The 114,435-nt window shown below is 65.3% G+C and carries 96 protein-coding genes, 1 pseudogene and 1 riboswitch (2 of these 98 only partly in view); of the genes and pseudogenes, 44 read left to right on the top strand and 53 right to left on the bottom strand.

Features of this window, described 5'->3' with window-relative positions:
* The 8 genes from LGQ10_RS06855 to LGQ10_RS06820 all read left to right on the top strand — a co-directional run.
* On the top strand, positions 1-278 hold the 3' end of the coding sequence (locus tag LGQ10_RS06855; RefSeq protein WP_226525064.1) for a quinoprotein dehydrogenase-associated SoxYZ-like carrier. It extends 487 nt beyond the left edge of the window; only the last 278 of its 765 coding nucleotides appear in the window; its start codon lies off the left edge, out of view; its stop codon occupies positions 276-278.
* 15 nt (positions 279-293) lie between these two features.
* A complete protein-coding gene (locus LGQ10_RS06850; protein ID WP_226525063.1) occupies positions 294-1,241 on the top strand; it encodes a quinoprotein relay system zinc metallohydrolase 1 in 948 nt (315 codons plus the stop codon).
* Positions 1,242-1,588: 347 nt separating this feature from the next.
* The gene (locus LGQ10_RS06845) at positions 1,589-3,109 is read left to right on the top strand and encodes an aldehyde dehydrogenase family protein (protein WP_226525062.1); all 1,521 of its coding nucleotides are present in this window, start codon (positions 1,589-1,591) and stop codon (positions 3,107-3,109) included.
* A gap of 339 nt (positions 3,110-3,448) precedes the next feature.
* Entirely contained in the window at positions 3,449-3,520 is a 72-nt protein-coding gene (gene pqqA, locus LGQ10_RS06840) for a pyrroloquinoline quinone precursor peptide PqqA (RefSeq protein WP_011060521.1), read from the top strand.
* A 62-nt stretch (positions 3,521-3,582) separates the two neighbouring features.
* On the top strand, positions 3,583-4,497 hold the full coding sequence (pqqB, locus tag LGQ10_RS06835; protein ID WP_058434833.1) for a pyrroloquinoline quinone biosynthesis protein PqqB: 915 nt from the start codon (positions 3,583-3,585) through the stop codon (positions 4,495-4,497).
* 227 nt (positions 4,498-4,724) lie between these two features.
* On the top strand, positions 4,725-5,888 hold the full coding sequence (gene ercA, locus LGQ10_RS06830) for an alcohol dehydrogenase-like regulatory protein ErcA (protein WP_058434832.1): 1,164 nt from the start codon (positions 4,725-4,727) through the stop codon (positions 5,886-5,888).
* Positions 5,872-7,611: a NahK/ErcS family hybrid sensor histidine kinase/response regulator gene (locus LGQ10_RS06825; protein WP_226525061.1), complete on the top strand. Its 1,740-nt coding sequence runs from the start codon at positions 5,872-5,874 to the stop codon at positions 7,609-7,611. Before ercA ends, LGQ10_RS06825 begins: the two co-directional genes overlap by 17 nt.
* A 94-nt stretch (positions 7,612-7,705) precedes the next feature.
* Positions 7,706-8,557, top strand: a complete 852-nt coding sequence (locus LGQ10_RS06820; RefSeq protein WP_226525060.1) for a VanW family protein — start codon at positions 7,706-7,708, stop codon at positions 8,555-8,557.
* Here LGQ10_RS06820 and LGQ10_RS06815 read toward each other — a convergent pair.
* On the bottom strand, positions 8,531-9,079 hold the full coding sequence (locus tag LGQ10_RS06815; protein ID WP_058434829.1) for a YniB family protein: 549 nt from the start codon (positions 9,077-9,079) through the stop codon (positions 8,531-8,533). The two genes, LGQ10_RS06820 and LGQ10_RS06815, sit on opposite strands and share 27 nt — an antisense overlap.
* A 183-nt stretch (positions 9,080-9,262) precedes the next feature.
* On the opposite strand from LGQ10_RS06815, the gene LGQ10_RS06810 reads away from it, so the two are divergent.
* From LGQ10_RS06810 to LGQ10_RS06800, 3 genes are read left to right on the top strand one after another with little or no spacing between them, the layout of a single operon-like run.
* Positions 9,263-9,931 carry an ABC transporter ATP-binding protein gene (locus tag LGQ10_RS06810; RefSeq protein ID WP_226525059.1) on the top strand — a complete coding sequence of 223 codons (669 nt, stop codon included), beginning with the start codon at positions 9,263-9,265 and terminating at the stop codon, positions 9,929-9,931.
* A 1-nt stretch (position 9,932) separates the two neighbouring features.
* On the top strand, positions 9,933-12,410 hold the full coding sequence (locus tag LGQ10_RS06805) for an ABC transporter permease (RefSeq protein ID WP_226525058.1): 2,478 nt from the start codon (positions 9,933-9,935) through the stop codon (positions 12,408-12,410).
* Positions 12,400-13,485 carry a lipocalin-like domain-containing protein gene (locus tag LGQ10_RS06800; protein ID WP_226525057.1) on the top strand — a complete coding sequence of 362 codons (1,086 nt, stop codon included), beginning with the start codon at positions 12,400-12,402 and terminating at the stop codon, positions 13,483-13,485. Before LGQ10_RS06805 ends, LGQ10_RS06800 begins: the two co-directional genes overlap by 11 nt.
* 285 nt (positions 13,486-13,770) lie before the next feature.
* On the opposite strand, the gene LGQ10_RS06795 is transcribed toward LGQ10_RS06800, so the two are convergent.
* Positions 13,771-14,265, bottom strand: a complete 495-nt coding sequence (locus LGQ10_RS06795; RefSeq protein WP_226525056.1) for a hypothetical protein — start codon at positions 14,263-14,265, stop codon at positions 13,771-13,773.
* Between the two features lie 56 nt (positions 14,266-14,321).
* Here LGQ10_RS06795 and LGQ10_RS06790 point away from each other — a divergent pair, with 56 nt between their 5' ends.
* Positions 14,322-14,687, top strand: a complete 366-nt coding sequence (locus LGQ10_RS06790) for a hypothetical protein (RefSeq protein ID WP_226525055.1) — start codon at positions 14,322-14,324, stop codon at positions 14,685-14,687.
* Between the two features lie 11 nt (positions 14,688-14,698).
* Here LGQ10_RS06790 and LGQ10_RS06785 read toward each other — a convergent pair whose 3' ends face one another.
* The gene (locus LGQ10_RS06785; protein ID WP_226525054.1) at positions 14,699-16,105 is read right to left on the bottom strand and encodes an FAD-binding oxidoreductase; all 1,407 of its coding nucleotides are present in this window, start codon (positions 16,103-16,105) and stop codon (positions 14,699-14,701) included.
* 96 nt (positions 16,106-16,201) lie between these two features.
* Positions 16,202-17,596, bottom strand: a complete 1,395-nt coding sequence (locus LGQ10_RS06780; RefSeq protein WP_226525053.1) for a VOC family protein — start codon at positions 17,594-17,596, stop codon at positions 16,202-16,204.
* A gap of 366 nt (positions 17,597-17,962) precedes the next feature.
* Here LGQ10_RS06780 and LGQ10_RS06775 point away from each other — a divergent pair, with 366 nt between their 5' ends.
* Entirely contained in the window at positions 17,963-19,045 is a 1,083-nt protein-coding gene (locus LGQ10_RS06775) for a diguanylate cyclase (RefSeq protein ID WP_226525052.1), read from the top strand.
* A 146-nt stretch (positions 19,046-19,191) separates the two neighbouring features.
* Here the strand turns inward: LGQ10_RS06775 and LGQ10_RS06770 are convergent, their stop codons facing one another.
* The 10 genes from LGQ10_RS06770 to LGQ10_RS06725 form a co-directional block, all read right to left on the bottom strand.
* Positions 19,192-20,121: an ABC transporter substrate-binding protein gene (locus tag LGQ10_RS06770; protein ID WP_413247588.1), complete on the bottom strand. Its 930-nt coding sequence runs from the start codon at positions 20,119-20,121 to the stop codon at positions 19,192-19,194.
* Positions 20,114-20,866 carry a (2Fe-2S) ferredoxin domain-containing protein gene (locus LGQ10_RS06765; protein ID WP_226525051.1) on the bottom strand — a complete coding sequence of 251 codons (753 nt, stop codon included), beginning with the start codon at positions 20,864-20,866 and terminating at the stop codon, positions 20,114-20,116. Before LGQ10_RS06765 ends, LGQ10_RS06770 begins: the two co-directional genes overlap by 8 nt.
* Before the next feature lie 11 nt (positions 20,867-20,877).
* A complete protein-coding gene (locus LGQ10_RS06760; protein WP_226526100.1) occupies positions 20,878-22,797 on the bottom strand; it encodes a TonB-dependent receptor plug domain-containing protein in 1,920 nt (639 codons plus the stop codon).
* Positions 22,798-22,949: 152 nt separating this feature from the next.
* Positions 22,950-23,152, bottom strand: a riboswitch (cobalamin riboswitch).
* Positions 23,153-23,370: 218 nt separating this feature from the next.
* The gene (locus tag LGQ10_RS06755) at positions 23,371-24,438 is read right to left on the bottom strand and encodes an arginine N-succinyltransferase (protein ID WP_226525050.1); all 1,068 of its coding nucleotides are present in this window, start codon (positions 24,436-24,438) and stop codon (positions 23,371-23,373) included.
* 49 nt (positions 24,439-24,487) lie between these two features.
* Positions 24,488-25,504 carry an arginine N-succinyltransferase gene (locus LGQ10_RS06750; RefSeq protein WP_226525049.1) on the bottom strand — a complete coding sequence of 339 codons (1,017 nt, stop codon included), beginning with the start codon at positions 25,502-25,504 and terminating at the stop codon, positions 24,488-24,490.
* Positions 25,505-25,672: 168 nt separating this feature from the next.
* Positions 25,673-27,022 carry an APC family permease gene (locus LGQ10_RS06745; RefSeq protein ID WP_226525048.1) on the bottom strand — a complete coding sequence of 450 codons (1,350 nt, stop codon included), beginning with the start codon at positions 27,020-27,022 and terminating at the stop codon, positions 25,673-25,675.
* A 182-nt stretch (positions 27,023-27,204) separates the two neighbouring features.
* Positions 27,205-27,957: an N-formylglutamate amidohydrolase gene (locus LGQ10_RS06740; RefSeq protein ID WP_226525047.1), complete on the bottom strand. Its 753-nt coding sequence runs from the start codon at positions 27,955-27,957 to the stop codon at positions 27,205-27,207.
* Positions 27,941-29,296, bottom strand: coding sequence for a glutamine synthetase family protein (locus LGQ10_RS06735; protein ID WP_058434620.1), 1,356 nt, complete (start codon positions 29,294-29,296; stop codon positions 27,941-27,943). The genes LGQ10_RS06740 and LGQ10_RS06735 overlap by 17 nt, the downstream gene beginning before the upstream one ends.
* Positions 29,293-29,937: an isochorismatase family cysteine hydrolase gene (locus LGQ10_RS06730; protein WP_058434621.1), complete on the bottom strand. Its 645-nt coding sequence runs from the start codon at positions 29,935-29,937 to the stop codon at positions 29,293-29,295. Before LGQ10_RS06730 ends, LGQ10_RS06735 begins: the two co-directional genes overlap by 4 nt.
* Before the next feature lie 2 nt (positions 29,938-29,939).
* A complete protein-coding gene (locus LGQ10_RS06725) occupies positions 29,940-30,794 on the bottom strand; it encodes a MurR/RpiR family transcriptional regulator (protein ID WP_058434622.1) in 855 nt (284 codons plus the stop codon).
* A gap of 280 nt (positions 30,795-31,074) precedes the next feature.
* Between LGQ10_RS06725 and LGQ10_RS06720 the strand changes: the two genes are divergently transcribed.
* The 6 genes from LGQ10_RS06720 (at position 31,075) to LGQ10_RS06695 (ending at position 36,101) form a co-directional block, all read left to right on the top strand.
* Positions 31,075-31,638, top strand: coding sequence for a histidine phosphatase family protein (locus LGQ10_RS06720; protein ID WP_058434623.1), 564 nt, complete (start codon positions 31,075-31,077; stop codon positions 31,636-31,638).
* 78 nt (positions 31,639-31,716) lie between these two features.
* The gene (cobF, locus tag LGQ10_RS06715; RefSeq protein WP_058434624.1) at positions 31,717-32,478 is read left to right on the top strand and encodes a precorrin-6A synthase (deacetylating); all 762 of its coding nucleotides are present in this window, start codon (positions 31,717-31,719) and stop codon (positions 32,476-32,478) included.
* A gap of 347 nt (positions 32,479-32,825) precedes the next feature.
* Complete coding sequence (locus LGQ10_RS06710; RefSeq protein ID WP_226525046.1) at positions 32,826-33,605, top strand: ABC transporter substrate-binding protein; 780 nt, start codon at positions 32,826-32,828, stop codon at positions 33,603-33,605.
* Positions 33,606-33,704: 99 nt separating this feature from the next.
* Complete coding sequence (locus tag LGQ10_RS06705) at positions 33,705-34,817, top strand: M14 family metallopeptidase (RefSeq protein WP_058434626.1); 1,113 nt, start codon at positions 33,705-33,707, stop codon at positions 34,815-34,817.
* A gap of 92 nt (positions 34,818-34,909) precedes the next feature.
* On the top strand, positions 34,910-35,299 hold the full coding sequence (locus LGQ10_RS06700; protein ID WP_226525045.1) for a hypothetical protein: 390 nt from the start codon (positions 34,910-34,912) through the stop codon (positions 35,297-35,299).
* A gap of 85 nt (positions 35,300-35,384) precedes the next feature.
* Positions 35,385-36,101 carry an alpha/beta hydrolase gene (locus LGQ10_RS06695; RefSeq protein ID WP_058434753.1) on the top strand — a complete coding sequence of 239 codons (717 nt, stop codon included), beginning with the start codon at positions 35,385-35,387 and terminating at the stop codon, positions 36,099-36,101.
* Between the two features lie 7 nt (positions 36,102-36,108).
* Here LGQ10_RS06695 and LGQ10_RS06690 read toward each other — a convergent pair whose 3' ends face one another.
* From LGQ10_RS06690 to LGQ10_RS06670, 5 genes are all read right to left on the bottom strand, one after another.
* On the bottom strand, positions 36,109-36,687 hold the full coding sequence (locus LGQ10_RS06690) for a hypothetical protein (RefSeq protein WP_058434754.1): 579 nt from the start codon (positions 36,685-36,687) through the stop codon (positions 36,109-36,111).
* A 103-nt stretch (positions 36,688-36,790) separates the two neighbouring features.
* Positions 36,791-38,593 (bottom strand): B12-binding domain-containing radical SAM protein, encoded by a 1,803-nt coding sequence (locus tag LGQ10_RS06685; RefSeq protein ID WP_226525044.1) that lies wholly within the window; start codon positions 38,591-38,593, stop codon positions 36,791-36,793.
* Positions 38,594-38,623: 30 nt separating this feature from the next.
* Positions 38,624-39,538 (bottom strand): DMT family transporter, encoded by a 915-nt coding sequence (locus LGQ10_RS06680; RefSeq protein WP_226525043.1) that lies wholly within the window; start codon positions 39,536-39,538, stop codon positions 38,624-38,626.
* A gap of 100 nt (positions 39,539-39,638) precedes the next feature.
* Positions 39,639-40,415: a helix-turn-helix domain-containing protein gene (locus tag LGQ10_RS06675; protein WP_226525042.1), complete on the bottom strand. Its 777-nt coding sequence runs from the start codon at positions 40,413-40,415 to the stop codon at positions 39,639-39,641.
* A 274-nt stretch (positions 40,416-40,689) separates the two neighbouring features.
* Positions 40,690-41,151, bottom strand: coding sequence for a thiol-disulfide oxidoreductase DCC family protein (locus LGQ10_RS06670; protein WP_058434755.1), 462 nt, complete (start codon positions 41,149-41,151; stop codon positions 40,690-40,692).
* A 149-nt stretch (positions 41,152-41,300) separates the two neighbouring features.
* Between LGQ10_RS06670 and LGQ10_RS06665 the strand changes: the two genes are divergently transcribed.
* Positions 41,301-42,614 carry an Nramp family divalent metal transporter gene (locus LGQ10_RS06665; protein ID WP_226525041.1) on the top strand — a complete coding sequence of 438 codons (1,314 nt, stop codon included), beginning with the start codon at positions 41,301-41,303 and terminating at the stop codon, positions 42,612-42,614.
* A 116-nt stretch (positions 42,615-42,730) separates the two neighbouring features.
* Here LGQ10_RS06665 and LGQ10_RS06660 read toward each other — a convergent pair whose 3' ends face one another.
* A complete protein-coding gene (locus tag LGQ10_RS06660) occupies positions 42,731-43,663 on the bottom strand; it encodes a LysR family transcriptional regulator (protein ID WP_226525040.1) in 933 nt (310 codons plus the stop codon).
* Between the two features lie 112 nt (positions 43,664-43,775).
* Between LGQ10_RS06660 and LGQ10_RS06655 the strand changes: the two genes are divergently transcribed.
* Together LGQ10_RS06655 and LGQ10_RS06650 are read left to right on the top strand one after the other, a co-directional pair.
* On the top strand, positions 43,776-44,279 hold the full coding sequence (locus LGQ10_RS06655) for a DMT family transporter (RefSeq protein WP_058434758.1): 504 nt from the start codon (positions 43,776-43,778) through the stop codon (positions 44,277-44,279).
* A gap of 2 nt (positions 44,280-44,281) precedes the next feature.
* On the top strand, positions 44,282-44,734 hold the full coding sequence (locus tag LGQ10_RS06650; RefSeq protein ID WP_226525039.1) for a DMT family transporter: 453 nt from the start codon (positions 44,282-44,284) through the stop codon (positions 44,732-44,734).
* Between the two features lie 4 nt (positions 44,735-44,738).
* Here the strand turns inward: LGQ10_RS06650 and LGQ10_RS06645 are convergent, their stop codons facing one another.
* The 4 genes from LGQ10_RS06645 to glcD are packed head-to-tail and all read right to left on the bottom strand — an operon-like array spanning position 44,739 to position 48,951.
* Entirely contained in the window at positions 44,739-45,146 is a 408-nt protein-coding gene (locus LGQ10_RS06645; RefSeq protein ID WP_058434760.1) for a heme-binding protein, read from the bottom strand.
* 17 nt (positions 45,147-45,163) lie between these two features.
* Entirely contained in the window at positions 45,164-46,384 is a 1,221-nt protein-coding gene (gene glcF / locus LGQ10_RS06640; RefSeq protein WP_226525038.1) for a glycolate oxidase subunit GlcF, read from the bottom strand.
* 3 nt (positions 46,385-46,387) lie between these two features.
* Positions 46,388-47,452 carry a glycolate oxidase subunit GlcE gene (gene glcE, locus LGQ10_RS06635; RefSeq protein ID WP_226525037.1) on the bottom strand — a complete coding sequence of 355 codons (1,065 nt, stop codon included), beginning with the start codon at positions 47,450-47,452 and terminating at the stop codon, positions 46,388-46,390.
* On the bottom strand, positions 47,452-48,951 hold the full coding sequence (glcD, locus tag LGQ10_RS06630; RefSeq protein ID WP_226525036.1) for a glycolate oxidase subunit GlcD: 1,500 nt from the start codon (positions 48,949-48,951) through the stop codon (positions 47,452-47,454). The genes glcE and glcD overlap by 1 nt, the downstream gene beginning before the upstream one ends.
* Positions 48,952-49,183: 232 nt before the next feature.
* Here glcD and glcC point away from each other — a divergent pair, with 232 nt between their 5' ends.
* Positions 49,184-49,951, top strand: a complete 768-nt coding sequence (gene glcC, locus LGQ10_RS06625) for a transcriptional regulator GlcC (protein ID WP_226525035.1) — start codon at positions 49,184-49,186, stop codon at positions 49,949-49,951.
* Between the two features lie 41 nt (positions 49,952-49,992).
* Here the strand turns inward: glcC and LGQ10_RS06620 are convergent, their stop codons facing one another.
* Positions 49,993-50,220 (bottom strand): DUF6555 family protein, encoded by a 228-nt coding sequence (locus tag LGQ10_RS06620; protein ID WP_226525034.1) that lies wholly within the window; start codon positions 50,218-50,220, stop codon positions 49,993-49,995.
* Positions 50,221-50,453: 233 nt separating this feature from the next.
* Between LGQ10_RS06620 and LGQ10_RS06615 the strand changes: the two genes are divergently transcribed.
* The 3 genes from LGQ10_RS06615 (at position 50,454) to LGQ10_RS06605 (ending at position 52,609) form a co-directional block, all read left to right on the top strand.
* Complete coding sequence (locus LGQ10_RS06615; RefSeq protein ID WP_058433366.1) at positions 50,454-51,230, top strand: AraC family transcriptional regulator; 777 nt, start codon at positions 50,454-50,456, stop codon at positions 51,228-51,230.
* Positions 51,231-51,439: 209 nt separating this feature from the next.
* Positions 51,440-51,613: a DUF1427 family protein gene (locus tag LGQ10_RS06610; protein WP_226525033.1), complete on the top strand. Its 174-nt coding sequence runs from the start codon at positions 51,440-51,442 to the stop codon at positions 51,611-51,613.
* A 39-nt stretch (positions 51,614-51,652) separates the two neighbouring features.
* Positions 51,653-52,609, top strand: a complete 957-nt coding sequence (locus LGQ10_RS06605; protein WP_226525032.1) for a quinone oxidoreductase family protein — start codon at positions 51,653-51,655, stop codon at positions 52,607-52,609.
* Positions 52,610-52,820: 211 nt separating this feature from the next.
* Here the strand turns inward: LGQ10_RS06605 and LGQ10_RS06600 are convergent, their stop codons facing one another.
* Together LGQ10_RS06600 and LGQ10_RS06595 are read right to left on the bottom strand one after the other, a co-directional pair.
* The gene (locus LGQ10_RS06600) at positions 52,821-53,849 is read right to left on the bottom strand and encodes a purine-nucleoside phosphorylase (RefSeq protein ID WP_226525031.1); all 1,029 of its coding nucleotides are present in this window, start codon (positions 53,847-53,849) and stop codon (positions 52,821-52,823) included.
* Positions 53,850-53,947: 98 nt separating this feature from the next.
* A complete protein-coding gene (locus tag LGQ10_RS06595) occupies positions 53,948-54,904 on the bottom strand; it encodes a nucleoside-specific channel-forming protein Tsx (RefSeq protein ID WP_058433363.1) in 957 nt (318 codons plus the stop codon).
* Positions 54,905-55,372: 468 nt separating this feature from the next.
* Here LGQ10_RS06595 and LGQ10_RS06590 point away from each other — a divergent pair, with 468 nt between their 5' ends.
* The 4 genes from LGQ10_RS06590 (at position 55,373) to LGQ10_RS06575 (ending at position 70,443) form a co-directional block, all read left to right on the top strand.
* Complete coding sequence (locus LGQ10_RS06590) at positions 55,373-65,905, top strand: autotransporter-associated beta strand repeat-containing protein (RefSeq protein WP_413247587.1); 10,533 nt, start codon at positions 55,373-55,375, stop codon at positions 65,903-65,905.
* A gap of 285 nt (positions 65,906-66,190) precedes the next feature.
* Positions 66,191-67,435 (top strand): kynureninase, encoded by a 1,245-nt coding sequence (gene kynU, locus LGQ10_RS06585; RefSeq protein ID WP_226525030.1) that lies wholly within the window; start codon positions 66,191-66,193, stop codon positions 67,433-67,435.
* A gap of 32 nt (positions 67,436-67,467) precedes the next feature.
* The gene (locus tag LGQ10_RS06580) at positions 67,468-68,886 is read left to right on the top strand and encodes an amino acid permease (RefSeq protein WP_226525029.1); all 1,419 of its coding nucleotides are present in this window, start codon (positions 67,468-67,470) and stop codon (positions 68,884-68,886) included.
* Positions 68,887-69,120: 234 nt separating this feature from the next.
* A complete protein-coding gene (locus tag LGQ10_RS06575) occupies positions 69,121-70,443 on the top strand; it encodes an OprD family porin (RefSeq protein ID WP_226525028.1) in 1,323 nt (440 codons plus the stop codon).
* A 145-nt stretch (positions 70,444-70,588) separates the two neighbouring features.
* On the opposite strand, the gene LGQ10_RS06570 is transcribed toward LGQ10_RS06575, so the two are convergent.
* The 10 genes from LGQ10_RS06570 to LGQ10_RS06525 all read right to left on the bottom strand — a co-directional run bounded on the left by LGQ10_RS06570 (position 70,589) and on the right by LGQ10_RS06525 (position 80,161).
* Positions 70,589-71,932: an MFS transporter gene (locus LGQ10_RS06570; protein ID WP_226525027.1), complete on the bottom strand. Its 1,344-nt coding sequence runs from the start codon at positions 71,930-71,932 to the stop codon at positions 70,589-70,591.
* 99 nt (positions 71,933-72,031) lie between these two features.
* Positions 72,032-73,021, bottom strand: coding sequence for an amidohydrolase family protein (locus LGQ10_RS06565; protein ID WP_226525026.1), 990 nt, complete (start codon positions 73,019-73,021; stop codon positions 72,032-72,034).
* Positions 73,018-73,590 (bottom strand): 3-hydroxyanthranilate 3,4-dioxygenase, encoded by a 573-nt coding sequence (locus LGQ10_RS06560; RefSeq protein ID WP_226525025.1) that lies wholly within the window; start codon positions 73,588-73,590, stop codon positions 73,018-73,020. The genes LGQ10_RS06565 and LGQ10_RS06560 overlap by 4 nt, the downstream gene beginning before the upstream one ends.
* A gap of 2 nt (positions 73,591-73,592) precedes the next feature.
* Positions 73,593-74,027 (bottom strand): RidA family protein, encoded by a 435-nt coding sequence (locus tag LGQ10_RS06555; RefSeq protein ID WP_058438599.1) that lies wholly within the window; start codon positions 74,025-74,027, stop codon positions 73,593-73,595.
* Complete coding sequence (locus tag LGQ10_RS06550) at positions 74,024-74,815, bottom strand: 2-keto-4-pentenoate hydratase (protein WP_226525024.1); 792 nt, start codon at positions 74,813-74,815, stop codon at positions 74,024-74,026. Before LGQ10_RS06550 ends, LGQ10_RS06555 begins: the two co-directional genes overlap by 4 nt.
* On the bottom strand, positions 74,812-75,846 hold the full coding sequence (gene dmpG, locus LGQ10_RS06545) for a 4-hydroxy-2-oxovalerate aldolase (protein WP_226525023.1): 1,035 nt from the start codon (positions 75,844-75,846) through the stop codon (positions 74,812-74,814). Before dmpG ends, LGQ10_RS06550 begins: the two co-directional genes overlap by 4 nt.
* A 12-nt stretch (positions 75,847-75,858) precedes the next feature.
* On the bottom strand, positions 75,859-76,797 hold the full coding sequence (locus tag LGQ10_RS06540) for an acetaldehyde dehydrogenase (acetylating) (RefSeq protein ID WP_226525022.1): 939 nt from the start codon (positions 76,795-76,797) through the stop codon (positions 75,859-75,861).
* A 13-nt stretch (positions 76,798-76,810) separates the two neighbouring features.
* On the bottom strand, positions 76,811-77,623 hold the full coding sequence (locus LGQ10_RS06535) for a 2-keto-4-pentenoate hydratase (RefSeq protein WP_226525021.1): 813 nt from the start codon (positions 77,621-77,623) through the stop codon (positions 76,811-76,813).
* Positions 77,624-77,633: 10 nt separating this feature from the next.
* Positions 77,634-79,094 carry a 2-hydroxymuconic semialdehyde dehydrogenase gene (locus tag LGQ10_RS06530; protein ID WP_226525020.1) on the bottom strand — a complete coding sequence of 487 codons (1,461 nt, stop codon included), beginning with the start codon at positions 79,092-79,094 and terminating at the stop codon, positions 77,634-77,636.
* A gap of 107 nt (positions 79,095-79,201) precedes the next feature.
* A complete protein-coding gene (locus LGQ10_RS06525; protein WP_058438591.1) occupies positions 79,202-80,161 on the bottom strand; it encodes a LysR substrate-binding domain-containing protein in 960 nt (319 codons plus the stop codon).
* Positions 80,162-80,371: 210 nt separating this feature from the next.
* Here LGQ10_RS06525 and LGQ10_RS06520 point away from each other — a divergent pair, with 210 nt between their 5' ends.
* Genes LGQ10_RS06520 through mnmH form a run of 3 tightly spaced genes read left to right on the top strand, consistent with a single transcriptional unit; the run spans position 80,372 to position 82,912 of the window.
* Complete coding sequence (locus LGQ10_RS06520) at positions 80,372-80,737, top strand: DUF4440 domain-containing protein (protein WP_058438589.1); 366 nt, start codon at positions 80,372-80,374, stop codon at positions 80,735-80,737.
* Between the two features lie 43 nt (positions 80,738-80,780).
* A complete protein-coding gene (gene selD / locus LGQ10_RS06515) occupies positions 80,781-81,815 on the top strand; it encodes a selenide, water dikinase SelD (protein WP_058438587.1) in 1,035 nt (344 codons plus the stop codon).
* Positions 81,815-82,912 (top strand): tRNA 2-selenouridine(34) synthase MnmH, encoded by a 1,098-nt coding sequence (mnmH, locus tag LGQ10_RS06510; RefSeq protein ID WP_226525019.1) that lies wholly within the window; start codon positions 81,815-81,817, stop codon positions 82,910-82,912. Before selD ends, mnmH begins: the two co-directional genes overlap by 1 nt.
* Positions 82,913-83,018: 106 nt before the next feature.
* Here the strand turns inward: mnmH and LGQ10_RS06505 are convergent, their stop codons facing one another.
* The 7 genes from LGQ10_RS06505 to LGQ10_RS06475 all read right to left on the bottom strand — a co-directional run bounded on the left by LGQ10_RS06505 (position 83,019) and on the right by LGQ10_RS06475 (position 89,308).
* Entirely contained in the window at positions 83,019-84,329 is a 1,311-nt protein-coding gene (locus LGQ10_RS06505) for an aspartate aminotransferase family protein (protein ID WP_226525018.1), read from the bottom strand.
* Between the two features lie 33 nt (positions 84,330-84,362).
* Positions 84,363-85,367 (bottom strand): phosphotransferase enzyme family protein, encoded by a 1,005-nt coding sequence (locus tag LGQ10_RS06500; protein ID WP_058438582.1) that lies wholly within the window; start codon positions 85,365-85,367, stop codon positions 84,363-84,365.
* 204 nt (positions 85,368-85,571) lie between these two features.
* A complete protein-coding gene (locus LGQ10_RS06495) occupies positions 85,572-86,549 on the bottom strand; it encodes a helix-turn-helix domain-containing protein (RefSeq protein WP_058438580.1) in 978 nt (325 codons plus the stop codon).
* 133 nt (positions 86,550-86,682) lie between these two features.
* Positions 86,683-87,540: a copper homeostasis membrane protein CopD gene (gene copD / locus LGQ10_RS06490; protein ID WP_226525017.1), complete on the bottom strand. Its 858-nt coding sequence runs from the start codon at positions 87,538-87,540 to the stop codon at positions 86,683-86,685.
* A 3-nt stretch (positions 87,541-87,543) separates the two neighbouring features.
* Positions 87,544-87,912, bottom strand: coding sequence for a copper homeostasis periplasmic binding protein CopC (copC, locus tag LGQ10_RS06485; RefSeq protein ID WP_058438577.1), 369 nt, complete (start codon positions 87,910-87,912; stop codon positions 87,544-87,546).
* Positions 87,913-87,966: 54 nt separating this feature from the next.
* Complete coding sequence (locus tag LGQ10_RS06480; protein ID WP_226525016.1) at positions 87,967-88,401, bottom strand: GNAT family N-acetyltransferase; 435 nt, start codon at positions 88,399-88,401, stop codon at positions 87,967-87,969.
* Positions 88,402-88,585: 184 nt separating this feature from the next.
* Complete coding sequence (locus LGQ10_RS06475; protein ID WP_226525015.1) at positions 88,586-89,308, bottom strand: Imm52 family immunity protein; 723 nt, start codon at positions 89,306-89,308, stop codon at positions 88,586-88,588.
* A gap of 307 nt (positions 89,309-89,615) precedes the next feature.
* Between LGQ10_RS06475 and LGQ10_RS06470 the strand changes: the two genes are divergently transcribed.
* Positions 89,616-90,236, top strand: coding sequence for a TetR/AcrR family transcriptional regulator (locus LGQ10_RS06470; protein ID WP_226525014.1), 621 nt, complete (start codon positions 89,616-89,618; stop codon positions 90,234-90,236).
* Between the two features lie 117 nt (positions 90,237-90,353).
* On the opposite strand, the gene preA is transcribed toward LGQ10_RS06470, so the two are convergent.
* The 3 genes from preA to hydA form a co-directional block, all read right to left on the bottom strand.
* Positions 90,354-91,634, bottom strand: coding sequence for an NAD-dependent dihydropyrimidine dehydrogenase subunit PreA (gene preA / locus LGQ10_RS06465; RefSeq protein WP_226525013.1), 1,281 nt, complete (start codon positions 91,632-91,634; stop codon positions 90,354-90,356).
* Positions 91,631-92,998, bottom strand: a complete 1,368-nt coding sequence (locus tag LGQ10_RS06460; RefSeq protein ID WP_226525012.1) for an NAD(P)-dependent oxidoreductase — start codon at positions 92,996-92,998, stop codon at positions 91,631-91,633. The genes preA and LGQ10_RS06460 overlap by 4 nt, the downstream gene beginning before the upstream one ends.
* Positions 92,999-93,154: 156 nt before the next feature.
* The gene (gene hydA / locus LGQ10_RS06455; protein WP_226525011.1) at positions 93,155-94,594 is read right to left on the bottom strand and encodes a dihydropyrimidinase; all 1,440 of its coding nucleotides are present in this window, start codon (positions 94,592-94,594) and stop codon (positions 93,155-93,157) included.
* A gap of 618 nt (positions 94,595-95,212) precedes the next feature.
* On the opposite strand from hydA, the gene LGQ10_RS06450 reads away from it, so the two are divergent.
* The 7 genes from LGQ10_RS06450 (at position 95,213) to msrA (ending at position 103,621) form a co-directional block, all read left to right on the top strand.
* Entirely contained in the window at positions 95,213-96,703 is a 1,491-nt protein-coding gene (locus LGQ10_RS06450; protein ID WP_226525010.1) for an NCS1 family nucleobase:cation symporter-1, read from the top strand.
* A gap of 173 nt (positions 96,704-96,876) precedes the next feature.
* On the top strand, positions 96,877-98,151 hold the full coding sequence (locus LGQ10_RS06445) for a Zn-dependent hydrolase (RefSeq protein ID WP_226525009.1): 1,275 nt from the start codon (positions 96,877-96,879) through the stop codon (positions 98,149-98,151).
* Positions 98,152-98,289: 138 nt separating this feature from the next.
* The gene (locus tag LGQ10_RS06440) at positions 98,290-98,841 is read left to right on the top strand and encodes a hypothetical protein (RefSeq protein ID WP_226525008.1); all 552 of its coding nucleotides are present in this window, start codon (positions 98,290-98,292) and stop codon (positions 98,839-98,841) included.
* A 107-nt stretch (positions 98,842-98,948) separates the two neighbouring features.
* Entirely contained in the window at positions 98,949-99,917 is a 969-nt protein-coding gene (locus tag LGQ10_RS06435) for an aliphatic sulfonate ABC transporter substrate-binding protein (protein WP_226525007.1), read from the top strand.
* Positions 99,918-100,032: 115 nt separating this feature from the next.
* Entirely contained in the window at positions 100,033-102,108 is a 2,076-nt protein-coding gene (locus LGQ10_RS06430; protein ID WP_226525006.1) for an ATP-binding cassette domain-containing protein, read from the top strand.
* Complete coding sequence (locus LGQ10_RS06425; protein WP_226525005.1) at positions 102,105-103,160, top strand: glycine betaine ABC transporter substrate-binding protein; 1,056 nt, start codon at positions 102,105-102,107, stop codon at positions 103,158-103,160. Before LGQ10_RS06430 ends, LGQ10_RS06425 begins: the two co-directional genes overlap by 4 nt.
* A gap of 11 nt (positions 103,161-103,171) precedes the next feature.
* Complete coding sequence (gene msrA, locus LGQ10_RS06420; RefSeq protein ID WP_226526098.1) at positions 103,172-103,621, top strand: peptide-methionine (S)-S-oxide reductase MsrA; 450 nt, start codon at positions 103,172-103,174, stop codon at positions 103,619-103,621.
* Positions 103,622-103,812: 191 nt separating this feature from the next.
* Here msrA and LGQ10_RS06415 read toward each other — a convergent pair whose 3' ends face one another.
* Together LGQ10_RS06415 and LGQ10_RS06410 are read right to left on the bottom strand one after the other, a co-directional pair.
* Positions 103,813-104,085 carry a hypothetical protein gene (locus tag LGQ10_RS06415; RefSeq protein ID WP_226525004.1) on the bottom strand — a complete coding sequence of 91 codons (273 nt, stop codon included), beginning with the start codon at positions 104,083-104,085 and terminating at the stop codon, positions 103,813-103,815.
* Positions 104,086-105,534: 1,449 nt separating this feature from the next.
* Positions 105,535-105,903, bottom strand: a complete 369-nt coding sequence (locus tag LGQ10_RS06410; protein WP_226525003.1) for a VOC family protein — start codon at positions 105,901-105,903, stop codon at positions 105,535-105,537.
* A 322-nt stretch (positions 105,904-106,225) separates the two neighbouring features.
* Here LGQ10_RS06410 and LGQ10_RS06405 point away from each other — a divergent pair.
* Positions 106,226-106,399, top strand: a pseudogene (locus LGQ10_RS06405) (transposase); the annotation flags it as partial.
* On the opposite strand, the gene LGQ10_RS06400 reads toward LGQ10_RS06405, so the two are convergent.
* From LGQ10_RS06400 to LGQ10_RS06390, 3 genes are read right to left on the bottom strand one after another with little or no spacing between them, the layout of a single operon-like run.
* Complete coding sequence (locus tag LGQ10_RS06400; protein ID WP_226525002.1) at positions 106,389-107,807, bottom strand: efflux transporter outer membrane subunit; 1,419 nt, start codon at positions 107,805-107,807, stop codon at positions 106,389-106,391. The pseudogene LGQ10_RS06405 and the gene LGQ10_RS06400 sit on opposite strands and share 11 nt — an antisense overlap.
* Positions 107,791-108,957 (bottom strand): efflux RND transporter periplasmic adaptor subunit, encoded by a 1,167-nt coding sequence (locus LGQ10_RS06395; RefSeq protein WP_226525001.1) that lies wholly within the window; start codon positions 108,955-108,957, stop codon positions 107,791-107,793. The genes LGQ10_RS06400 and LGQ10_RS06395 overlap by 17 nt, the downstream gene beginning before the upstream one ends.
* Positions 108,947-112,168: an efflux RND transporter permease subunit gene (locus LGQ10_RS06390; protein WP_226525000.1), complete on the bottom strand. Its 3,222-nt coding sequence runs from the start codon at positions 112,166-112,168 to the stop codon at positions 108,947-108,949. Before LGQ10_RS06390 ends, LGQ10_RS06395 begins: the two co-directional genes overlap by 11 nt.
* A 222-nt stretch (positions 112,169-112,390) precedes the next feature.
* On the opposite strand from LGQ10_RS06390, the gene LGQ10_RS06385 reads away from it, so the two are divergent.
* Positions 112,391-112,801, top strand: coding sequence for a hypothetical protein (locus LGQ10_RS06385; RefSeq protein ID WP_058434800.1), 411 nt, complete (start codon positions 112,391-112,393; stop codon positions 112,799-112,801).
* A 219-nt stretch (positions 112,802-113,020) separates the two neighbouring features.
* Positions 113,021-114,037, top strand: a complete 1,017-nt coding sequence (locus LGQ10_RS06380; RefSeq protein WP_058434799.1) for a PDDEXK nuclease domain-containing protein — start codon at positions 113,021-113,023, stop codon at positions 114,035-114,037.
* A gap of 251 nt (positions 114,038-114,288) precedes the next feature.
* Here LGQ10_RS06380 and LGQ10_RS06375 read toward each other — a convergent pair whose 3' ends face one another.
* Positions 114,289-114,435: the final stretch of a YkvA family protein gene (locus LGQ10_RS06375; protein WP_058434798.1), read on the bottom strand. 204 nt of this gene lie beyond the right edge of the window; 147 of the gene's 351 nt are visible here — the last part of the coding sequence; its start codon lies off the right edge, out of view — the gene reads right to left on this strand; its stop codon occupies positions 114,289-114,291.

Here is a 114,435-nt window from a genome sequence, read left to right as displayed (position 1 = left end):
GCCAGGTGCTGGGCGCGCGCTATTCCCGGGGCGGCGCCAGCCGCTTGCGCCTGCAGGTGTCGCACCCGATGGACAACGGCCTGCTCAACGGCATTCCTGAATTCTTCCTCAACCAGGCGCAACTGCTGGACGCCGACCATCGCGTGCTGGCGCACCTGGAGCTGTACCCGGCGGTCAGCGAAAACCCCAGCCTGGGGTTCGACCTCCAGGCCCCCGGGCAGACCCGCCTGCTACTGCGGGACAACAACGGCAATCAGTTCGAAGCGACCATTCCCTGAGCCCAGGAGCAAAGCATGCGCTGGATACTGCTAGTGTGTTTGAGCCTGAGCCTGAGCCTGAGCCTGAGCCTGCCGGCCCGGGCCGAGCTGGACTACCGCCTCGAGCCCCGGCAGATCGCCGAGGACACCTGGCTCCTGGAAGGCGGCACCGAGAATTTCTCCCGGGACAACGGCGGCAACATCGTCAACACCGGGTTCATCGTCACCGAGGCCGGGGTGCTGGTGATCGACACCGGGCCGTCGAAACGTTATGGCCAGGCCTTGCGCGAAGCCATCGCCCGAGTCACCGGCAAGCCGGTGATCCAGGTGCTGCTGACCCACCATCATCCCGACCATGTGCTGGGCAACCAGGCCTTCAGCGACGTGCCCATCGGTGCCCTGGCCGGCACCACCGAACTGCTGCGCCAGCAGGGTGACGCCATGGCCGAGAACCTCTACCGGCTGGTGGGCGACTGGATGCGCGGCACCGAGGTGGTACTGCCCAACCGGACCCTGGAACCCGGGGTGCTGGAGATCGGCGGACACCGCCTGCGGTTGCTGGCCCTGGCCGGCCATACCGGCGCCGACCTGGCGATTTTCGACGAGCGCACCGGGGTGTTGTTCGCCGGTGACCTGGTGTTCTACCAGCGCGCCCTGACCACCCCCAACAGCCCGGGGCTTGAGGTCTGGCTCAAGGACCTGGACCGCCTGCAAGCCTTGCCCTGGCGGCTGGTGGTGCCCGGCCACGGCCCGGTGGCCAGCAGCGCCGTCCCCTTTGCCCAGATGCGCGACTACCTGGGCTGGCTGCACCAGCTGCTGAGCGACGGCGCTGCTCGTGGCGACGACATGGCCGAACTGATCCGCGCGCCGATCCCCGCGCGTTTTGCCGCCATCAGCCTGACCCGCTATGAACTGATCCGCAGTGTCAGCCACCTGTACCCCCGCCATGAGCGCGAGCGCATGCAGCGCGTCGACACGCCATAAGACACCAGCGCCGGGAACCGCCCTTGTGGCGAGGGAGCTTGCTCCCGTGGGGGAGGTCGATGTTCTGATTCTTGCCGACGAGAATCCGCTTAGCGGGTTGCATCAGGCAGACCGTGGTCTCAGGTCTTGCCGGGGCTGCGCCCCGGAGCGGGAGCAAGCTCCCTCGCCACATTTGTCTGGTCAGCCTCCCGACTTGAAGCTTGCAGCTCAGCTCCTGGCACTCTGCGGCCCTACTACCAAATGACGAGTCTCCCTCCTGCCAACGATGCATTCGTCAGTGCCCCGGGGCTCTCTACCATCGAGCCATCGCCTGTCGTGGGACAGGCATCGACCCGCAGAGGCCCAGCATGATCTACGCACAACCCGGAACCCCAGGCGCCATCGTGTCCTTCAAGCCGCGCTACGGCAATTTCATCGGTGGCCAGTTCGTGCCGCCGGTGGCCGGCCAGTACTTCATCAACACTTCGCCGGTCAATGGCCAGGTGATCGCCGAATTCCCGCGCTCCACTGCCGCCGACATCGACAAGGCCCTGGACGCGGCCCATGCCGCCGCCGACGCCTGGGGCAAGACCAGTGTCCAGGAGCGCTCGCTGATCCTGCTGAAGATCGCCGATCGCATCGAGCAGAACCTGGAGCTGCTGGCGGTCAGTGAGACCTGGGACAACGGCAAGGCGGTACGCGAGACCCTCCATGCCGACGTGCCCCTGGCCGCCGACCACTTCCGTTATTTCGCCGGCTGCATCCGTGCCCAGGAAGGTGGCGCCGCGCAGATCAACGAACTGACCACCGCCTACCACTTCCATGAGCCGCTGGGGGTGGTGGGGCAGATCATCCCGTGGAACTTCCCGCTGCTGATGGCCGCCTGGAAGCTGGCCCCGGCCCTCGCCGCCGGCAACTGCGTGGTGCTCAAGCCCGCCGAGCAGACTCCGCTGTCGATCATGATCTTCGCCGAGCTGGTGGCCGACCTGCTGCCGGCCGGGGTGCTGAACATCGTCCAGGGCTTTGGCCGCGAAGCCGGCGAGGCCCTGGCCACCAGCAAGCGCATCGCCAAGATCGCCTTCACCGGCTCGACCCCGGTGGGCTCGCACATCATGAAATGCGCTGCCGAGAACATCATCCCGTCCACCGTGGAGCTGGGTGGCAAGTCGCCGAACATCTTCTTCGAAGACATCCTGCAGGCCGAGCCCAAGTTCATCGAAAAGGCCGCCGAAGGCCTGGTGCTGGCGTTCTTCAACCAGGGCGAAGTCTGCACTTGCCCGTCCCGGGCCCTGGTGCAGGAGTCGATCTACGAGCCGTTCATGGCCGAGGTGTTGAAGAAGATCAAGCAGATCAAGCGCGGCGACCCGCTGGACACCGAGACCATGGTCGGTGCCCAGGCGTCCCAGCAGCAATACGAGAAGATCCTCTCCTACTTGCAGATTGCCCAGGAGGAGGGCGCCGAGCTGCTCGCCGGCGGTGCTGTCGAGCCTCTGGAGGGCGACCTTGCCAGTGGTTATTACATCCAGCCGACCCTGCTCAAGGGACACAACCAGATGCGCGTGTTCCAGGAAGAAATCTTCGGCCCGGTGGTGGGAGTGACCACCTTCAAGGACGAAGCCGAAGCCCTGGCGATTGCCAACGACAGCGAGTTCGGCCTCGGGGCCGGGCTGTGGACCCGCGACATCAACCGCGCCTACCGCATGGGCCGGGCGATCAAGGCCGGCCGTGTGTGGACCAACTGCTACCACCTGTACCCGGCGCACGCCGCGTTCGGTGGCTACAAGAAATCCGGCGTGGGCCGCGAGACCCACAAGATGATGCTCGACCACTACCAGCAGACCAAGAACCTGCTGGTGAGCTACGACATCAATCCATTGGGCTTCTTCTGATCGATGGGTGGGCGCCGGGCAGTTGGGTGCTGCCCGGTATCTTTTGCCACGGCGCGGTGCCTTGGGTGGGCCCGCGCCTTTTTTTGCCCGTCCTGTAGCCGCTGCCGAGCTGGCGAGGCTGCGATCGGGTGCGCAGCGCCCGCAGAACCGGGCAACGCCATACGCCAGGTTCAACGCCATGGCGGCTCGTGCCGAGCCGTGCGCAGCCTGCGGCAGCGGCTACACGAAGCCCTACCAAGGCACCCTGCCAACCGGTGCCAAAGTAGCATTCGGTCCTGCCGGCCAGCGTGCATTAATGCCTCTACCGGAATCCCCCGGCATGACAAGAGGCTTGACCCCATGTGGCATAAACCCGCGTACACCGACCTGCGTATCGGCTTCGAAGTGACCATGTACTTCGCCAACCGCTGAGCCGTCCCGCCCCGGCCGGTGCTGGTGCCGGTCGGGGTCCTTGCAGTCTTCAGGAGCACACCATGCATATCCGCATTCTCGGTTCTGCGGCGGGCGGCGGTTTTCCGCAGTGGAACTGCAATTGCCGCAACTGCGCCGGCGTGCGCAATGCCAGCCTGCGAGCCCGGCCCCGAACGCAATCGTCCATCGCCCTGAGCGACAACGGCGTGGACTGGATCCTGTGCAACGCCTCGCCGGATATCCGCGTGCAACTGGCGTCTTTTCCGCCCTTGCAACCGGCACGGCAACTGCGGGACTCGGCGTTGGCCGGGGTGATCCTGCTGGACAGCCAGATCGATCACTGCACCGGCCTGCTCAGCCTGCGCGAGGGCTGCCCGCACCTGGTCTGGTGTACGGAGATGGTGCACCAGGACCTGTGCAGCGGTTTTCCCCTGTTCAACATGCTCAGCCATTGGAACGGCGGCCTGGCCTGGCAGCCGATCCACCTCGATGGCCGTACCTTCAGCGTGCCGGCCTGCCCGGACCTGCTGTTGCGGGCCATTGTCCTGCGCAGCAGTGCGCCGCCGTATTCGCCCCATCGCGGCAACCCCCATCCGGGGGACAACATCGGCCTGTTCGTCGAGGACCGGCGCAGTGGTGCCAGCCTGTTCTACGCGCCGGGCCTGGGGCAGGTGGACCAGGCCTTGCTGGAGTGGATGGGCCGCGCCGACTGCCTGCTGGTGGACGGCACCCTGTGGCGCGATGACGAAATGCGCCAGTGCGGAGTCGGCGACAAGCTTGGCAGCGAGATGGGTCACCTGGCGCAGAGTGGCCCAGGCGGCATGCTCGAGGTGCTGGAGGCCTTTCCACGGGCGCGCAAGGTGCTGATCCACATCAACAACACCAACCCGATCCTCGACGAGGACTCCGCCGAGCATGCCCAATTGCTGCGCCGTGGCATCGAAGTGGCCCACGACGGCATGGACCTGCACCTGTAGCCGCTGCCGAGCCTGCGAGGCTGCGACCGGGTGCGCAGCGCCCGTAACGCGTGGTACATCAGGCGGACCACGGTGCCAGGTTCTGCGGCTCGTACCGAGCCGTGCGCAGCCTGCGGCAGCGGCTACGCAAACCGACGAGGCGGGGTACACGATGGTCGGATTGCATTCGCCCGGCGATGCTTTAGGCTGGCGTTCTTTCCAGAACAATAAGAAAACAGGCTTTTGCCATGGGCCAGAATCTCAGTCTGCTGCGCAAGTTCGTCTCCCCGGAAATCATCTTTGGCGCCGGCTGCCGGCATAACGTCGGCAACTATGCGAAGACCTTCGGTGCGCGCAAGGTCCTGGTGGTCAGCGACCCCGGGGTGATCGCCGCCGGCTGGGTCGCCGATGTCCAGGCCAGCCTCCAGGCCCAGGGCGTGGAGCACTGCCTGTACAGCGCGGTGTCGCCCAATCCGCGGGTGGAGGAGGTGATGTTGGGCGCCGAGGTCTACCGGGAAAACGCCTGTGACGTGATCGTCGCCGTCGGTGGCGGCAGCCCCATGGACTGCGGCAAGGGCATCGGCATCGTGGTGGCCCACGGGCGCAGCATCCTGGAGTTCGAAGGGGTGGACATGCTCCGCATGCCCAGCCCGCCACTGATCATGATTCCCACCACCGCCGGGACCTCGGCGGATGTCTCGCAGTTCGTGATCATTTCCAACCAGCAGGAGCGGATGAAGTTCTCCATCGTCAGCAAGGCGGTGGTTCCCGATGTGTCGCTGATCGATCCGCAAACCACCCAAGGCATGGACCCGTTCCTTTCTGCCTGTACCGGCATCGATGCCCTGGTGCATGCCATCGAGGCGTTCGTCTCCACCGGCCACGGGCCACTGACCGATCCCCATGCCCTGGAGGCCATGCGCCTGATCAACGGCAACCTGGTGCAGATGATCGCCAACCCTCAGGACATCGCCCTGCGCGAGAAGATCATGCTCGGCAGCATGCAGGCCGGGCTGGCGTTTTCCAATGCGATCCTCGGTGCGGTGCATGCCATGTCCCACAGCCTGGGTGGCTTCCTCGACCTGCCTCACGGGCTGTGCAACGCGGTGCTGGTCGAGCACGTGGTGGCCTTCAACTACAACTCGGCGCCGGAGCGTTTCAAGGTGATCGCCGAGACCTTCGGCATCGATTGCCGTGGGCTGAGCCAGCCACAGATCTGCCGGCGCCTGGTGGACCACCTGATCGCGCTCAAGCAGGCCATCGGTTTCCACGAGACCCTGGGCCTGCATGGGGTCAGCAGCAGCGATATTCCGTTCCTGTCGCGCCATGCGATGGACGATCCGTGCATCCTTACCAACCCTCGCGAATCCAGCCAGCGTGATGTCGAGGTGGTCTATGGCGAGGCCCTCTGACGAACAGCAACGGGCCCTGGCCGGGCTGCTGGGCCTGGGCAATCACTCGGCGCGCAAGAGCCACTACCCGGAGCTGGCGGCGCGCCTGGAAGACCTGGAAACCGAGCGCAACCGCTACAAGTGGCTGTTCGAACATGCGGTGCACGGGATCTTCCAGGCCAGCCTGCAGGCCGGCATGCGCGCCGCCAATCCGGCCCTGGCGCGCATGCTGGGTTACCAGGACCCCCAGGAAGTGCTGTTTTCCCTGGCCGACCTGGCCGGCAACCTGTTCGTCGGCGGAGCCCGGGAGCTGGAGGCCATCGGCGAGCAGCTGCAGCGCGAGCGCAGCCTGCTGGGCTACGAGACCCAACTTCGGCGCAAGGACGGCAGCAGCATCGACGTGTTGATGAACCTGCTGCTCAAGCCTGACGAGCAAGGGCTGGTGGAAGGCTTCGTCGCCGACATCACCGAACGCAAGCTGGCCCAGCAACGCCTGGAACAGCTCAACGACCAGCTGGAGCAACGGGTGGCCGCGCGCACCGACGAACTGCTGGACGCCAACCGCGAGCTGCACCAGCAGATCCAGCGACGCGAGCGCAGTGAGCGCGAAGCGCGAGAGGCTCGGGATGCCGCCGAGGCCGCCAACCGCAGCAAGGACAAGTACCTGGCCGCCGCCAGTCATGACCTGCTGCAACCCTTGAATGCCGCGCGCCTGCTGATCTCCACCTTGCGTGAACGCCAGTTGCCCAGCGCCGAGCAACTGCTGGTGGAACGCACCCACCAGGCCCTGGAGGGCGCCGAGGACCTGCTCACCGACCTGCTGGACATTTCCCGCCTGGACCAGGCTGCGGTCAAGCCGGACCCGGCTGTCTATCGCCTGGACGAAATCCTCGCGCCGCTGGTTTCCGAGTTCCAGTCGGTGGCCGAGGCGGCAGGCCTGGAGTTGCGGGTGCGCCTGGGGGACTACGCGCTGTTCACCGACCTGCGGCTGCTGACGCGGATCCTGCGCAACCTGTTGAGCAACGCCTGCCGCTACACCGAGCACGGCAGCATCCTGCTGGCGGCGCGCCGCCGAGGCGAGCAGTTGCGGCTGGAGATCTGGGACACCGGCCGGGGGATTGCCGCCGAACGCCTGGAATCGATTTTCCTCGAGTTCAACCAGCTGGATGTGGGACGGGCCGCCGATCGCAAGGGGGTGGGCCTGGGACTGGCGATCGTCGAGCGCATTGCCCGTATCCTCGGCTACCGGGTCAAGGTGCATTCGCGCCCGGGCCGTGGTTCGCGGTTCAGCATCGAGGTGCCGCTGGCCACCCGCGTGCCACTGCCCATCAGCCAGCAGGTGGCGCAGCCGAGCGCCGGCAACCCGCTGCCCGGCCGCCGGCTGCTGGTGCTGGACAATGAAACGAGCATCCTGGAAAGCATGGCTGCGCTGCTGGGGCAGTGGGGGTGCCAGGTCGTCACCGCCACCGACCGGGCCGCGGCCCTGGAAGCGCTGCAAGGTCGGGCGCCGGAGCTGATCCTGGCCGACTTCCACCTGGATCACGGGGTGACGGGGTGCGAGGTGGTGCGCCAGTTGCGCGAGCACTTCGGCCTGCCGTTGCCGGCGGTGATCATCACCGCCGACCGCAGCGACCAGTGCCGTCTGGCCCTGCAGCAACTGGGGGCGCCGCTGCTCAACAAACCGCTGAAACCGGGCAAGTTGCGGGCCGCGTTGAGCCAACTGCTGGGGCCGAGCGCTGCCTAGGCGGTGGGTGGCTAGTGATGATTCGGGCTTGCGGCTAAGATGCCGCTCTTTTTTTCAAGGACGAAGCCGGCCCTTGGCTGGCCCATGACCCTCGATGAAACCGCTGTCCTCGTATCACCCTTTGCTGTACTGGTTGCGCGTGCGCCAGAAACGCCTGGCGCGCAGCCTGGCCTGGCGTTTTTCCGGCCGGCGTTATGCCCGCCCCGCAGCCGCTAGCCCGCGCTTGCCTTGGCGCTACATCAAGCACACCTCCAAGTTGATTCGCACCCTGGGCGACAGCGACCTGGCCTTGCAACACAACAAGGTGATCAACCTCAGGCTGGCGGTGGCCTGCATCGATGGCGTGCGCATCGGTCCGGGGGAGTATTTTTCCTTCTGCCAGCTGGTGGGCCGGCCGAGCCGCGAGCGTGGGTTCGTCGAGGGCATGGAGCTGTCGTTCGGTGAGGCCCGCAGCGGCATCGGCGGCGGCATCTGCCAGTTGAGCAACCTGATCCACTGGATGGCGATCCACTCGCCGTTGCAGGTGGTGGAGCGCGCCAACCACAGCTTCGACCCGTTCCCCGACGAGGGCCGGGTGCTGCCTTTCGGTTCCGGCGCGGCGATCTTCTACAACTACATCGACCTGGTGCTGCACAACCCGGGGCCCCATGCCTTCCAGCTCAAGCTGCGGGTCGGTGAGCACCAGCTCGAAGGCGAGCTGCTCTGCGAACAGCCGCGCGACTATCGTTATCACGTCTATCAGCGAGCCCACCGCTTCGTTCGCGAGGGTGGCCGGGTGTACCGCGAGAACCAGATCTGGCGCGACATCCGCACCAAGGGCCAGAACCCGGAACTGGTGCGCCAGGAATGCCTGTATCGCAACCGGGTGGTGGTCAAGTATCCGGTGGCCGAGGCGCTGTTCGAGCAGCCGGCACCAGGTTCAGAGGATGCCCAGCATCCACAGTAGGGCCAGGTAGGCCGCCGCGCCGCCCAGGGGCCAGACGCACAACAGACGGGTCTGGCTGAAGAACGATGGCGCGTCGCCCACCGGGGTCGAATCCTCCAGCTGTTGCAGGGTCTTGGCGGGCACGCCTTCCTCGACCGGAGCCTGGAGCTGGGCCTGGATCAGCGGTTCGACTTCCTCGACCTTGCGCATCAGTGCACGGCCCGAGGCGAACAGGGCGGCGCCGATGAAGATCAGCAGGTAGATCAGCAGGAACTTCCAGTGCACCGAGTTGCTCAGGCGGATGAAGTCGGGGGTCGGGCTGTTGTCCCAGAACCAATTCAGGGGCCGGGTGTTCTCCCAGACCATGACAGTGAACTGCTCGATCGGGCGGTTGATGGTACGCGCCATGGTGGTGTAGCTGTCCAGGCGCCAGTGGAGCATTTTCAGGGTCGAGAAAAAGGTCGAGATCAAGGCACCGGCAAACAGCAGTGCACCTGCGGCGATGAACAGCCGGTATTTCAATTGGGCCCTGGTGTAGGTCATGGGTGCGTCCTGCAATGAGCAAAAGGGGGGCAATACTATATTCCGCGGGGTCTGGACGATAGGGGCCGATGCTCGTTCGGCGCTCGCGCGGGTGCTGCCTGCCCGGGGTTGCGAAGGTTTGCGCTGGCCTGCCAGGCGACACGGGTTATTCTTGAACGCCTCACAGATCGGACGAGCCGGCCCATGCTGCACGTACAAGGAGTGTTCAAGAGCTACGCCACGCCCCAGGGGCCGCTGGCGGTGCTGCAGGGCGTCGATCTGCACCTGGAGCAGGGCAGCAGCCTGGCGCTGATGGGCGAGTCCGGCAGTGGCAAGAGCACCCTGCTGCACCTGGTGGCAGGGCTGGACAAGCTCGATCGCGGCAGCATTCGCATCGGCCAGCAGCACCTGGAGCGGATGAGCGAGGCGCAACTGGCCAACTGGCGACGCACCGAGGTGGGCCTGGTGTTCCAACAGTTCAACCTGATCAGCAGCCTGCGGGTCGAGGACAACCTGGGGTTCCAGGCGCGCCTGGCCGGGCGTTTCGATCCGCTCTGGCAAGCCCACCTGGTGGCGCGCCTGGGCCTGGGTGAGCTGCTGCGGCGCTACCCGGAACAGCTCTCCGGCGGCCAGCAGCAACGGGTGGCCCTGGGCCGTGCGCTGGCTGCCAGGCCGTCCTTGCTGCTGGCCGATGAACCTACCGGCAGCCTCGACGAAGCCACCAGCGACGAGGTCCTGCAACTGTTGCTGGAGCTGCTGGCGGACAGTCCGACCAGCTTGTTGATGGTCACCCACAGCCAACGGGTCGCCAGTCGCCTGCAACGTACCGTGGTCCTGCAGCGCGGGCGCCTGGCCGCCACGGACGGGGCCTGAGGTGCGGGTCTTCGGCACGGCGCTGTGGGCGCTGCTGAGCCACTGGCGCCAGCACCCGGTGCAGTTCTTCAGCGTGTTGACCGGGCTGTGGCTGGCTACCAGCCTGCTGACCGGCGTGCTCGCCCTCAATACCCAGGCCCGCGACAGCTATGCCCGGGCCAGCCGCTTGATCGGCGGTGAGCCCCAGGCCAGCCTGGTCACCGCCAGTGGCAGCGCTTTCCCCCAGCAGTGGTTTGTCGACCTGCGCCGGGCTGGCTGGCCGGTATCGACGGTGCTCCAGGGGCGGGTGCAGCTGGAGGCGCAAGCCTTGCCGCTGCAACTGATGGGGATCGAGCCGGTATCGCTGCCCGGCGGTTCCTCCATCGCCGGGCAGGTCCTGGACCTGCGCCAGGTCGCCGAGTTCTTCAGCCCCCCGGGCCGCACCTGGGTGGCGCCGCAGACCCTGGCCAGCCTTGGCTACCACGCAGGCGAGCAACCCAGGACCCGCGATGGCCAGCGCCTGCCACCCTTGCAGGTACGGGCCGACATGGCCCCGGGGCTGCTGCTGATGGACATAGGTTTTGCCCAGTCGCTGCTTCACCAGCCGGGCCAGCTCAGCCGCCTGCTGCTGCCCAGGGACTTCGCCGCCCGGGCGCCGGCCTTGCCCGCGGCCCTGGCCGGGCAGTTGGTGTTGCGCCAGGGCGAGGCCGAGGGCGATCTGGCGCGCCTGACCGAGAGCTTTCACCTGAACCTGGATGCCCTGGGCTTCCTGTCCTTCGTGGTCGGCTTGTTCATCGTCCATGCCGCCATCGGTCTGGCCCTGGAGCAACGACGCGGCCTGTTGCGCACCTTGCGCGCCTGCGGAGTCAGCGCGCGGCTGTTGATCGGCTGCCTGTGCGTCGAGCTGGGGGGCCTGGCGCTGTTGGGCGGTGTGGCGGGGGTGGTCAGTGGCTACCTGCTGGCCGGGGTCTTGCTGCCCGACGTGGCCGCCAGCCTGCGCGGCCTGTATGGCGCCCAGGTGCCGGGGCAACTGAGCCTGAGCCCGGGGTGGTGGTTCAGCGGCATCGGGCTGAGCCTGGCGGGGGCCCTGCTGGCCGGCGCCGCCAGCCTGTTGCGGGCCGCGCGCCTGCCGCTGCTGGCCCTGGCCAACCCCCAGGCCTGGCACCAGGCCCATGCTCGCTGGCTGCGGCGCCAGGGGCGGGTGGCGATTCTCGCGGCATTGCTGGCCCTGGCGGCCTGGTACTGGGGCAATAGCCTGGCCAGTGGATTTGTGCTGATGGCAGCGCTGTTGCTGGCGGCGGCCCTCGGCTTGCCGGTGGTGCTCGATGGGGTGCTGGGGACGGTGCTCGGGCGCTCGCGTGGGGCACTGGGGGCCTGGTTCCTGGCCGATTGCCGCCAGCAGCTGCCGGCCCTGAGCCTGGCCCTGATGGCGTTGCTGCTGGCCCTGGCGGCGAACGTCGGTGCTGGCAGCATGACGGCAGGCTTCCGCCAGACCTTCGGGGACTGGCTGGAACAGCGCCTGAGCGCCGATCTGTACATCAATCCCCGGAACCCGGAGCAGGCCTTGCAGTTGCAGGACTGGCTGGCGCAGCAGCCCGCCGTGCTGGCCAGCCTGCCGGTGTGGCAGGTGCCGTTGCAGATCCAGGGCTGGCCGGCAGACCTGTATGGGGTGATCGATCACCCGTCCTATCGCCAGCACTGGCCATTGCTGGAAACCGACGGCGAGCGGGCCTGGGATCAGTTGGCCAGCCAGGACAGCCTGATGCTCAGCGAGCAACTGGCCCGACGCCTGCACCTGCGCCCAGGGGATCGCCTCGAACTGCCGGTGCCCGGCGGGCAATGGGTGCCCCGGGTGGCGGGGATTTACGCCGACTATGGCAACCCCAGGGGCCACCTGCTGGTGAACGCCGCTCACCTGCGCCAGCACTGGCCGCAGCTGGCGCCCAACCGCTTCAACCTGCGCCTGGAGCCGGGCACTCTCGGCCCGCTGGCCCAGGCCCTGCAACAACGCTGGCAACTGGACGACAGCCAGATTGTCGACCAGGCCCGCCTCAAGGGCTGGTCGCAGCAGGTCTTCGAACGCACCTTTGCCGCCACGGCGGCCCTCAACAGCCTGACCCTGGGGGTGTCCGCCGTGGCCTTGTTCATCAGCCTGCTGACCCAGAGCCAGGGGCGCCTGGGGCAGTTGGCGCCCCTTTGGGCCCTGGGTGTGGGACGACGCCAACTGATGCTGCTCAACCTGGGCCAGACCTGGCTGCTGGCCTTGCTGACGCTGGTCCTGGCGCTGCCCCTGGGCATTCTCCTGGCCTGGTGCCTGGACACGGTGATCAATGTCCAGGCTTTCGGCTGGCGCCTGCCATTGCGGGTGTTCCCTGGCCAGCTCCTGCAACTGCTGGGGCTGGCCATGCTGGCGACCCTTTTGGCCTCGGCCTGGCCGTTGCTGCAGCTGTACCGGGCGCAACCTGCAGACCTGCTGAGGACTTTTGCCCATGAAGATTGAGAGGTTGCACAAGGCCTTGGCGGGGCTGCTGTTGTCGCTGCTGGCCGGTTGCGAGCCACCCGCCGAGGCGCCCCGGGGTTTCGCCGGGCTGGGCGACGAGGCGGCGGCCTTCACCGCGGTGGTGCCGGGGCGGACCTTCAGCTTTCCGGTCGATCACGGTGCCCATGACGGTTTTCGCATCGAGTGGTGGTACCTCACGGCGGACTTGCAAGACACCCATGGCCGGCGCTTCGGCGTGCAGTGGACGCTGTTTCGCAGCGCCTTGCGCGCCGAGCCGGAACAGCCCGGCTGGGGTGCGCCGCTGGTGTGGCTGGGGCATGCAGGGGCAACTTCTGCCCTCAGCCATCATGCCGCCGAGCGTTTCGCCCGGGGCGGAGTCGGCCAGGCCGGCGTGACCCTCCAGCCGTTCCAGGCGTGGATCGACGACTGGAGCCTGAGCAGCCTGGCACAGGCCGGCGATCCCCTGGCGCGGATGCAGGTGCAGGCCCATGGACCGGGGTTCGCCTATCGCCTGCAGCTGTCCGGCAACGGCCCGCTGGTGCTCCAGGGGCAGGGCGGCTACAGCCGCAAGTCCAACCAGGGCCAGGCGTCCTACTACTACAGCCAGCCGTTCTTCCAGGCCTCGGGCGAGCTCAAGATCGATGGCCAGCGCTACCAGGTCAGCGGCCCGGCCTGGCTCGACCGGGAATGGAGCAGCCAGCCCCTGGCGGCCGGGCAGAGCGGCTGGGACTGGTTTTCCCTGCACCTGGACGGCGGCGAGCGGTTGATGGTGTTCCGGGTGCGCGAGGAGGCCGGCACGCCCTATGTCACCGGAACCTGGATTGGCGCCGACGGGCGCACCCAGAGCCTGGACGGGCAGTCGATCCGCTTGAGCCCACAAGAGTACTCGGAGGTGGCGGGGCGCCGGGTGCCCACCGCCTGGCGCCTGGAAATCCCCGGCAAGGGCCTGGATATCCAGGCTCGGGCGCTCAATCCCCAATCCTGGATGGACCTGAGCGTTCCCTATTGGGAGGGACCGATTGATTTCAGTGGCAGCCATGGTGGCCGGGGTTATCTGGAAATGACGGGCTATTGAGGGGGAGGGGAGGCCTGGGGCTATGTCCTGTAGGAAAATTTCCCGGCGGGCTTAAGGCATTTCTCTAATTCAGTTTTATTCAGAATCAGTCCTCGGACATTCCCGAGCAGTTGCACTAGAATGCGTATCGTTCGCCCGGTGCAAGGGCTCTTTACCGGTGCAAGGATTGCCAAGGCCAGAGCACTGGGCGAACACCCCCTCCTATCGCGTTCTGCGAGCATGTTTCTGCGCTTCTTCCTGTCTTGATCCCCTGCGACTCTCGTTGTGCACGCGTGTGCGTGGCGCTCAGAGCGTGACCGGGTGCAGGACGACATCGCGGGCATGGACCTTTACCCAGCGTGGACACTCCCCGGGATCGCCCTGCACCCACAGCAGGACGATGGACTGGCCGACGGCGAGGGCCGCGCCGCCGTCATCATCCACTTGCAGCAACTGCCCGCTGACCTGCAGACCATCGGAGCCCCAACCCAGGCCGGGTGAGGGGGGCGAGTGGGGATGCAGGTTGCGACCACACTGGAACAGGTCTTCCAGGCCGATCTCTACCTCGTGCACGCTGAAAAGCTCCGGGACCGGGCCCGACCACCGGCCGCGACCCTCGCCGAGGGCGCAGCGGAAGCCGACCCATGGGCCGTCGGGCATGTCCGGGTGCAGGGCCGTCAGGGTGATGCGCATGGTCAGGATTTCCAGGGACAGGTAGGTGGCTGGCGGCAAGGCTGCCGCAGCCGGGCGCGGCTGGCAAGGGCAGCGAGGGTTTTCATTGCGCAAGCGCGGCCTGTTCAACAGAATGCGCCTCTGCCGTGCCCACGGGGGCCATGGACGCTATAGGAGATCCGGGATTGATCTGGTTGCAACGTTTCCTGATGTTGGTTGGAGTGCTGGCGCTGGTGCTGCTTGGCCTGGTGCTGGCCAAGGTCGATTTTGCCCCGACGCCGCCCATGGTGCTTGCCAGTCACCCCGGGGCGCAGTGGCAGGGTGGCGTCGATGGCGGCTACTACGTCGAGATCACTCGCGCCGAGCCACCGCTGTTCTTCGTCCAGGTGCGCCATGCCAGCGGCGACCTGTGGGATGAGGGCTGGATCAGGTACGTGGATGGCGACGGCGGCCCGCTGACCGCCGACAAGGTGCTGGCCTTCGATGGCGACGCGGTGATCTACCTGCAACAGCGCAAGGTCCTGGCCTCGGAGAAATCCATTGCGCGCTAGCGCCCCGGCGGTTATCGGGCCGGGGCTTGCGGGGCGTAGGCGTCCCACAGCTTGTTGCGGAACTTGTTCTGCGGATCGACCTTCGCCTTGAGGGCGAAGAACTCGTTGGCCCGAGGGTAGGCGGCGTGGAACTGCTGCGGCGTGGCCAGGATCTGGTAGGGCAGGTAGTAGCTGCCGCCATGCCTGATGGCGCTGTCCACCAGGGATCGGGTCCATTGCTGCACCTCGTCGCGTGCTGCAGGGCGGGTGTCCTGCTGGTAGTACAGCACCAGGGCGAACACCTCGGTCCGGGCCCAGGCCAGCAGCGTGCCGGGGTCGGCCTTGGCATGGCGGATCGACAGGTTGATCACATTGACCTTGTGCTTGCGCAGTGTCTCGCCCATGTCCTCGACGAAACCCTGCAACTGCGCCGGGGGCACGAAGTACTCCTGCAGCACATAGGTGTGCCTGGCCCGTGACGCCGGTTCCAGCTCGCGCACGTCGAGGCTGGCCTCGTAGTTGCGCCAGACCACCTGCTGGTGCTTGAACACCAGCGGGTCGATCACGTCTTCGCGGATCGACTTGCCCATGGGCCACTGGCTCACCACCTTCATCGCCCGGCGTTCCTTCCAGTAATTGCGGTCCAGGGGCGTCAGGCGTTCCTTGACGGTCACCGGCAGTTCGGTCTGGCTGTAGGACACCGCACGCAGGTGCTGGTACTGGTTGGGATAAAGCACCGCGTTGTGCAGGATCACCTTGGGATCGTTGGCGATGCGCTGGAAGAAGTAGTCGTTGTAGCGCTCCAGGGGCATCTCCTGGAAGGTGCGCAACAGACGCACGTTGTCGCTCAATTGCAAGGTGGCTTCGACAATCACCCCCAGCCCGCCGTAGCCGCCGATGGCGCCGTAGAACAGCTCGGCGTTGTGCTGCGGGCTGGCCTCCATCACCTGGCCGTCGGCCAGCACCAGCTTGATCGACTTCACCGAGCTCACCAGCGGCCCGTAGCCGATGTAGCGGCCATGGGCATTGACGCTCAGGGCTCCACCGACGGTGAAGTTGGCGTAGCTCTGCATGATGCTCACGGACAGGTCGTAAGGGTCGATGAAGGCCTGCACGGCGCGCCAGGTGATGCCGGGCTGGACCGTGATCTCCTTGCGCTCGCGGGAGAAGGCGAGGATCTGGTCGAAGCGCCGCATGTCGATCTGCAGTGCGTGCTCGGTGGCAGTCTGGCCGCCCATGCTGTAGCGGCCGCCGCCAATGGCGATAGGCCCGGGGTGGCTGGCCACCTGCTCGACGATCTGCTCCAGGCGAGTGGGCTGCACCAACTGGTCCACCACGATGGGATTGAGCTGGGTGATGTCGTTGACGGTTTGCGCGCCCTGGCTGGCCGAAGCCAGGCACAGGGTCGCGCAGAGCAACAGGCCGGTGGTGATCTTCATCTGGACAATCCATCCCTGGAAACAGGCGACCACCGAAGTGGCGAAAATGGCGGCAGGATAGCCTTGCCGCCGTTTCCAGGCCATGGATTCTTCAGCTTACAGGGCGGGCAATCCCAGGACCTGGGCACATTGCTCCAGGGAACGCTGTTGGGTCTGGGCGTAGAGGTGCAATTCGTCGAGGGTCGGGCGGCCCAGCGCCGTTTCGAATGCCTGGCGGTTGGAGTGCCCGGCGTAGTGGTTCTGGCTGTCGTCCCCCAGGTTGGACTGGAAGATCCCGGCGGCGCTGACGGGAAGGAAGTCCTCGTAGACCAGCGGTTCGCAGCCCAGGTGCCCGGCTGCCAGCAATGCCTCGAGGCGGGTGGGGCGCGTGGTTTCGCTACGGGCGGCGAGCCCCGCCTCGCTGACGAAGTAGCGGAAATAGGCCAGGTCCTGCTGGCGCATGGCCGTGTGGCTGTCGGGGAATTCGGTGAAGTGTTCCTGCATCAGCTGGTTGTAGCGCGGGGCATTGGCTTCGCTGGGAAAGTCGCCCAGGGCGTCGCGGGCGGCATTCAGCAAACGGTCGTAGAGCGCCCGGCCCTTGGGTGTGAGCGCTGCGCCGCGTTGCTCGATCTCGCCGAAGCGGGCGCTGTGGCTGCCCTGGCTGTGCTGCTGGTCGGTGAAGGCGACGCTTTCCTCCAGGGCCTTGAAGCTGGTCTGGCGCAACAGGATCGGGCATTCGCGGCGCGGCGGGCCTTCGATCACCGCCTTGGGGGTGATGCCATGCTCGGGCATCAGCCGTTGCACTTCATCGATGTCCAGGGTACGTGGAGTCAGGTGGTTGATGTGCGGGCCCTTGAACGCCACCACGTCGGCGATCAGCCGGTGCTGGGCGCCAAGCCTGGCGTACTGGGCGCCGGTGACCGTGGCGTGGTGGTGCCAGCGGAAGGTCTCCAGGGCTTGCTGGATGAAGTCCTCGGCAGCGTCGGCGTCCAGGCCGCCCTGGTCCTCGGCCTGGCGGATCAGCTCCAGCACCTGCGGGGTGAAGATCGAGCGGCGGGCCAGCACCTGTTCGGCAAAATCGCGCAGCTCGGGATTGTCGATCAGCTCCAGGCGCAACAGCGAGGTGAAGACCCGGAACGGGCTGACTTGCAAGGCGTGCTCATGCACCGCGCGAAACGCCGTGGAATGCACCGGCACTCCCGCAGGCGTGAGGTCGTAGTAACCCACCGGCTGCATGCCCATCACGGCGAACAACCGGGCCAGGGTCGCCAGTTCGGCGGCGGTGCCGACGCGAATCGCACCATGGCGCTCCAGGTCCAGGCGCTGCAATTCACCGGTGTGCTGCAGGTGCCGGGCAATGGCCGGCTGCTGCTCCAGCACCTGGGCGTTGACCTGGGCCACCAGTTGCATCAGGTCGCCGTACAGCGGCACCTCCTCGCGGTACATATCCGACATGGCCCGGGAAAATCCCTGGCGGATCAGGTCGGGGCTGACGAAGCGCTGGTGGCTCATGGACAAGGTTCCCGTGGCAGTGGAGCGAAGCGTGAGAGGAGCAGGTCGGCCTCGATTCTGCGCAGCACCGCCAGGGCTGACAAACGAAGTTTCCTCTGAACTTCATTCTGCAAACGAATGCATCACCGCGTGCCGCGAGCAAGTCTGGTCCCGGATTGGGCAATGCCGGACGGGGCAAGCGCCGGGCAGTGAAGAAAATGGTTATCGAATGCCCTGGGGCTTATAGCCAAATATTCCCGAAGCACGGTCCCCAGGCTGGTAAAACAGGGCCTTTGCAATGATGGCGCTTTGTATTTTCGGCGGTCGATACCTGCGGCTCGCCCCCATCCGCTCGCTGCATCTTTCCCATTGCTGGACGGAGGCGACTTGGCCCGTGCGCAGTACACCAGAGGGAAGGGACTGTCACTGGCCAGGAGGCTCTATCGTTCACGCACCCTGGGCCTGGCCCTGGGATTCTTCTGTGTGGCCGAGGCCATGGCGCCCTTGCAGCCGGCGCCCTGGATCTGGGGCCTGATGCTGTTCAATGCATTCGCCTGGCCACACCTGGCTTATCAGTGGGCGCGCCTGGCGCGGCAGCCGTTTCGCGCCGAGTACCGCAACCTGCTGGTGGACTCGCTGCTGGGGGGCTTCTGGGTGGTGGCCATGCAGTTCAACCCACTGCCCCTGGCCACCACCCTGGGGATGATGGCCATGAACAACATGGCCATGGGCGGGACACGATTCTTTCTCGCCGGCTGCGTGGCCCAGGTCCTGGGGATTGGCCTGGGCCTGGGGATCTTCGGGTTTGCCTTCAGCGCCGGTACCACGCCGGAGCAGTTGTATGCCTGCCTGCCGATGCTGACCCTGTACCCGCTGGCCCTGGGGTACATCTGTTACCAGCAGGCGGTCACCCTGGGGCGACACAAGCGCGAGCTGCTGGCCCTGAGTCGCACCGACAGCCTGACCGGGCTGCTCAATCACGGCGCCTGGAAGGACCAGCTGGAGGTCGAGTTCCAGCGTTGCAAGCGGCAGAACCACGGTGGTGCCATTGCGCTGATCGATATCGATCACTTCAAGGCCATCAACGACACCTACGGCCATGTGGCCGGTGACGTGGTGCTGCGCCAGTTGAGCAAGTTGCTGCGGCAGAACCTGCGCCTGAGCGACCAGGCCGGCCGCTACGGTGGCGACGAGTTCTGCGTGATCCTGCCGGACGTGCCCCTGGCCCACGCCGCCGAACTGATGGAGGCATTGCGCGGGCGTTTCGGCGCCCTGGGCTACGAACAGACCCCGGCCTTGCAGGTCAGCCTGAGCATCGGCCTGGCGGCTTTCGACGCACGCCATGAAGAGGCCATGGGCTGGCTCAACGATGCCGACCAGGCGTTGTACGCGGCCAAGACCTGCGGGCGCAACAACGTCAGCTGCCATTCGCCGTCGCCGCCCGCGCGACACCTGCTCAACTCCTTGTAGCCGCCACCTTCATTGTTGAATCCGCAAGAGCTGCGCCCGCGGCAGCGGCTACACGAAGCGCAAGCACGGTGCCTGTAGCCGCTACTGAGCCTGCGAAGCTGCGCCAAGGCCCGCAGGGCCTTCTCACGATTCCGGCCGGATTGCGCTCAATCCCGCGACGGATGCAGGCGCCGGGCGAGCTCCAGGGCGGTGCGGGCGCTGGCGATACCGGGGACCAGCTGGGTGAAGGGGATGTCGATCAGGCGTTGCTCGCGCACCGCCCGCAGGCGCGACAGCGCCGGATCACCCTGCAGCAGACGGCGCTTGCGCGAGGCCGGCGACCACAGGGCATCGGCCAGCAGCATCACGTCCGGATCGTTGGCCAGCAGGGACTCGCTGTCCACCACCAGCCGCGGGCGGTCGATGGCCGCGAAGCTGTTGCGCGCCCCGGCAGCTTGCAGCAATACCCCGACAAAACCCCGCCGGCCCTGGCTGGCCAGGCCGTTGACCTCGCTGTCCAGGTAGAACACTGAAGGCTTGGGCTGGCCCTGGTACAGCGCTTGGGCCGCGGTCAGGTCGGTCTCCATCTGGGCGATCAGTTGTCGGGCCCTGGCCTGTTGGCCCAGCAATTGGCCCAGGGTCAGCAGGTCGCGACGGATGTGCCCGAAGTAGTCCTCGTCATGCCCGGCGCAGGCCGATTCCAGCAGGTAGCTGCCGACGCCGATCGCGCCCAGGCGTTCGCGGGAACTGAAGTTGTCGGGGAAGGCCGAGGCAAAACCACCCACCACCAGGTCGGGCTTGAGGCTGTACAGCACCTCGGCCGACGGGTACTGGTGGGAGATCACCGGCACCCCGTGGTACTGCCCCTGGTCCATGGCCTGGCCATCGTCATCCAGGTAGGCGACCCCAATCATCGACGGCCCGGCGCCCAGGGCCAGCAGCAGGTCGGCGCTGTGCTGGTTGAGGGCGACGATGCGCTGTGGGGTGCCGGGGCTGGACCAGCTCTTGCCGCAGTTCTCGTAGCTGCCGGCCTGGGCCGGCCCACTGGCCAGCCACAGTAGGATGGCCAGGCATCCGGCCTGGATTGTCCTAGGCATCGCCGGGTACTCCATAGGGTGCGGCGATCCGCAACTGGGCGACGGGCTCGCCTGCCAGCAGATGCCCCTCCACCAGTTGCAGCACCTGGCTGTCGTTCTCGACCCGATACCAGCAGCCATCCGGGTGCACGGTGAGCACCGGTCCCAGGTTGCAGGGGAACTGGCAGCCGGTACGGGTCAGCAGTACGCCACCGGGTTTTTCCATGAGATCAAGGCGCAACAGTTCACGACGCAGGCTCTTCCACAAGGGCAGGGCACCACGCCGGACGCAGCGCGGGCCAGTGCAGAGGAATACCTGGCGGGCGTGGGGCGGCACCCGCGACCAGTCCGGATCGCTGGCCACCGCATTGACCTGGTCGCACGACAGGTGGCGTTCGCGCTGGGCGATGCTGGCCCAGGCCAGGGCCGCATCCAGCCCCCGGCGACCCAGGGCCTGGGCGGTGACCCACAGCCGTGGCACCTGGGAGTGGGCACGGGCGTGGCGTCCCAGTTCATCGCGCAGCCAGTCCAGGTAGGCGCTGTCGGAGCTGGGTTCCAGGTCCACCACCAGCAGCGCTGCGTCATCCCGTGGCAAGGCTTCGTCCAGGACAGCCCAGAGGCTGTCGAAGCCGTCCAGGGTATCGATCACCCGGGTCTCGACGCTGTCGTCGCACAGGCCCTCGAGCTCGCGGCAGAAGGCTTGGCCGAGGGCGCCACCCAGCAGGCCGGGACCGACGAACAGCACCCGTTGATAATGCTCATGCATGTCGGTCGGCCTCAGAAGCGGTAGGTGTAGCGCACTTCGGTGGTGAAGGGGCGCCCCAGGTTGTCCAGCGCCGGTTTGTCGTTGGTCATGCTGGTGGCGTAGTCGCGGTCGAACAGGTTCTCCACCAGCAGGCTCAGGCGATGCTGCTGGGCCGTGTCGAGGTAGCGATAGGCATCGGCGTCGACCACCGAGTAGTGGCCGTAGTCGACTTTCTTCGAACTCTCGACCTGGCCGATATAGCGGATCGCGCCGCCCACGCCCCACATCCGGTCCTGCGATTCGAAGCCCAGGCGCGAGCGGGCGAAGAACCCGGGGATATTGCTCAGGGTCACGTTGCGTGATTCGACCAGGTTGCGGGTCATGTCGGCGGACAGGTTCCATTGCGGGCTGAATTGCCAGCGCCCGTCCACCTCGATGCCCCGGACCCTGACCTGGCTGTCACCGTTGACGAAGTGGATGCCGTCCAGGGCAATCAGGTCGTCGATCTTGCGCCGGTAGGCGGTGACGCTGGCATTGAACTCACCGGCCAGCAGGCTGCCCTTGTAGTCCAGGCCCAGCTCGGCATTGACGCTCTTTTCCGGCTTGAGGTTGCGGTTGCCTTTTTCATAGGGCTCGTTGGCGAACAGCTGCTCGGCGTTGGGCAGCTTGAAGGCATTGCCGTACTGGCCGCGCAGTTGCCAGTTGGGCGTGAGGTCGTACAGCGAGGTGAGCATGCCCACCGTGGCGCTCTCGCCACCGCTCATTTTTTCGTGGCGCACGCCGATGCTCGGGTGCCAGTCCGGCAGGGTATCGAACACCGGGCGCAACTGGGTGTACAGGGCGTTGGCCTGGGCCTTGCTGTTGTCGATCTTGAGTACGTCGTCCTGGCCCTTGAACCACTGGTTGTCGGTGCCGAATACCAGCACATGGCCGCCGTCCAGTTCGGCCTTGCCTTCGGCCTGCACGCCCCAGTCGGTGAAGCCCCAGTAGTCGTTGTGGTTGATGATCTTGGTGCCGCCATCATCGCTGTTGTTGATACGGGTGTAGCGCGTATCCCAGTCGTTGACATGGCCCTTGACGAAGTAGCTGAAACGCTCGCCCAGGCGTTGCTCGAAGGTGGCGGTGGCGATCTGCTGGACCCGGTCGTTGGTGGTCTTCTTGTTGTTCGCGGCGCGGGCGAAATCCAGGTTGGCGTCGGTGTACTGGTAGAACAGTTCCAGGCGCGAATCGTCGCCAAAACCCTGGATCGCCTTGGCGCCGAAGGTGGTCACCTCATAGGAGCGCTTCTTGTCCCGGGTGCTGGCGTTGTAGGCGCTGTTGCGAAACGGCTGGTAGCCGTCGGAGACGTTGTGGCTGACATAGGCCAGCAGGCCGAGGTCGCCCAGGCCGTTGCTGACGATGCGTTCCACCCGGGCATCGCCGCTCTTGCCCATGAAACTGTCCAGGCCCAGGTTGACTTCGCCGGAGGCGTCGCGGGTCTGTGGGCTGCGGGTGACGATGTTGATCACCCCGGACACCGCCTGGGTGCCGAACAGCAGGCTCTGGCCGCCCTTGAGCACTTCGATGCGCTCGATGGCGTTGGCTGGCAGGGTATCCAGGTACAGGCCGCCGTACAGGCGGTTGTTCAGGCGCACGCCATCGAGCAGGATCAGCGTGTCGTCGTTGCGTCCGCCCAGCAGCGAATAGGTGCCGTAGTCGAAGGGGCCGTTCTTGGGCGCTACATAGAGGCCCGGCACGTACATCTGCAGCACCCGGGTGATGTCGCTGCTGGGACCGGCACGCTCGATCTGCTGGCGATCGATGACGTCTACCTTGCTGCCGTACTTGGCCATCTCGGCCACGGTAGTGGATTCCACCGACGGGGCAGACACGAACTGCTGGTCCAGCTTCAGGGATGTATCGTCGGCCAGCAGCCAGGGGCTGAACAGGCAGCCGAGCAGGGCGCCGCCCATGGAACGGCGCGGAGCACGCCAGTCGCGCGCAAGGGAAGTGTCTGTTGTTTTCATTGTTGGTCTTCTCGAAAGTGTCTTCGGGAAGCACGCAGGGAGAAGGTGGCAGGCACGCGCACGCGCCCACACCGGCCCATGCCCGCCCACCGCAGGATTGCCAAACAGATACTTCAGGCCGGTCTCCGGGCTTGCGAGGCTGGCTGCATTCGCCTTCCCATACCTTGGGTACAGTGGCGTGTTGAATGCAGCACTCGCTTACCGTTGCGGGGGCAGCACCGGACTTGCCTCTGGGGGCGCACCGGTTTCCCGTTTCACCTCACGCACGGCGGCGTGAGGCACCTGAAACAGGGCGGCATCTGAACACTCGTCCTACCGTTCGTCAATCCTGTGGCCGCCATGATTGCGCCCGCTGCGCAGCCATACCGTTATCGCCGAGCCCAGCGCAGCTCGTGTAGCCGCTGCTGAGCCTGCGAAGCTGCGCCAAGGCCCGCAGGGCCTTCATTGTGGAATTCGCAAGGTTTGCGCCCGCTGCGCGGTCGTACGCAGCCTGCGGCAGCGGCTACACGAAGCAGAGCTTCACGGGACGGTGGCGGGGGAGGTGCGTACCGGGGGCTGGTCGCTGGCACTCGAAGGGCAGGCCAGCAGCGGCACTGCGCGAACCGAATCACCGGGTTGCAGTTGCAGGCGCTTGGTGGTCTGGCGGTCCACCAGCAGGCAGCCGGCTACCAGGCGCCCCGGCGCAGCGGTGATGCGACAGCTTTCCAGGCGCCGGTTGTGGATCAGCCACATCGGCGCCTGCTGGTCAGGATTGCCCACCAGCAGCGGCAACACCTGGCTTTCGCGCACGCTGCGGATCTTCGTCACCTCGGCCTCGATCAGCGGGCCGCCGTCGAAGACGTCGATGCAGCCCTGGTGACTGAAACCTTCGTCGCGCAAGATGCCCACCGCCTGGTCGGTGCTGGCATGGGCCTGGCCGATGGAGGCCTGGGCCTGGGTGCTGAGCAGGCAGGTGTAAAGCGGTTGGCGCGGCATCAGTTCGGCGATGAAGGACTTGCTGCCCTGACTGGACAGGCGGTTGGCCTGCTGGAAATCCATCTTGAAGAAGTGCCGACCCAGGCTGTCCCAGAATGGCGAGCAGCCCTGGCTGTCGACCTGGCCACGCAACTCGGCCACCAGCTTGTCGCCGAACAGCGTGGGGTATTCGGCGACGAACAGCAGGCGGGCGGTGGACAACAGACGGCCGGTGTGGCCCTGGCGCAGGTCATGGCGCAGGAACAGCGAGCACAGCTGGGATTGTCCAGTCATGTCGTTGCACAGGAACAGGGTCGGGACCTGTTTCTCGATGCCCAGCCCGGGTGCGCTGCCACGGGTGACGCCGAGCCGATAGTTGTAGCAGGGCTCGCGCAGGCCGATGGCGCCGCTCAGGCCGCAGATACCGGTCACTTGCTGGTCGTCATCTTCGAGCACGAACAGGTAATCGGCGTCGGCGCGCTCCACCTGGCCGGCAAAGGCCCGCTGGGCCCAGCGCACCCGGTGGTCCAGGCGCTCGGGGTCGGTGCTGAGGTTATCCAGCTCGCGCTGGCAGCCTCCCAGCAGGCGCAGCACCGCCGGCAGGTCGGTGACGCGGATCGGACGCACGATCATGCTCTGGCTCCTGGCAGCGGGCTGGTTGTGGGGAGGTAGGGACGCAGGGTCATAACGCAATGCTCCGCACCGGGTCGCCGGGTTCCAGCTGCAAGGCCTGGAGCATTGCCTGGTCCAGGCCCGTGAAGTCGCCGGGAGCCTCGTCGAGCAGGGCGACGATGGCGCGAAAGCCTTGCAGCCGATCGTTGCTCAGCAGCCATGGACGGCCCTGGCCACTCTGCGCAGCGAGGTAGCTGGTGGCGATCCGGCTCTGGATGATCGAGCGCAGTTCATGGTTGCGCCCCTGCAGGGTCGGGCCGGCGTCGAACAGGTCGACGTACTGGGTGGGGGAAAAACCTTCGTCCACCAGGATGTCGCAGGCCTCCTTGGCATCGGGATGGATGCGGCCGATGCAGTCCTGGGCCGGTTGCGCGAGCATCGGGATGTAGATCGGGTACTGGGGCATCAATTCGACGAGAAAACCTCGGCCCTGCAGGGCACACAGCCGTTCGGCCTCGACATAGGGCAGGTCGAAGAAGTGCTGGCCCACCGCTTCCCAGAACGGCGAGTGGCCACTGGCGGTGCTGTAGCCGACGATCTCGCTGATGCAGCTGTCGGCGAAACGCAGGGGGTGGGCGGCGATGAACAGCAAGCGTGCCCGGGAGGTCAGTTGTGCCAGGGGCGTGCCGGCCAGCGCGGCATCCATGTGGAAGCTGCGCAGCAGGGTTTGCTCGCTCAGGTCATGGCACAGGGACAGGGTCGGCACCCCGTGCTGGATGTCCAGCTCGCGGGAGCTGCTGATGAACGGGCGGTTGCGCAGGTTGTAGAACGGTTCGGGGAAGCCGGCCGTGGCCAGGATGTCCGAACAGCCGTGCAAGCAACCGCTGTCGGGGTCTTCGAGGACAAAAAAGTAGTTTTCCGGGCCCTGGCTAGCTTCGGTCTTGGCGAAGGACGCCAGGGAATCGAGGATCTTTTCCCGCAGGCAGTCTTCGTCGTCCACCAGCGAAGTCACGCCCAGCAGTCGTTCGCGGGCCAGGCGCCGCAGTTGGGGCAGATCGGATAACGCCACGGGACGCAAGGCCAGCATGGGTGTACTCCTGTATCAAGGGCCGCCAGCCCGAGGGCAGGGCGGCCAGACATCACTGTCGATTTCCACGCATCTACAAGGCCGCGACATCCGGCGGCCCGTTTCCTGGCTGCTCTTGGTGGCAGTGCCCAGAAGGCGCGGCGCCCCACAGGGGCTGCGCCGCTTTCACTATTGCTTGAGCGGATCCGGCAGGGCGGCACCGTTGCCCAGCCGATTGAGCACAAACAGGTATACCAATCCTGCGACCACCCAGATGGCGCCAAGTTTCTGCGCGTCCACCCCCATGTTGTACATGATGGCGCAGACGATCACGAAACCGACAAGCGGGCAGACCAGGTGACGCAGGACCTGGCCGGACTTCTGCCGGCGCCAGTAGAAATTGATCACGGTGATGTGCAGCAGCATGAAGCCGCTCAGGGCACCGAAGTTGACCAGGGAAGTCAGGGTGTCCACCGAGTTGATGAACAGGTAGCAGATCACCAGCGACAGCACCGCCACCAGGTAGATGCTGATGTGCGGGGTATTGTGCTTGGGATGAACCTTGGCCAGCACCTTGGGCAACTTGCCATCGCGGGCCATGCCGAACAGCAGGCGCGACACCGCGGCCTGCGAAGTGATGGCCACCGCCACGCCCCAGGCCAGCGCCGTGGCCACCCCGGTGAGGGTCGCCAGCCAGCTGCCGGCGGCCAGTTCGGCGATCTCGTAGAAGGCGGTGTCGGCGGACTTGAAGCCCATGCCGGCGGCCAGGTCGGTGGCGATCCAGGTTTGCACGACGAAGATCGCGCCCATCACCACCAGGGTGATCAGCGCGGCACGCCCGACGCTGCGGCCCGGGTCGCCCTTGACCTCCTCGGCCAGGGTCGAGATCGCATCGAAACCCAGGAACGACAGCACGGCGATGGACACGCCCTGCATCAGCATGCCGAAGTGGAAATTGTCCGGGCTGTACAACGGCGCCAGGGTCAGCTGGCCGTGGCCGGCGCCGCCGTGCAGGGCGTTCCAGGCGTAGAACAGGAAGATCCCCAGGACCACCAGTTGCGCCAGCAGGAACAGGATGTTCATCCTCGCCGTGAAGGTGATGCCCCGCAGGTTGACGAAGGTGGCGCTGACCAGGAATGCCAGGATGAAACCGACCTTGGGTATCTCCGGGTACAGGTGGTTGAGCGCCATGGCCGCGTAGACGTAGAGCAGCGGGGGGATCAGCAGGTAGTCCAGGAGCATCAGCCAGCCGGCGAGGAAGCCGACATGGGGGTTGAGCCCGCGCTGGGCGTAGGAGTAGACCGAGCCGGCGATGGGAAAGGCGCGAGCCATGGCGCCGTAGCTCAGGGCCGTGAAGAGCATGGCCACCATGCCGATGATGTAGGCCAGGGGCACCATGCCCGGTGCTTCCTGGTTGACGTAGCCGTAGACCCCGAACGGGGCGATGGGGATCATGAAAATCATCCCGTAGACCACCAGGTCACGCAGGTTCAGCCCGCGCTTGAGTTCCTGTTTGTAGCCGAATTCTTCAATCTCCATGAAGCAGTTCTCCTTGTAGCCAATAGGGGGGCAGCGCTCGCGCCAGGGGTCGTCATTGACTCCCTGGTGTGCGGGCCTGTGTTCGAACCTGGCAGGGTCAAAGACACACCACGGCGGTTTTTCTGATTGTTGTCGTACCGGTCCTGCAAACAGCGGTTTATCCAGCGAATCTTCCTTGCCGACTACAGCAATGGCGCCAGGCAGTCGCTCCAGTGCTGCACGGCCTGCGGGGTGCGCAGCAGGTCATTGCGCACCTCGATCAACACCGACTCCAGGCCCCGTGCATCGCCGTGCACCGGTACCGTCATATCGCTCAACGGATCGATTTCATAAGGCTGGTTGCCAGCCACTTTCATCGGCAGGGCCCACAACCCCTCCAGTACCCGGGCGGCGTAGGCGGTGGCGCTGCCGTAGAGCACGCCGATTTCCAGATCGCGCGGCTGGCCGTAGTACACCGGGGTGAAGCTGTGGATGCCCACCACGCGCACTTCACGGCCCTGGGCCAGGCGCCGGTCGATGATGCGTTGCAGGCGCTGGTGAAACGGGGTGAACAGCTGCTGGCGGCGATACTCGCGGGTCGCTTCGTCCAGGTGCTGGTTGCCCGGCACCTGGTAGATCTCGCTCTGCAGCGGGATGCTGTCGGGGGCATGCCGCGGACGGTTGAGGTCGATCAGCAGGCGCGAGTAGTTGGCTGCAATCAAGGTTGCGCCCAGGGCCTGGGACAGGCTCTGGGCCAGCTCCAGGGCGCCTGGGTCCCAGGCGATATGCTCGAGGGCCGCCACCGGGCTCAGGCCCAGGTCGTTCAGGGCCGGTGGAATGTAGTGGCTGGCGTGCTCGCAGACCAGGATCAGCGGATGCTCGGAGTCTTCCCGGAACAGGCGATAGGCCGGCTCGGTGTAGAGCCCCAGCTCGGCGGATTCAGTACAGGTGTCCATAGTGCTCACAGAGTTGGGCAGGGTTCAGGTGCTCGGTCAGGGACACTTCCTTTTGCTTGACGGCGAAATAGGTATCCAGCAGCGGTTGCGGCAGCAGCTGCCGCAGCTCGCGGTTGTCACGCAGGCATTCCAGGGCCTGGGGCAGGTTGCCGGGCAGCGGCACGATGCCGCTGGCCAGGCGCTGTTCGGCGCTCAGGTCGTCGGGGACCTTGTCGGTCACCGCATTGAGCGCCAGCTGTTGCTCGATGCCCAGCCGCCCGGCCATCAGCACTACGGCCATGGCCAGGTGCGGCGAGGCGGTGGCGTCCAGGGCGCGGAACTCCAGGTTGTACTGGGGAGCCGCCGCCTTGCCGCCGATGGTCACGGTGGGGCAGATGCGCAGCGAGGCTTCGCGGTTACGCAGGCCCAGGCAGGCGTAGGAGGCGCTCCAGTGGTGGGGCTGCAGGCGTGCATAGGAAATCGGGGTGGGCGCGGTGAAGGCGCACAGTGCCGGCAGGTGCTTGAGCACGCCTGCGGCCCAGTGCTGACCGAGGCGCGAGAGGTCGTCGCCGCTCACCGCCTGCGGATCGTAGAGCAACGGGGCGCCGTCCAGGTCCTGCAGGCTCAGGTGCAGGTGCACGCCGTTGCACACCGCGTTCTCGGCAGTCTTGGGCGCGAAGCTGACCCGCTGTCCCAGTTGCCGGGCGATCTCGCGGGTGATCTCGCGCACGTTCACCGCCCGGTCGGCGGCGGCCAGGCCCTGGGTCGGGCGGCAGGTGACTTCGTATTGATGCTTGCCGTACTCGGGCAGGAACATTTCCGGCTCGACCCCGGCGGCGCGCAGTGCGGCCAGCAACCAACCGCCGAAGGCCGCGCCCTGGCGCTGGGCCTGCAGGGAGAAGGCCAGGTGTTCGGCCTGGTCGCTACCGGTGTCGAGGTTGAACTCATGCTCGAAGGCCGCGGTGACCTGGATGCCCAGGACCTGGTAGGCCGCCAGTTCGTTGCGCAGCAAGGTGCGCGGGCAGGCGGCCCAGGGCTGGCCGTCGGTCTGGCAGATATTGGCATGGATGAACTCCAGGGCCGGCGCCGAGGCGTCGGGTCCGGCACCGACGCTGACCCGGCTGTCCAGGTCGGGGATCAGCCGCAGGTCGCCGTAGGCTCCCCAGGGGTTGTCCTCGGCGATCAGGTCCTGGGGCGTCAGCGCGCTGTTGGCCGGCACCCAGCCGCAGCCGCCGACCCGGTAGCGTTCCAGCTCGTCGCTGGGGAACGAGCGTCCACGGGTGACGCCGATCAGGTCGGTGGTGACGATGCTGGTCATCGCCACGGGGCTCAGGGCCTCGATGCCCTGGGCCCGGTTCATCCGCGGATCTCCCGCAGGCGGCCGAGCACCGTGGCGGTGTCGGTGATCCAGCAGTAGCCCTTGATCGCGTTGAGACAGGCCTGGTGCCGAGCGTCGCTGTAGGTGGCGCAGGCATCTTCCACCAAGGTCACCAGGTAGCCACGGTCGGCGGCATCGCGCACGGCCATGTCCACGCACTGGTCGGTGACGATCCCGGCGATGATCAGGTGGCGGGTTTCCAGGTTGCGCAGCACGTAGTCGATGTTCGTGGAGTTGAATACCCCGGATGAGGTCTTGGGCAGCACGATCTCGTTTTCCACCGGTGTCAGCTCGGCGATGATCGCCGCTTGCGGGCTGCCCTTGGGCAGGTGCATGTCCGACAGCTTGTGGTCCAGGGAACGGTCGCGGCCGTCGGCGGTAAGGCTCTCGATGACGGTGTGCAGCACGTTCTGCCGGGCTTCGCGCACCGCTGCCAGGAGTTTCTGCTGGTTGGGGACCACCTGCTCCCGGGCGCGCTTGAGGAACGCCTCGCCCTCGGGGCCTTGCAGGTGCGGATCGAACTGCGGTTCGAGCCAGGCCCGCTGCATGTCCACCAGCAGCAGCGCAGTGTGGTCGACGACGAAGGGCAGGTCCCGTGGCGAACGATGGGGCAGGCTGAACATCCTTATTTCTCCTCCAGCACGTGTGTGGCGAATTCGGCCCGCAGGGCGTCGATGCCCTCCAGGCGTTGATCAAGATGGGAACTGCGCGGAGTCAGGCAGGCAATCAGCGCCTCGACCTGGGCCAGTGCCGGCACCAGGGTGTCGAAGGGCGACAGCGACTCCACCGGCGCACTGATGATCAGGTCCGCCAGCTCGCGCAGGGGTGAGGCATAGATATCGGTGAACAGCACCACCCGGGCATTGCGCGCCTTGGCTGCGCTGGCCACGCGCAGGGCCTGGGTCTGGTAGCGGCGGTAGTCGAACAGCAGCACCACGTCCTGGCGCTGCACGTCGAACAAGCGGTCCGGCAGTTGCGCGTTGTCTTCGAGGAAGTGGCAGCCCGGGCGCATCAGGCGCAGGTGGTTGAGCAGGTACTGGGCCAGGAAGCTGCTGAAGCGCCCGCCGAAGCAGTGCACCGAATGCCGGTGGTCCAGCAGCCAGTCCATGAGTACGCGGATGTCTTCGGGCTGGGTCAGCGCCTGGGTGTCCTGCAGGGTGCGCTGGCTGTCGGCCAGGTAGCGGCCCCAAGTATCGCCCTGGGCCACCTGGGTCCGGGGGTGCAGCAGGGTGCTGGGGGAACGCAGGCGGTCATCCATGTCGCTGAGCAGGGCGTCCTGGAATTCGCCGTAGCCGCTGAACCCCAGCTTCTTGACCAGACGCACGATGGTGGGGTCACTGACCCCGGCGTGTTCCGCCAGGCGCGACATGGGGCCCAGGCCGTTGCGCGGGTAGTGGTCGAGCAGGGCTCGCACCACCTTGCGCTCCGAAGGCGTCAGGTCGAGGGCGGGGTCGGTGATCAGGTCTCTGAGAGAAGGCATCGGGGCGGTTTACAGGTCAAGTGTAGTTTTTGTTTCAGAAAAAGCTGAAAACGATATTTATGTAATGAACGTTACATGTCCAGTGAATTTTCCAATGATGGCGAAATGCTCTGGAACAGGGCTTGGTCGGGTGCCGCTCGATGCCGCGCATGAGAACCTGCGCCGGGTAACAATCAGGTTCACCCGACACCCTCGCACCGGCCGCAGGATTACGCTACGAGCCAGCGCCAGCGCTAGGGGTGTAGCATGCCCGGTCGCCATTTCCCTCGGAGCACTGCCCGTGCAGGCCACCCGTCTGACGCTCATCTGCCATGCCCGTACCGCTGCCCAGAAATTGGCACGCTTGCCCCTGGACGAACCCCTGGACATGGATTGGCAGGCCCAGGCCTCGAGCCGCGCCGCCGAGCTCAAGCGCAGCACCCGGGTGGTGTGCGGTCCGGAGTTGCGCACCCGGCAGACCGCCGCGCTGTTCAGCGCCAGCTACCAGGTGGAGCAGGCCCTGCGCGACTGTGCCTTCGGCGACTGGCAGGGGCAGTCCCTCGAGACCCTGCACGAGCAGCAGCCACAGGCCTTGCAGGCCTGGCTGGCGGACCCGCGGCAAGCCCCGCCGGGGGGCGAGTCGGTGGCGCAGCTCTGCCAGCGCGTAGCCCACTGGCTGGAGCAACTGGCGCAGCGCCCCGGACACTGGCTGGCGGTGACGCATCCATGGGTCATGCGCGCGGCAATGTGCGAGGTCTTGCAGGGGCCGCTGCACAGTTTCCACCTGATCGACATCGAGCCCCTGTCGCGCCTGGACCTGAGCCATGCCGGGCGCTGGCGCCTGCGCCTGGATGGCCGTCCATGAGCATCGGCGGCAGGCATTTCTCCCGAGGCTAAAGCAGCTCATACTGGCCCGCTGGTACAGCAGCGAGAATCACCTCCCATGAAAACCCTCCTGGTCATCGGCATCGGCGCCGGCCACCCCGACTACATCACCATCCAGGCGATCAAGGCCCTCAATCGCTGCGATGTGGTGTTCCTGATGGACAAGGGACCGAGCAAGGATTCGCTGATCGATCTGCGCCGCGAGTTGTGCGAGCGCTACCTCACCGAGCGTCCCTTTCGTTTCGTCGAGGCTCGGACCCCGGAACGCGAGCGTGGCGACGTGGATTACCAGGCCAGCGTCCAGGCCCTGAACCGCGACAAGCAGCACGTCTTCGAGCACCTGATCAACCAGGAACTGGCGGAAGGCCAGACCGGGGCATTCCTGGCCTGGGGCGATCCAGCGCTGTACGACAGCACCTTGCGCATCCTGCAGCAGATCCTGGCCAGTGGCGCGGCGCAGTTCGAATACCAGGTGATCCCCGGGATCACCAGCGTCCAGGCCCTGGCCGCGCAGCACAAGGTGCCGCTGAATCGTATCGGTCGCTCGCTGGAGATCACCACCGGCCGGCGCCTGGCGGCGGGGCAGGGCGGTGATGCCGACACCCGGGTGGTGATGCTCGATGCCGAAGACTCCTATCGGCAACTGCGCAACCAGGACCTGGACATCTACTGGGGCGCCTACCTGGGCACGGCGGATGAAATCCTCATTGCCGGCCGCCTCGATGAGGTCGCCGACGAGATCCGTCGCGTTCGCCTCGAGGCGCGCCAGGCCCATGGCTGGATCATGGACACCTACCTGCTGCGCAAGCCCGAGGACTGAGCCCTGCGCAGCCTCAGGTCTATCGCGTGCGGCCCGTACCGCCTGTTGTAGCCGCTGCCGAGCCTGCGAGGCTGCGACCGGGTGCGCAGCGCCCGTAACGCGCGGGGTATCAGGTGGACCGTGCTGCCTGGGCTGCATCGTTTGGAGGCGAATATCGAGCCTTGCGCAGGCCGCTGCACCACCCCGGGGCGGTGAAAAACGACCTGGATCAAGGCTGCGTTATTTTTATAAGTATTTGTCGCATAAACATAATTTGCATCCCGGGAGCCGCTCTAGACTGCTGGCCACTTCGATTTGCCCACAATCGAATTCTGCCAACAAGAAACCTCCGTCTCCTGGAGCTATAAATGAACAAAGTTGTGCTGTTCGGTGCCCTGGCACTGTCACTGTTTTCCTTCACCGCTTCGGCCGACGAGGCCAAGCCGATCCGCATCGGCATCGAAGCCGGCTATCCGCCATTCTCGATGAAGACCCCCGACGGCAAGCTCACCGGTTTCGACGTGGACCTGGGCAACGCCCTGTGCGAGCAGATGAAAGCCAAGTGCACCTGGGTCGAGCAGGAGTTCGACGGCCTGATTCCGGCGCTGAAGGTGAAGAAGATCGACGCCATCCTGTCGTCCATGACCATCACCGACGATCGCAAGAAGAACGTCGACTTCACCATCAAGTACTACCACACCCCAGCCCGTTTCGTGATGAAGGCCGGGACCACCATCAAGGACCCGCTGACCGAGCTCAAGGGCAAGAAGGTTGGCGTGTTGCGCGCCAGCACCCATGACCGCTTCGCCACCGAGGTGCTGGTGCCGGCCGGGATCGACCTGGTGCGCTACGGCTCCCAGCAGGAAGCCAACCTGGACATGGTGTCCGGTCGCGTTGACGCGCTGCTGGCGGACTCGGTCAACCTCGACGACGGTTTCCTCAAGACCGACGCCGGCAAGGGCTTTGCCTTCGTCGGTCCCGAGTACAACGATCCGAAATACTTCGGTGGCGGTGCGGGCATCGCCGTGCGCAAGGGTGACAAGGAGCTGGTGGAGAAATTCAACACCGCCATCACCGAGATCCGCGCCAATGGCAAGTACAAGGAGGTACAAGACAAGTACTTCGACTTCGACGTCTACGGCGAGTAAGCCGCTGGCATGAAAAAAGGTGGCGACCGGCTTCTCGATCGCCACCTTTTTTGTGCGCGGCTGTTTTATCCTGCGCCACGTCTTTTTTCCGGAGCCGCCATGCAACGCATCGACCACTCCCTGCCCTGGGGCCACCTGGGCACTTCGCGCCAGCTCAGCGTGTTCCGCTTCGGTAGCGGCCCGCGCAAGGTGTATATCCAGGCCAGCCTGCACGCCGACGAGCTGCCGGGGATGCGTACCGCCTGGGAGCTCAAGCAGCGCCTGGAGTCCCTGGAACGCCAGGGCCGCCTGCAATGCACGGTGGAGCTGGTGCCGGTGGCCAACCCCATCGGTCTTGACCAGCAGGTACAGGGCAATCACCTGGGCCGCTTCGAACTGGGCAGTGGCAAGAACTTCAACCGCGCCTTCGTCGAACTCAGCGGCCCGGTGGGGGATCGGATCGGCAAGCGCCTGGGGGACGATGCGCTGGCCAACGTTGCCTTGATCCGCCGCACCATGGTCCAGGTGCTGGACGAGCTACCGCCCCCGTCGTCGCAGCTGCAAGCCTTGCATCGCCTGTTGCTGCGCCACGCCTGCGACGCCGACATCACCCTCGACCTGCACTGCGATTTCGAGGCGGCGATCCATCTGTATGCCTTGCCCCAGCACTGGCCCCAGTGGCAGCCCCTGGCCGCGCGGCTGAAGGCCGGCGTGGCGCTGCTGTGCGAAGACTCTGGCGGCAGTTCCTTCGATGAGTCCTGCTCATCGCCCTGGTTGCGCCTGGCCCGGGATTTCCCCCGTGCGGCGATTCCCCTGGCCAACCTCGCCACCACCCTGGAACTGGGCAGCATGGGCGACACTCGGGTGGAGCAGGCGCGGGCCAACTGTGAAGCCATCCTGGGCTTTCTCGCCGGTCAGGGGCTGATCGACGGCGAGTGGCCGGCTGCGCCGCAGGACTGCTGCGAAGGCATGCCTTTCGAGGGCACCCAGTACCTGTTCGCCCCGCATCATGGCGTGGTCAGTTTCCTGCGCGAAGCCGGAGAGTGGGTCGAGCGTGGTGACGCCCTGTTCGAGGTGGTCGACCCCTTGAGCGACCAGGTGAGCACCGTGCGTGCCGGCACCCGTGGCGTGCTGTTCGCCCTGGATCGGGGACGCTACACCCAGCCGGGTATCTGGCTGGCCAAGGTGGCCGGGCGCGAAGCCATTCGTGAAGGCAAGCTGGTCAACGACTGACACCCTGTTGCAAGCCCCGGAGCGTCTGCAGCGGAGCTTGCAACCGGCCTCTCGTCGAGCCGTCGGCTGTCGCCATCATCTGAGTTCAAGTCATGTCCCGATTGTCCCTGTGCATCCGCCTGCTGTTCACCCTGTGCCTGCTGGCGGCGACCTTCAATCATCTGCACGCAGCCTTTGCCCACGGCTTGCTCTGGGACTACGGCTACGGCATCGATACACCCCTGGCCAGCCGAGCCTTCTGGGGCTCATTGACGCTGTTCGACCCGCTGGCGGTGGTGCTGTTGTGGTGGCGCCCGCGCTGGGGGCTGGCGCTGACCCTGGCGATCATCCTGCTGGACGTGCTGCATAACAGCGTCTATGTCGCCGTCCACAACCAGTGGCTGGCCACCTTCTATCTGTCCCAGGTGGGCTTTTTGTTGGCGGTGCTGTTGCTGGCGCCGCTGGCCTGGCGCCAATACCCTGGCCGGGGGCACACCCGGTAGCTGCGCTTGAGCAGGTGAGTCGGACCCCGCCAGACCGGCAATGCCAGGCTCTGGCCGTTGATTTTTTCCAAGCAAGGAGCCGTAGATGATTCGCTGCCTGGCGTTACTGGCCTTGTTGGCCGCACCTTTCGTTCACGCCGACACCCCACTGCATGACGACTTGCCGTTGCGTTACCTGGAGCAGGCCCCGGCGGACAGCCGCGATCAGCCGCTGGTGATCTTCCTGCATGGTTACGGCAGCAATGAGGCCGACCTGTTCGGCCTGCACCAGCGCTTGCCGCAGGCCTACACCTACCTCTCGGTGCGGGCGCCGCAGGCCCTGGACGACGACAGCTTCCAGTGGTTCCGGCGCCAGGGGCAGGGCGCCTATGACGGCGTCAGCGAGGACCTGGCCAGCAGCGCCCGGTTGATCGAGCAGTTTGTCCGCGCAGCTGCAGCCAAGTATCACACCGAGCCTGGCAAGGTGGTGCTGGTGGGCTTCAGCCAGGGGGCGGCGATGGCCTATGAAGTGGGGCTGCATCACCCGCAGTCGGTACGGGGTATCGCGGCCCTGAGCGGGAAGATCCTGCCGCTGCTGGCCTCGCAGCTCAGGAGCGAGCCAGGGTTGCAGCGCCTAGGGATCTTCATCGGCCATGGCACCAGCGACCAGCGTTTGCCCTACAGCGATGGCGTGGAGGCCAACCGGCTATTGCGCGGGTTGGCCCTGGAGCCGCAGTTCCATGCCTATCCGGGGATGGGCCACAGCATCAGCGAAGTGGAGATCCAGGACCTGGATCGCTGGCTGCGCGCACTCGCCCCCTGAACCGGGGTCACTGGCCGAGGATCTGCTTCATCAACGCCGCATGCCCGGCTTTGTCGGCGGCCCGGGAGATCACCTGGATCACCGCCATGTGATTACCGGAGCCGGCGATCAGGGTCGAGTTCAAGGTCAGGCCGCCACCCTGGGTGGCGGTGCTGTCGATCTGGCGTACGCCAAGGCCCTTGAGGGTCAGGCTCTTTTGCGCCTGTTTCTTGAAGTCTGGCAGGGCCTGGACCTGCTGGACCAGGAAACCGGCGGCCGCGTCATCGAGAAACGCCGTGTCGTTGTCCTTGACCTGGGCCCCGTTGGGAATGCCGTTCTGCGCCGCGATGACCACGGTGCGGGTCTTGTCGTTGGCGTACAACGTGCCGCTGGCGCCGGCAGTGCCGCTGTCCTGGTCGCCCACGGGCAGGGCTGAGGCACTGAAGTCCTTGGGCAGGGTGAAGGCCAGCTTGCCGTCGAGCAGCACGACCTTCTCTCCCGGGGCCTGGCGGGGAGTGGATTTGCCGGCGGCCACGGCGTTCAGCGCACCAAGGCCCGCCACGGCGGCGAGCACCAGGACCAGGGCATTTCTAGCGAGGGATGACATGCACAATCTCCGGGCATCTGGATCGAAGGCGCGCATCATCCCACGCCCGTGGCAGCCTGCTCCAGCGGGATTTTACGTGGCGGATCACTGGCTGGGGGCGAGTCTATGCATCTACTGGCCAGGTGCCGCGACGAACCATCTCCTTAACCCGATCTGCTCCATTGGCCCGGACCAACAGTTCCAGTCTGGCTTTTTCGATGTCTTCGGCGCTCCAGAGCTCGGTCGCCATGGTGGCTTTTTCATGGGACCAACCATTGTCATAGTGGCGTACCACATATTGCTGTTGGTACTCCCACATCTCTGTGCCGGGAATCGGCGTGACGATGAACGGGTTGGCGTAGGCCATGCCAGCTCCCATGAGTCTGACTGCATAGTCCGTGGTTCTTTCTATCAGCTCCAGGCTCTCGATGAACGGCTTGGCTCCAGGTGTAGCTGGAGGGTTGACGAATCCCAGCATGAATCCTCCGGTTACCTGAATCCCATGCTCGGTGAATATTTCGATGATTTCGAAAGTGGCCTGCTGGATTGCGTTGAATCGCGATTTGTTGGAATTGACCAGGCTGTCTTCGTTGGCGCTTTCTACTGCCAGGTAGATGTTGTAACAGCCGTTTTCCGCAATCGAACGAATGAACTCACGTGCAGTGAGGCCTCCTTTGATTGCCGCTATCACATTGCGGTATTGCGGGCTCCTTAACTCCTTGTCGTCCAACTCTGCGAGGAAGCGCTCTCCCTGATGCAGAAGTACGAGGTTGAACAGGCTCAAGCCGCCTTCCTCGACCCAGGGTAAGTTGTGTTTTTTCAGCAGACGCCCTACCTCCATGGCGTACAGGGGATCGTGCATCAGGTGGTCGTCCTCGATCAGGACTTCAGTGACACCTTGATTGACCAGATCGGCCAGGTGCAGGTCGAACCAGTCCAGCCCCAACGCTCGCCATGGGCCATTGATCTTGGGGATATAGCAGAAGTTGCAGTTCACGTTGCAACCGATGGTGGAGAAGATCTGCGCCCAGGCACCGTGCTTGTGCACCCGGGCCCCCGAGGAGTGATAGGGCTGCAGGTAGTGATTCATGTCCAGGAAACTGAAGTCCGGCAACGGCATCACCCCCAATCGCTCATCCAGTTCCTGGCGGGCTGGCACGATGCTCAGGTAGCTGGATTTACGTGACGGGCGGATCAGTTGACCCTGCTGGCCTCGATACGCCACTCCTGGAACACCATGGATATCTGCTCCAGGATGGCTCAGTGCATCGAGCAACAATGTGAAGGCGCGATCGGCTTCATTGATCAGGACGAAGTCGAATGCCGAATCCAGCAATGCGTTTTGCCAATCACCACTGGAATGCGCGCCTCCTGTCACCAAGACCAGATTGGGGTCGATGGACTTGACCAGGTCGGCCAAGGCCCTCGCATTGCCCCATTGCACGGTGTAGTTGCACTGGATGCCGACGATGTCCGGCTGGGCCGTCTCGATAATGGTGCGCAACTGCTCGTCGGTCAGTCCATACCGCAACAACTGGCCACGATCCACCGGGATCAGGTGTGATTCTTGTTCCCAGCCGGCGAACGGAGCATCGACTATCTGTACGTCGTAGCCCGCACGCCGGGCTACTGTGGCGATACGTAGCAAACCGATGGGTGTGCCGGCACGTTTCATGACCTCGAAGGTGTCGATACCGATGTTGGTGAATGCACTGCCTGCCGGCGCCGGTTCGACCAGGCGTGTATAGGGTGGAACAAACAACAGTACTCTGGGTGCTTCGCCGTGGGCGCGTCGGCGGGTTGCACTGTGGCTGGTGGTCCGCGAGGGCGCTCCCAGCGACTGGAGGGCCGCCCGGGTAGGCGCCACCGAAAAACTCGGGGCGGCACGATCTAGTCTCGCAGCTCCTTCGGAGGCAATCAGATGCATTTTTATTGGGTTCCTTGCAGACAGATGGAATCAGGAGCGGGGCTTGCGCTGGATAGAGGTGGCAATCACCGCTCCGGCGATGATGAGTAGCGCAGGTATCAGGAGAATCGGTTTGGCGTGGGTTTGGCCGACGAGGATCAGCAGCAGGGTCGAGAACAGCGGGGCCAGGTAGGACAAGGCTCCCAGGCTAGCCAGGTTGCCATGCTTGGTGGCGTGGTCCCAGGCAAAAAAGGCCAGGCCAACCGGACCCAGACCCAGACCAATGATGGCTGCCCACTGTTCGGAGTCGGGTGGGACGGTGGTTTCGAAGGCCAGGTGACAGAGCAGCCCGGCAACGGCCACCAAGCCGCAGATGCCGCCGATGATACTGCTGGGCACAGCATTGAAGCGGCGATTGATTACCGAATAGCTGGACCACACCAGGGCGCAGAGCAACGCTGCCGCATAGCCGGCGAGCGGCATCTCGGCGACGCTGGTTTGCGATCGTTGCTGCATGATGAACGCTGTGCCAGCGAGCCCGAGAAGTGCACCCAACAGTTGCCGATGATGCAATGGCTGACCGCCGGCGAGGCTTGCCAGCAAGACGATCAGCAAAGGCCAGAGGTAGGCGATCAGGCTGGCTTCGGCAGGAGGTGCGGCTTTGAGAGCGAAAAAATACAAGGCGTGGTAGGCGAATATCCCCAGGAATCCTGTTGCCCAGACTTGCCAGGGTTGACGCCATCCAGCAAACCCCGCCGGGCCTCGTAGTCCAAGGATGCCCAGGCTAGCCAGAAATGCCACGGCGAAACTCAGCGACAGCAGTTCAAAGGGCGGGATTCCTGCCGTGAAGGTCGTGAGCAATGCCAGGCACGACCATAGAAATACAGCAATGACCCCGATGGCCGTTGCCGAAGCGGCGGTTCTGGTATTGGTAGTGGTTTTGGAAGATGTCGTGCTTTGTGTCATGAGCCCCGCCCGATGAGCGTTTCGGAGCGGGGATGATAAAAAGAATGGTCAGAAGGGTATTGGTTTGTGCTGCCGGATATTTGTTCCAGGCTGCATGTTTTCAGTAGGCTCTGGAGTACCTTCTAGCCAGCGCCGGGGTCAAGTCATGACTTTTCTTCAGGGCATGGTTCAAAGCGCTCTGATCGGCGTATCCCACTCGATGGGCAATCTCGGTGATTGATAGCTGGGTGTCGCGCAACAGGTCCATGGCGAGGTTCAGGCGCAAGCGAGTCACGTGGGCGAATGGAGTGATTCGCAGGTGCTGCTCGAACAGTATGTACAAGCGTCGTTCACTTGTGCCTGAAACCCGGGCGATCTCCGAGGCGGTCAGGTGAGCATCAAGGTGATTTTCAATGTAGGTCAGTGCCCTGGCCAAGGTGAACTGCCCATGGTCGGGGGTGTTGCTGTGGCGCTGCGCCAGAGATGACATCAGCAATGTGCTCCAGGATCGGGCCACTTCCGTCGAACTGGTTAACAAGGGCATGCTACGGCTGGCGTAATCGAGCAGATGTCGAATCTCTGGTCTGACCGGGAAAAAGCTTTTCTCATTCAGTTGCTTGATGGTTTCAGCCTCGCTTTTTTGCATGCTTGCAGAGGGCAGTGGCACATCAAGGACCAGGAACGTGTTGCTGGTTTTGGAAGAGAATGCGTGGGCAGTACCGGCTGGAATTATCACCCCTTGACTCCAGTCGACCTTGCCGCCACGTCCATCGACCTCGATTTCCATCGAGCCTGACTGAGGCAGGACTATCTGATGGAAGTCATGATCATGCAGTTCGACTTGGCCTGAGTAAGATCGTAAGGCCAGTGAAGCCTTCTGTATTTCCGTGTTGCTCATTAGGCTCTTCCATAAGACGAATTGTATGCATGATGCATGAGTGATTGAGTACTGCGCCAGTATCTGGCTATCAAGCTTCAAGGCATTTTTCTGAACCGCTCTAAAGCGCCATTTGTAGCCGCTGCCGAGCGTGCGAGGCTGCGACCGGGTGCGTAGCGCCCGTAAAGCCGGTCGGTGAAGGTGCACCAGGTTTATCGCACGGCCAGCCCTTGCGGCCCGTACCGGGTCGTGCGCAGCCTGTGGCAGCGGCTACACGAAGTGGTGGCATGGCAGGTCACGGTGTGTCGTCGAGGAAGCGCCCGTGATGGTCGGGGCTGGGCAGCAGGCAAGCGTCGTAGCGGCCGAACCAGCGATAGCGATGGCGGGCGATGAAGTCGTAGCCCCAGTCGCGCAGTGGCCGAGGCACCCAGCGCAGCAGGCGCAGCCAGCGCCAGGGCGCGGGCAGCTGCGCCATCAGGCGGATGAAGGCCTCGGAGCGCAGGGACAGGCGCCGGCCTTCGATCAGCACCACGCTGTCGAACTGCTCGGTGGACAACCCGGCCCACGCCAGCAGGGCCTGGCCCTGGGGTGACTGCACCGAGGCCAGGCGGATTCGCCGCTCGGTGTCATGGGCGATGACGAAGCGCACCGACGCATTGCACAGCTTGCACACCCCATCGAACAGCAGCACCCGCTCGCCAGGTTGCAGGAAGGGCGGCAGGGCATTGCCTGCCGGAGTTGTTGCGGTGTCAGCCACGTAGAAAACCTTGCAAGAGTGGAGCGACGTCCGGCCAGGGCCAGAATCTGCGCAGCATACTCGCCTTGAACGACAAATTTCAGGCTTGGGCCCCAGCAGTGAAACCTCTAAGCTGGGCAACTGCTTCAAGCCGCCGTGGAATCCCCCTTGTGAAATTCAGCCTGCCGAAAATCGCCACCGCTCCCTTCTGCCCGCCGGAAGTGGCCGGCTCGGTCACCGTCGATCCGCGCGCCTCGTTGTTCAAGCGCGTGCTGCGTTTTGCCGGTCCCGGCCTGTTGATCTCCATTGGCTACATGGACCCCGGCAACTGGGCCACGGCCATCGAGGCCGGCTCGCGCTACGGCTACAGCCTGCTGTTCGTGGTGTTGCTGGCAAGCCTGGCGGGCATGGTGGTGCAGTGCCTGTGCTCGCGCCTGGGCATCGCCACCGGGCGTGACCTGGCCCAGCTCTGCCGGGAGCGCTATAGCCCCTGGTCGGCGCGGGTCCAGTGGCTGCTGGCGGAGGTCTCCATTATCGCCACCGACCTGGCCGAAGTGCTGGGCTGCGCCTTGGCCTTCCACCTCTTGCTGGGGGTGTCGCTGAGTACAGGGATCGTCATCACCGCCTTCGACACCCTGCTGGTACTGGGCCTGCAGAACCGCGGGTTTCGCCGGTTGGAGGCGATCATGCTGGCGCTGGTGGCGACCATCGGTGTGTGCTTCTTCATCGAGTTGCTGCTGATCAAACCCTACTGGCCGGACGTGGTCCGGGGCTTCACTCCATCGCTGGCGGCCATCAGCGACGCCGCGCCTTTGTACCTGGCGATCGGCATCCTCGGCGCCACGGTGATGCCGCACAACCTGTACCTGCATACCTCGGTGGTCCAGACCCGCCTGGTGGGCAAGGACATCGACAGTCGCAGCGATGCGATCCGCCTGGCGCGCATCGACACCATCGGCTCCCTGGCCCTGGCGCTGCTGGTGAATGCGGCGATCCTGATCCTCGCCGCGGCGGCCTTCCACAACACCGGGCACAGCGACGTGGTGGAGATCCAGGATGCCTACCATCTGCTCGATCCGCTGGTGGGCGGGGCCCTGGCCAGCGTGCTGTTCGGCGTGGCCCTGCTGGCTTCGGGGCAGAGCTCGACCTTCACCGGGACCATCGCCGGCCAGGTGATCATGGAGGGTTACCTGAACCTGCGGATTCCCTGCTGGCAACGGCGCCTGATCACCCGTGGCCTGGCGCTGATCCCGGCCTTCATCGGCGTCTGGCTGCTGGGCGACGGCGCCGTGGGCAAGCTGCTGGTGCTGAGCCAGGTGGTGCTCAGCCTGCAACTGCCGTTCGCCCTGTATCCGTTGATCCGCATGACCAACGACCCGCGCCTGATGGGCGTGTTCGTCAACCGCTGGCCGACCCGCTGGCTGGCCTGGAGCCTGTTCGCCGTGATCAGCGCGGCCAACGCCTGGCTCATAGCGAGCCTCTAGTTCCAAGCTCCAAGCTCCAAGCTCCAAGCGGCAAGCCAAAGCCAGAGCGAACGCTGAAGCCAAGGCTGATCGCGTCCGGCTTTCAACTTGCCGCTTGGAGCTTGCCGCTTATCGCGCTAGCGATCCCAGTACGGCACCGGCCCGAAGGTCTCGACGAAGAAGTCGATCACCGTGCGGACCTTCACCGACAAGCGGCGGCTGCCCGGCCACAGGGCGGTGATCTGCTGCGGCTCGAGGCTGGTGGCCACTTCGAAATCCTCGAGCAGCGCCACTAGCCGGCCCTGGTGCAGGGCCTCGCCGATCAGCCAGGAAGGAAACATCACCAGCCCCAGGCCTTGTTCGGCGGCTTGGGTCAGGGTGTCGGCGTGGTTGCCGGTCAGTGGGCCCGTGACGCTGTAGGGCGTCCAGGACTCCTGGCCCTGGCGGAAGAACCAGCGTTGCTGGCCGCTTTCGCCCTTGTAGGCCAGGCATTGGTGCTGGTGCAGTTGGTCGGGGTGCTGGGGGTGGCCGTGACGGGCCAGGTAGCCCGGGCTGGCGGCGACCCGGTAGCGCTGGGGTGCCAGTAGTCTGGCCTGCATCGAAGAGTCTCCCAGCACGCCGATGCGAAACAGCAGGTCGGTGCCGTCCTGCAACGGGTCGATGTAGCTGTCGGTCTGCTGGATATCCAGTTGCAGCTTGGGGTAGCGCCGGTGCAGTTCGCCCAGCCAGGGCGAGATATGCCGCTGGCCGAACACCACCGGCGCGTTGATCCGCACCAGCCCGGTGGGCTCGTCCTGCTGTTCTTGCAGGGCCTGCTCGGCTTCTTCCCATTGTGCCAGCACCCGGCGGGCATGATGCCCCAACAGGCGCCCGGCCTCGGTGGGGCTGACCGCCCGGGTATGGCGATACAGCAACTGTTGGCCCAGGGCCTGTTCCATCAGCTGGATCTGCCGCGAAATGGAGGAAGGTGCCAGGCCTTCGCGTCGGGCCACGGCAGAGAAACTGCCCTGGTCGAGCACCGCGATGAACAGCCGCAGGGCCTTGAAACCCAGGTCGTTGAAGCCTTGCATTGGGAGTCCTTGCTGTGCGATTTGCGCAAAGGTGTTGTCGGCATGCTCCCATTTATCGCAAAGCACGGGCAACCAATAATGCTCGCCCTTCCATGAGTCGAAGAGGTGCCCCATGTCTTGCGAAACCCTTGAGCCAACGCTGCCACCGCCTGTGATCAGTGCTGCATCCACTGTTGGCTGGCAGCGTCTGGCCCTGCTGCCGCTGGTGATCCTGGCTGGTATGGGCCTGTCGGTGGAGGCCGGATTGCTCGGCCCCCTGGGAGCCCAGGTCGGCCACTTGTGGGCGACCCTGAGCATCTTCGGCGTCGGTGCGGCGTTGCTGGCCTTGCTGTTGCTGTTCAGTGGCCCGCAGCCGGGACCGACCTTGAACCAGTTGCCGCGCTGGCAGTTGCTGGGCGGACTGCTGGGGCCGATCTATGTGGTGGTGCTGACCCTGGCCACGCCGCATATCGGCATTGCCATGACCATGATCGCGATTCTTTCCGGCCAGGTTGGCAAGAGCGTGCTGATCGACCACTTCGGCTGGTTCGGCAGTGCCCGCAAACCGGTCAACGCCGAGCGTTGGCTGGCCCTGGTGCTAATCGTCGGCGCCCTGATCCTGATTGCCCGAGGTTGAACATGAACCTGATTTTATTGCTGGTCGTGGTCGTCGTCGCGGGTGCGGTGCTCAGTGTGCAGGCGGCGATCAACGGCCGCCTGGGGCAGAGCGTGGGGGTGTTGCGCAGCAGCTTGCTGACCTTCGCCGTCGGTGCCCTGGTCACCTCGCTGCTGATCGTGTTTTTCCAGCCGCCCCAGGCCATGGGCCTGTTGCAGGCGCCCAAGTGGCAGCTCACTGGCGCGCTGTTCGGCGTGGTGTACATGCTGGTGATGGTTGGCGCGGTGCCCCGGGTGGGTACTGCCGTGGCGACGGTGGCGGTGATCCTCGGACAGCTGGGCATGGGCATGTTGATCGACCACTTCGGCTGGTTCGGCAACCCGGCCATGGTGCTCTCCGGCAACCGCCTCCTGGCGATGCTGTGCCTGGCCCTGGCCTTGCTGTTCATGTACCGCAGCAGCGTACGCCGTAGCTGACGGCTCAGGAGCCTTCCAGGCAGTTGGCGGCCACTTGCGCCACCTGGGCATCTTCGCCGGAGCGGACGCCGGACACGCCTACTGCGCCGACCACCTGGCCGTCCACGCGGATCGGTACGCCGCCTTCCAGGGAGGTCAGCAGCGGTGCCGAGAGAAAGGCACTGCGCCCGGCGTTGACCATGTCTTCGTAGGCCTTGGACTCGCGTCGGCCGAGGGCGGCGGTGCGGGCTTTCTCCAGGGCGATGTAGGCACTGATGGGCGCGCAGTCGTCCAGGCGCTCCAGGGCTAGGGGATGGCCACCGTCGTCGACCACGGCGATGCTCACCGCCCATTGCTGGCGGTGGGCCTCGGCCCGGGCGGCGGCGAGGATGCGGCTGACTTCGTCGTGACACAAGATGGCTTTGTGGTGCATGGCAGGCTCCATTGGGTTCAAGGGTTGAGAGTGGCGTCCAGCAGTTCGATCCAGTGCCGTACCGGGGTGCGCCCGGCGCCATCCAGGTGGCTCTGGCAGCCGATGTTGGCGGTGGCGATCACGTCCGGGCTGCCGCTTTCCAGGGCTCGCAGCTTGTCGTCACGCAGTTGCCGGGCCAGGGCGGGCTGGGTCAGCGAGTAGGTGCCGGCCGAGCCGCAGCACAGGTGGCCGTCGGGCACCGGGGTCAGGTTGAAACCCAGGCGTTGCAGCAGGTTTTCCACGGCGCCGCCCAGTTGCTGGGCATGCTGCAGGGTGCAGGGGCAATGGAACGCCAGGCGCTGACCGCTGCGCACTTGCAGCGCTGCCAGTGGTTCGGTCCGTACCACCTCCACCAGGTCCCGGGCCAGGCTGGCGACTTGCCGCGCCCTGGCGGCATAGGCCGGGTCGTCGGCCAGCAAATGCCCGTAGTCCTTGACGAAGGCACCGCAGCCACTGGCGGTCTGGACGATCGCCTCGACGCCTTGCTGCAGGTGCGGCCACCAGGCGTCGATATTCTGTCGCGCCCGCTGGCGGCCGTTCTCCTGGGCGTCGAGGTGGTAGTCCACGGCGCCGCAGCAACCGGCCTCGGCCACTGGTTGTACGCTGATGCCCAGGCGATCCAGGACCCGGCTCGCGGCGGCGTTGGTGTTGGGCGACAGCCCCGGTTGCACGCAGCCTTCGAGCAGCAGCACGCGCCGGGCATGGACCCTGGGCGGGCGCACGCCGGCGGCCGGCACCTGGCGCGGCAGCTTGTCTTGCAGGGCCCGGGGCAGCAGCGGGCGCAGGCGGCTGCCGCCCTGGACCAGCACCTTGAACAGCTGCGGATTGCCGGCCAGGGCGCGCAGGCCCTGGCGCAGCAGGCGCTGGCCGGGCGGGCGGGGCAGGGCGGCATCGACCACGGCCCGGCCGATGTCCAGCAGGTGGTGGTATTCGACACCCGATGGGCAGGTGGTTTCGCAGTTGCGGCACGACAGGCAGCGATCCAGGTGCAGTTGCGCCTGGTCTGTGACCGCCGCGCCCTCCAGTACCTGCTTGATCAGGTAGATGCGGCCGCGCGGGCCGTCCAGTTCATCGCCCTGCAACTGATAAGTGGGGCAGGTGGCATTGCAGAATCCGCAATGCACGCAACTGCGCAGGATGCGTTCGGCTTCGGCGGCCCGTGGCAACTGCCGGGCCTCGGGGCTGAGGGTGGTCTGCATGCTCTAGAACTCCGCGTAGAGACGGCCGGGGTTGAAGATCCCCTGGGGGTCCAGTTGTGCCTTGAGGCGCTGGTGGTAGTGCAGCAGGGTCGGCGCCAGGGGCTGGAACGGGCTGTCCAGCAGGCCGTGGCTGTAGCAACTGGCATGCCCGCCCACGGCGCCGACCACGCCGCGGATGCGCTCGGCGGGCGCGTCGGACCTGAGCCAGCGCTGGGCGCCACCCCAGTCCAGCAGTTGCTCGCCGGGCAGTTCCAGCGCCGGGGTGTTGTGCGGCACCGACAGCCGCCACAGCGGCAGGCCCGGGTCGAAGAACGCCAGCTGCTGCTCGTTGAGCCGGGTCCAGTAGACGTCGTCCAGCGGTTCGCCGCCGAGCCGGTCATGGGCGGCCGCCACCGAGCCTTCGCCACCCTCCAGGCGCAGGTGCAGGTGCCGGCCGTCATGGCAGGCGGCGCTGATGGGCAAGGGTTGCTGGCCCCATTCGGCGAGCCTGGCCAGGGCTCGCTCGGCGGGCATTTCCAGGCTCAGGCCCAGGCATTGGCGGGGCTTGGGCAGTACCTTGAGCGAGACCTCGGTCACCAGCCCCAGGCAGCCGAAGCTGCCGGCCATCAGCCGCGACAGGTCGTAGCCGGCGACGTTCTTCATCACTTCGCCGCCAAAACGCAGGTGCTGGCCGGTGCCGCTGATGATCCGGGTGCCCAGGACAAAGTCGCGCACCGCTCCGGCCCAGGGCCGGCGTGGTCCGGACAGGCCGCTGGCGAGCATGCCGCCCAGGGTGGCGCCGGCACCGAACGACGGCGGTTCGCAGGCCAGCATCTGGCCGGCGGCATCGAGCACGGCCTGCAGCTCGGCCAGCGGTGTGCCTGTACGCACGCTGACCACCAGCTCGGTGGGGTCGTAGCTGACGATGCCGCGGTGGACGCGGGTGTCGATGATCTCGCCGGCGCTGTCGCGGCCCAGGAAGGCCTTGCTGTTGGAGCCCTGGATGCGCAACGGCGTGCCGTTGCCCAGGGCCTGGCGCACCTGGTCCAGCAGGGCCTCGCTGGCGTCGAAAACGGTGGCGGTGACCATCAGAAGCGCTCCAGCTCGGGGAAGGGCAGTTGCCCGTGGTGAATGTGCATGGCGCCGAATTCGGCGCAGCGGTGCAAGGTCGGGATGTTCTTGCCGGGGTTGAGCAGGCCGTCGGGATCGAAGGCGCGCTTGACCCCATGGAACAGGCTCAACTCGTCGCCGTTGAACTGCACGCACATCTGGTTGATCTTCTCCCGGCCCACCCCGTGTTCGCCGGTGATGCTGCCACCCACTGCCACGCACAGTTCGAGGATCTTGCCGCCCAGGGCTTCGGCGCGTTCGAGTTCCCCGGGCTGGTTGGCGTCGAACAGGATCAGCGGGTGCATGTTGCCGTCGCCGGCATGGAATACGTTGGCCACCCGCAACTGATGCTCGGCGGCCAGCCGGGCGATGCCCTGCAGCACGGCGGGCAACTGGCGTCGAGGGATGGTGCCGTCCATGCAGTAGTAGTCCGGCGATAGCCGGCCCACCGCCGGGAAGGCATTCTTGCGACCGGCCCAGAACCGCACCCGCTCGGCTTCGTCGCGGGCCAGGCGCACCTCGCTGGCGCCGGACTGCAGCAACAGCTGGCGCACCCGTTCGCAGTCGTCATGGACATCGGCCTCGACCCCGTCCAGCTCGCACAGCAGCATGGCCTGGGCTTGTACCGGGTAGCCGGCGTGGATGAAGTCCTCGGCGGCACGGATCGCCAGGTTGTCCATCATCTCCAGGCCGCCGGGGATGATCCCCGCCGCGATGATCGCCGCCACGGCCTGGCCGGCGTGCTCCACCGAGTCGAAGGCGGCCAGCAGCACCTTGGCGACCTGCGGCTTGGGCAGCAGCTTGACCGTGACCTCGGTGATCACCCCCAGCAGGCCCTCGGAGCCGGTGAACAGCGCCAGCAGGTCGAAGCCTGGCGAATCGAGGGCCTCGCTGCCCAGGGTCAGGGGTTGGCCCTCGACGGTGAGCATCTGCACCTGCAGCAGGTTGTGCACGGTCAGGCCGTACTTCAGGCAATGCACGCCACCGGCGTTTTCCGCGACATTGCCGCCGATGGAGCAGGCGATCTGCGATGACGGGTCGGGGGCGTAGTACAGGTCGAAGGGCGCTGCGGCCTGGGAGATCGCCAGGTTGCGCACCCCGGGCTGGAGCCGGGCGCGGCGAGCGGCGGGATCGACCTGCAGGATGTCCTTGAAGCGCGCCATCACCAGCAGCAGGCCCTTTTCCAGGGGCAGGGCGCCGCCGGACAAGCCGGTGCCGGCGCCCCGGGCCACCACCGGCACGCGCTGTGCGTGGCAGATCTGCAAGATCCGTTGCACCTGGTCCAGGCGTCGGGGCAGGGCCACCAGCATCGGCGTGCTGCGGTAGGCGCTCAGGCCGTCGCATTCGTAGGGGTTGAGCTGCTCTTGGCGGTCCAGCAGTTCCAGGTCCGGCAACTGGCTGCGCAGGGCCTGGATCAGGCCCTGGCGGTCGACCTCGGGCAGGGCGCCGTCGAGGCGTTCATCATAGAGAATCGTCATGGGCGGCGAATGACCTTGTGTCGTTGTTATCAGGTCGCGACTGCATCACGCATGCCTTGCATCATTGGCCCGGGGCGCCTTAGTGTCCATGTGCGCCGGCAGTGGTCGAACCACTTTGTTTTTCGATAGTTACCGCAGGTTTCAATAAATCTGATTGATTTCAATTGCTTGTAGTCAGGATTGAAACCATCTGAACAACCCTTTGTAACTGGTCATACCAGCAGGAGGCGAGATGCAGGATCCAGCCGCGGGGCGGCGTTTGCAGGTGGCCGACGTGGTCTGTGCGCGGATCGAGCGGCTGATTGTCGACGGGGTGTTCAAGACCGGCCAGATGCTGCCTTCGGAGCGGCGCCTGACGGTCAAGCTGGGTGTGTCGCGCACGGCCCTGCGCGAGGGCCTGAAGCTGTTGCGCGCCCGGGGCATCATCGACACCGTTCAGGGCCGTGGCTCCCAGGTGGCACAACTGTCGGCTCCGGCAGCGCAATCGCCGTTGCTGCACCTGTTCAGCTCCCAGCCACGCACCCTCTACGACCTGCTGGAAGTGCGCGCCCTGCTGGAAGGCGAGTCGGCGCGGCTGGCGGCGCTGCGTGGTACCGAGGCGGATTTCGTGCTGATCGGTCGCAGCTACCAGGCCCTGCTGGACGCCCAGCACCAGGCGCTGGAGCCCGCAGCCCAGGCGCGCCTGGACCATGCCTTCCACCTGGCCATCTGTGAGGCTTCGCACAATCCCGTGCTGGTGCAGACCCTGGGTTCGCTCAATGGCCTGCTGCTCAATTCGGTGTTTGCCTCGGTCAACAACCTCTATCACCGACCCTTGCCCAAGCGTCAGATCGATCGCCAGCATGCGCGCTTGTACAACGCCGTGACCGGCCGTTTGCCGGAGCAGGCGCGCAAGGCTGCCCTGGCGCATATCCAGGGCATTGCCCGCAACCTGCAGGAGATCGAAGACGAAGAGCAGCGACTGGTACGGGCGACCCTGCGCCTGCAGGGCTGGGATTAGCATGGGACGCATGGCGCCGGGCGGCGCCATGCGCGTGGGGCCTAGACCGACGGGCGCCAGGTGACGTTCTGGATACCGAACTTTTCCGCCATGGGCCGGCTGGTCTTCTTCACTTGCTCGCGGCCGAACCGACCTATGCGGCCCACCCCGGCATCGCAACTGGCCCAGTGCCAGGCCTCGGCGTTGTCCATCTTCTCCTGGCGGATGATGAAGGACTTGGGGGTGCCGTGCAGGGTGTACTCGATGACGAAGAGTTTTGCGTTGTTCATAAAGCCTTGATTCCTCCCTGTGATCATTGAAGTGATCGCCCGGGGGCGGAAAAATTCACTCCAATTGCTTGGCCGAGGCATCAACGGTCGGGGGATCGCCGGCAGACCATCCGAATGGATGGACACGGCGAGCGTGAGTCTCGTTTTGAAGGGGTGATCCGGCCCGGAGGATGCTGGCGGCCATTTCGGTGGCTGGTTACCATGGAGGCCCGCCGTCCCGCCGCGACCTTGCCATGGCCCTAGCCGCACCCCCCGACCTGACCGACACTGCGATTCCCGTGCAGCCGCTGGCCCGCACCTATCCGCGCGGGCTGTTCATCGAACCCCACGAGCATGACTGGGGCCAGTTGCTGTATGCCATGAGCGGAGTGATGTGGGTCGAGACACCCCATGAGGCGCTGGTGGTGCCGCCGCAGCGGGCGGTCTGGCTGCCGCCCGGCGTGGTGCATGGCATTCGCGTGGTCAGTGACCTGCAGATGCGCAACATCTACCTGCGGCCCTCCCTGGCGGCGACCCTGGATGCCAGCGTCCAGGTATTGCAGGTGGACAGCCTGTTGCGCGAGTTGATCGTGCGCCTGGTGGAGCTCGATCCGCCGCAACCGGACTACTACGAGGCCCTGGTGGGCCTGGCCTTGCTGGAACTGCGGCGGGCCCGGCGCTCACAGTTGAAGATTGTCTTGCCCGATGCCGCCGACCGGCGCCTGGGTAGCCTGTGCCAGGCGGTGATGGCGGCGCCGTCCCTGGACATTTCCTTCGAGCAGCACGCCGAAGCGGCCGGGGCCAGCGTGCGTACCCTGGCGCGGTTGTTCAAGGAACGCCTGGGCCTGGGTTTCGCCGAGTGGCGACGCCAGGTGCAACTGGCCACCGCCGCGGCTGAACTGATCCAGGGCGTGCCGGTCAGCCGGATCGCCCGGGAGCTGGGGTATTCCCCCAGCAGCTTCAGCGACATGTTCCGTCGCGAGCTGGGTGTCGCGCCGTCCCAGTACGTCGCCGGCGAGCCCCTGGCCTGACTTGGCCGATAACCCGAAGCACTTGGCCGATGCCCCGGGCCTTCACTCCCTAGAATCCCCTCCATGGCTGTAGCCGTCGTCGATCCTGCGAGGCTGCGACGAGGCCCGCAGGACTTGCAGTGATCACGAGCCTGCCCGTGGCCCGCGTCCCCGCGCTGTCGCAGAACCTCCTGCGACCCTGAAAACACCACGGCCCCACGGAGTGAACCATGAACTACCTGATTTCCCTGGCGGCCGGCCTGCTGGTCGGGCTGCTTTACGGCGCCTTGCAGGTGCGCTCGCCAGCGCCGCCGGCCATCGCCCTGGTGGGCCTGCTGGGCATGCTCGGTGGCGAACAGTTGTGGCCTCTGGGCCGCCAGCTGGTCAGCCAGTGGCTGTCCTGAGCACTGACCTTCGATTTTTCCTGACTCTTGGAGCCCTTGATGAAAGCACTGCAATTTTCCGCCACCGGCGACCTCGCGGCCCTGCAACTGGTGGAGGTACCGACGCCGGTGCCCGGACCCGGCCAGGTGCTGGTAAGGATCAAGGCGGCTGGCCTGAACCCCAGCGATGTGAAGAATGTCCTCGGGCGTTTTCCCTATACCACGCTGCCACGGATTCCCGGACGGGATTTCGCCGGGGTGGTGGAGCAGGGGCCGGCGCAGATGATCGGGCAAGAGGTCTGGGGCACCGGCAGGGACCTGGGCTTTTTCGCCGACGGCAGCCATGCCCAGTACGTGGTGCTGTCGGCCAAGGGCGTGGCACTCAAGCCCAGGCACCTGAGCTTCGCCCAGGCCGCCAGCCTCGGCGTGCCCTATACCACGGCCTGGGATGCCCTGGAGCGCAGTGGTGTGATGGCGGGTACGCGGCTGCTGGTGATCGGTGGCGGAGCGGTGGCCACCGCAGCCCTGGCCCTGGCCAAGGTGCGCGGGGCGCAGATACTGGCGGCGGCGCGCCGGCCCGGACAGGTGCAGGCGCTGGAATCCCAGGGCTATCCGGCGTTGCCACTGGCGCAGCCGGACCACCTGGCGGCCCAGGTGGGCGAGCGGTACCCCGGTGGCGCCGAGGTGATCTTCGATACCACCGGTTTCTGGTTGCCGGCGGCGGTGCCGGCCCTGGCTGCGTTCGGTCGCATTGCCATCATCGCCGCGCCGGTGGATGGCCATGTGCAGTTGCCGGCCCTGGCCCTGTACCGCAAGGGTGGCTCGGTGGTGGGGATCAATTCGCTGTTGTATGGCGTCGAGGAGTGTGCGGCGATGCTGGAGCAGTTCGGCCGCTATTTCGATCAAGGATTGCTGCCATTGCCCGAGGGGTTGCTGGAGTCGCCGCTGGAGCAGGGGCTTGAGCGTTATGCCGAAATCAACCAGGGCGGCGGCGACAAGGTGGTCCTGATGCCTTGAGGCGGGCAGGGTCGGGGGGATTGCTGAAGGCCCTGCGGGCCTTGGCGCAGCTTCGCAAGCTCGGCAGCTGCTACAGGTTTGGCTTGGTGCAGTCGCTGCCGAACGGCCCGCAGGGCCGCGAGGGATCGCGGATGGTGAAGGCCCTGCGGGCCTTGGCGCAGCTTCGCGAGCTCAGCAGCGGCTACAGGTTTGGGTGGGGCCGATCACGGGATCATTGCGGGATGCCTTTTTCCCAGGCCGACCAGTTTTTGAGGATGTCCTGTACCAGCGGGTTGCCGGCCCGGTAGAGGTTTTCCAGGGCGGGTACGAAACCGCCCTGGTCGGCGTACTTGAGCAGGTTGTCCACTTCGCTTCCCCCCGGCGCCGGGCGGTCGAAATCGGAACCGGCGCGTAGTACCGCCAGGCGCTGGACATCCACCAGGCCTTCGCGGCTGGCCCGCAACAAGGCCTCGTAGGTGGAGTTGTCTTCCTGCTGGGTGGTGCAGTACACGCCCTTGTTGTCGGTCAGCAATCGGGTCCAGACCTCGGCCCGCTCGCTCAGCCGTGTCCCGGAGAACCAGGTGTTACCCGCCAGGGTGTCGCAGCGGGTGACCACTGGCGGCTGGTTGGCCGGGGCCTGGGGGTACTTCAGGCGCCAGGCCGCCGACTCCTTGCTTTCGCTCAAGGTCACCTGCTGGCTCAGGGCAAAAGCCTTGGCCTGGAGTTGCGGATTGAGCTCGAACACTTCGGTCTTGTAGTCCAGGGGCGGTTTCTCGTTGGGCCCCTTGGTGTTGATTCCCAGGTAGCCAGTGGGCCAGTCCTTGGGCGCATCGCGCGAGTCGAGCTCCCACTGGGTGCCGAACTCCACCAGGTAATGGGCCCAGGCGGTGGTACCGATGGTGCCCTGGTGCGGACTGATGCCGGCGATCCCGGCGATCAGGAAATAGCTCTTGCGCAGGTCGAACTTTGGCGACATCGCCAGGGCCAGGGTCGAGGCGGCAGCGTTGGTCTGGCCCATGCCGGTGGTCAGCAGGCACACCTGCCGGTCTTTGCTGCAACTGATGTCCGGATATTCCCCTGCCAGCCCTGGCACCCGGACCTTGTGCTTGAGTTCCAGGCGCTCGATCCAGTTCTGCGCCTCGGGGGCGAACATGCTGATCAGCACCACCTTGGGCTTGATCGGCGCCTCATTGGCCCAGGCCCCGCCGACCAGCAGCGCCCCAAGCCCCACTACCCACGACACTTTCTGCATGCCACGCATAACACCTCCATGATTGCCGTTGACCGGCGCTTATCCTGCTCGATCCAGGTTGCACCGTTGTGATCTTGCTGCTTGTAGCTTGAAACTTGCCGCTGTCGCTAAAACTGGTAGCCAACCCCGGCGTAGTAACCCCAGCCGTTGGAGCGGGCGCGGAATTCGCCATCACCGAAATTCAGCACGCTGCCGTCCTCCCAATTGCCGCCGTTGTGGAAGTAGCGGCCCACCAGAGTGAAGCGCAGGTGGGTGAAGGCGTATAGCAGCACGTTGGTGGCCACCGTGGCGTTGGCCGTGCGGGCCGGGTTGTCCTTGTGCAGGTCGGAGCCGAAATCGAAATTGGTGAAGCCGATGTAGGTCAGCGATGCGCCGTTGCTGAAGCTGTCGATGGGCACGATGTACTTGAGCTGGGCGCGGTAGCCGTCCCAGGAGTATTCGTTGCTGGCGCCATAGTTCTCCCATTGGTAGCGGCCATAGAAGTTGGCGGACAGGTTGACCCGCGAATGGGTGTCGATGTCGGTGCCCAGGCCGCTGTACAGGGTGTTGGCGCGGTTGGCGGTGCGGCTGCCGTGGTCGTAGATCCAGTCGAAGGCTATGTACCACTCCTTGATCGGGCCGATGGCCAGGCTGCGGCCGGCCAGGTAATCGATGGAGATGCGCGGTTCATGTTCCATGAACAGGGGCGAGCCATGATCCCAGATGCCCTTGTCGTGGCTGTTGCCGATATCGAGGATCTTCGGCAGGTCGATGTAGCCGTAGAGTTCGAACGGCCCCTTGCGCCCGAAGTACTCGTATTCCAGGTAGACGTCGTCCGCCGGGCGCGGGCCGAAGCTGATGTCCTTGCTGCCGATCAGCATCAGGTCCTGGTTGTACCAGTCCGAGAGGTAGGCACCGGGCTTGGCCGGCTGCACATCCTTGCTGAGGCTTTCGCCCTGGGCCGAATCATCCGCGGTGGCGGGCTGGGCCAGCAGGGCAGGGCTGAGTAATCCGGTAACGATGCCCAGTAGCAGGGAAACAGCGCGCTGAGGTGGCGGCGCAACGCGCCTGGAGGTGACGAGCATTGAAAATCCTTGTTCGTGCTGGAGTGGGGGCGAGTCCAGGTGATCATCGGCGAACAGCCGGTAAACCCGTGGCGCAAACGTTTGCATGTGCCGTACCAACTTGCCCTGTCGCAGGATCATGCAGGGCTGGGTCGGCAGTAAGGGCGGGACAGGAACGTGCACTGAAAGCGTGCAGATTGATGGGTGAATGTGTCCTGTAAATTTTTCAGAACACGGCTTATCGCGGTTTATCTATACGGATTGCCGCTTCTTAGGCGAAATTGGCTGAAGTTTATTACCAAGGTATTAATGCTATTTGATGGTGCGCCAGGGTTGGGCAAGCCTTTGAAGCTCGTCTAGGTTTCAGCCAGGGAAATTTAACCAACGGTCAGGTTTTATCGCGTAGATGCGGGCAGTAAAGGAATCCAGCGCTTCCGGGTAGTACGCGTTTTACGAGTTTCAAACCTGCTCTCAAGGAAGGAGCCGCACGTGAGCGCACGTCATGCCAGGGATATGTTCGCCAGTCTTTCGCCTTTGCCCCTGGCGATTCGCCTGGGCCTGGCGGGCCTGCTGTGGGGGCTGGCCAGCCCGGCTGCCATGGCCGCCTGCTCGCCGGCCAACCCCACGGCCGGCAGCATCGTCACCTGCAGCGGCAATGCCACGGCGATCCTCACCAACGCCTTCGCCACCTCGGCCGACGACCTGACGGTCAACGTCAGCAGTGGCGCAACCTTCAACTCGCTGCTTGGCGGCACGGCGATGAGCCTCACCGGCCACAACGTCACGCTGAACAACAGCGGCACCATCGACCCGTCCCTGCTCGGCCTGGTGACCCTGCTCAGCAACGGCGCGGTGATCGGCAACGGCAGCGCCGCGACGGTGAACATCAACAACGCCGCCAGCGGCACCCTCAACGGCACCTCGGGCATTCTCGGCCTGAACCTGGGCACGCTCAACGGCATGGCGCTGAATATCAACAACGGCGCAGGCGGCAGTACCACCATCGTCAACAACGGCAGCATCGGCACCTCGGCCTTGCTGGGCCTGACCCTGCTGTCCTCCGACGCGCCAGTGGTGGCGGTCCGGGGCGGTTCCCAGGTCAACATGACCAACAACGGCACCCTGGTGGGCCGGGTGGCGTTCCAGGCCTCGGCAGGCGGCAACAATTTCACCAATACCGGGCTGATCAGTGGCGGTGTCTCCCTGGGGGCCGGCAGCACCAACACCTTCACCGCGGTGACCGGCTCCTCGGTCAGCAGTGGCGGCGGGATCGGCATCAGCCTGGGCGGCCTGCTGGGGGTCGACCTGACGTTCGCGCCCACCGGGCAGATCGATGGTGGCTCCGGTGGCACCAATACCCTGTTGCTGCAGAACACCCTGGGGGTGGGCGGCGGCGTTACCGGCAGCGGCACCGTCTCCAGTGCCAACTACATCAACTTCAACAACCTGACCCTCAACAGCGGCACCTGGACCCTGCAGGGGCCGGTGGTGAGTGGCAACACCACGCTCAATGGCGGGGTAGCCCTGTACAACAACAGCGCCACCTTCGGCAGCGGCCTGTTGACCTCCAACGGAGGCGTGCTGCAGGCCAGCAGCGCCGGCCTGACCCTGAACAACCTGATCAGCCTCGGCGCGGGCGGCCTGACCCTCCAGGGCAGCAACGACACCACCCTGGCCGGGGTGATCTCCGGTGGGGGCGGGCTGGTCAAGTCCGGCACCGGGCAGTTGAGCCTCAATGGCGCCAACACCTACACCGGCAGCACCACCCTCAATGCCGGTACGGTCCAGCTGGGCAACAACCTGGCCTTCGGCGGTTCCACCGTGAGCCTGGGCGGCGCGGCCAGCTTGAGCACCCCGGGCACCATCAACCTGAACAACGCCTTTGTCCTGAACAATGCGTTGAGCACCAGTGGCGTCGGCGCTCTGACCTTGTCCGGCATCCTCAGCGGCAGCGCCGGGTTGACCAAGGGCGGCAGTGGCAGCCTGACCCTGAGCGGCAACAACGCGGGCTTCAGCGGCACCACCAGCCTCAACAGTGGCAGCCTGGTGCTGGGCAACGACAATGCCCTGGGCAGCGGCGTGCTCAGCGCAGCCGGCGGCACCACCCTGGACGCCAGTACTGCCATCAACCTGGGCAACTCCCTGGCCCTGGGTGGCAACCTCACGCTGGGTGGCAGCAATGCCCTGACCCTGGGCGGCATCATCAGCGGCGCTGGCGGCCTGATCAAGAATGGCAGCGCCAACCTGGTCCTCAATGGTGCCAATGCCTACCTGGGCAACACCGCTCTCAATGCCGGCACGCTGATCGTCGGGAATGCCGGCGCCCTGGGCAGCGGCACCCTCAACGCCGCGGCCGGCACCACCCTGGACGCCAATACCGCGCTGAGCCTGGCCAACAACCTGAACCTGGCGGGCAACCTGAATCTGGGCGGCAGCCAGAACCTGGGCCTGTCCGGGCAGATCAACGGAATCGGCGGGCTGGTCAAGAACGGTGGGGCGAGCCTGACCCTGTCCGGCAACAACGGCTACCTGGGCAATACCAACCTCAATGCCGGCTCGCTGATCCTGGGTAGCAACCTGGCCCTGGGCCTGGGCGTACTCAATGTCGCAGGCGGCACCACCCTGGACAGCAGTACCGCGGTATCACTGGGCAACACCCTGAACCTGGCCGGCAACCTCAACCTGGCCGGCAGCAATGCGCTGACCCTGGGCGGCACCGTCACCGGCACTGGCGGGCTGACCAAGAACGGCACGGCCGGCCTGACCCTCAATGGCAGCAACACCTACCAGGGTGGCACCTTGCTCAACGGCGGGACCCTGACCCTGGGCAACAGCGGTGCCCTGGGCAGCGGCGCCTTGACCGTGGGGGGCGCGGCGAACCTGGGGGCCAGCACCAGCCTGGACCTGCTCAATGCCATCGTGCTCAACGCCGACCTGACCCTGGACGGGCTCAACCCCTTGATCCTGGATGGCGACATCAGCGGCACCTTTGGCCTGGTCAAGAACGGTGGCGCCAACCTGACGCTCAACGGCAACAACAGTTACCAGGGCGGCACCTTGCTCAACGCTGGCAGCCTGACCCTGGGCAGTGCCACGGCCCTGGGCAGCGGCGCCTTGACCGTCGGCGGCGTCAGTTCGCTGAATGCCGGCAGTGCCCTGAGCATCGGCAATGCCATCAACCTCAACGCCGACCTGACCGTGGACGGCAGCAATGCCCTGAGCCTGGGAGGCACCATCGGCGGCGGCGCCGGGCTGATCAAGAGCGGCAGTTCCAGCCTGACCTTGAGCGGCACCAACACCTACCTGGGCGACACCGCGCTCAATGGCGGCACACTGATCCTGGGAGCCGACGGCGCCCTGGGCAGCGGTGCGCTGAATGCCGCCAACGGCACCAGCCTGGATGCCAGTACCGCGGTGAGTGTGGGCAACGCGGTGAACCTGGGGGGCAACCTGACGATCGCCGGCAGCAATGCCCTGACCCTGGGCGGGGTGATCGGCGGGCTCGGCGGCCTGATCAAGAATGGCAGTGCCGACCTGATCCTCAACGGTGCCAATGCCTACCTGGGCAATACCGCCCTGAACAGCGGCCGGCTGATCGTCGGCAATGCCAATGCGCTGGGCGGCGGTGCTCTGAATGCCGCCGCGGGCACCACCCTGGACAGCAGCAGCGCCTTGACCCTGGGCAACCAGCTGAACCTGGGCGGCGGGGTGAACATCGGCGGCAGCGCCGACCTGACCCTGGCCGGGGCGATCAATGGCGTGGGCAGCCTGGTCAAGAACGGGGCCGCCAACCTGACCCTGGACGGTCTCAATGCCTTCCTCGGCGGTGTCACACTCAATGCCGGGACCCTGACCCTGGGCAACAGCGGCGTACTGGGCAGCGGTGCACTGACCGTTGGCGGCGCCGCGACCCTGGACAGCGCCGCGGGCGTCAGCCTGGGCAACAACCTGACCCTCAATGCCAACCTGACCCTGGCCGGCAGCAACGACCTGACCCTGGGCGGGGTCATCGGCGGCACTGGGCAACTGATCAAGAATGGCGCCACCAACCTCACTCTGAACGGCATCAACACCTATCAGGGCGGCACCTTGCTCAACGCCGGTACCCTGACCCTGGGCAACAGCGGGGCCCTGGGCAGTGGCGCGCTGACCGTCGGTGCCGCCGCGACCCTGGACAACAGCACGCCGCTGTCTTTGGGCAACAACCTGACCCTCAACGCCGACCTGACCCTGGCCGGCAACAACAACCTGACCCTGGGCGGGGTGATCGACGGCAGCGGCGGGCTGATCAAGAACGGCCTGAGCGACCTCAGCCTGAGCGGTACCAACACCTTCACCGGCCCGCTGAACGTGCTGGCCGGCAGTGTGACCACACTTTCCAGCGGCGCCCTAGGCAACAGTTCCGGCGCCAGCGTCGGCGCTGGTGCGAGCCTCAACCTGGGAGCCAGTGCCAGCCTCGGCGGGCTGACCGGCAGCGGTTCGGTGCAGCTCAGCCCCGGGGTGGCACTGAGTGTCGGTGCCGGCAACGCCAGTTCACTGTTCAGCGGCGACCTCAGCGGCAACGGACAGTTGATCAAGACCGGCAGCGGCACCTTGACCCTCGGAGGCATCAATGGCCTGACCGGCAACAGCCTGGTCAGCGGCGGCACCCTGAAGGTCGATGGCTCCCTGGCCAGCGCTACGGTCAACGTTGCCAGCGGTGCGACCCTGACCGGCGGCGGTTCGCTGCTGGGAGCACTGGACGTGGCTTCCGGCGGGCACCTGGCGCTGAACTCGGGCAGTGCCTTGTCGGTGGGGTCGCTGGTGCTCAACAGCGGCGCCAACCTGGATGCCAACCTCGGCGCGCCGTCCACCACCTCACTGCTCAATGTCGGTGGCAACCTGACCCTGGGCGGCCAGCTCAATGTCAGCGATGCCGGTGGCTTTGGCGTCGGCGTCTATCGCCTGATCAACTACACCGGCAGCCTGGTGGACCTGGGACTGAACGTGGCCAGCGTGCCGGTGGGCTTCAACCTCGGCGACCTGGTGGTGCAGACCAGCGTCGGCAACCAGATCAACCTGCTGGTGTCGGGCACCGGCAGCAACATCCGTTTCTGGGATGGCAGCCAGACCACCGCCAATGGCGTGGTCGAGGGTGGCAGCGGCACCTGGGATTCGCTCGGCACCAACTGGACATCGGTCAACGGCTCCCTCAACCAGACCTGGGGCAGCGACTTCGCGGTGTTCCAGGGGGCGGCGGGCACTGTCACCGTGGCCGGGCCACAGAGTTTCACCGGTCTGCAGTTCGTCACCAACGGCTACAACCTGGTGGGTGGCGTTGGTGGTTCGCTGACGGCGGTCAATGGCAGCGGTGGCAACACCGCGATCCGCGTCGACCCGGCAGTGACCGCCACCGTTGGCGTGGCGATCAACGGCAGCGGCACCCTGGCCAAGCTCGACGGCGGCACCCTGGTGCTCAATGGCACCAACGGCTATAGCGGCGGCACCTCGTTGCAGGGCGGCACCCTGGTGGTGGGCAACAACAACGCCCTGGGCAGCGGTGCCCTGAGCACCGCCAACGGCACCACCCTGGACAGCAACGGCGCGGTCACCCTGGGCAATGCCGTGACCCTCGGCGGCGCACTGAACATCGCCGGTTCCAACGCCCTGACCCTGGGGGGCACGATCGGTGGCAGCGGCAGCCTGGTCAAGAACGGCAGCGCGAGCCTGACCCTGGGTGGCAACAACACCTACCTGGGGCCGACCGCACTCAATGCCGGTGGCCTGATCCTGGCCAGCAACACCGCACTGGGCGGTGGTGCATTGAACGCGGCGGCGGGCACCACACTGGATGCCAGCACCGCGGTCAGCGTGGCGAATGTCCTCAACCTGGCCGGCAACCTGGGCATCGGCGGCAGCGCCGACCTGACCCTGGGCGGCCTGGTCAATGGCGCGGGCAGCCTGACCAAGAACGGCGCGGCCAACCTGACCCTGAATGCCAACAACGGTTTCAGCGGCGGCACCCTGCTCAATGCCGGGACCCTGACCCTGGGCAACAACGGGGCCCTGGGCCTGGGCGCGTTGACGGTCGGCGGCGCCGCCACCCTGGATGGCAACAGCGCGCTGACCCTGGCCAATGCCATGACGCTCAATGCCAACCTGACCCTGGCCGGCAGCAACGATCTGACCCTGGGCGGGGTCGTCGGCGGCACCGGCCAGTTGATCAAGAACGGTGCGGGCAACCTGACCCTGGGCGGCGTCAACACCTACCAGGGCGGCACCTTGCTCAACGCCGGCACCCTGACCCTGGCCCAGGCCGCAGCCCTGGGCAGCGGGGCGCTCACCGTGGGTGGCACGGCGACCCTGGCCAACACTGCGCCGCTGGTGCTGAACAACAACCTGAACGTCAATGCCGGGCTGACCCTGGCGGGCAACAACGACCTGACCCTGGGCGGCGTCATCGCCGGCACCGGGACCTTGACCAAGAGCGGTGCGGCCAACCTGACCCTGAATGGCAACAACAGCTTCAGCGGCCTGTTCGATGTGCTGTCCGGCAGCCTGATCACCCAGGGCAGCGGGGCCCTGGGCAGCAATGCCGGGGTCAATCTCGGCACAGGTGCCAACCTCGACCTTGGCGCCTCGGCCAGTCTCGCCAGCCTCAGTGGCAGCGGCGCGGTGACCCTTGGCAGCGGCACGGCCCTGACCCTGGGAGGCACCAACCTGGGCGGCACCTTCGCCGGCAGCCTGGGCGGCAGCGGCGAATTGATCAAGGTCGGCAGCGGCACGCTCAATCTCACCGGCAACAGTGCCCTGAGCGGCAACACCCAGGTCAATGGCGGCACGTTGAACCTCAGTGGCTCGCTGGCCAGTGCCACGGTCACGGTCAACAGCGGCGCGACCCTGGCCGGTAACGGCAGCCTGGGCGGCGCGCTCAACGTCACCGATGGCGGGCACCTGGCCTTGAGCTCGGGCAATACCCTGTCGGTGGGTTCGCTGGTGCTGGGCGCCAACGCCAATCTGGACGTGGGCCTCGGCGTGCCGGTCAATGGTGGCGGCAACGCCCTGGTGAACGTCGGCGGCAACCTGACCCTGGACGGCACCCTGAGCGTCAGCGATATCGGCGGCTTCGGCAGCGGCGTCTATCGCCTGATCAACTACAACGGGGCCCTGACCGACAACGGCCTGAACCTCGGCACCTTGCCGGGCAGCGTGGTCCCGGGCGACCTGCAACTGCAGACTGCGGTGGGCAACCAGGTCAACCTGCTGGTCAGTGCGCCCAATACCACCGTGCTGTTCTGGGACGGCTCGCAGACCGTGGGCAACGGGGTGATCGAGGGCGGTTCCGGCACCTGGGGCAGCGGCACCAGCAACTGGACCTCGGTGGATGGCAGCCTGAACCAGGCCTGGGGCAGCAGCTTCGCGGTGTTCCAAGGCAATGCCGGCACCGTGACGGTGAACGGCACCCAGAATCTCACCGGCATGCAGTTCGTCACCGACGGCTACAACCTGGTGGGCGGCGCGGGCGGGGCGCTGAACCTGGTCAATGGTGGCACCGGCAATACCGCAGTGCGGGTCGATCCCAACGCCACTGCCACCCTGGGCGTGGCGCTCACGGGTGCCGGCACCCTGGCCAAGCTCGACAGCGGCACCCTGGTACTCAATGGCGCCAACAGCTACAGCGGCGGCACTTCCTTGCAGGGCGGCACGCTGGTAGTAGGCAACAACAGTGCCCTGGGCAGCGGCGCCCTGGGCACCGCCAACGGCACCACCCTGGACAGCAACGGCGCGGTCAGCCTGGGCAATGCCGTGACCTTGGGCGGCGCACTGAACATCGCCGGCTCCAACGCCCTGACCCTGGGCGGGGTGGTCGGTGGCAGTGGCAGCCTGGTCAAGAATGGCAATGCCAGCCTGACCCTCAATGGCGCCAACACCTATCAGGGCGGCACCGTCCTCAACGCCGGGCAACTGGTCCTGGGCAACAACAGCGCCCTGGGCAGCGGCGTCCTGGCGGTGGGCGGCAATGCCCAGCTCGACAGTCCGACAGCCCTGCAACTGGCCAACGCCATCACCCTGGGCGCCCAGCTGAACCTGGCCAACCAGCAGGCCCTGACCCTCAGCGGCGCGATCGGCGGCAATGGCTCGCTGGTCAAGAGCGGCGCCGGCGACTTGCTGCTCAGTGGCGCCAACACCTACAGCGGCGGCACCACCCTGAGCGCGGGCACTACCCGGGGCGATGCCGGCAGCCTGCAAGGTTCGATCCTCAACAACGCCGCGCTGATGTTCCAGCAGAACAGCAATGGCACCTACGCTGGCAACCTCAGTGGCAATGGCACCCTGGTCAAGCAGGGCAGCGGTACGCTGCTGCTGACCGGCAACAACAGCTTTACCGGCACCACCCAGGTCCAGGCCGGCTCGCTGCTGGTTGATGGCAGCCTGGCCAGCAGCTCTGTGCAGGTGGCCAACGGCGCCAGCATTGGCGGCAGCGGCCAGCTGGGCGGCACCCTGCAGCTTGACGATGGCGCCAGCCTCAAGGCCGGCGGCAGTGCCACGCCGCTGTCGGTGGGCGGCCTGGGGCTGTCTTCCGGGACCAGCCTGGACTTCACCCTCGGGCAGGCCACTGGCTCCACGACAGTGGTCAATGTGGCGGGAGACCTGACCCTGGACGGCACCTTGAACATCACCGACGCCGGGGGCTTCGGCGTGGGGGTCTACCAGCTGTTCCGCTACGGCGGCACCCTGACCAACAACGGGCTGAGCTACGGCAGCCTGCCGGGCAGCGTCCTGCCCGGTGCGCTGAGCCTGCAAACGGCCCTGGCCAATCAGGTCAACCTGCTGGTGCAGGGCGCTCCCGGCCAGGTGCAGTTCTGGAACGGTGGCCAGACCACGGCCAACGGCAGCATCACCGGCGGCAGCGGAACCTGGGGTGGCTCGACCAACTGGACCGACCCCACCGGTACCCAGACCCAGGGCGCGGGCAACCAGTTCGTGATCTTTGGCGGTCAGGGCGGCACTGTGACTGTGGAGGGCAACCAGAGCTTCACCGGCTTGCAGGTTCTGGACAACGGCTACAACTTCGTCGCCGGCAGCAACGGCAGCCTGAGCCCCATCAATGGTAGCGACGGCAGCCTGGCCAAGGTACGGATCAATGGCGGCGTGACCACCCAGATCGACGCGCCGCTGGTGGGCAGTGGCGGTATCGAGAAGACCGATGCCGGGGTGCTGCTGCTGACTGGCGCCAACACCTACACCGGCGGCACTACCGTCAGTGGCGGCACCCTGGCGGGCAACACCACCAGCCTGCAGGGCCGGATGCTGGTCAACGCGCGGATGCTGTTCCTGCAGAACAGCAATGGCGTGCTCAATGGCGTGCTCAGTGGCACCGGCACCGTGGTCAAGCAAGGCGCGGGGCTGCTGCTGATCGACGGCACCCAGCCGTTCAGCGGCACCCTGGCAGTGGAGCAGGGCACCGTGCAGATCGGTTCAGCCCCGGCCTCGCTGGCCGGCCAGGTAGTGGTCAGCAACGGCGCCGCCTTGCAAGGCAATGGCAGTGTCGGTGCCCTGGTCAACAATGGCCTGGTGAGCTCCGGCGGGCCGATCGGCAAGCTGGCGGTCACCGGCAACTTCAGCAACGGCAGCACCGGAACCCTGCAACTGACACCGACCTCGGCCACGAGCCCGGCGTTGCAAGTGGGTGGCAGCGCCAACCTGGCGGGCAACCTGCAAGTCACCGGCCTGAACTACGGCGCCGCCAGCACCAGCTACTCGCTGATCAACGCCGGCGGCGGCATCACGGGCACCTTTAGCAGCAGCAACCTGCCGCAGCTGGTGTTCTTCGACACCTCGCTGGTGTATGGCGCCAACCAGGTGGACCTGAACGTCAACCGCAACCAGACCAGCTTCGTCGACGTCGCCCAGACGTCCAACCAGCGCGCGGTGGCGGCGGCCCTGGGCGCCTATTCGGGAGATGACGACGACCCGGCCGACCAGTTGAACAACCAGATCCTCGGTCTCGATCGCGCCGGGGCAGTGGATGCGTTCAACAGCCTGTCCGGGGAGATCCACGCCAGCACCGTCAGTGCCTTGCTGGAGGACTCGCGGTATGTGCGCGATGCCCTCAACGACCGGATGCGCCAGCCTGGCTGCGGCAGTGGCGAGGATGACCCGCGGCAGGTCCTGGCCAGCCGCGAGAACCGCCTGAGCAGCAGTGGCTGTCATGGCGAAATGGTCGGCTGGATGCGCGTGCTCGGCACCTGGGGCGAGATGGCCGGCAACAGCAATACCGCCAAGCTGGACCGCAACCTGTCGGGCTTCATGCTCGGCAGCGACCGCCAACTGGACGACACCTGGCGTGCCGGGGTGGCTGCCGGCTACACCCGCAGCGACCTTTCGGCCCATCGGCGACAGTCCGATGCCAAGGTCGACAGCACTCACCTGGGCGCCTACCTCAACTCCCAGTTCGACGCCGTGGCCGTGCGTTTGGGGGCGGCGTACAGCTGGCACCGGATCGAGACCAAGCGCGACGTCAATGTCGGCAGCTACAGCGACCGGCTCAAGGCCCACTACAACGCCCGTAGCGCCCAGGTGTTCGGTGAGGTCGGTTATGCCATGGACACCGCGGGTGTGGCCCTGGAACCGTTCGTGGGGCTGTCCTACGTCAACTACGACAGCAACACCGGCAAGGAAAAGGGCGGCGCTGCGGCGCTCAAGGCCAAGTCCAGCCAGGACGTGACCTTCTCCACCGTCGGCGTACGGGCTGGCAAGCGCATCACCCTGGGTAACGGCCAGCAGCTCACCCCACGAGTAGCCCTGGGCTGGCGCCATGCCTACGGCGACACCAAGCCCGATGCCGACCTGACCTTCATCGATGGCGGCACTTCGTTCACTACCCAGGGCGTGCCGATCGCCAAGGACAGCGCCCTGCTGGAGGCGGGCCTGGACTACCAGGTCACCCCGGCCGGCAAGTTGGGCATCGGTTACTCGGGACAGGTGTCCGGGCAAACCAGGGACCATGCCATGACCCTCAACTTCACCCTCGGTTTCTGACTCGGACCAGGGATTGCAGCCGCCCGCATGGGCGGCTTTTTTTATGCCTCACCCCTCCCATACGGCGCCCGCGATAGCCGTGCCGACGCCGGTCGGCGAACGCCAGGCCGCCTGGGTAGGGGCCCGTTTGTAACGGAGAGTCGCAGTGGGCTGGCCATTACCTTACGGAATACACGCCGGCATCTTTTCTATTATCCAGTAATGACGACCCTGGCTAGGATCTGGGCAGCCTGACGGCCGTTGTCGCCGTCCCGGCGCCACAACAATAAATGCCGAGGGATAGTCATGAGCAGTTCCACGCCCTGTAGCCTGGACCAGGTCCAGCAGTTGGACGCGTCCGACCCACTGGCTTTTTGTCGCCAGCGCTTTGCCTTGCCGCAACACAAGATCTACCTGGACGGCAATTCCCTGGGGGCAATGCCAGCCCATGTGCCCGCGCGAATCGAGCGTGTCCTCAAGGAGGAGTGGGCCCAGGGACTGATCAATTCCTGGAACGATGCCGACTGGTACCCCGCGCCGCAACGTACCGGCGCACGCATCGCGCACCTGATTGGCGCCCGGGAGCATGAAGTGATCGTGGCCGACTCGACCTCGATCAACCTGTTCAAGGTGCTGGTCGCGGCCTTGCGCATGCAGCCGCAACGTCGGCTGATCCTGGCGGAAAACGGCAATTTCCCCACTGACGTCTACATCGCCCAGGGTGTTTCGGAACTGACCGGCTGCCTGTTGCAGTGCGTCGATCCAGAGCAGGTCATGGAGGCGCTGAGTGAAGAGGTGGCCGTGCTCTCGCTGACCCATGTCAACTTCAAGTCCGGCCGCCGCTACGATATGGCGGCCATTACCGCCCGGGCCCATGAGCTGGGGGTGCTGGTGGTCTGGGACCTGTGCCATTCCGCCGGAGCCATGCCGGTCCAACTGAATGCGGCGGGTGCCGATTTTGCCGTGGGTTGCGGCTACAAGTACCTCAATGGCGGACCCGGTGCTCCAGCGTTCGTCTTTGTTGCCGAACGCCATATCCCGCATCTGCGCCAACCGCTGACAGGTTGGCATGGCCATGCCAGACCCTTCGATTTCACCCCTGAGTACCAGCCGCACCCGACCCTGGACAGGATGCTGGTGGGCACGGCGCCACAGCTTGGAGTGCTGGCCCTGGAGGCGGCCCTGGAAGCGTTCGATGGGGTCGACCTGCAGGCGTTGCGCGCCAAGAGCGTGGCCCTGACCGAACTGTTCATCAGCCTCTGCGACCAGCAGTTGCAGGGGCTTGGCGTAACGCTGTGCAGCCCAAGGCAGGCCGAGCAGCGTGGCAGCCAGGTCTCCCTGAGCCACCCCCAGGCCTATCCGGTCATGCAGGCCCTGATCGCCCGGGGCATCGTCGGTGACTTCCGGGCACCGGACATCCTGCGTTTCGGCTTTGCGCCGCTGTACAACCGCTATCGGGAGGTGTGGGAGTGCGTGAGCGCACTGCGGGAAATCCTGGTGAGCGGCGAGTGGGACCAGCCGCAGTTCCTGGCCCGTAAATCGGTGACCTGAACCTCAGTGCCTAGCCTTGGAGCAAGCGTGTCATGACAAAAACAACACACACCTTCAAACAAGTGGCAGACCGAGAGAAAGGCCTCAAGCAGACCTTGAGCAGCAGCCAGCTATCGATGATCGCCATTGGCGGGGCCATCGGCACCGGGCTGTTCCTGGGCAGCAGTTTTGCCATCGGTTTCGCCGGGCCCAGCGTGCTGGTGAGCTATGGCATCGGCGCGCTGATTGCGTTGCTGCTGATGGGCTGCCTGGCGGAAATGACCGTGCGCCATCCGACGTCCGGGTCGTTCGGTTCGTTCGCCGAGTTCTATGTGGCGCCCTGGTTCGGTTTTGCCCTGCGCTACGCCTACTGGGCGTCCATCGTGTTCGCCGTGGGCACCGAGATTACCGCTGCGGCGATGTACATGAAGTTCTGGTATCCAGAGGTGCCGGGAGGCTACTGGATGGTCGGTTTCTCCCTGGCGCTGATCCTGGCCAATGCCTTGAGCGTCAAGGTGTTCGGCAGCATCGAGTACCTGTTCTCGCTGCTCAAGCTGTGCGCCATCGTCGCCTTCATCCTGCTGGGGGCCTGGGTGGTGTATGACGCGCCCATGGACTCGGGCATCGGCCTGGCCAACTACAGCAATGACCGTGGGTTCTTTCCCAATGGTGTCTGGGGCACCTGGGTGGCGGTGATCGTGGCCTTCTTCAGTTACCTGAGCATCGAGATGATCGCGGTGGCGGCGGGCGAGGCCAAGGACCCCGAGCGGGCAGTGACCCGGGCGTTTCGCATCACCGTGGTGCGCCTGGTGGTGTTCTACCTGCTGACCATCGCCCTGGTCCTGGCCATCGTGCCATGGGCCCGCAACACGGGCGGGGAAAGTCCCTTTGTCATGGTCATGGCGGCCAGTGGCATTCCTTATGCCAGCGGGGTGATCAATGCGGTGATCCTGGTGGCGGCGCTGTCGGCGATGAACAGCCAGTTGTACATCACCACTCGGCTGATGTTCAGCCTGTCCCGGGCAGGCCAGGCGCCAGCGATGCTGGGTCGCTTGAGTCGCAATGGCGTGCCATTGGCGGCGCTGCTGCTGTCCTCCCTGGGCATTGCCCTGGCCACCTTGCTGTACCTGGCCTACGCCGAACAAGCCTTCACCCTGATGATGTCGATCGCGATGTTCGGCGCCATGTTCACCTGGGCCGGGATCTTTCTCACCCACTTGTTCTTCCGTCGCCAGCAGGGCAGCGAACCCCTGGCCTTCAAGCTCTGGGGCTATCCCTGGACCAGCCTTGGCGGCCTGGTGCTGATGCTGGCGGTAATGGTCACCACCTTGTTCACCGAACAGTTCTTCCTGACCCTGGTCTGCGGGTTGCCCTTCCTGGGGGTGATCCTGTCGATCTATTACCTGCGGTTTCGTGGCAAGCGCGCGCTTGACGCCGAAGCCCCCAAGCCGCTGCCGCTGCGACAACCCTGAGCGGGCGCGCTCTTGTAGTCGCTGGCGGGCCTGCGAGGTTGCGCACGGCCCGCTAACCCTGGCGTTCCTGCAGGCCGTGCGCGGCCTGCAGCAGTGACGACGTGAAGCGGGCTTGCACAGAGCCCGCCGTTCCCAAGCTCGTCCGCTTCCTGTGGCCCGATGACCACCGCAGGCGTGGACGGCTGTCCCCTGCATGACCCACGACAAGAACAATAAATCACCCGAGGTTCTGCCATGCCCTCTGTCTCGCGTTCCTTATCGCCGTTGCTGTTGCCGCTGCTGGGTTGCGTGCCCTGGACCACCCAGGCCGCCGAGTCCGGATTCATCGAGGACAGTCACTTGAGTGTCCTGGCCCGCAATTACTACCTGAACCGCAGCATCCAGGACGGTCGCGCCGACCGCAAGGACTGGACCCAGGGCTTCATCGGACGCTTCAGTTCGGGATTTACCCAGGGCACTGTCGGCGTAGGCGTGGAGGCCTTCGCCTTCCTGGGGCTCAAGCTGGATGCCTCAGGCGGCAAGACGGGCACCTACAACTTGCCGATTCACGACAACGGCAAGCCGGCGGACGAATACGCCAAGGCCGGTGCGGCACTCAAGATCAAGCTCTCCAACAGTGTGCTGCGTTACGGCGAGCAGTCAGTGGACACCCCGGTGTTCGCCGTTGGCCACAACCGTCTGATCCCGGAAACCGCCACCGGTTTTGCCCTGGATAGCCAGGAACTGGACAGGCTCAAGTTGCAGGTTGGGCACTTCACCTCCGCCACCGGACACGTCACCACCAACGGCAACGGTGATCTGTGGGCCTTCTATGCCGGCACGACCACGCCCTCGGTGGACTACGCCGGTGGCCAGTACCAGTTCACCCAGGACCTGGGTGCCAGCCTCTATGCCGCGCGTTTCCAGGACATCTGGAACCAGTACTACGCCAATTTCAATGGCCGTACCGACTGGGGGGAGGGCAGGCACGCCGGCTTCGACCTCAACCTGTATCGCACCCTGGATACGGGCCGGGCCAAGGCCGGGGCCATCGACAACACTACCCTCGGCGCTTCGGTGTTCTATGGCCTGGGCGCCCACCGTGTGACCCTGGCCTTGCAGAACGTCGACGGCAACACCCCGTTCGACTACCTGGGCGTCGGTGACCTGGACCGCAACGGTCGCAACGGCCGCGACCAGGGCGCCTCGATCTACCTGCCCAACTCGGTGCAGTACTCGGACTTCAATGGGCCCAACGAGCGCTCCTGGCAACTGCGTTATGACCTGTCCGTGGCTGGCTATGGGGTGCCGGGCCTGAACCTGATGGCCCGCTACCTGCGGGGCTCCGGAATCGATGGCACGCACACCCCGGCCGGTAGCGCCTACGCCGGGATGTATGGCAAGGATGGGGTACACCGGGAGATCAACGTCGAAGCGCGTTATGTGGTGCAGACCGGTCCCTGGAAGGACCTGAGTCTGCGCCTGCGCCAGACCTGGCACAGGGCGAATGTGGCCCAGGGCGAGGGCAATATCGATGAGTTCCGGCTGATCACCGACTACCCGATCGAGATCTTCTGAAGACACACTTGAAACGCCCAATACCGTGGCCTCGCGCCGGCGCGGCATCGTCGGCTCCTGGAGTCGATGCCGCAGCGACGGCCTAGGGGATTGCCGCGGCTTTCTTCGATGCTCTGGCGGCCCGTCCGAGTCGCAGAGCCTTGATTCAAGCGGCGGGCTCGACCTCGGTCTGCGACCTTTGCCGAGTGCGGTTCATCAGCCCCAAGGCCAACCCGGCCAACAGCACCGGAACGGCAATCCACAGGAAGAAGTGCTCCAGGCCCCCGGCGTTGCCGAAGATCCAGCCCCCCAGCATCGAGCCGGCAATCGATCCCCCACGCCCGGCCGCCAGGGCCCAGGCCACGCCGGTGGCCCGGGAGGCGGTGGGGTAAAGGGTAGCCGCCACCACGCTGAGGTTGTTCAGGGTGCCGGTCAGGCTGAAACCTGCGAGGAACACGATGACCAGGGTGCCGGTCGCGCTGTGCAGTTGGCTGCCCGTCAGGGCCAGGGCGGCAGCCGCGACCAGGCACAGCCAGGGCAGGATGCGCAGGGCGCCGATACGGTCCATCAGCAGGGCCATGGCGATCCCGCCCAGCACTCCACCCAGGGGAACCATCGCGCTGATCTGCGCCGCGCCGCCGGTGTCGTAGCCGCTGGCCCGGAGCACGGTGGGCAGCCAGTTGGTCAGCAGGTAGAACACGAACAGGCAGCAGAAGAAGGTCAGCCACAGCAGCAGGGTCCGGGCCAACTGGCCCGGGCTGAACAGCGCCGAGAACGCAGCGCGTGCGCCCGCCTCACCGGCGTCGCCGACCAGTCGCACCCGTTCCCAGTCAGTCCGGCCGCTGATCTGGCTGACGACCCCGCGCAGGGCGGCGGCGTGGCGTGGACTGTTGGCCATGAAGCACACCGACTCCGGCAGGGCCAGGTAGAGCACCGGCAACAGCAGCAAGGGCGCCAGGCCTCCCATCAGCAGCAGGCCCTGCCAGCCCACCCGGGGGAGCAGCGCGGCGGCCACGCCACCGCCCAGGGCCAGGCCCAGGGTGAAGCCGCAATAGCTCAGGGTCACCAGCAGCATGCGCCGCCGCGCCGGCGAGTATTCCGAGCTCAGGGTGATGCAGTTGGGCAGTACGCCTCCCAGGCCGATGCCGGTGACGAAGCGCAGGATGCCCAGCACTTCGATGTTCGGTGCCAGTGCCGATGCCAGGGTGCCCAGGGCAAAGATCAGGACGCAGCTCAGCAGCACGATCTTGCGTCCATGGCGGTCGGCCAGGGGGCCGAAACAGAAACTCCCCAGAAGCATGCCGAACAGGCCCGCGCCAAAGACTGGCGCCAGTTGTGCCCGTTCGATGTTCCAGCTGTGGATCAGCTCCGGGGCGATGTAACCGATGGCGGCGGTGTCGAAACCGTCCAGCAGGACAATCAGGAAACACAGCAACAGCACGCGTATCTGCAGGAGTGACAGCGGGCTGCGGTCGATGAGTTCAGTGAGGTTTTGCGTACGCTCGTACATGGTGGCTCCTTATGGGTTTTGTTTCTGGCGGGCGTGGGGAGCCCGCCGGATGACCACGATTGCCGGTGCCGCGAGGTGGGTGGCGAGGGGAATGGAGGTTCAGTGAAGGTTGAAGAAGTCCTGGGCATTGCTACCCAGAATCCGTGATTTATCGCTCTGCGCCAGTTCGTCGTGCTCGGCCACGCCGCTGCCGATACGTTGTTCGCCCAGTGGGAAGGGCGAGTCGGAGCCGAGCATGACCCGTTCGCTGCCCATGACCTGTACCAGCAGCTTCAGGGCCCCGGGATCGAACACCGCGGAATCGACGAAGAAGCGCTTGACGTAGCTCGACGGCAATTGCGGGCAGTTCTCGCGGACGATATCGCGATGGCGCCAGGCGTTGTCCACTCGCCCCAGGAGAAAGGCAAAACCGCCGCCGCCATGGGCAAAACAGATGCGCAGGGATGCGGGCAGGCGTTCGAAGGCCCCGGAGAGAATCAGCGAGAGGATCCCCAGCTGGGTTTCCGCCGGCATCGCCACCAGCCACGGCAACATCCATTTGCGCATGCGTTCGCCGCCCATCATGTCCCAGGGATGGACCAGTACCGGAATGTCGTTGCGCCCGCAGTGATCGAGGAAGGCCACCAACTGGTCGTGATCCAGGTCGCGATTGCCCACGTGATTGCCGATCTGCACGCCGACATGACCGATGGCGCGTGCCCGGCTGGCTTCGGCGCAGGCTGCCTCCAGGTCCTGCAGGGGGACCTGGGCCAGGACCTTGAGCCGGGACTCGTGGCCGGCGGTCATCTGCATGGCCCGATCGTTCATGCGTTGTGCCCAGGGCACGGCCCGTTCGATCGGTGCGTCGTAGCCGAACATCACCGGAGTGGCGCACATGATCTGCACGTCCAGGCCCTGCTCATCCAGGTGTTCGATGCGGCGGGCCGGGTCCCAGAGCACGTCGTGCACCGGGCGAAAGGGCTTGTCGCCAACCATGATCTGGCCCTTGGCACCGTCCTTGTACAGCCAGGGGGCACGCACCGGGTCAAGGTGCTCGGCCTCGTCCCGGGTGATCGCGGGGAAGAAGTGCGAATGCATATCGATTTTCATGAGGAGGTCGCCGTCTTGAGAGTTCGGTGCCAGGTCTGCCAGTCGCGGCCCGGATGGATTTCGCCACAGCCAGTGCAACGCCGTTCTGGGTCGCTGGTGGCGTAGAAGGTTTCGTAGATCGGCGGCAGGTCATCGACGATGCTGTGCAGTTGCAGCTCATGGCGCTGGATCAGCGTGCCGCAACTGGCGCAGGACCATTGCAGGGCATCGAGCATTCCCTGCGGCCGTCGGCGCTCCAGTACCAGGCACAGGCTGCCGGGCTCCGGGCGCTGGGGGGAATGGATGACGTGGGGCGCCATCAGGTAGATGTCACCTTCACGCAGGTCGACGCGCTCGTAGCGGCCGCGGTCCCAGATGTTCAGGTAGGCATTGCCCTTGAACTGGTAGAAGAACTCCTCCAGGGGGTCGTCATGGAAGTCGGTGCGCTGGTTCGGGCCACCGACCACCGTGACCATGAAATCGGCGTCTTGCCAGATCTGGCGATTGCCCACCGGTGGTTGCAGCAAGTGGGCGTGTTCTTCGAGCCAACGGTTGAAATTCAGTGGTGCGCTGTAGTGATGCTTGCTCATTGTTATTGTTCTCGGCGATTGAGCGGGGCGTAGGCCACCGCCTTGATTTCGATGCGCAGGTGCGGATGCGGCAGTTGATGCACGGCCACGGTGGTACGGGTCGGACCCTGCTCGTCGAAGTACTGCGCGTAGACTTGGTTGTAGGGCCCGAAGTCATTCATATCCACCAGGAATGCGCTGATTTCCACCAGGTCCTCCAGGCCGGCGTCTTCGCTGGCGAGAATATCGCGGATGTTCTCGATCACGGCACGGGTCTGGGCCCGGATGTCCAGCGCCGTGGTGCCCAGGGCATCGACCTCGACGCCTTCGAAGCTGTTGTCCGGGCGTCGTGAGCTGGTGCCGGAAACGAACAGCAGATCGCCGGCGCGCTTGATATGGGGGAAGCGGCCCCGGGGCTGGGCCTTGCCGGGCACCAGGGTTGCGCGGTTGTCTGTCATGGCCGTTCTCCCCGGGACTGGTCGCGGCAGTGGAAGGCGCATTCACCGTAGCCGGCGATCTCGACCTGCAGATGGTTCCCGGCGGACAGGGGCACGGCGGCGGTGGCGGCCCCGGCCATGATCAGGCTGCCGGCGGGCAGGCTGATTCCATCCCGGGCCAGCAGGTGCGAGGCCTGCACCACGCTGCGCAGCGGATGACCGAGGATCGCCGCGGTGGAACCGGCCTCCACCAGCGCGCCGTCCAGGCGCATGAGCACCCCGGCATTGGCCAGGGTGGAGAAATCCCGGGACCAGGGACCGACCACCAGCCCGGCCGACGAGCAGTTGTCCGCGACCACGTCTTCCAGGCTGAACCTGAATGCTTCGTACCGCGAGTCGATGATCTCGATGGCCGGGGCCACGGCCTCCAGATAGTCCACGGCTTCGAGCTGGGTCAGGGGGCGGTCGATGATGCGGCGGGTCAGGAAGCACAGTTCCGGTTCGGCTCGGGGATGGATGTAACGATCGAGGTCCAGGGTGCCGCCATCTTCTTCCAGCATGGCGTCGGTGAGCCAGCCCCAGATCAGGCTGTCTACGCCCATCTGGATCATCTTGGCCCGGCTGGTGAAACCCAGCTTGAGGCCGATCATGCGTTCACCGTCGGCGTAGCGGCGGGCCATGGACGCGCGCTGGATCCGATAGGCCTGTGCAAGGTCGAACGGGGTGTGCTGACTGAACTGGGGCAGGGCGCGGGCAGTGCGCGCCGCCTGGTCGAGGGCGTGGGCGATGGGTTCGAGGTCGAGGCTCATGGGCGGGACTCCCGGGCGGCGAGCAGGTCGAGGGCAACGTCGACGATCATGTCTTCCTGGCCGCCGACCATGCGTCGGCGGCCCAGTTCGACCAGGATGTCGACGGTCTTGAGCTGGTACTTGCGGGCGGCCACTTCGGCGTGGCGCAGGAAGCTGGAGTAGACCCCGGCATAACCCAGGGCCAGGGTTTCGCGGTCGACCCGCACCGGTCGGTCCTGCAGCGGTCGAACCAGATCGTCGGCCGCGTCCATCAGCCGGTACAGGTCGGTGCCGTGGTGCCAGCCGAGCTTGTCGGCGGCGGCGATGAACACTTCCAGCGGCGCGTTGCCGGCCCCCGCGCCCATGCCGGCAAGGCTGGCGTCGATGCGCTGGCAACCTTCCTCCACCGCCACCAGGGAGTTGGCCACCCCCAGGCCGAGGTTGTGATGGGCGTGCATGCCGGTGGCGGTGTCCGGCTTGAGCGCGGCCTTGAGGGCGCGAAAGCGCAGGCGGATGTCCTGCATGCTCATGGCTCCGCCCGAGTCCACCACGTAGACGCAGGTGGCGCCGTAGCTTTCCATTTTCCGGGCCTGGAGCGCGAGGTTTTCCGGGCTGGTCATGTGGCTCATCATCAGGAACCCGACAGTGTCCATGCCCAGCTCCCGGGCGCATTCGATGTGCTGGCGCGAGACGTCGGCCTCGGTGCAATGGGTCGCCACCCGCACCACCCGGGCACCCGCCTGGTAAGCCGCCTTGAGGTCGTGCACGGTGCCGATGCCGGGTAGCAGCAGGGTGGCGATGCGGGCGTGCTGCAGCACATCGGCCACCGCCTCGATCCATTCCAGGTCGGTGTGGGCGCCGAAGCCATAGTTGAAGCTGGAGCCTTGCAGGCCGTCGCCGTGGGCCACCTCGATGCTGTCGACCCGGGCCGCGTCCAGGGCCCGGGCTATGGCCTGGACCTGGTCCAGGCTGTACTGGTGGCGGATCGCGTGCATGCCGTCACGCAGGGTCACATCCGAGATGTAGAGCTTGTTGCCGGGGGTGGAGGTCATGGCGAAGCTCCTTCAGTTGTTCAGCAGCGATTGGGCCATGCGCTCGGCGGTGGCCAGCGCGGCGCAGGTCATGATGTCGAGGTTGCCGGCGTAGGCCGGCAGGTAATGGGCGGCGCCCTCGACTTCGAGGAACACCGAGGTCTTGAGCCCGCTGAAACGCCCGAGGCCGGGGATCAGCAATGGTGCGGAGGGCGGCACCAGGTCGAACTGCACCTGCTGCTTGAGCCGGTAGCCGGGCACATAGGCCTGCACGGCTTCGGCCATGGTGGTAATGGAGGCGGCGACCTCCTGCTGATCGGCGGCGCCCGAGAGCACCAGCACGGTGTCGCGCATGATCAACGGCGGTTCGGCCGGATTCATGACGATGATGGCCTTGCCCCGGGTAGCGCCGCCAAGGGTCTCGATGGCGCGGCGGGTGGTCTCGGTGAACTCGTCGATGTTGGCCCGGGTGCCGGGCCCGGCGGATTTGCTGGCAATCGAGGCGACGATCTCGGCGTAGTGCACCGGCGCCACCCGGGAGACCGCCGCGACCATGGGAATGGTGGCCTGGCCACCGCAGGTCACCATGTTCAGGTTGAGGCTGTCCAGGTGCTGTTCCAGGTTGACCACGGGGATGCAGTAGGGGCCGATGGCCGCCGGGGTCAGGTCGATCAGGCGGATGCCCGGCCTGGCCCGGCGCAGTACAGCCTCGTGGTGCGGATGGGCGATGGCCGAGGTGGCGTCGAAGACGATGTCGATGCTGGCGAACTCGGCCATGCGCAGCAGGCCTTCGACCCCTTCGTGGGTGGTGGCCACGCCCAGGCGCCGGGCCCGCTCCAGGCCGTCGGAGGCGGAGTCGATGCCGACCATGGCGGTCAGTTGCAGGTAACGGGCCTGGCGCAGGATCTTGAGCATCAGGTCGGTGCCGATATTGCCCGAGCCGATGATCGCGGCCTTGAGGGTTCTGTTCATGAGTGGCTCCGGTCTATTGGGGGCTGGCGAAGGCAGCACTGACGCTGCCCAGGCCCTGGATATGCGCGGTGAAGCGATCTCCCGGTCGCACCGCGACCATGGGCCCCAGGGCGCCAGTAAGGAGGATGTCGCCGGCCCGCAGCGGCGTGCCCAGGCGGGCCAGGGTGTCGGCCAGCCACAGGGCTGCATTCAATGGGTTGTCTAGGCAGGCGGCGCCGGCGCCCAGCGACACCGGCTCGCCGCCTCGACTCAGGCTCATGCCGCAGCGCACCAGGTCGAGGCGATCCAGGGGCACCGGGCAACCGCCGAGGACGAACAGCCCGCTGGAGGCGTTGTCGGCGATGGTGTCGCTCAACTGGATGTCCCACTGGGCGATGCGGCTGCCGACGATCTCGATGGCTGGCAGGGCGAACGCGGTGGCGCGGATCAGGTCGGCCAGGGTGTGGCGTTCATGGGGCAGGTCGTGTTCCAGCACCAGGACGATCTCGGCCTCGACCTTGGGCTGGCAGGTGTCGTTCCAGGCGATGGGCTGGCCGTCGCCCCGGGCCATGTCGGCGAACAGCTGGCCGAAGTCCGGCTGGCCCACCCCCAGCTGCTGCTGCACGGCGCGGGAGGTCAGGCCGACCTTGTGGCCCACCGGACGCCGTCCGGCATCGATGGCCGCGAGGGTGTTGTAGTGCTGCACCTGGTAGGCCAGGTCGGCCAGGGAGGTATGCGGCTGTTCGGCCCGGGCCCGGGCGATCAGCTCGCGCACCGGAGCGCAGGGCTGTCCGTCGAGCTGGGCCTGGCGCAAGCGGTGCGCCGCTTCGATGAGGTCTGCATGCATGTCGAGGTCCTCAGGGGTTGACGCAGATGGTGGTGATCTCGGAGTAGAAATCCAGGGAGTGGCGACCACCCTCGCGGCCCAGGCCCGAAAGCCTTGTGCCGCCGAACGGGGTGCGCAGGTCGCGCAGGAACCAGGTGTTGACCCACACCATGCCTACGTGGAAACGCCGCGACAGCTGGTGGGCGCGCTTCAGGTCGCGGGTCCACAGGGCCGTGGCCAGGCCGTAGGCCGAGTCATTGACCCGGCGCAGGACTTCTTCCTCGGTGTCGAACGGGGCGATGTGGCAGACCGGGCCGAATATTTCCTCGCGCAGGCAGCGGGCGTGGTCTGGCAGGTCGGTCCAGAGGGTGGGCTGGACGTAGGCGCCCTGGTCCCGGGCATCGCCGAACTGTGGAATGCCGCCGCCGCTGACCAGGGTTGCGCCTTCCTCCAGGGCCAGCTGGAAGTAGCCCAGGACCTTGTCCCGGTGCTTGTGGGAGATCAGCGAACCCATGTTCACCCCGTCTTCGTCCGGATAACCGATCTTCAGCTGTTCGGCCCCGGCCTTGAGGGCGGCGACGAAGCGCTGATAGATCGGCCGCTCGACGTAGACCCGTTCCGAGCACAGGCACACCTGCCCGGAGTTGGTGAAGCTGGAGCGCAGTACCCCGGCCACCGCGGCCTCGAAATCGCAGTCGGCGAAGACCACGGCGGCGTTCTTGCCTCCCAGCTCGAAGGACACCTCGCGCACGCCTTCGGCGGCGGCTTTCATGATGGTGGCGCCGGTACGGGATTCGCCGGTGAAGGTGATGGCGTCGACGTCACGGTGGGTGGTGAGGAATTCTCCAGCCGAATTCGGGCCGAAACCGTGTACCAGGTTGAAGACCCCGGCCGGGATCCCGGCCTCCTGCATCACCTCGGCCAGCAGGGTGGCGGAGGACGGGGTCTCTTCCGAGGGCTTGACTACCACCGAGTTGCCGCAGGCCAGGGCGGGGGCGACTTTCCAGGTCAGCAGCAACAGCGGCAGGTTCCAGGGTGAAATGATCGCTACCACACCATGGGGCTTGCGTACGCTATAGCTGAAGACATCATTGCCATCGGCGCCACGCATCTCGAAGAACTCGCCACCGGACTGGCGCAGCAGTTCGGCGAAGGTGCGAAAGTTCTGCACCGCCCGTGCCACGTCCAGGGTTCGTGCCTGCTGCACCGGGCGCCCGGTATCGGCCACTTCGGCCGCGACGAACGCCTCGAAGCGTCGCTCGATACCCTTGGCGATGTTCAGCAGCATATCGGCGCGCTGGCTGGTGCTGCAGTCGGCCCAGGGGCCCGCTTGCGCGGCCTTGGCAGCGGCTACCGCTCGTTCGACCAGGGGCTGGTCGGCTTCGCAGACCTGGCCCAGCAACCGACCGTCCAGGGGGGAGATGTTGGCAAAGGTCTTGGTACTGGCGACAAACTCGCCGTCGATGAAATGGCGCAGCAGGGGAGTGGACACATGAGCCTCCGAAACAGGGGTTTCGGGGCGAGTGTAGGAAGACTAGGTATTAGTGAATAATCAAAATTAACGGGTTTGGTATTGGTTTTTGGAATACATGGCGCGGATCATGCCGGAGATTCTTCGGTGATGGATTCGTTTCGCGCCTGGTCCAGGCATTCGCGAAACAGCCGGGCGGCAGGCCCCAGGTTGCGCTGGGCGGAACTGAAGCAGCCGATGTCGCCGAACTGCAGCGCGGTCCCCAGATCGAAGGCCTTGAGCATGCCGGCCTGGATGAACTGCCGGGAGGCTTCGAAGGGCATCAGCGCCACGGTGCGCTGGTCCTGCATCAGCGTGATGTTGGTCAGGATCGACAGCGACTCGGCGACGTTGTCCGGGGTCGACAGTCCATTGTCGGCAAACAGTCGATCAGAGGTGCGGCGCAGCAGTGAGTCGCGCGTTGGCAGGACCCAGGGGTAGGCGTGCAATTGCTGGAGGCTGACCGGGGCCTGCCGATGCATCGGGTGCCGGGCGCCGGCGACGATGCTCAGGTCTTCGCGGTACAGCACTTCGACCTCCAGGGCCTCGCTGCGCCAGTGCCAGTCGTCGGGCACCCGGCCTACCACCAGGTCGACATCACCTACCGCGAGCGCCGGGAACAACTGGTCCATCTGGCCGACTCGCAGCGACACCAGCACGCCGGGAGCCCGCTGCTTGAGCAGTTGAATGGCCCGTGGCAGCAGCGAGGTGGAGGCCGAGATCAGGGTGCCCACCATCACATGCCCCGAGGTGCCTTCCTGGAAGGCATTGACCTCGTCGGTCAGGGCGCGCAGTTCTGCCAGCAGGGACTTGGCCCGCTGCACCACCACGTGGCCCAGTTCGGTGGCGGTCACCCCACGATTGCTGCGCACCAGCAGCGGCGCCTCGAAGTAGGATTCCAGTTCGTGGATGATCTTGGTCACCGCCGGTTGTGTCAGGTTCAGGGCCTGGGACGCCCGCACCAGCGAGCCGCTTTTCAACACCTGCTCGAAGACCACCAACTGGTGGAACTTGAGCTTGCGGGCAATGGACTGGGTGCTGAACTTCATGGCGGGCTCCGTCAGCTCCCTGGCCTGGGAGGGCGGGCCCAGGGGCGGTGCTTGTGTGTGAGGTGGAACAATCGACCCCGGCAGGGCGATGCAAGCCTAACCAAAGCCCGGGATTTTTGCTCGTCCCCCAACACCGTGCAGGTGCCGATGCGAGGGGCGGCCTGGATGCTAGAGTGCGCAGTCCGGGCATCGCCAATACCAGGGGGGAACATGCAACTGTCCGAACACTTGCTGCTGCTCGAGCGCCAATTGCAAGCTGCCGATGTACGGGGCGACCGTGAGGCGCTGGATGCCCTGCTGGCCGAAGAGTTCCTCGAGTTCGGCGCCAGCGGCGGGCGCTGGGACAAGGCCCAGGTACTGGAAAGCCTGCCGCAGCAGGTGTTCGTCGAGCGGCGTATCAGCCAGTTTGCCGTGCAGCTGCTGGCGGCCGACCTGGCCCAGGCCACGTACCTGTGCCATAACGCCGCAGTGCCCGGGCGCCCGGCCAGCAGCGCCTGGCGCAGCTCGCTGTGGCGTTGGCGCGAAGGCCACTGGCAGATGCTGTTCCACCAGGGCACGCCACGGCCGTCGGCCTGAACCCTCTGCTAGAATCCCCGTCCCAGACTTGACGAGGTGCCCCATGAGCGAGCCGATTCGCCTGACCCAGTACAGCCACGGAGCCGGTTGTGGCTGCAAGATCTCACCCCAGGTGCTGGAGGTCATCCTGGCTGGCAGCGGGGCGCAGAACCTCGACCCCAAGCTGTGGGTCGGCAATGCCTCGCGCGATGACGCGGCGGTCTATGCGATCGACGGCGAACGCGGCGTGGTCTCCACCACCGATTTCTTCATGCCCATCGTCGACGATCCGTTCGACTTCGGGCGCATTGCCGCCACCAACGCCATCAGCGACATCTACGCGATGGGGGGCGACCCTCTCATGGCCATCGCCATTCTCGGCTGGCCGGTGAATGTGCTGGCCCCGGAAATTGCCCGTGAGGTGATCCGCGGCGGGCGCGCGGTCTGTGATGCCGCTGGCATTCCCCTGGCCGGCGGCCACTCCATCGATGCCCCTGAACCGATCTTTGGCCTGGCAGTGACTGGCCTGGTGGAAAAACGCTTCATGAAACGCAACGACACCGCCACCGCCGGCTGCCTGCTGTACCTGACCAAACCCCTGGGGATCGGCGTGCTCACCACCGCCGAGAAGAAGGGCAAGCTGCGCGAAGCCGACATCGGCCTGGCCCGCGACTGGATGTGCACCCTGAACCAGCCCGGCAGCCGGTTCGGCAAGCTCGAAGGCGTGACCGCGATGACCGATGTCACCGGTTTCGGCCTGCTCGGGCACCTGGTGGAGATGGCCGACGGCAGCGGCCTGACGGCTCGCATCCACTATGACCGGGTGCCACGCCTGCCGGGGGTGGAGTACTACCTGGACCTGGGCTGCGTGCCTGGCGGCACCCTGCGCAACTACAGCAGCTACGCCGACAAGGTCGGGCGGGTGCAGGAACTGCACAAGCGGGTGCTGTGCGATCCGCAGACCAGCGGTGGCCTGCTGGTGGCGGTGACGCCTGAAGGCAATGCTGAATTCCTCGCCCTGGCGGCGGAGCTGGGCCTGGACCTGGCGCCCATCGGCGAGCTGGTCGAGCGACAGAGTCACGCGGTCGAGGTGTTCTGATGTCCCGGGACTACACCGATTACCGCGAAATCTTCCTCAATGACCGGCCGATGATGGACACCCGTGCGCCGATCGAATTCACCAAGGGCGCTTTCCCCGGGGTGCTCAACCTGCCGCTGATGACCGACCAGGAGCGCCAGCGGGTCGGCACCTGCTACAAGCAGCAGGGCCAGGAGGCGGCGATCGTCCTGGGGCACCAGTTGGTGTCCGGGATGGTCAAGGCCGAGCGTATCCAGGCCTGGGCCGACTTCGCCAAGGCCCATCCCGATGGCCTGCTGTACTGCTTTCGCGGCGGCCTGCGCTCGCAGATCGTCCAGCAGTGGCTGCGTGACGAGGCCGGTATCGATTACCCGCGGGTGGGCGGGGGCTACAAGGCCATGCGCAGCTTTCTCCTGGACACCGTGGAGACGGCCATGCAGCAGTGCGACTTCGTGCTGCTGGGCGGCATGACCGGCACCGGCAAGACCCAGGTGCTGGGGCAACTGGACAACGCCCTGGACCTGGAGGGCCATGCCAACCACCGGGGGTCGAGTTTCGGCCGGCGTGCCACCGGGCAGCCGAGCAATATCGATTTCGAGAACCGCCTGGCGGTGGACCTGCTGAAGAAGCGCCAGCGCGGCTTGCAGGGGTTTGTCCTGGAGGACGAGAACCGCATGATCGGCAGTTGCGCGTTGCCGCTGGCGTTGCACCAGGGCATGCAGGTGGCACCCATGGTCTGGCTGGAGGACCGCCTGGACCAGCGCGTGCAGCGCATCCTCCAGGACTACGTGGTGGACCTGGGCGCCGAGTTCGTGGCGCTGCATGGCGAGCCGGGTTTCGCGCTATTCGCCGAGCGCCTGCTGGAAAGCCTGAACAAGATCCACAAGCGCTTGGGCGGTGAACGCCACCAGCGACTGCTGGCATTGATGCAAGACGCCCTGGCCGAGCAGGAGCGCAGTGGCACGGTGGAGCTGCACCGTGCCTGGATTCAAGGCCTGCTCAGCGAATACTACGACCCGATGTACGCCTTCCAGCGCGAGAGCAAGGGCGCACGCATCGAGTTCGTGGGCGACCATGCCGCGGTCCTCGACTACCTGCGCCACCGCCACCCCCTGTAGCCGCAGTCGAGCCTGCGAGGCTGCGCCCGCGGACGCGGTCCTCGCCAGATCGGCCCCTGGCGGGCGCTACGCACCCGGTTACAGCCGCGCTGGCGCTTGGCAGCGGCTACAGGTTTTTTTTGCCTCCCTGGCCAGTGTCGGCCAGGGTCTCGAGGCTTTGTTCGATGGCTGTCAGCAGCGCTTGGGCATGAGCCTGGCTGAAGATCAGGGGCGGACGTATCTTCAGGACATTGCCGAACGGCCCGATCCGATTGACCAGGATACCCCGCTGCCTGAGGGCCTCGACCAGCAGCCTGGCCTCCCAGGTAGCCGGCTCCCGGCTGGCTTGATCCGATACCAGTTCCAGGCCGATCCATAATCCCTTGCCCCGGATGTCACCGATCAGCGCATGCTTTTGCGCAAGGTCGGCCAACCCCCGGCGTATCAGCGTGCCCACGCTGCGCGCATTGTCCATGAGGCCTTCGTCGTCGATCACATCCAGGACCGCCATCGCCGCGGCCGCCGCTGTCGGCGAAGCGGCGAATGTATTGAAGTAGAAGGTCTTGTCGCGAAAGGCATCCAGCAACTCGGCGCTGCTGACCAGGGCAGCGACCGGATAGCCGTTGCCCATGGGTTTGCCCAGTGTGACGATATCGGCGGTGATGCCCATGGCCTGGTGGCCCCACATGCTGCCAGTACGTCCGAAACCTGCCTGGACTTCGTCGATGATCACCAGGCCGCCAGCGTCCCGGATCAGGGCGCAGGCACGTTCGAGCAAGGTAGCAGGAATCCGTGGCAGGCCCTCGTTGGCGAAGATCGGGCAGAAGATCATGCCGGCCAGGCCCACCCCCGTGGCTTCGAAGCTGTCGATCTCATCCTCGATCTGTGCCAGGTAGGCCTGGATCAGCGCCTCGCCCACCAGCCCGCCCAGGGGCCGATAGATCTGCGGAAAGGGAATGTTCCTGACTTCGTCGAAGCAATGCCGGTTGCGGTGCATCAGGGGCGAGACCTGTTCCAGCGCTGCCGTGTTGCCGTGGTAGGCATGGCTGCTGCAGATGATGCCACGGCCCGGGCCGTGCATCCGGGCGATACGCAACGCCTGTTCGTTGGCTTCCGATCCCGAGCAGGTGTAGAGCACCTGGTCGAGGCCGTTGGCAAACGTCTTGAGCAGTCGTTCCGAGTAATCCACGATCCCCTGGCTGAGATAGCGGCTATGGATGTTGAGGGTGCCGTTCTGCCGGGTGATGGCCTCGGTGACCCGAGGATGGCAATGCCCGACCACCGGGACATTGTTGTAGCAGTCCAGGTAGCGCCTGCCATCTTGCCCATAGAGATAGACGCCTTCTCCCCTGACCAGGTGCAGCGGTTGCTCGTAGAACAACGGCGCAGCACCCATGGTCTTGCGACGACGTTCCAGCAGGTCGGGATCTTCGCTCATGGTGATCTCCAGCGATGAACATAACGGAGGCCGTCAGATTCCGCGCAGGGCTTGGCCTGCGAGATATCGGCGGGCGAAATCGACGGCGCTGGCGGTATACCTTTGCCGCATTTCCAGAGCGAGGTCGCTGCGCGGGTGCGAGCCAGCCCAGCCCATGACGATCAGCATGCGGAACATCATCAGGGTCGGGATCAGCGCCACATGTTCCTCACCCAATGGCTCGACCTGGCGATAGCCGGCAAGCCAGGCAGCGACGATCTTCTCGATATCCGGATGGTTCTCCAGAAAGGTCACCGAGGAGGCAAGGTCGTACAGGTACCAGCCGAAACCGCTGTCATCGAAATCCAGGACCCTGGCCCGGCCGTGGTCGAAGAGCAGGTTCGACAAGCGAAAATCGCTATGGATGAGTCCGAAGCGGTCCGACGCCTTGCCATAGCGTTCAAGGTGCTGGCGCACCCGTTGCTCGGCTTGTTCGAGAATGGCACGTCCCGGTTCACGCGCGTTGAACCCTGATCGCCAATGGCCCCAGATCGGCGTATCGCCGAAGGCCCCCTGGTGATCCCAGACCTGGCGTTGGAAAAACGCGGGGCGTTGCCATTGCCGTGAGTGTCGATGCATGCGCGCGGTGATGGACCCCAGTTGCCCGAAGGCGTCGAGCAGGTTGTCCGGCTCGGGCGCAGAGCCTGGGATGAAGTCGAACAGCACCAGCATCCTGGGCTCTGTTTCGGGTTCGACCGTCACCTGCTGCACCAGGTGGCGGTCCCTGCCGGATACGGCGATCGCGGTTTCGACCCCTGCTTCGTTGCGCAGCGCTCGCATCCAGGCCAGTTCGGAGCGAACCGCGGCCAGGTTGTGATAACTCTGACGATGCAGTCGCAACACCCAACTGCGATGACCGGCGCTCACCAGAAACAGGGCATTCTCCGAGAGACTGAGCAGATGCAGCTGCGCATCCTGGGCAATGTTCCAGCGTGGCAGGGCCATGCGTGCCACTCGTGTCAGGTAGTCCTTGCGCACAACTTCATTGGCGGTGTCCATGCAAGTCTCCTTGTTGTTCTCATGGGGTCGCGGGAGTCTTGGCTGGCACTGGTGCACCAGCGGATCCCCGGGCGCGGGCAGACTCGTCCTGCAAACGCTTCCCATCATGAAATGGAGCACCAGCGGGCGTTAGCGGATATCGGCAAGTTTGTGCAACCTTGGCAAAGGGCATCCGGCAGGATAGGCGCTGTCGTTGCGTCGGTTTCAGCGGGATCTGTGCAAGGTTTGCGAAGGCAGCTCGCCGAACATGCGCTTGTAGTCCGCGGTGAAGCTGCTCAGGTGCCAGAAGCCCCAGCTGCAGGCGATGTCCTGGACTTGCAGCTCGTGGACCGTGCTTTGCCGGAGGGCGCGTCGCACCTGATTCAGGCGGACTGCACGCAGGTAGTGGACGGGATTGGTGCCCATGATCTTCTGGAAGCACGTCTGCAGGGTACGACGGCTCACGCCGATCATGGCGCACAGTTCGGCGATGGTCAGGGGGTCCTGGGGGGTCTCGAAGATGTATTGCTTGGCGCGTTCGACGATGAGCTTGTGCTGGAGCGTGCGTTGATTGCTTTCGTGCCTGTTGTCCTGGTTCGAGAAGGCTCCCAGCAACGACGTCAACAATGTATGGCGCAGGCCTTTGCGCACGGCAGGATAGGCGAGCAGTTCGGGGGTGAGCTTGAGCACCTGGGACAGCGACTGCAGCAGGGCCCGCAGCTCCATGAGCCCGGCAGTGTCGCTGGCCAGGCAAAGGCTGCCACCAAGAGCGGACTCCAGGTCGAAACCATCGAGGGTGAGTGACAGCTGCGAGAGAGTGTCGGCGCTCAGCACAATGGACATCACGTCGAGCGTTGAGGGGGTGCGATAGTCCAGCTCCTGCCCTGGTCCGAGAGTGACCGGCGCATCGGCTTCGATGATCTGGGTGCCGAAGCGCGCGGCTCCGGACTGTGCCATGGGAATGCCGAACACCCGCGCTCCGCTCCAGGCATAGCCCATCTGATGGAGGCATCGATTGGAGCGTTCGTGAATGACCTGCAGATCGTCGATCCAGCACTCGGTGAGGTTGCCGCAGTAACGGCCAGGGCCGAGCTGATCGTAGCGCTGATCCCAGCCGCGGACGCTGGAGGCCAGCTCATCGATATCGCCGGTCGAATGCCTCCGTACCCGCACCGCTTTCTCTACACCGGGCTCATCGTTCATGCCGTCACCCTTGGCGTTGCAGAAGATTTCTCAACCTAGCGCCGATGACACCGCCCCTGCTAGCAAAAATTGGCAAACCCCATAGCCGCTGTCGAGCCTGCGCACCCGGTCGCAGGCGGCTACACAAGGTGGTTCAGGCGGTTTGCAATGGCGGCAGGGTGCCCAGCAGGGCGACGGCGGCCACTGCCGCGATGCCCAGCGACCACTCCAGGCCCACGCTACGGCGCAGGCTGCCCAGGCGCTGGTCGCAGCCCCGGATGCGCAGGCGGTTGAGGAGCGCGAGAGCCAGCATGCCGCCCACCAGCAAGGCCTTGACCAGCAGCACCAGGGCGAAGCCGCTGAACAGTGGGGTCGGCCACCACTGCCCGGTAAGCATCCGCACATTGATCAGGCCGCTGGCCAACAGGCCCGCCACCAGCACATAGCCCACGCCGCTGAAGCGCCGCAGCAGCGGCTCCATGGACGACTGCGGTTGGCGCAGGACCATCAGCAGCACCAGCAACCCGCCCAGCCACAGGCCGACGCAGCTTAGGTGGACGATCTGGTTGAGGATCAGCAACTGCCCCTTGAGACCCTCGAACATCGCGCCATGGCCCACCGGGGCCAGCGTCGCCAGGAGCAGGGCGGCCAGCCCCAGGCGCAGTGGCAGATACCGGCCCAGTGGCGTCAACAGCAGGCCCAGCAGCAACAGGTTGAGCGCCAGGTGCCAGGTCCAGACCTGGCCGAAGAACGTCTTGCCCAGCACCAGGGCTACGGTCGCCGGGTTCAGCGCGGCGGACCAGGAACCGGCCATGCTGGCGCTGATCAGCAGCAACCAGGCCAGCCCGCTGCCAAGCCCGACCAGGGTCAGCCAGCGAGCCACGCGGTCCAACCGCTGCTGCACGACTTCATGGCCTCGGTCCAGCAGCAACGGACGCAAGCCCCAGGCCCCGATCAGGGTCAGGATCGCGGCGAAATGCACGAAGCGGCACAGCACCAGCCATGAGGCCACGGGTTACTGGCTTACCTTGAAGCTGTAGCTGCCTTCGCTCTTGTGGGTGTCCACCGACACCGCGTGCCATTGCACCTTGTAGGTGCCGGCCGGCAAGGGGGCGCTGGCAGGGGTGACGATCAGGGTCTTCTTGTCCGCGCCATCGGTGGCCAGGCCCTTGAGTGCGACGGGTGTGCCGTCCTTGCTCAGCTCGACCTGGGTGAAGGCCGCTTCCACACCCTCGCTGAACTTCAGGCGCAGCTCGCTGGGGGCGCTGGCACTGCTGTCGGCGGCGGGCGTGGTGTCTTTCAGGTGGGCGTGGGCCAGCGCCGAACCGGTGGCCAGCAGGCAGGCGAGGAGGGCGGAGGTGGTGCAGAGTGTTTTCAACGACATGGCAGATTGCCTCTGGAAAAGAAGGAGCCGGCGCCGCTCGGGCGCCGGCGCGGTTCAAGCGTCTTGCAACTGCATGTGGATGATGGGGTACGGCTTGCCTTCGCCATCGGTTTCCGAGCGACTGTAATCGACGAAACCGTAGTGCCGGTAGAAGCCGTGGGCCTGGGGGTTCTGCTCGTTGACATCGACCTTCAGGCCCGGTTGCCGGACCTGATCCAGCAACTGGCGGCCGATGCCCTGGCCGCGCTGGGCCGGCTCGATGAACAGCATCTGCACGGTGTCGTCGCCGGTGGCGATGAAGCCACCGGGCGTGGCATCGGGGTTCTCCCAGACCAGCACTTGCAGGGCCGGCAGGTAGCTGTCGCGTATCAGCGGGTAGAGGCGCTGGATGTCGTCTTCGCTGATGAAGTCATGGGTGGCGCGAACCGAACGCTCCCAGAGCGCGGTCAGCAAGGCGTCGTCCGCAGCGACGCGAGGGCGAATTTTCATGTGGAGGGTCCATCTTGGTAACTGATTAGATGGCCGGCGGTGGGGCAAGGCCGGCATTTGGGCAGAGACCTGTATGCCCGTGTCGCGAATTAACGCTTGGACGGAGCACTGCAGTGACGGCTGCAAATGAGCGGGAGGCCGATCCTACCCAAACAGGCAGCCCGATGAAAGCCCGGGGTTGTCTTCAATGGCGCATTGGCAAGAGCCCCAGCTCAACCAGCCTGGTATCGGTGGCTGCGGTTTTCTGCAGGTGTTGTGCATTGTGTTCATCCATGACGCCGGGGCACGTCACAATGATGCTGCCTTGGGCCGGGGTTGCGCGCAGCTCATCCACCAGGGGAAAGTCCTGCGCCAGCAAGGGCTGGGGGCAGTAGCCGATCCAGCCGACGGTTTGCCTGTCCGCGAAGGCTCGTTGCCGGCGGTAGTAAGCGTTGGGGGCCACGACACCCCAGGCGATCTCCGGCCAGAACTCAAGCGCCGTGCTGATCAGCTCCACCAGACCTTGCCGAGGATTTTGCAAGCAGCGGACCAATGCCCCTGCATCGGAAAACTCCAGGCCTGTGGGTAGCGAGCCTCTGTCCCTGGCGTGGTACTTGAGTGAGAGCCCACCCTCGAGCGGGTTGGATATCCCATTCCAGAGCACAAAGCTCATGTCATTGATGGCGAAGTCGTCATCTTTCCAGGACTGCACTTCGCGGACAAAGCTGGCTTCATCGAGCAGCACGTCATGCTCCTGGCCCTTGTTCCGGCTGTCAGCGCACAAGAACCAGCGCTTGAGGATAGGGTCGATCCTGCCGATCTCCCGCAAGAAACCAAGGCTTCTCTGGATCTGGAGTTGTTCCGGGACTTGAGCGATTTTCTGCCGGTCGAAACTCAAATTGAAATTGAAGCGCTTGAATTCGTCCATGAGTTCTCCGCAAGGAAGCTTCCTGCATGAAGGTTTGCCTTGTGGCCCCGGATTCCCTGGCTGTTTGTGCAAAGAGCCGCTGATTCAGTCGGAGGGCAGGCCAGCCAGGGCGTGATTTAACACGAAAAAGTGATCTGGTGGTGTGTCGCATCAGCTTGCATGCCCGTTCGTGCCGTCGCGGCAATGGCGCGGGTGATCCGCGCCGTTTCAGGCGGGCAAGCAAGCCGGCTTTCTCGGCAGTGCTGGAGTTAGAAGTGCTCTTACCAGGGTGCTAGTCTTGCCGCAGACTGTTTTCGTAGGAGCCCTCATGGGCAATCACAAGATCGAGATTCGTCGCAACAACGTGGAGAAGATCCTCCTGGGTGCCGAGAAAGTCTTCGCCGAAAAGGGTTATGCCGGGACCGCCATGGCCGACATCGCCGAAGAGGTGCAACTGCCGCGTTCCAACCTGCATTACTACTTCAGCACCAAGCACGAACTCTACAGCGCCGTGCTGCTGGACCTGCTCGAGGTGTGGAAGCAGGACGCCCTGTGCTTCGAGATGTTCGACGACCCGCGGGTGGTGCTCAGCAGCTACATCCGCGCCAAGATGCAGCATTCGCGCAGTCGCCCCCATGGCTCCAAGGTCTGGGCCAACGAGATCATGCACCGCGCGCCGACCCTGGGCAGCGCCCTGGATGAGAGCCTGTACGACTGGGCGAAGATGAAGGAAGCCAAGATCCGCCAATGGGTCGAGGACGGGCGGATCCTGCCGGTGGAGCCCTCGGCGCTGTTGTACATGATCTGGGCCTCGACCCAGCATTACGCCGACTTCGATCACCAGGTGAACATCCTCAACGACCACCAGCCGCTGTCGGACCTGCAATTCGAACGCGCGGTGCAGACCGTCACCAGCGTGACCCTGCGCGGTATCGGCCTGGAACCCTGACCCGCCTGTAGCCGCTGTCGAGCGCCAGCGAGGCTGCGTACGGGTGCGTAGCGCCCGCCATACCCGGGACCTGCGAGGACTGCGTCCTCGTGCGCAGCCTCGCAAGCTCAGCAGCGGCTACAGGGTGGTTTCGCGATGGGGGTTGCGGGGGTCGTGCAGCCAGTCGAGGAATGGCTTGCCGGTCTGCTGCGGCACCATCTCGATGCAGTCCTGCACCGGGCAGGTGATCTGGCACAGGTTGCAGCCCACGCATTCTTCGTCGATCACCTGGTACTTATGGGTTCCGTCGGCTTGCCTGAGGCTGGCGATGGCCTGGTGCGAGGTGTCTTCGCAGGCGATGTGGCAACGCCCACAGCCGATGCAGGCCTGCTGGTCGATCTGGGCAATCACCTGGTAGTTGATGTCCAGGTACTTCCAGTCGGTGGTGTTGCCCACCGCGCGCCCGGAGAAGTCCTGCAGGCTGTGGTAGCCCTGGCTGTCCATCCACCGCGACAAACCATCCTGCATCTCTTCGACGATGCGAAAACCATGGAGCATCGCCGCCGTGCACACTTGCACCGCGCCGCAGCCCAGGGCCACGAACTCCGCCGCATCGCGCCAGCTGCCGATACCACCGATGCCACAGATTGGCAGGCCACGGGTCTGCGGGTCGCGGGCGATCTCGGCCACCATGTTCAGGGCGATCGGCTTGACCGCCGAGCCGCAGTAGCCGCCGTGGGTGCTCTGGCTGCCCACCATCGGGTGCGCCACCATGCGTTCCAGGTCGACGCTGGTGATGGAATTGATGGTATTGATCAACGACACCGCATCGGCCCCGCCACGATGGGCGGCGCGGGCCGACTGGCGGATGTCGGTGATGTTTGGCGTCAGCTTGACGATCACCGGCAGCGAGCAATACGTCTTGCACCAGCGGGTCACCTGCTCGACGTACTCCGGCACCTGGCCCACCGCCGCGCCCATGCCGCGTTCCGGCATGCCGTGGGGGCAGCCGAAGTTCAGCTCGATGCCATCGGCGCCGGTGGCCTCCACCAGGGGCAGGATGTGTTTCCACGAATCCTCGACGCAAGGCACCATCAGCGAGACGATCAGTGCCCGGTCCGGCCAGTCCTTCTTCACCTGGGTGATTTCCCGGAGATTGATCTCCAGTGAACGGTCGGTGATCAGCTCGATGTTGTTGATCCCCAGTACCTCGCGGTTGGCGCCGAAATGCGCCGAGTAGCGCGACGACACATTGACCGCCGCCGGGTCTTCGCCGAGGGTTTTCCAGACCACGCCGCCCCAGCCCGCCTCGAAGGCGCGGACCACGTTGTAGGCCTTGTCGGTGGGCGGCGCGGAGGCCAGCCAGAACGGATTGGGCGCCTTGATTCCTGCGAATACAATCGACAGATCGGCCATCACGCAGCCTCCACGTTGAGCATGAGTTGGGCATGCATGGCCTCGGCGGCCAGCTTGCCGTGCTGCACGGCCTGGACGGTGAGATCCTGGCCGAGGCTGGTGCAATCGCCACCGGCGTAGACCCCGGGAATGCTGGTGCGCAGCTGCTCATCCACGGCGATGCGTTCGCCGCTGCGCTTGAGCTCCCGGGCCAGCGGATCGCCCAGGCTGGCGCTGTCCAAGCCCTGGCCGATGGCCTTGAAGATCGCGTCGGCGGCCAGCTCGAAGGTTTCGCCGGTGGTCTGCAGGCGGCCATCCACCAGCTGGGTGCGGGCGAAGCGCATGCCGAGCACCCGGCCCTGTTCATCCAGCAATACCTGTTCAGGCGCGGCCCAGGTCAGTAGCCGCACCTGGTTGGCCTTGGCGATGTCCTGCTCATGGCCGGTGGCGCCCATGTCGGCGGCGCCACGGCGGTACACCAGGTTGACGTCGCGGGCGCCGAGGCGGGCCATCTGCACCGCCATGTCGATGGCGGTATTGCCGGCGCCGATGACGATGCAGCGCTCGGCCAGGGGCAACTGGCCAAGGTCGTCGGCCTGGCGCAGCTCGCGGATGTAGTCGGTGGCCGCCAGCAGTCCGGGCGCGTCCTCGTGTTCCAGGCCCAGGCGCTTGCTGGCCGCCAGGCCGAGGCCGAGGAACACCGCGTCGAACTCTTGGTGCAGTTCGGTCAGGCTGAGGTTGTCGCCCAGTACCTGGCCATGGCGGATCTCGATGCCGCCGACTTCAAGCAGGAAGTCCAGTTCGCGCTGGGCGAAATCGTCCACCAGCTTGTACTTGGCGATCCCGTATTCGTTGAGCCCCCCGGCCTTTTCCCGCGCCTCGAAGATCACCACCTCATGGCCGTGCAAGGCGCAGCGGTGGGCGCAGGACAACCCGGCCGGGCCGGCGCCCACCACGGCAATGCGCTTGCCGGTGGCGGCGGCGCGCTGGAACGGATGCTGGCTGAACTGCGCGTTGTCCAGGGCGTAGCGCTGCAGTTGGCCGATCAGCACTGGCGCGCATTCCTGGGCGTTGTTGCGCACGCAAGCCTGCTGGCACAGGACCTCGGTGGGGCAGACCCGGGCGCAGCTGCCGCCGAGGATGTTCGCCGACAGGATCTTCTGCGCCGCGCCCTGGACGTTGTCGGTGTGGATATTGCGGATGAACGAGGGAATGTCGATCTCGCTGGGGCAGGCGCTGACGCAGGGTGCGTCGTAGCAGTACAGGCAGCGCGAGGCTTCCAGCTGCGCCTGGCGTGGGGTCAGGGGTGGCGCCAGGTCGCTGAAATGCTCGGCGAGGGTGGCGCCGTCCAGGGTCGGGTGGGGCAAGTGGTTCAAGGTCTTGATCACGGTTTTGGCCTCAGGTTTTTTTATCGAATGCCTCTGGCGGGCATTGTTTTTTCAACCGGGCGCGGGCGCCCGGATCGCGAGCAAGCTCGCTCCTACAGGGGACTGCGTTCTTGTAGGAGCGAGCTTGCTCGCGATAGGGGGCAGAGCCCCCTGATCTCAGCGTTTGACGGCAATGGGCCTGTGGGCTTCGGCCCGCTTGCCCAGCAGGTCGAACACCGCCGGGTAGGCCGGCCGCTCGATGTAGCGCCCGGCGCCGCGCTCGGCCCGCAGGTCGCCGTCGGCCCACACCAGCCGGCCCTGGCTGATGGTGTGGCTGGGGATGCCACGCACGATCTTGCCTTCGAAGATGTTGAAGTCCACCTGCTGGTGGTGGGTCTTGGCGGAAATGGTCCGGGTGCCGGCCGGGTCCCACAGCACCAGGTCGGCATCGGCGCCGACGCGGATCGCCCCCTTGCGCGGGTAGAGGTTGAAGATCTTGGCGGTGTTGGTGGAGGTCAGGGCCACGAACTCCTGCATCGACAGGCGCCCGCTGTTGACCCCTTCGTCCCACAGCACGGCCATGCGGTCCTCGATGCCGGCGGTGCCGTTGGGGATCTTGCTGAAGTCCTCACGACCAGCGGCCTTCTGTTCGGCGCAGAAGCAACAATGGTCGGTGGCGGTGGTGTGCAGGTTGCCCGATTGCAGGCCATGCCACAGTGCCTCCTGGTGGCCGCGCGGGCGGAAGGGCGGGCTCATCACGTAGCCGGCGGCGGTCTGCCAGTCCGGGTCGCGGTACACGCTGTCGTCCAGCAGCAGGTGCCCGGCCAGCACTTCGCCGTAGACCGGCTGGCCCTGGGCCCGGGCATAGGTGATTTCGTCCAGGGCCTCGCGGGTGGAGACGTGCACCAGGTACAGCGGCGTGCCCAGGGTCTGGGCAATACGAATGGCACGGCTGGCGGCTTCACCCTCCACCTGGGATGGCCGCGACAATGGATGGGCTTCCGGCCCGGTGATGCCCTGGGCCAGCAGCTTGCGCTGCAGGTGGTACACCAGCTCGCCGTTCTCGGCGTGCACCGTGGGCACCGCGCCCAGTTCCAGGCAGCGCTCGAAGCTGGCCACCAGGGTGTCGTCGGCGGCCATGATGGCGTTCTTGTAGGCCATGAAGTGCTTGAAGCTGTTGACCCCGTGGTGCCGCACCAGCTCGGCCATCTCCTCGCGCACCTGCTCGCTCCACCAGGTCACGGCCACGTGGAAGCCGTAGTCGCTGGCGGACTTCTCGGCCCAGCCGCGCCACTGGTGGAAGGCCTCCAGCAGCGATTGCTGCGGGTTGGGAATCACAAAGTCGATGATCGAGGTGGTGCCGCCCGCCAGGCCAGCCGCCGTTCCGCTGAAGAAGTCCTCGCTGGCCACGGTGCCCATGAACGGCAGTTGCATGTGGGTGTGGGGATCGATGCCGCCGGGCATCAGGTACTGGCCGCTGCCGTCGAGCACATCGCAGCCTGCGGGAATGTCCAGGTGAGTGCCGATGGCTCTAATCAGGCCCTCTGCGCACAAGACATCGGCTTTATAACTTTCATCATGGGTAATAACGGTGGCGCCACGGATCAACAGAGACATTCCGAGTTCCTCGCAGGCATGACCGACTGTTTGCCGGTTCTAACTTTTTATTGAACGCACTGACAACTAAATAATCCTGTCAGCGGTGTCAGGATTAAACGCTAGTCTTACTTAAAGGAAACATCAAGAATATTTTTTATAAGCTTATATTGAATATAACTAATTGAAAATTAACGATAAAAAATACAAATCCCAGAAATTGTGCAGGCGCTCACCATTTTGACGCACTTGACAGGATCGAAAAATAGTCGAAATTTTCCATGTCCAATCAGCGGCTTGAAGAGGTGCGAGAACGAAGCGGAGATCATTGCTGAAAGTGCGGTGCACCGATTTGGGTCTTGATCTAAGTGGCAACTTGCCAGCTACCTTGCCTGAGTAGCCTGGCAACTAACCGAAGACCTGAAAGTTGTTTGAACAAAGCTGAGCTACATCAGTTGCTTACATGGATTCTATCCACCGATCTGTCACGAACCTGGCTCACCGGCACACTTATTGAGTGCCGCCAGGGATCGTCACGCCGGGGATGGAAGTCGTCAGTTCTCCGGCCATCACCCGGCGCCCGATCCCATCGTCCGCTGGCCTGATGAGCAAAATAATCAGAACAACAGTGGAGCGGCCATGCAACAGATCAGATCCCAGGTGACCGAACGCGCCGGCTTGTACGAGCTGGACGCCGGTAGCGACGTACTCGACAGCCCCCGTTACAACCACGACATCGCCCCGACCAAGGTCCAGGAACGCACCTGGAACAAGTGGCACATCACCGCACTGTGGATCGGCATGTCGATCTGCGTGCCGACCTACACCCTGGGCGGGGTGCTCACCGCCTATTTCGGCCTCAGCGTCGGCGAGGCGCTGCTGGCGATCCTCTTGGCCAACATCGTGGTGTTGTTGCCCCTGACCCTCAATGCCTTCGCCGGCACCAAGTACGGCATTCCGTTCCCGGTGCTGCTGCGCTCGTCGTTCGGCATCATCGGCTCCAACGTGCCATGCCTGATCCGTGCCCTGGTGGCCTGCGGCTGGTTCGGCATCCAGACCCTGTTTGGCGGCCTGGCCATCCACCTGTTCCTCGGCTCGATCTTCGAGGGCTGGAAAGCCCTGGGCGGGACCGGCGAGGTGATCGGATTCATGCTGTTCTGGACCCTCAACCTGTGGGTGGTGCTGCGCGGTGCCGAGTCGATCAAATGGCTGGAGACCCTGTCGGCGCCGCTGTTGGTGGCGGTGGGCATCGGGCTGCTGCTGTGGGCCTTGCCCAACGTGTCGCTGGACGAGTTGCTGGCGATCCCGCCCAAGCGGCCTGAAGGCGCCAGCGTCACCGGCTACTTCATGGCCGGGCTGACGGCCATGGTGGGTTTCTGGGCCACCTTGTCGCTGAACATCCCGGACTTCAGCCGCTACGCCAAGAGCCAGAGGGACCAGGTACTGGGGCAGATCTTCGGCCTGCCGCTGACCATGTTCCTGTTCGCCGCCCTGGGGGTGGTGATGACCGCCGCCTCGGCCAAGCTGGTGGGGGTCACGGTCTCCGACCCGGTGAGCCTGATCGGGCATATCCAGAGTCCGGGCTGGGTGGCCCTGGCCATGGCGTTGATCATCGTTGCCACACTTTCGACCAATACCGCGGCCAACATCGTCTCGCCCACCAACGACTTCCAGAACATCTCCCCCAAGCTGATCGGCCGTACCACGGCGGTGATCCTCACCGGCCTGGTAGGGCTGGCGCTGATGGGCCACGAACTGCTGAAGAAACTCGGCCTGCTGGTGTCCGACGTCAGCCTGGAAACCGTGTATTCCAACTGGCTGCTGGGCTACTCCAGCCTCCTGGGGCCGATCGCCGGGATCATGGTGGTGGACTACTTCATCATCCGCAGGCAACGCCTGGACCTGGCCGGGTTGTACCGCGATGACGTCTACCCGGCGTGGAACTGGCACGGCTTCATCGCCTTCGCCGTGCCGGTGGCGCTGACCCTGATGTCGCTGGGCAGCAACGCGTTCAACTGGTTCTACAGCTACGGCTGGTTCACCGGTTCGGCCCTGGGCGGGATCATCTACTACGGCCTGTGCAGTATGCGTAGACCGCAGAGCCTGGCCGCCAAGACCCCGACTCTGTAGGCGCGAGCTTGCTCGCGATGAACGTACAAACAACGCTGTCTCTTTGGGGATTGCGTAACGTCTGCTGGCTAATCGCGAGCAAGCTCGCTCCTACAGGTGAGCACCGAAAACCGTGACACCCAAGACGAGCACGACCTCGTCGACCACAACCAGAAAAGCCTGAGGAGATCACCATGAACGCTGCCGTCGATGTTCTGCAATCCAGCCATCAGCACATCAATCGCGACCGCCTTTGGGAGTCGCTCATGGAACTGGCCCGGCTCGGCGCCACGGTCAAGGGCGGGGTCTGCCGCCTGGCCCTGACCGACCTCGACCGCCAGGCCCGCGACCTGTTCGTCACCTGGTGCGAGGAGGCCGGGTGCACGGTCACCGTGGACGGCATCGGCAACATCTTCGCCCGCCGTCCCGGACGCAACCCGCAGCTGCCACCGGTGATGACCGGCAGCCATATCGACACCCAGCCAACCGGTGGCAAGTTCGACGGTTGCTTTGGCGTGCTGGCCGGGGTGGAAGTGTTGCGCACCCTCAATGACCTCAAGCTGGAGACCGAAGCGCCCCTGGAAGTGGTGGTGTGGACCAACGAAGAAGGCTCGCGCTTCCCGCCGTGCATGATGGGTTCCGGGGTGTTCGCCGAGAAGTTCACCCTGCAGGACACCCTGGCCAGGACCGACGCCGAGGGCATCAGCGTCGGCGAGGCGCTGAACGCCATCGGCTACGCCGGCACGCGCCCGGTCAGCGGGCATCCGGTGGGGGCCTATTTCGAGGCGCACATCGAGCAGGGGCCGATTCTTGAGGATGAACGCAAGACCATCGGCGTGGTACTCGGCGCCCTGGGCCAGAAATGGTTCGACCTCAAGCTGCGCGGCGTCGAAGCCCACGCCGGCCCGACCCCGATGCACCTGCGCAAGGATGCCCTGGTCGGTGCTGCGGCCGTGGTGGCAGCGGTCAATCGCGCCGCCCTGGGGCACCAGCCCCATGCCTGCGGCACCGTCGGTTGCCTGCAGGCCTACCCGGGCTCGCGCAACGTGATTCCCGGCGAGGTGCGCATGACCCTGGACTTCCGTCACTTGGAACCGGCGCGCCTGGACTCGATGATCGCCGAGGTGCGCCAGGTGATCGACACCACCTGCGAAGAACACGGCCTGAGCTTCGAGCTGACCCCCACCGCGGACTTTCCGCCGCTGTATTTCGACCCGGTGTGCGTCGATGCGGTACGCGGTGCAGCACAAGGGTTGGGCCTGTCGCATATGGACATCGTCAGCGGCGCCGGGCACGACGCGATCTTCGTCGCCGAACTGGGCCCGGCGGGGATGATCTTCGTGCCCTGCGAAGGCGGCATCAGCCACAACGAAATCGAGAACGCCGATCCCGACGACCTCGCCGCTGGTTGTGCGGTATTGCTGCGGGCCATGCTCGCCGCTTCCCAGGCCATCAGCCTGAAACCCTGACTGCCGCCCCGGCCTGCGAGGACTGCCCCTTCGTGCGCAGCTTCGCAGGCTCAGCAGCGGCTACACGGGTATTGGCATCACGTATGCCGTGCGGATCGACTGACGTACACTGGCGAACTTTTCGTACGGGATGCCGATATGCACAGGATGGCGTTTTGTCTGGCCCTGGCCCTGAGCCTGGGGGGCTGTATCGATTACAAATGGGGCCACGACTGGAAGGCCGACAGCCTCGGCGGTTGGCAGGACGCCAGCAAGGGAAGGTATGACCAGGGCACTTCGTTCAAGCTGGCCTGCGGGCCCGAGCCGCTGTATGTGAAGCTGACCTCCGCGCCGTCCCACCACCTGATGTCGCTGCTGTTCATTCCCCTGGTCCCGGCGGCCACCGGCGATGACAACCATCTGAGCATCAACGCCCGCCACCCCAGCCTCTCGGCCTGTTCGGCGGCGCAGAACCCCCTGGTGATCAAGCTGGACAACCGGGTGATCAGCAATATCGGTTACGCGGCAGGCGACCAGGCGGGCAGTTGCGAGCTGCGGCTGGACGAGCGCGAGTTGCAGGGCGAGCGGGTGTCGATCGAGGTCAATCAGGCCGTGCTGCCTTGTGCCGTGGCACCGCTGACCTTGAAGAAAAACAGCTTCTTCTGTCTGCGCAAAACCGAGTTCGGCGGTTCCAAGCCTTGTGACCGTTAGGGGCGGTCAGTCGCACGAACCTAAGCTAATTCCTAAAAAGTATTTATTTTTGATTTATTAGATCGATTAGCTTTTAGCGACTTTCCTCTCCCAGAAGGTCCGCCCCCATGCGCCTGCCCTTTGCTTTGCGTCGCAGCTTGTCGATCACCGCCCTGGCCGGCCTGGCGCTGGGCATGGCCCTCAATGCCCAGGCCGACAGCGACCTGCGCATCGGCTACCAGAAATCCTCGACTCTTTTGGCGGTGCTCAAGGCCCAGGGCACCCTGGAAAAACAGCTGGCGGGGCAGGGGGTGAAGATCACCTGGCACGAATTCACCAGTGGCCTGCCGCTGGCGGAATCGCTGAATGTGGGCAATGTCGATATCAGCGCCGATGTCGCCGACACGGTGCCGGTCTTCGCCCAGGCCGCCGGGGCCAAGCTGACCTATTTCGCCAGCGAAACCCCATCACCCGCCGCCCAGTCCATCGTCATTGCCAAGGACTCGCCGCTCAAGTCCCTGGCCGACCTCAAGGGCAAGCGCGTCGCCGTGACCAAGGCCGCCGGCAGCCACTACCTGCTGATCGCCGCCTTGCGCCAGGCAGGGCTCACTTTTGCCGATATCCAGCCGGTGTACCTGACCCCCGCCGATGGCCGCGCCGCCCTGGAAACCGCCAAGGTCGACGCCTGGGTCACCTGGGAACCCTTCGTCGCCAGCGCCCAGCGCCAGCAAGGCGCGCGGGTGCTGCACGACGGCCAGGGGCTGGCCAGCTATCGCCGTTACTACCTGGCATCCAGCGACTACGCCAAGGCCCATCCCGAGGTGCTGAACCAGGTGTTCGCCGAGTTGCAGAAGACCGGCACCTGGGTCAAGGCGCACCCAGCGGAGGCGGCAAGATTGCTGGGCCCGCTGTGGGGCAACCTGGATGTACCGACCGTGGAACTGGCCAACAGCCGTCGCACCTATCAGGTGGAGGCGGTCAAGCCGGACGCCTTGGGCGAGCAGCAGAAAATCGCCGATGCCTTCTACCAGGAAAAGCTTTTGCCCAAGCCAGTGGATGCCCGGGCGGTGCAGTTGTGGAGTCCCAAGGCCTTGTAGTGGGCCGTTAGGTCGCTTTCGCCTGTAGGCGCCGGCTTGCCCGGCGAACAGATCACCCCATTCTTTCTTGTTCACCGCCGGCTACGCCATCCCGCGCCTGGCGTCAGGAGTTCCCGTGTCTGCCGTTCAACCCCAAGAGGCCTTTGCCGTCCCAGCCTCGTCCAGCCCGCCCGCGCAAACCCCCGAGGTGGTGCTGGAGTTGCGCAACCTGACCAAGCACTACGGCCGCCGCCGTGGCCAGACTGCTCCGCCTGCGGTTGAGCAGGTCAGCCTCAAGGTCCGCCGTGGCGAAGTGCTGTGCCTGATGGGCACCTCCGGCAGCGGTAAATCGACCTTGCTGCGCCATATCAACCGGCTGATCGAGCCCAGCAGCGGCGAGGTGTTGATCGACGGCGCAGCCATCAGCCAGCTCTCGGCCCAGGAACTGCGCACCCTGCGTTCCCGGCGCATCGGCATGGTGTTCCAGCATTTTGGCCTGTTGCCCCATCGCAGCGTGCGCGACAACGTGGCCTTGCCCCTGGAATTGCGCGGCGAGCCCGAGGCCCTGCGCCACGCTGCGGCCGACGTGCAACTGCAAGCCATGGGCCTGGAAGGCTGGGGCGAGCACTATCCCCACGAACTGTCCGGGGGCATGCAGCAGCGGGTCGGGCTGGCCCGGGCCCTGGTCAGCGAACCGGACATCCTGCTGATGGACGAACCCTTCAGTGCCCTGGACCCGACCATTCGCCGCGACCTGCAAAGCCACTTTCTGCAGGTGGTGCGCGAGCGTGGTATCACCACCTTGCTGGTGACCCACGACCCGGCAGAAGCCTTGCGCCTGGCGGACCGCATCGCCGTGCTGCGCCACGGCCAACTGATCCAGCTGGGCACCCCCAGCGAGCTGCTGGAGCAACCGGCGGATGCCGAAGTGGCGGACTTCTTCCAGGACCACGGAGCCCGCAGCGACACGCCGGTGACGGTCTTGCCGACCCCGGTCAAGCCCGTGATAGCGCCGGCTCCGGCCAGCCCTGGGTTGTCCCTTGCCCAGGCCCTGCTGCTGGGGCCGGCGGCCCTGGCGGCCAGCGGTCGTGGTGGCCTGTACTGGCTGGCGTTCGCCCTGGAGCTGGGCGCCGCCGCGGCCCTGGGTCGGGGGTTGGCCACGGCCAGTCTTGCCTGGGGCGCGTTGGCGCTGACCGGCCTGCTGCCCAGCCGCCTGTTGAGCCTGACTTTGGCCCGGCGTCCTGGCCGCCAGGGCCGTTCCGACTGGCGCCTGCCGTGGCTGGTATTGCTGCTGTGCCAGGCCCTGGTGCTGTGGCGGGTTCTGGTCGCCGATGCCTCTGGCCCCTGGCTGCAGTTTCCCGCCGACCGCCAAGTGCTGCTGGGCACCGCCGCTGCCATCGACCAGTTGATCGGCTGGTCCCAGGTCACCTTTGAAAGCACCTTCGTCGGCGTGATAGTCGCCGTGCGCACGGTGATCGAAAGCATTGAAAGCCTGCTGGGCTGGCTGCCCTGGCCGGTGCCGGCCCTGGCCCTGGTGCTGCTGGCCTGGCGCAGCGCCGGCGTCGCCCTGGCCCTGACCAGCGCCGTCGCCTTGCTCTACATCGGCCTGTTCGGCTTCTGGGAACGGACCATCGCCACCCTGGCCCTGGTGGGTTCCTCGGTGCTGATCTCGCTGCTGATTGGCGTGCCCGCCGGCATCCTCCTGGCCAAGCGCGCCCTGGCCCGGCGCCTGATCACCCCCTTGCTGGACGTGATGCAGACCCTGCCGACCTTCGTGTACCTGATCCCGGCGGTGGCGTTCTTCTCGGTGGGCAAGACCCCGGCGGTGATCGCCACGGTGATCTTCGCCCTGGCGCCGATGATCCGCCTCACCGCCCTGGGGATCCGGGAAGTGCCCAAGACCGCCGTCGAAGCGGCCCTGGCCCACGGCGCCACGCCCTGGCAGATCCTGACCAAGGTCGAGCTGCCCCTGGCTGCGGGTTCCTTGCTGCTGGGGATCAACCAGACCCTGGTGATGAGCCTGTCGATGGTGGTGGTGGCGGCGCTGATCGGCGCCGGCGGCCTGGGCTACGACGTGATGACCGCGCTGCGCAACATCAAGGGCGGCGAGGGCATGCTGGCCGGCGCCGCGATCGTGTTCTGCGCGTTGATTCCCGACCGCATCATTCAAGCGACCCTGCGCCAGCGGGATCGCACATTGCATCAAGCATGAGGTGTCCCTTGAACAAGTCGTTTACCCGTACCCTTGGCGCCGCCGCGCTGCTGTTGGGTTTGTCCCTGCCGGTGCTGGCCAAGGACAAGATCGTCATCGGCGAGCAGAACTGGACCGGCGCAATCGCCATCCAGAACATCCTTGGCGAAGTGATCAAGAGCCGCCTCGACGGCGACGTTTCCTACCTGGCCGGCGACGTGCCGGTGCTGTTTGCCGCCGCTGCCAAGGGCGACGGCTCGGTGGACGTGCTGACCGATATCTGGCTGCCCAACCAGTCCGCCGCCTGGGCCAAATACGTCACCGGCGGCACCCGCTCGCTGGTGCCCAACAAGCAGCCGTACCTGGGGGTGCAGGGCTTCTACATTCCCGGTTACCTGCAAGATAAATACGGCGTGAAGTCGGTCTACGACCTGCAAAAGCCCGAAGTGGCGAAACTCTTCGAACCCCTGGGCGGCGGCAAGGCGCAACTGCTGGTGGGCCCGGCGGGCTGGGAGTCGACCTACATCGGCGAGATCAAGGCCAAGGACTTCGGCTTTGCCGACCAATTCGAATCGGTGTCCACCGAAGCCTCGGTGACCTACGCCAAGCTCGCCGCGGCCTACAAGGCCCAGCGCGGCGTGGTGTTCTACGCCTACACCCCGGACTGGATCTTCTCCGCCTTCGACCTGCGCCGCCTGGATGAACCGGCGTTCGACGGCTATGCCCAGGACAACAAGAAGGACGACCCGCTGTACAAGGCCGATGGCTGCTGGAAATTCATTAGCCCGACGGTGGATGCCGACTGGCTGAGCAAGAGCAAGATCACCTGCGCCTACCCCGATGCCCGGGTCTATGTCCTGGCGTCCAGCGCCCTGCAAAAACGCGCACCGCGAATTGCCGCGTTCCTGGAAAACTTCAGCATCGAGCCTCAGGCCCTGAACGACCTGATCCTCAAGATTGAAAAGCAACAGCAACCGGCGGCGCAGGCGGCCAAGGAATGGGTGGCGGCGCATCCGCAGGTCGTTGATGGCTGGTTGGGCGCCAGCGGTGAAAAAGTGGGAGTGGCGCAATGAGTGGGGAAGTATTGAACAGCATCGAACAGGCGACCTTTGGCGCCGGCTGCTTCTGGGGCGCGGAAGCTGCGTTCCGGGCCCTGCCTGGAGTAGTGGACAGCCGCGTCGGCTACGCCGTGGAAGCGGCCGACGAAGCCTTGCAGATAGAAGTGGTACAGGTGGATTTCGATCCGCAGGTGCTGGCTTATACCCGCCTGATCGAGCACTTCTGGGGCCTGCACGATCCCACCTCGGTGGATCGCCAGGGCGAGCATGGCGGGGTGAAATATCGCTCGGCGATCTTCCACACCAACGCCGTGCAGGCCGAACAGGCGAGGGCGGCCAAAACCGCCCTGCAAGACTCCGGAGGCCTCAACAAACCCGTAGCCACGGTGGTCGTGCCCCTGGGCCGCTTTGAACTGGCAGATGAGGAACACCAGCGTTACCTGGAAAAGAACGGCCTGAGCACTTGCCACATCTAGAAGCTGCAAGCCACAAGCTAGGAGCTTGCAGCTTAAGCCCCAGTTGCTGGTTGCTTTTCGTGGCGAGGGAGCTTGCTCCCGCTGGGCTGCGCAGCGGCCCCAAACCCTGATGTACGCGGTGCATTAGCTGGCATGGGGTTGAGGCTCAAACGGGAGCAAGCTCCCTCGCCACAGGTCCGCGAACAAGGTTCCTACGCCACCCGCCACTGAATCACTTCCAGCACGGCGCAGCCTTCTCGTGTCAGCAGGTGCACGCCACGGGTGATGCGGGTCAGATCGCAATCGCTGATGTCTTTCAGCTCCAGGCTGGACAGGCTGTCCATCAGGTCGCGCACTACGGTGAAACGGTGGGCGGCGCTGCTGGCCAGGTCGCTCAAGGGGGCTTGGGCGTCGAGGTAGAACACCGGGTGTTCGGTGTCGTGGGTGTCGATGGGGGTGTAGCGGGGGAGGTGATGATCAGTCATAGGTATGGCTCCTGCTTACTAGAGCAATCGCCTTTGTTGCCGACCGAGTGGGCTGGGGCAGTGGTGCGCGAGCAGGCTGGCCGGGGATAGGGCAGCAGCACACCCTGGGGTGTCCCGCGCACCACCGTCATCAACCTTTGATCGCTGGTACAAAAGCGATGGCGAGGATGTTTGAAAGTGGATGCGTTCCTATATTCGACCGGCCAAGGTCGCTCGCGGATTTTGCTGCGAGGGGCGGACTATAGGGGGGATGCCAGGGCGGTGCAATCGGGGATTGAAGGTGATGTTTGAGTGGTTGTGTCGACTGTCTGGTGGCTGGTTTTGATGGGGTACATATCCATTGCTGCGGGTGTGGCCGCTGGCGGTTTCGCCCTTACGGCGAGTTTTGGGTACATATCCGTTGCTGCGGGTGTGGCCACTTACGGTTCCGCTCTTACAGCGGGTCACTTTGGATGGAGCCCAAAGTAACCAAAGGCTCTCTGCCCCCGCATCCGGCGCCTCGCCTAGGCTCGGCGTGCCCTCGCTCCGGCATTGCTCCGGGGGCACGCCGCCACAGGCCATCCATGGCCTGGGGCGGCTAGCTCGGCATCCATGCCGAGCTGCCCCCTGCGCAACGCCTGCACTCGGCCTCCTGAAGGGGCAGGAAGATCAAGAGCAAAAGCAAGATCAAAAGCCCAAGCGCGTTGTACGCGCTTCCGTAGGAGTCGGCTTACCGGCGAAGAGGCCCGTAAGGCATGCATCGCCCTGGCGGACGCCTTCGCTGGCAAGCCAGCTCCTACGCAGAGAGGGCCAGGCCGCAAGGCCGCCGTTTGCTCTGGCTTTGGTTCTGGCTTTTGATTTTGATCTCCCAGGCCCCGTTAACCACGATGGCCGGAGTGAGGGCATGCCGAGCCTTAGCGAGGCACCGAGTGGAGGGGCAAGACTTTTTGCTTACTTTTGGCTGGGCCGGCACTCCGGGCGACTGACAAAAGTGAGCCGCTGTAAGAGCGGAACCGCCAGTGACCATAACCGCAGCAATGGATATGTACTCAGAACTCGCCGTAAGGGCGAAACCGCCAGCGGCCATAACCGCAGCAATGGATATGTACTCGAAGCTCGCCGTAAGGGCGGAACCGCCAGCGGCCACACCCGCAGCAACGGATATGTACACCACCGCGGTAAAAGCGAAACGCAATAACGGATATGTATTCCGAACCTCCCTAACGACCTCTATATCACCCCTTAAAATAGACTAGAGAGTGTCGGCGCAGACTAAAAAACATTGATGATTGATCTTTCTAGTTAGACGGCCAGCGTGTCGTGGCTCTTGCGACGTCATCGGCGTCACGATATTTACGACAGTTTATGGAGCTCGCTGAAACCTCATTTACCCATCTGTTCACCGTCAGAGGAACTGATGGTGAAACAATACTTCTGCTCAGATATTTGTATTGCCTTGTGGGAATGAGATTAAACAGGCATCTCGGCAGAAAAACACAGTTTGTTTTTATCCAAATCTCTCGCATACGCTGAAAAGTAGGGCCCCCGTTGGCCGGGTTTACCCTCGCAGGTACCGCCCAATTCAATCGCCTTTTCATGAAGTCTTTTTACTTTTTCTACAGAGTCAACATTAAAACCAATCATCGTGCCATTTCCATTTGTTGCAGGCTCCTTATCAAAGGGAGTGGCTAGGGCAAATGAAAAATTGTTACTTTGCCAGTAAGTCATTCTGTCTGTTGATATCAAGTGCTTGAGTTCTGTTTTTTCAAAGAGTGCATTGTAGAACTCAATTGCAGTCGCCATGTTGTTTGTGCCTAGGACGCAGTAGTTAACTCTCATAATTTAATATCTCATGTTTGTAACAGGATTTAGTACTCATGATTAGCATGTTGAAGCTGTTCATTGCAGTCATTATGGCGCAGGGCAGTGACAGCTTCTGTCAGGATCGATCGATACGCACAACAAGGGCAGGCCGCAGAGTTTGGGGAAGTCCTACGCTAAGCCGGCTTGGCTTAAGTGCGTTTCCTGTTCCGGTGTTTTTCAAGGTAGTTGTCGCGTCAGCCGTCTAGATAGGTCGTCACAAGACTCAAAAAATTGATAATCGGTCTTCCTAGTTAGACGGCCAGCGCGTCATGCCCTTGCAACCCATCGGCGCCACGATATCTCCGACAATGTATGGAGTTTGCTGAAACCTCATTTAGCCGGCCGCGAAGGCATCTGGGGAGGACGAGCAAAGGACAATTGGCTATTCATCAGCACCGTATTCTGGATTTTGCGCACCGGGGCACCTTGGAGAGACCTGCCAGGCGATTATGCTTCAGGTTTCAAGCCCCACCTTTCCACCCCCCACCCAACGCCACCACCAACCCCACGCTCGCCTGCAACTGCCTCGTCTGCAGTGCCTGCAACCCCCGCTGCGCCTGCAAGGCTGCGGTCTGCGCAGTCACCACATCCAGGTAGCTGACGGCACCCGCCTGATAGCTATTCATGGCCAAGGTCTGGGTGTGCTGCGCCGCATTCACCGCCGCTTGTTGGTCCAGCGCTTCCTGGCGCAAATCCCGCAGTTGCCCCAAGTTGTCCTCCACCTCCCGCACCGCTCGCAGCACTTGCCCACGGTAATGGGCGGCGGCCTCTTCGAACTCGGCGTGGGCCTGGCGCTCATTGGCGCTCAGCCGCCCGCCATCAAAAATCGGCAGGTTCATCAGGGGGCCCAAGGCCCAGTAGCGATTGCCCGCCGCCAGCAGATTACCCACGCCCTGGGTCTGGCCACCGAGCATCCCGGTCAGGCTGAAATCCGGATACCAGGCCGCGCGGGCCACACCGATGCCGGCATTGGCGGCGTACACCCGGCGTTCCGCCGCGGCGATGTCCGGCCGGCGTTGCAGCAGGGTGCTGGGCAGTTGTTGGGGAATGCTCGGCAGGCTCAGCAGCTGTTCCGAGGGCGCAAGGCTGAACTGGCTGGCCGGTTCGCCCACCAGTTCGCCAATCGCATGTTCGGTGAGGTTGCGCTGGGCCCGCACTTCGTCCAGTTCCGCCTCGGCGCTGGCCAGTTGGCTCTGGGCCCGGGTCAGGTCCAGTTCCGAGGCGATCTGCCCTTGATAACGGTCGCGGGTCAGTTGCAGGGCCTGGGCGTAATCCTCCAGGGAGTGGCTGAGGATGCGGCTCTGGGCATCCAGGCCATTGAGTTGCACATACAGGCTCGCCAACTGTTTTTGCAGGCTCAGGCGCGCGGCTGCCAGGTCATCCCCGGAGGCTTGGGCCTGGGCATCGCCGGCTGCGGCCTGGTTGCGGATGCGCCCCCAGAGGTCGAGGTCGAAATCCAGGGCAAAACCGGCGCTGTTGCTGTTGTACACCGAGGGTTGGCTGCTGCCGCGCAGGGGCCGGCTGTCCGACTGACGCTGGCGCAACGGCTGGGCGCTGGCGCTGATCTGCGGGAACAGCCCGGCGTGCAGTTGGCTGGCGTAGGCCTGGGCGCTGTCGTAGTGGGCCAGGGCTGCCGCCAGGTCCGGGTTGGCCCGGAGCAGGCGCTGTTGCAGGTCGTCCAGACGCGGGTCCTGGTACAGCCGCCACCACTGCTCGGCGAGGCCCTGGGGCGGGGCGGCCGGGTGCCAGGGGCCATCGCTGCTCTGTTCGCGGTATTGCGCCGGCAGCTCGATGGGCGGCACCTGGTAATGGGGCGCCAGGGAGCAGCCGTGCAGGGCCAGCAACAGCAGGGCGGCGAGGGGCTTAAGCCTTGGGCGCATGCTCACCTCCTGCGTCCGCCAGTTGCACCAGGTCACCTTCGCGCAGGGCGTCCGGCGGGTTGTCGATGACTTGATCCGTGGCTTGCAGGCCCTGGTCGATCACCAGCCGTTCACCCAGGTCGAGGCCGATATGGATGCTGCGCAGGTGCACGTGCCGGGAGCCGTCGATCACTGCCACCTGGGTGCCCTGGGCACGGAAGATCAAGGCGCTGGCGGGGATGCTCACGCCGTGGGTGTCGGCGGGAATCGCCAGGCTCGCCTCGGCATAGTCGCCGGGCATCAGGGCGCCGTCGGGGTTGGCGGCGACGAACTGCGCCAGCAGGGTGCCGGAGCGCGGGTCGATGGCGGTGGAGTCGCCCACCAGTTGCGCGCGAAAGTGCTGGCCCGGGTGCTCGGGCACGGTCAACTGCGCTTGCAGGCCGGGGCGGATCACGCTGGCGTAGTTCTGCGGAATCGGCACGTAGAGCCGCAGTTTGTGGGTGTCCGCCAGGTTGAACAGCTCCGGGTCGCTGTCGTTGTCGGCCTTGATCAACTGGCCGATGTCGGTGTGGCGGGCGGTGATGGTGCCGGCGAACGGCGCGCGAATGGTCTTGTAGTCCTCCAGCGCCGAGAGCCGCGCATAGTCGGCGGCGGCCGCCTCGGCATTGGCTTTGGCGGCGGCTGCGTTGGAGGTCTTTTCATCGGCTTCCTGGCGTGATACCGAGTGGCTGGCCAAGAGGTGCTGCCAGCGCTCGGCGGTGGTCTGGGCCAGCCGCGCGTTGGCTTGCTGCTGGATCATTCGCGCCCGGGCCTGGGCCACTTGCTGGTCCAGGTCGGGGCTGTCGATATGGGCCAGCACTTGCCCGGCGGTCACCTTGGCACCGATGTCCTGGGTCCAGTCCTTGAGGTAGCCGCTGACCCGGGCGTGGATCGGCGCCTTGCTCCAGGCTTCCAGGTGCGCCGGCAGGCGCAGGGTGTCGCCCAGTCGGTTGGGCTGCGGCTGGAACACCAGCACCTGCGGCACGGCGGCGGTTTCGGTCCAGGCGACCACGGCCCGTTCATGCCGGGTACGTGCGGCCAGGCCGCTGGCCACCAGCAGGGCGGCCAGGCTCAGGCCGCCGATACCCAAGAGCATCAGGCGTTTGCGCGAGGGGGTGTGATCAGGCGACATGGGTGTTTTCTCCAGCAACAGCGGATTGGGGACGGCGGCCGTGGGCCAGGCTGAAGACCACGGGGACAAAGATCAAGGTGGCGACGGTGGCGAGCAGCAGCCCGCCGATCACCGCGCGGCCCAGGGGCGCGTTCTGTTCTTCGGACAGGGCCAGGGGCAGCATGCCGATGATCATCGCCAGGGCGGTCATGCACACCGGGCGAAAGCGCGTGTAGCCAGCTTCCAGGGCGGCCAGCAGGGCATCGTCGTGTTCCGCCAGGCGCTCGCGGCAGAAGCTCACCACCAGGATCGAGTTGGCGGTGGCCACGCCCATGCACAGGATGGCCCCGGTCAGCGCCGGCACCGACAACGCGGTGCCACTCAAGAACAGCATCCACACGATCCCGGCCAGGGCCGCCGGTAGCGCGCTGATGATCACCAGCGGGTCGAGCCAGGATTGGAAGTTGACCACGATCAGCAGGTAGATCAGCACCACCGCCCCCAGCAGCCCCAGGCTCAGGCCGCTGAAGGCCTGGTGCAGGGCGTCGATCTGCCCGTGCAGGCTGACCGTGGCGCCCTTGGGCCGCAGGGCTGCGGCGTCGTCCAGGACCTTTTGCATGTCGTGGGCCACGGCGCCCAGGTCGCGGCCCTGGACGTTGGCGTACAGGTCCAGGGTCGGCTGGATGTTGTAGTGGCTGACCACCGCCGGGCTTTCTACGCGAGAGATATCCGCCAGGCCGCCGAGGATCTGCGACTGGCCATTGCTGCCGGTGACCGGCAAGGCCTCCAGGGCCGGCAGGCTGTCCAGGCGGTACTGCGGGGTGGCGGCGACGATGGAGTAGGACACGCCGTTCTTCGGGTTGAGCCAGAAGGTCGGCGCCACCTGGGAGCTGCCGGCCAGGGAGGCCACCATGCTGTTGGTCACGTCGCGCTCGGTGATCCCCAGGCCATTGGCCCGCAGGCGATCGACCTTGACCTGCAAGGACGGGTAGCCGGTGGACTGCTGCAGGCGCAAGTCGGCGATGCCCGGCACGTGGCGCAGGCGCCGTTGCAGCTCCAGGGCGAAGGCGCGGTTGGCCGCATCGTCAGGCCCGGAGATCTTCACGTCCAGCGGGGCCGGCGCGCCGAAGTTGAGGATCTGGCTGCTGATGTCCGCCGGCAAAAAAGCAAACTGGCTGCCCGGGAAGCTCTCCGGCAGGGCCTGGCGCAGTTGCTTCACGTAGTCGGCGCTGGGGGCGTGGCCGGGCTTCAGGGTGACCTGGATATCGCCGTCCTGGGGGCCGATGGTGCCGCTGTTGCTGTAGGCCATGTCGATGCCGCTCAGGGGAATGCCGATGTTGTCGATCACGCTGTCCAGCTCCTCGGGCGGGATCACCTCGCGGATCCGCCCTTCGATGCGGTCGAAGGCCGCCGCGCTTTCCTCGATCCGCGTGCCCAGGGGCAGGCGCACATGCAAGGCCAAGGTCCCAGCATCGGTGGCGGGGAAGAAGTCCTGGCCCAGGCTCGGCAGCAGGGCGAAGGAGGCCAGCACACAGGCGAGGAAACCCAGGAGGAACGGCCGACGCCTGGCCAAGGCCAGTCGCAGCAGGCCGTGGTAGGTGTCGCGCACATTGGAAAAACGCCGCTCGAAGCCTTGTTGGAACCCCAGCAGGGCGCGTACAAGGGCATGCCGGGGCGGGGCGTGCTGCTCGCCTTCGTGGTGGTTGATGAAGGCGTCTTCCGGGTGGTGCCCGGGGCCCGTTCCCGGCGCATGGGGCTTGAGCAGGTACAGGGCCAGTGTCGGCACCAGGGTCCGCGAGAGGATGAATGAGCTGGCCATGGCGAAGATCACCGCCAGGGCCATGGGCCGGAACAGGTAGCCGGCGATGCCCTGCAGCAGGAACATCGGCACGAAGACGATGCAGATGCACAGCAGCGAGACGAACGCCGGGCCGACGATCTGTTTGGCGCCGTCGAGGATCGCGTCCTTCACCGCCTTGCCCTGTTCCAGGTGCCAGTTGATGTTCTCGATGGTCACCGTGGCGTCGTCCACCAGGATTCCCACCGCCAGGGCCAGGCCGCCCAGGGTCATGACGTTGAGGGTCTGGCCGCTGGCGGCCAGCAGGGCGATGGACGCAAGCACCGCCAGGGGGATCGAGGCGGCGATGATCAGCGTTGAGCGCCAACTGCCGAGAAACAGCAGGATCATCGCGCTGGTCAGCAGGGCGGCGATGATGCCTTCCCGGGCCACGCTGCCCACCGACTGCTTGACGAACACCGAGGCGTCCCCCAGCAGCGAAGTCTTCAGCGCCGGTGGCAGGGTTTCGTTGATCCGCGGCAGCATCTGGCGGATGCCATCGACGATGGACAGGGTGGAGATATTGCCGTTCTTCAGCGCCGGCATCAGCACCGCCCGGCGTCCGTCGACCCGCACGATATTGGTCTGCGGCGGCGAGCCGTCGCGCACGTGGGCCACCTGGCCGATGGTGATCAGCGCACCGTCCACGGTCTTGATCGGCAGGTCGTTGAGCTCCTCGATGGCGGTCGGGCTGTTGTTCAGCAGCACCGTGTATTCATTGCCGCCGAGCTTGGCGGTGCCCACCGGGATGATCTGGTTCTGCGCCGCCAGGGCATTGCCCACGTCCTGGGCCGACAGGCCCTTGGCGGCCAGGGCTTGCGGGTCCAGGTCGAGGGTGATCTGCCGCTGCCTGCCGCCCATGGGCGTGGGCATGGCCAGGCCGGGCAGGGCGCTCAGGGGCAGGCGGATGTTGTTCTGCACCAGGTCGCGAATCTTCGCTTCCGACAGGGTCGGGCTGGAAAACGCCATCTGCAGGATCGGCACCGTCGAGGCGCTGTAGTTGAGGATCAGCGGCGGGGTGATGCCCGGTGGCATCTGCTTGAGCACGGTTTGTGACACCGCCGTCACCTGGGCGTTGGCGGTGCGGATATCGACCCCGGGCTGGAAGAAGATCTTGACGATGCCCATGCCCGGCAGCGACTGCGATTCGATGTGCTCGATGTCGTTGACCGTGGTGCTCAGGGAGCGCTCGTAGGTGTAGATCACCCGCCCGGCCATGGCGTCCGGCGACAGGCCGTTGTACTGCCAGACCACCGCCACCACCGGGATGCCGATGTCCGGGAACACGTCGGTGGGGGTACGCAGGGCCGCCAGCGGCCCGATGATGCAGATGAAGATCGCCAGCACGATGAACGTGTAGGGCTTGAGCAGAGCGGTCTTGACCAGCCCGAGCATGGGGTGGACCTCCGAGGCGGAAACGAGGCTCGGCAGTCTCCAGCGACCCACCTAACACGCGGCTTTCAGCCAGGTGAAGGAAGTTTTAGGTTGGGCCTTAACTTCCTTTCATGGGGATTCATTTGTCCTCGTTGCCGGGCCTCGACAAGCTGGATGGCAATTCGGCGCGGCTGGCGTTCGCAGTCGCACCCCGTGTTCATTCTCACTGCCGAGGTACCTGCCATGAATACCAAGTCGCTGTTGCTGATCCCCGCCCTGAGCCTGGTGCTGGCGCTCTCCGCCTGCGCCGGCCCGATGCCCAAGGCCGACCCCAACGACGCCTGGATCAGCCTCGAGGAAGAAGCCCCCAGCGACCTGATGGCCGAACGCGTGGACGGCAAGAACGTCGACGACGGCCGCTACTTCCAGGTCCGCCCCGGCGCCCACCGCCTCGACGTGACCGTGTTCGAAGACCGTGGCGGCGATTCCAACCAGCAAGACTGCAACGGGCATGTCAGCTACAGCGACTTCAAGGCTGGCGAGCATTACAAGCTGGTGGAATCGACCCTGGGCACCGAAGTGCGGGCGCGGCTGTATGACGGGCAGGGCAAACCAGTGGCCAGTGCCCATGGGTTCGAGTGCATGCCAGGGTGAAGTTCTCTGTAGCCGCTGACGAGCAAGCGAGGCTGCGTACCGGCGCGCAGCGGCCGCAGGGCGGATCTATCGGCGGCTCGCGCGGGGTCTGCGACAGTGGCTACACCGATCCACATAACCTTTGTTCCAGACGCTTCGCCGACTGGAAAGGGAACCGGCTGACTGCCGGGGTGTGCAAGGGCACCGGATGATGAGGCTCTTTCAAATGGAGCTCTTTTCATGAAGCAACCGACCGAAGCCATGCGGACGTCCACCAAGGCCGCATTCAACGAAGTGGCGCAGATGATCACCTGTGCACGCCAACGGGCGGTGCGCGCAGTGAACACCGAACTGGTGGAGCTGTATTGGCAGGTGGGGGCCTATATCAGTCGCAAGCTCGAGGCGGCGGAGTGGGGCGATGGCGTGGTCCAGCAACTGGCCGACTACCTGGCACGACGGCAACCGGGAGTGCGCGGTTTTACCCGGGCGAACCTGTTTCGCATGCGGCAGTTTTATGAGGTTTATCGTGGTAACGCGAAAGTCGCACCACTGGTGCGACAATTACCCTGGAGCCACAACCTGATCGTTCTCGGGCAAAGCAAGCAGCCCGAGGAGCGTGAGTTCTACTTGCGCATGGCGGTCCAGGAACAGTGGTCGCGCCGGGAGTTGGAGCGCCAGATCAAGTCGGCCCTCTTCGAGCGCTCGCTGACCCGCCCGGTCAAGGTCTCGACAGCCTTGCGCCAATCCCACCCCGAGGCATTGAGGGTGTTCAAGGATGCCTACATGGTGGAGTTTCTCGACCTGGCCCAGGGGCATGACGAGGCCGATCTGCACCTTGGACTGGTGCGGCAACTCAAGGACTTCCTGATCGAAATGGGCCGCGACTTCTGCTTCGTCTCCTCGCGCTATCCGCTGCAGGTCGGCGGCCGCGACTTCGTGCTGGATCTGCTGCTGTTCCATCGTGGCCTGAACTGCCTGGTGGCCGTTGAGCTCAAGGTCGGACGCTTCGAACCGGAGTCCCTGGGCAAGCTGGATTTCTACCTGGAGGCCCTGGACCGCCAGGTGCGCAAACCCCATGAAAACCCGGCCCTGGGGGTGTTGCTGTGTGCCAGCAAGGACGACGAAGTAGTCGAGTACGCCCTCAACCGCTCGCTTTCGCCGGCCTTGATCGCCGAGTACCAGACCCAGTTGCCGGACAAGAAGCTGCTGCAGGCCAAGCTGCATGAGTTCTATGCGCTCAATCCTCAGGTGGGATGAGCATCGTTGCAAAAGAAGCGTTGGGGGGAATGCAGGTGATCCATTGTAGGAGCGAGGCTTGCCCGCGATGGACTTCAGGGCACTGCGTTCATCCAGTCAATACGCGCTGCCGTTGACGACCATCGCGAGCATGCTTGAACTACAGGGGATCACCTCGCTTAACTGATTGGTATTGGGCCCATGGCCGGCTCTCTTGTGCGCCTGGATCAACTACTAAAACAATCACCGCCAATACATCCCACAGCACCAGCTCAATCCCCCAACTCCCCAAACCACTCCACCAGCCGCCCAGCCGCTTGTTCCTTGACCTCCTGATTGATATGCGCCGCCACCGCCGCGATCGACAGGCTCAGCACGCCGAGGTCGTCGGCGTAGCCGGCGCCAGGCACCAGGTCGGG

The organism is Pseudomonas sp. L5B5 (assembly GCF_020520285.1).
Classification (GTDB): domain Bacteria; phylum Pseudomonadota; class Gammaproteobacteria; order Pseudomonadales; family Pseudomonadaceae; genus Aquipseudomonas.
This window is presented reverse-complemented; position numbering and strand designations above follow the sequence as displayed.

Excerpts from the sequence above, each read along its gene's own strand:
- LGQ10_RS06580 (WP_226525029.1), top strand. The coding sequence starts at position 67,468 with ATGACAAAAACAACACACACCTTCAAACAAGTGGCAGACCGAGAGAAA.
- LGQ10_RS06735 (WP_058434620.1), bottom strand. The coding sequence starts at position 29,296 with ATGAACCGGGCCCAGGGCATCGAGGCCCTGAGCCCCGTGGCGATGACC.
- LGQ10_RS06760 (WP_226526100.1), bottom strand. The coding sequence starts at position 22,797 with ATGGGCGGCGCCCTGCTCGGCTGCCTGTTCAGCCCCTGGCTGCTGGCC.
- LGQ10_RS06770 (WP_413247588.1), bottom strand. The coding sequence starts at position 20,121 with ATGCCTAGGACAATCCAGGCCGGATGCCTGGCCATCCTACTGTGGCTG.
- LGQ10_RS06550 (WP_226525024.1), bottom strand. The coding sequence starts at position 74,815 with ATGAGCCTCGACCTCGAACCCATCGCCCACGCCCTCGACCAGGCGGCG.
- LGQ10_RS06450 (WP_226525010.1), top strand. The coding sequence starts at position 95,213 with ATGCAACAGATCAGATCCCAGGTGACCGAACGCGCCGGCTTGTACGAG.
- LGQ10_RS06400 (WP_226525002.1), bottom strand. The coding sequence starts at position 107,807 with ATGCGCCCAAGGCTTAAGCCCCTCGCCGCCCTGCTGTTGCTGGCCCTG.
- LGQ10_RS06395 (WP_226525001.1), bottom strand. The coding sequence starts at position 108,957 with ATGTCGCCTGATCACACCCCCTCGCGCAAACGCCTGATGCTCTTGGGT.
- LGQ10_RS06565 (WP_226525026.1), bottom strand. The coding sequence starts at position 73,021 with ATGAAAATCGATATGCATTCGCACTTCTTCCCCGCGATCACCCGGGAC.
- LGQ10_RS06780 (WP_226525053.1), bottom strand. The coding sequence starts at position 17,596 with ATGAGCCACCAGCGCTTCGTCAGCCCCGACCTGATCCGCCAGGGATTT.
- LGQ10_RS06435 (WP_226525007.1), top strand. The coding sequence starts at position 98,949 with ATGCGCCTGCCCTTTGCTTTGCGTCGCAGCTTGTCGATCACCGCCCTG.
- glcD (WP_226525036.1), bottom strand. The coding sequence starts at position 48,951 with ATGACGATTCTCTATGATGAACGCCTCGACGGCGCCCTGCCCGAGGTC.
- LGQ10_RS06645 (WP_058434760.1), bottom strand. The coding sequence starts at position 45,146 with ATGCACCACAAAGCCATCTTGTGTCACGACGAAGTCAGCCGCATCCTC.
- LGQ10_RS06755 (WP_226525050.1), bottom strand. The coding sequence starts at position 24,438 with ATGATCGTGCGTCCGATCCGCGTCACCGACCTGCCGGCGGTGCTGCGC.
- LGQ10_RS06810 (WP_226525059.1), top strand. The coding sequence starts at position 9,263 with ATGCTGCACGTACAAGGAGTGTTCAAGAGCTACGCCACGCCCCAGGGG.
- LGQ10_RS06785 (WP_226525054.1), bottom strand. The coding sequence starts at position 16,105 with ATGAAGATCACCACCGGCCTGTTGCTCTGCGCGACCCTGTGCCTGGCT.
- LGQ10_RS06555 (WP_058438599.1), bottom strand. The coding sequence starts at position 74,027 with ATGACAGACAACCGCGCAACCCTGGTGCCCGGCAAGGCCCAGCCCCGG.
- mnmH (WP_226525019.1), top strand. The coding sequence starts at position 81,815 with ATGTCCCGGGACTACACCGATTACCGCGAAATCTTCCTCAATGACCGG.
- LGQ10_RS06660 (WP_226525040.1), bottom strand. The coding sequence starts at position 43,663 with ATGCAAGGCTTCAACGACCTGGGTTTCAAGGCCCTGCGGCTGTTCATC.
- LGQ10_RS06540 (WP_226525022.1), bottom strand. The coding sequence starts at position 76,797 with ATGAACAGAACCCTCAAGGCCGCGATCATCGGCTCGGGCAATATCGGC.
- LGQ10_RS06390 (WP_226525000.1), bottom strand. The coding sequence starts at position 112,168 with ATGCTCGGGCTGGTCAAGACCGCTCTGCTCAAGCCCTACACGTTCATC.
- LGQ10_RS06445 (WP_226525009.1), top strand. The coding sequence starts at position 96,877 with ATGAACGCTGCCGTCGATGTTCTGCAATCCAGCCATCAGCACATCAAT.
- LGQ10_RS06600 (WP_226525031.1), bottom strand. The coding sequence starts at position 53,849 with ATGCGTGGCATGCAGAAAGTGTCGTGGGTAGTGGGGCTTGGGGCGCTG.
- LGQ10_RS06845 (WP_226525062.1), top strand. The coding sequence starts at position 1,589 with ATGATCTACGCACAACCCGGAACCCCAGGCGCCATCGTGTCCTTCAAG.
- glcE (WP_226525037.1), bottom strand. The coding sequence starts at position 47,452 with ATGGTCACCGCCACCGTTTTCGACGCCAGCGAGGCCCTGCTGGACCAG.
- selD (WP_058438587.1), top strand. The coding sequence starts at position 80,781 with ATGAGCGAGCCGATTCGCCTGACCCAGTACAGCCACGGAGCCGGTTGT.
- LGQ10_RS06415 (WP_226525004.1), bottom strand. The coding sequence starts at position 104,085 with ATGACTGATCATCACCTCCCCCGCTACACCCCCATCGACACCCACGAC.
- LGQ10_RS06675 (WP_226525042.1), bottom strand. The coding sequence starts at position 40,415 with ATGAGCAACACGGAAATACAGAAGGCTTCACTGGCCTTACGATCTTAC.
- LGQ10_RS06575 (WP_226525028.1), top strand. The coding sequence starts at position 69,121 with ATGCCCTCTGTCTCGCGTTCCTTATCGCCGTTGCTGTTGCCGCTGCTG.
- LGQ10_RS06560 (WP_226525025.1), bottom strand. The coding sequence starts at position 73,590 with ATGAGCAAGCATCACTACAGCGCACCACTGAATTTCAACCGTTGGCTC.
- LGQ10_RS06620 (WP_226525034.1), bottom strand. The coding sequence starts at position 50,220 with ATGAACAACGCAAAACTCTTCGTCATCGAGTACACCCTGCACGGCACC.
- LGQ10_RS06825 (WP_226525061.1), top strand. The coding sequence starts at position 5,872 with ATGGCGAGGCCCTCTGACGAACAGCAACGGGCCCTGGCCGGGCTGCTG.
- LGQ10_RS06385 (WP_058434800.1), top strand. The coding sequence starts at position 112,391 with ATGAATACCAAGTCGCTGTTGCTGATCCCCGCCCTGAGCCTGGTGCTG.
- LGQ10_RS06820 (WP_226525060.1), top strand. The coding sequence starts at position 7,706 with ATGAAACCGCTGTCCTCGTATCACCCTTTGCTGTACTGGTTGCGCGTG.
- LGQ10_RS06595 (WP_058433363.1), bottom strand. The coding sequence starts at position 54,904 with ATGCTCGTCACCTCCAGGCGCGTTGCGCCGCCACCTCAGCGCGCTGTT.
- LGQ10_RS06815 (WP_058434829.1), bottom strand. The coding sequence starts at position 9,079 with ATGACCTACACCAGGGCCCAATTGAAATACCGGCTGTTCATCGCCGCA.
- LGQ10_RS06505 (WP_226525018.1), bottom strand. The coding sequence starts at position 84,329 with ATGAGCGAAGATCCCGACCTGCTGGAACGTCGTCGCAAGACCATGGGT.
- cobF (WP_058434624.1), top strand. The coding sequence starts at position 31,717 with ATGAAAACCCTCCTGGTCATCGGCATCGGCGCCGGCCACCCCGACTAC.
- dmpG (WP_226525023.1), bottom strand. The coding sequence starts at position 75,846 with ATGACCTCCACCCCCGGCAACAAGCTCTACATCTCGGATGTGACCCTG.
- LGQ10_RS06380 (WP_058434799.1), top strand. The coding sequence starts at position 113,021 with ATGAAGCAACCGACCGAAGCCATGCGGACGTCCACCAAGGCCGCATTC.
- LGQ10_RS06520 (WP_058438589.1), top strand. The coding sequence starts at position 80,372 with ATGCAACTGTCCGAACACTTGCTGCTGCTCGAGCGCCAATTGCAAGCT.
- LGQ10_RS06685 (WP_226525044.1), bottom strand. The coding sequence starts at position 38,593 with ATGCATCTGATTGCCTCCGAAGGAGCTGCGAGACTAGATCGTGCCGCC.
- glcF (WP_226525038.1), bottom strand. The coding sequence starts at position 46,384 with ATGCAGACCACCCTCAGCCCCGAGGCCCGGCAGTTGCCACGGGCCGCC.
- LGQ10_RS06650 (WP_226525039.1), top strand. The coding sequence starts at position 44,282 with ATGAACCTGATTTTATTGCTGGTCGTGGTCGTCGTCGCGGGTGCGGTG.
- LGQ10_RS06745 (WP_226525048.1), bottom strand. The coding sequence starts at position 27,022 with ATGGAGATTGAAGAATTCGGCTACAAACAGGAACTCAAGCGCGGGCTG.
- LGQ10_RS06615 (WP_058433366.1), top strand. The coding sequence starts at position 50,454 with ATGGCCCTAGCCGCACCCCCCGACCTGACCGACACTGCGATTCCCGTG.
- LGQ10_RS06480 (WP_226525016.1), bottom strand. The coding sequence starts at position 88,401 with ATGAAAATTCGCCCTCGCGTCGCTGCGGACGACGCCTTGCTGACCGCG.
- LGQ10_RS06700 (WP_226525045.1), top strand. The coding sequence starts at position 34,910 with ATGTCCCGATTGTCCCTGTGCATCCGCCTGCTGTTCACCCTGTGCCTG.
- LGQ10_RS06750 (WP_226525049.1), bottom strand. The coding sequence starts at position 25,504 with ATGCTGGCCTTGCGTCCCGTGGCGTTATCCGATCTGCCCCAACTGCGG.
- LGQ10_RS06495 (WP_058438580.1), bottom strand. The coding sequence starts at position 86,549 with ATGAACGATGAGCCCGGTGTAGAGAAAGCGGTGCGGGTACGGAGGCAT.
- pqqB (WP_058434833.1), top strand. The coding sequence starts at position 3,583 with ATGCATATCCGCATTCTCGGTTCTGCGGCGGGCGGCGGTTTTCCGCAG.
- LGQ10_RS06765 (WP_226525051.1), bottom strand. The coding sequence starts at position 20,866 with ATGCATGAGCATTATCAACGGGTGCTGTTCGTCGGTCCCGGCCTGCTG.
- LGQ10_RS06570 (WP_226525027.1), bottom strand. The coding sequence starts at position 71,932 with ATGTACGAGCGTACGCAAAACCTCACTGAACTCATCGACCGCAGCCCG.
- LGQ10_RS06535 (WP_226525021.1), bottom strand. The coding sequence starts at position 77,623 with ATGCATGCAGACCTCATCGAAGCGGCGCACCGCTTGCGCCAGGCCCAG.
- LGQ10_RS06525 (WP_058438591.1), bottom strand. The coding sequence starts at position 80,161 with ATGAAGTTCAGCACCCAGTCCATTGCCCGCAAGCTCAAGTTCCACCAG.
- LGQ10_RS06725 (WP_058434622.1), bottom strand. The coding sequence starts at position 30,794 with ATGCCTTCTCTCAGAGACCTGATCACCGACCCCGCCCTCGACCTGACG.
- LGQ10_RS06690 (WP_058434754.1), bottom strand. The coding sequence starts at position 36,687 with ATGTCATCCCTCGCTAGAAATGCCCTGGTCCTGGTGCTCGCCGCCGTG.
- LGQ10_RS06730 (WP_058434621.1), bottom strand. The coding sequence starts at position 29,937 with ATGTTCAGCCTGCCCCATCGTTCGCCACGGGACCTGCCCTTCGTCGTC.
- LGQ10_RS06695 (WP_058434753.1), top strand. The coding sequence starts at position 35,385 with ATGATTCGCTGCCTGGCGTTACTGGCCTTGTTGGCCGCACCTTTCGTT.
- LGQ10_RS06425 (WP_226525005.1), top strand. The coding sequence starts at position 102,105 with ATGAGGTGTCCCTTGAACAAGTCGTTTACCCGTACCCTTGGCGCCGCC.
- LGQ10_RS06655 (WP_058434758.1), top strand. The coding sequence starts at position 43,776 with ATGTCTTGCGAAACCCTTGAGCCAACGCTGCCACCGCCTGTGATCAGT.
- LGQ10_RS06850 (WP_226525063.1), top strand. The coding sequence starts at position 294 with ATGCGCTGGATACTGCTAGTGTGTTTGAGCCTGAGCCTGAGCCTGAGC.
- copC (WP_058438577.1), bottom strand. The coding sequence starts at position 87,912 with ATGTCGTTGAAAACACTCTGCACCACCTCCGCCCTCCTCGCCTGCCTG.
- LGQ10_RS06740 (WP_226525047.1), bottom strand. The coding sequence starts at position 27,957 with ATGGACACCTGTACTGAATCCGCCGAGCTGGGGCTCTACACCGAGCCG.
- LGQ10_RS06470 (WP_226525014.1), top strand. The coding sequence starts at position 89,616 with ATGGGCAATCACAAGATCGAGATTCGTCGCAACAACGTGGAGAAGATC.
- ercA (WP_058434832.1), top strand. The coding sequence starts at position 4,725 with ATGGGCCAGAATCTCAGTCTGCTGCGCAAGTTCGTCTCCCCGGAAATC.
- kynU (WP_226525030.1), top strand. The coding sequence starts at position 66,191 with ATGAGCAGTTCCACGCCCTGTAGCCTGGACCAGGTCCAGCAGTTGGAC.
- LGQ10_RS06440 (WP_226525008.1), top strand. The coding sequence starts at position 98,290 with ATGCACAGGATGGCGTTTTGTCTGGCCCTGGCCCTGAGCCTGGGGGGC.
- LGQ10_RS06610 (WP_226525033.1), top strand. The coding sequence starts at position 51,440 with ATGAACTACCTGATTTCCCTGGCGGCCGGCCTGCTGGTCGGGCTGCTT.
- LGQ10_RS06605 (WP_226525032.1), top strand. The coding sequence starts at position 51,653 with ATGAAAGCACTGCAATTTTCCGCCACCGGCGACCTCGCGGCCCTGCAA.
- glcC (WP_226525035.1), top strand. The coding sequence starts at position 49,184 with ATGCAGGATCCAGCCGCGGGGCGGCGTTTGCAGGTGGCCGACGTGGTC.
- LGQ10_RS06500 (WP_058438582.1), bottom strand. The coding sequence starts at position 85,367 with ATGGACACCGCCAATGAAGTTGTGCGCAAGGACTACCTGACACGAGTG.
- hydA (WP_226525011.1), bottom strand. The coding sequence starts at position 94,594 with ATGTCTCTGTTGATCCGTGGCGCCACCGTTATTACCCATGATGAAAGT.
- LGQ10_RS06475 (WP_226525015.1), bottom strand. The coding sequence starts at position 89,308 with ATGGACGAATTCAAGCGCTTCAATTTCAATTTGAGTTTCGACCGGCAG.
- LGQ10_RS06410 (WP_226525003.1), bottom strand. The coding sequence starts at position 105,903 with ATGAGAGTTAACTACTGCGTCCTAGGCACAAACAACATGGCGACTGCA.
- LGQ10_RS06800 (WP_226525057.1), top strand. The coding sequence starts at position 12,400 with ATGAAGATTGAGAGGTTGCACAAGGCCTTGGCGGGGCTGCTGTTGTCG.
- LGQ10_RS06710 (WP_226525046.1), top strand. The coding sequence starts at position 32,826 with ATGAACAAAGTTGTGCTGTTCGGTGCCCTGGCACTGTCACTGTTTTCC.
- LGQ10_RS06680 (WP_226525043.1), bottom strand. The coding sequence starts at position 39,538 with ATGACACAAAGCACGACATCTTCCAAAACCACTACCAATACCAGAACC.
- LGQ10_RS06705 (WP_058434626.1), top strand. The coding sequence starts at position 33,705 with ATGCAACGCATCGACCACTCCCTGCCCTGGGGCCACCTGGGCACTTCG.